112 protein-coding genes, 1 rRNA gene and 1 pseudogene (1 of these 114 running past the window's edge) are annotated in these 112,766 nt (G+C 70.1%); 49 read left to right on the top strand and 65 right to left on the bottom strand.

What is annotated here, in order from left to right; all coding sequences use genetic code 11:
- Together QRN49_RS13880 and QRN49_RS13875 are read left to right on the top strand one after the other, a co-directional pair.
- Positions 1-670 carry the 3' portion of an ABC transporter ATP-binding protein gene (locus tag QRN49_RS13880; RefSeq protein ID WP_027465984.1) on the top strand. 212 nt of this gene lie to the left of the window's left edge, so only the last 670 of its 882 coding nucleotides appear in the window; the start codon falls outside the window, past its left edge; its stop codon occupies positions 668-670.
- Positions 667-1,743 carry an ABC transporter permease gene (locus QRN49_RS13875; RefSeq protein ID WP_111024464.1) on the top strand — a complete coding sequence of 359 codons (1,077 nt, stop codon included), beginning with the start codon at positions 667-669 and terminating at the stop codon, positions 1,741-1,743. The genes QRN49_RS13880 and QRN49_RS13875 overlap by 4 nt, the downstream gene beginning before the upstream one ends.
- Positions 1,744-1,855: 112 nt before the next feature.
- Here QRN49_RS13875 and QRN49_RS13870 read toward each other — a convergent pair whose 3' ends face one another.
- Positions 1,856-2,359, bottom strand: coding sequence for a flavin reductase family protein (locus tag QRN49_RS13870; RefSeq protein ID WP_284756434.1), 504 nt, complete (start codon positions 2,357-2,359; stop codon positions 1,856-1,858).
- Positions 2,356-2,871 (bottom strand): NADPH-dependent FMN reductase, encoded by a 516-nt coding sequence (locus QRN49_RS13865; protein ID WP_284756433.1) that lies wholly within the window; start codon positions 2,869-2,871, stop codon positions 2,356-2,358. Before QRN49_RS13865 ends, QRN49_RS13870 begins: the two co-directional genes overlap by 4 nt.
- 638 nt (positions 2,872-3,509) lie before the next feature.
- On the opposite strand from QRN49_RS13865, the gene QRN49_RS13860 reads away from it, so the two are divergent.
- From QRN49_RS13860 to QRN49_RS13815, 10 genes are read left to right on the top strand one after another with little or no spacing between them, the layout of a single operon-like run.
- Entirely contained in the window at positions 3,510-4,691 is a 1,182-nt protein-coding gene (locus tag QRN49_RS13860) for a sugar ABC transporter substrate-binding protein (RefSeq protein ID WP_071405945.1), read from the top strand.
- Entirely contained in the window at positions 4,688-6,394 is a 1,707-nt protein-coding gene (locus tag QRN49_RS13855) for a sugar ABC transporter ATP-binding protein (protein WP_284756432.1), read from the top strand. The genes QRN49_RS13860 and QRN49_RS13855 overlap by 4 nt, the downstream gene beginning before the upstream one ends.
- Positions 6,394-7,431, top strand: coding sequence for an ABC transporter permease (locus QRN49_RS13850; RefSeq protein WP_284756431.1), 1,038 nt, complete (start codon positions 6,394-6,396; stop codon positions 7,429-7,431). The genes QRN49_RS13855 and QRN49_RS13850 overlap by 1 nt, the downstream gene beginning before the upstream one ends.
- A gap of 55 nt (positions 7,432-7,486) precedes the next feature.
- Positions 7,487-8,587 (top strand): pyrimidine utilization protein A, encoded by a 1,101-nt coding sequence (gene rutA, locus QRN49_RS13845; RefSeq protein WP_111030592.1) that lies wholly within the window; start codon positions 7,487-7,489, stop codon positions 8,585-8,587.
- On the top strand, positions 8,584-9,495 hold the full coding sequence (locus QRN49_RS13840) for a carbon-nitrogen hydrolase family protein (protein ID WP_111100389.1): 912 nt from the start codon (positions 8,584-8,586) through the stop codon (positions 9,493-9,495). The genes rutA and QRN49_RS13840 overlap by 4 nt, the downstream gene beginning before the upstream one ends.
- On the top strand, positions 9,492-11,135 hold the full coding sequence (locus QRN49_RS13835; protein WP_284756430.1) for an amidase: 1,644 nt from the start codon (positions 9,492-9,494) through the stop codon (positions 11,133-11,135). The genes QRN49_RS13840 and QRN49_RS13835 overlap by 4 nt, the downstream gene beginning before the upstream one ends.
- Before the next feature lie 43 nt (positions 11,136-11,178).
- Positions 11,179-12,636: an MFS transporter gene (locus QRN49_RS13830; protein ID WP_284756429.1), complete on the top strand. Its 1,458-nt coding sequence runs from the start codon at positions 11,179-11,181 to the stop codon at positions 12,634-12,636.
- Positions 12,637-12,682: 46 nt separating this feature from the next.
- Positions 12,683-13,306 (top strand): isochorismatase family protein, encoded by a 624-nt coding sequence (locus QRN49_RS13825; RefSeq protein WP_111032737.1) that lies wholly within the window; start codon positions 12,683-12,685, stop codon positions 13,304-13,306.
- A complete protein-coding gene (locus QRN49_RS13820) occupies positions 13,303-13,935 on the top strand; it encodes a TetR/AcrR family transcriptional regulator (protein WP_262133755.1) in 633 nt (210 codons plus the stop codon). The genes QRN49_RS13825 and QRN49_RS13820 overlap by 4 nt, the downstream gene beginning before the upstream one ends.
- Positions 13,932-14,750 (top strand): GntR family transcriptional regulator, encoded by an 819-nt coding sequence (locus QRN49_RS13815; protein WP_017886848.1) that lies wholly within the window; start codon positions 13,932-13,934, stop codon positions 14,748-14,750. Before QRN49_RS13820 ends, QRN49_RS13815 begins: the two co-directional genes overlap by 4 nt.
- A 17-nt stretch (positions 14,751-14,767) precedes the next feature.
- Here QRN49_RS13815 and QRN49_RS13810 read toward each other — a convergent pair whose 3' ends face one another.
- The 3 genes from QRN49_RS13810 to QRN49_RS13800 form a co-directional block, all read right to left on the bottom strand.
- Positions 14,768-14,998, bottom strand: coding sequence for a helix-turn-helix domain-containing protein (locus tag QRN49_RS13810; RefSeq protein ID WP_071245067.1), 231 nt, complete (start codon positions 14,996-14,998; stop codon positions 14,768-14,770).
- Positions 14,998-15,609: a hypothetical protein gene (locus QRN49_RS13805; protein ID WP_284756428.1), complete on the bottom strand. Its 612-nt coding sequence runs from the start codon at positions 15,607-15,609 to the stop codon at positions 14,998-15,000. Before QRN49_RS13805 ends, QRN49_RS13810 begins: the two co-directional genes overlap by 1 nt.
- Positions 15,610-15,686: 77 nt before the next feature.
- Positions 15,687-16,718: a YeiH family protein gene (locus QRN49_RS13800; RefSeq protein ID WP_163342821.1), complete on the bottom strand. Its 1,032-nt coding sequence runs from the start codon at positions 16,716-16,718 to the stop codon at positions 15,687-15,689.
- 57 nt (positions 16,719-16,775) lie between these two features.
- Between QRN49_RS13800 and QRN49_RS13795 the strand changes: the two genes are divergently transcribed.
- Both QRN49_RS13795 and QRN49_RS13790 read left to right on the top strand, forming a co-directional pair.
- Entirely contained in the window at positions 16,776-17,459 is a 684-nt protein-coding gene (locus tag QRN49_RS13795; protein WP_284756427.1) for a hypothetical protein, read from the top strand.
- A complete protein-coding gene (locus tag QRN49_RS13790) occupies positions 17,456-18,121 on the top strand; it encodes a hypothetical protein (RefSeq protein ID WP_284756426.1) in 666 nt (221 codons plus the stop codon). Before QRN49_RS13795 ends, QRN49_RS13790 begins: the two co-directional genes overlap by 4 nt.
- Here QRN49_RS13790 and QRN49_RS13785 read toward each other — a convergent pair.
- Positions 18,115-18,714 (bottom strand): LppP/LprE family lipoprotein, encoded by a 600-nt coding sequence (locus QRN49_RS13785; RefSeq protein ID WP_284756425.1) that lies wholly within the window; start codon positions 18,712-18,714, stop codon positions 18,115-18,117. The two genes, QRN49_RS13790 and QRN49_RS13785, sit on opposite strands and share 7 nt — an antisense overlap.
- A 142-nt stretch (positions 18,715-18,856) precedes the next feature.
- Between QRN49_RS13785 and QRN49_RS13780 the strand changes: the two genes are divergently transcribed.
- The 3 genes and pseudogenes from QRN49_RS13780 to QRN49_RS13770 all read left to right on the top strand — a co-directional run.
- Positions 18,857-19,687 carry an alpha/beta hydrolase gene (locus tag QRN49_RS13780; RefSeq protein WP_284756424.1) on the top strand — a complete coding sequence of 277 codons (831 nt, stop codon included), beginning with the start codon at positions 18,857-18,859 and terminating at the stop codon, positions 19,685-19,687.
- 146 nt (positions 19,688-19,833) lie between these two features.
- The gene (locus QRN49_RS13775; RefSeq protein ID WP_284756423.1) at positions 19,834-20,178 is read left to right on the top strand and encodes a hypothetical protein; all 345 of its coding nucleotides are present in this window, start codon (positions 19,834-19,836) and stop codon (positions 20,176-20,178) included.
- A gap of 65 nt (positions 20,179-20,243) precedes the next feature.
- A pseudogene (locus tag QRN49_RS13770) lies at positions 20,244-20,357 on the top strand (DivIVA domain-containing protein); the annotation flags it as partial.
- 99 nt (positions 20,358-20,456) lie between these two features.
- Here the strand turns inward: QRN49_RS13770 and QRN49_RS13765 are convergent.
- Together QRN49_RS13765 and QRN49_RS13760 are read right to left on the bottom strand one after the other, a co-directional pair.
- Positions 20,457-21,821 (bottom strand): MFS transporter, encoded by a 1,365-nt coding sequence (locus tag QRN49_RS13765; RefSeq protein WP_111032730.1) that lies wholly within the window; start codon positions 21,819-21,821, stop codon positions 20,457-20,459.
- A 247-nt stretch (positions 21,822-22,068) separates the two neighbouring features.
- A complete protein-coding gene (locus tag QRN49_RS13760; protein WP_259491478.1) occupies positions 22,069-22,239 on the bottom strand; it encodes a hypothetical protein in 171 nt (56 codons plus the stop codon).
- A 169-nt stretch (positions 22,240-22,408) separates the two neighbouring features.
- On the opposite strand from QRN49_RS13760, the gene QRN49_RS13755 reads away from it, so the two are divergent.
- The 4 genes from QRN49_RS13755 to QRN49_RS13740 all read left to right on the top strand — a co-directional run bounded on the left by QRN49_RS13755 (position 22,409) and on the right by QRN49_RS13740 (position 25,046).
- Complete coding sequence (locus QRN49_RS13755) at positions 22,409-23,170, top strand: LamB/YcsF family protein (RefSeq protein WP_284756422.1); 762 nt, start codon at positions 22,409-22,411, stop codon at positions 23,168-23,170.
- On the top strand, positions 23,167-23,799 hold the full coding sequence (locus tag QRN49_RS13750; RefSeq protein WP_284756421.1) for a 5-oxoprolinase subunit B family protein: 633 nt from the start codon (positions 23,167-23,169) through the stop codon (positions 23,797-23,799). Before QRN49_RS13755 ends, QRN49_RS13750 begins: the two co-directional genes overlap by 4 nt.
- Entirely contained in the window at positions 23,796-24,680 is an 885-nt protein-coding gene (locus tag QRN49_RS13745; RefSeq protein ID WP_284756420.1) for a 5-oxoprolinase subunit C family protein, read from the top strand. Before QRN49_RS13750 ends, QRN49_RS13745 begins: the two co-directional genes overlap by 4 nt.
- A gap of 63 nt (positions 24,681-24,743) precedes the next feature.
- The gene (locus QRN49_RS13740) at positions 24,744-25,046 is read left to right on the top strand and encodes a putative quinol monooxygenase (protein WP_111024724.1); all 303 of its coding nucleotides are present in this window, start codon (positions 24,744-24,746) and stop codon (positions 25,044-25,046) included.
- Between the two features lie 32 nt (positions 25,047-25,078).
- Here QRN49_RS13740 and QRN49_RS13735 read toward each other — a convergent pair whose 3' ends face one another.
- The 4 genes from QRN49_RS13735 to QRN49_RS13720 all read right to left on the bottom strand — a co-directional run bounded on the left by QRN49_RS13735 (position 25,079) and on the right by QRN49_RS13720 (position 28,158).
- Positions 25,079-25,261 carry a hypothetical protein gene (locus tag QRN49_RS13735; protein WP_027465973.1) on the bottom strand — a complete coding sequence of 61 codons (183 nt, stop codon included), beginning with the start codon at positions 25,259-25,261 and terminating at the stop codon, positions 25,079-25,081.
- Positions 25,262-25,323: 62 nt separating this feature from the next.
- A complete protein-coding gene (locus QRN49_RS13730; RefSeq protein WP_245165121.1) occupies positions 25,324-26,385 on the bottom strand; it encodes a DUF2891 family protein in 1,062 nt (353 codons plus the stop codon).
- Positions 26,372-27,454 carry a DUF979 domain-containing protein gene (locus QRN49_RS13725; protein WP_284756419.1) on the bottom strand — a complete coding sequence of 361 codons (1,083 nt, stop codon included), beginning with the start codon at positions 27,452-27,454 and terminating at the stop codon, positions 26,372-26,374. Before QRN49_RS13725 ends, QRN49_RS13730 begins: the two co-directional genes overlap by 14 nt.
- Positions 27,451-28,158, bottom strand: a complete 708-nt coding sequence (locus tag QRN49_RS13720) for a DUF969 domain-containing protein (protein ID WP_027465970.1) — start codon at positions 28,156-28,158, stop codon at positions 27,451-27,453. The genes QRN49_RS13725 and QRN49_RS13720 overlap by 4 nt, the downstream gene beginning before the upstream one ends.
- 97 nt (positions 28,159-28,255) lie before the next feature.
- Here QRN49_RS13720 and QRN49_RS13715 point away from each other — a divergent pair, with 97 nt between their 5' ends.
- A complete protein-coding gene (locus QRN49_RS13715) occupies positions 28,256-28,900 on the top strand; it encodes a GntR family transcriptional regulator (RefSeq protein ID WP_284756418.1) in 645 nt (214 codons plus the stop codon).
- A gap of 82 nt (positions 28,901-28,982) precedes the next feature.
- Here QRN49_RS13715 and QRN49_RS13710 read toward each other — a convergent pair whose 3' ends face one another.
- The 9 genes from QRN49_RS13710 to pstC all read right to left on the bottom strand — a co-directional run bounded on the left by QRN49_RS13710 (position 28,983) and on the right by pstC (position 41,109).
- Positions 28,983-29,561, bottom strand: a complete 579-nt coding sequence (locus tag QRN49_RS13710; RefSeq protein WP_284756417.1) for a TetR/AcrR family transcriptional regulator — start codon at positions 29,559-29,561, stop codon at positions 28,983-28,985.
- A gap of 55 nt (positions 29,562-29,616) precedes the next feature.
- Positions 29,617-30,156 (bottom strand): hypothetical protein, encoded by a 540-nt coding sequence (locus tag QRN49_RS13705; RefSeq protein ID WP_284756416.1) that lies wholly within the window; start codon positions 30,154-30,156, stop codon positions 29,617-29,619.
- Between the two features lie 110 nt (positions 30,157-30,266).
- On the bottom strand, positions 30,267-31,043 hold the full coding sequence (locus tag QRN49_RS13700; RefSeq protein WP_228513776.1) for a phosphate ABC transporter ATP-binding protein: 777 nt from the start codon (positions 31,041-31,043) through the stop codon (positions 30,267-30,269).
- A gap of 98 nt (positions 31,044-31,141) precedes the next feature.
- Positions 31,142-32,188, bottom strand: a complete 1,047-nt coding sequence (locus QRN49_RS13695; RefSeq protein WP_284756415.1) for a sortase — start codon at positions 32,186-32,188, stop codon at positions 31,142-31,144.
- A 109-nt stretch (positions 32,189-32,297) separates the two neighbouring features.
- Complete coding sequence (locus QRN49_RS13690) at positions 32,298-34,364, bottom strand: Ig-like domain repeat protein (RefSeq protein ID WP_284756414.1); 2,067 nt, start codon at positions 34,362-34,364, stop codon at positions 32,298-32,300.
- A gap of 64 nt (positions 34,365-34,428) precedes the next feature.
- A complete protein-coding gene (locus QRN49_RS13685) occupies positions 34,429-37,032 on the bottom strand; it encodes a hypothetical protein (RefSeq protein WP_284756413.1) in 2,604 nt (867 codons plus the stop codon).
- A complete protein-coding gene (gene pstS / locus QRN49_RS13680) occupies positions 37,029-38,762 on the bottom strand; it encodes a phosphate ABC transporter substrate-binding protein PstS (protein WP_284756412.1) in 1,734 nt (577 codons plus the stop codon). The genes QRN49_RS13685 and pstS overlap by 4 nt, the downstream gene beginning before the upstream one ends.
- Entirely contained in the window at positions 38,759-40,123 is a 1,365-nt protein-coding gene (pstA, locus tag QRN49_RS13675) for a phosphate ABC transporter permease PstA (RefSeq protein WP_284756411.1), read from the bottom strand. The genes pstS and pstA overlap by 4 nt, the downstream gene beginning before the upstream one ends.
- Positions 40,124-40,125: 2 nt before the next feature.
- Positions 40,126-41,109: a phosphate ABC transporter permease subunit PstC gene (gene pstC, locus QRN49_RS13670; protein ID WP_111039792.1), complete on the bottom strand. Its 984-nt coding sequence runs from the start codon at positions 41,107-41,109 to the stop codon at positions 40,126-40,128.
- A 975-nt stretch (positions 41,110-42,084) separates the two neighbouring features.
- On the opposite strand from pstC, the gene QRN49_RS13665 reads away from it, so the two are divergent.
- From QRN49_RS13665 to QRN49_RS13655, 3 genes are read left to right on the top strand one after another with little or no spacing between them, the layout of a single operon-like run.
- The gene (locus tag QRN49_RS13665; protein ID WP_284756410.1) at positions 42,085-43,551 is read left to right on the top strand and encodes a DUF6421 family protein; all 1,467 of its coding nucleotides are present in this window, start codon (positions 42,085-42,087) and stop codon (positions 43,549-43,551) included.
- Complete coding sequence (locus tag QRN49_RS13660) at positions 43,548-44,231, top strand: SDR family NAD(P)-dependent oxidoreductase (RefSeq protein ID WP_284756409.1); 684 nt, start codon at positions 43,548-43,550, stop codon at positions 44,229-44,231. The genes QRN49_RS13665 and QRN49_RS13660 overlap by 4 nt, the downstream gene beginning before the upstream one ends.
- A gap of 4 nt (positions 44,232-44,235) precedes the next feature.
- Positions 44,236-45,309 (top strand): threonine aldolase family protein, encoded by a 1,074-nt coding sequence (locus QRN49_RS13655; RefSeq protein WP_071245082.1) that lies wholly within the window; start codon positions 44,236-44,238, stop codon positions 45,307-45,309.
- A 64-nt stretch (positions 45,310-45,373) separates the two neighbouring features.
- On the opposite strand, the gene QRN49_RS13650 is transcribed toward QRN49_RS13655, so the two are convergent.
- Entirely contained in the window at positions 45,374-46,870 is a 1,497-nt protein-coding gene (locus QRN49_RS13650) for a CitMHS family transporter (RefSeq protein ID WP_284756408.1), read from the bottom strand.
- Positions 46,871-47,023: 153 nt separating this feature from the next.
- Between QRN49_RS13650 and QRN49_RS13645 the strand changes: the two genes are divergently transcribed.
- The 4 genes from QRN49_RS13645 (at position 47,024) to QRN49_RS13630 (ending at position 50,513) form a co-directional block, all read left to right on the top strand.
- Positions 47,024-48,745: a sensor histidine kinase gene (locus QRN49_RS13645; protein WP_284756407.1), complete on the top strand. Its 1,722-nt coding sequence runs from the start codon at positions 47,024-47,026 to the stop codon at positions 48,743-48,745.
- Positions 48,742-49,398, top strand: a complete 657-nt coding sequence (locus QRN49_RS13640; protein WP_284756406.1) for a response regulator — start codon at positions 48,742-48,744, stop codon at positions 49,396-49,398. Before QRN49_RS13645 ends, QRN49_RS13640 begins: the two co-directional genes overlap by 4 nt.
- A gap of 108 nt (positions 49,399-49,506) precedes the next feature.
- The gene (locus tag QRN49_RS13635; protein WP_110864167.1) at positions 49,507-49,821 is read left to right on the top strand and encodes an SdpI family protein; all 315 of its coding nucleotides are present in this window, start codon (positions 49,507-49,509) and stop codon (positions 49,819-49,821) included.
- A gap of 194 nt (positions 49,822-50,015) precedes the next feature.
- Positions 50,016-50,513: a hypothetical protein gene (locus QRN49_RS13630; RefSeq protein ID WP_284756405.1), complete on the top strand. Its 498-nt coding sequence runs from the start codon at positions 50,016-50,018 to the stop codon at positions 50,511-50,513.
- Between the two features lie 52 nt (positions 50,514-50,565).
- On the opposite strand, the gene QRN49_RS13625 is transcribed toward QRN49_RS13630, so the two are convergent.
- On the bottom strand, positions 50,566-51,789 hold the full coding sequence (locus tag QRN49_RS13625) for an endo-1,4-beta-xylanase (protein ID WP_284756404.1): 1,224 nt from the start codon (positions 51,787-51,789) through the stop codon (positions 50,566-50,568).
- Positions 51,790-52,246: 457 nt separating this feature from the next.
- On the opposite strand from QRN49_RS13625, the gene QRN49_RS13620 reads away from it, so the two are divergent.
- Positions 52,247-52,681, top strand: a complete 435-nt coding sequence (locus tag QRN49_RS13620) for a hypothetical protein (protein ID WP_284756403.1) — start codon at positions 52,247-52,249, stop codon at positions 52,679-52,681.
- Positions 52,682-52,944: 263 nt separating this feature from the next.
- Here QRN49_RS13620 and QRN49_RS13615 read toward each other — a convergent pair whose 3' ends face one another.
- The gene (locus tag QRN49_RS13615; RefSeq protein ID WP_209050911.1) at positions 52,945-53,394 is read right to left on the bottom strand and encodes a MarR family winged helix-turn-helix transcriptional regulator; all 450 of its coding nucleotides are present in this window, start codon (positions 53,392-53,394) and stop codon (positions 52,945-52,947) included.
- Between the two features lie 83 nt (positions 53,395-53,477).
- On the opposite strand from QRN49_RS13615, the gene QRN49_RS13610 reads away from it, so the two are divergent.
- Positions 53,478-54,221, top strand: a complete 744-nt coding sequence (locus QRN49_RS13610) for an SDR family oxidoreductase (protein ID WP_284756402.1) — start codon at positions 53,478-53,480, stop codon at positions 54,219-54,221.
- Positions 54,222-54,298: 77 nt separating this feature from the next.
- Here the strand turns inward: QRN49_RS13610 and QRN49_RS13605 are convergent, their stop codons facing one another.
- The 5 genes from QRN49_RS13605 to QRN49_RS13585 all read right to left on the bottom strand — a co-directional run bounded on the left by QRN49_RS13605 (position 54,299) and on the right by QRN49_RS13585 (position 60,871).
- The gene (locus QRN49_RS13605; protein WP_284756401.1) at positions 54,299-56,398 is read right to left on the bottom strand and encodes a beta-galactosidase; all 2,100 of its coding nucleotides are present in this window, start codon (positions 56,396-56,398) and stop codon (positions 54,299-54,301) included.
- Between the two features lie 50 nt (positions 56,399-56,448).
- Positions 56,449-57,357 (bottom strand): carbohydrate ABC transporter permease, encoded by a 909-nt coding sequence (locus QRN49_RS13600; protein WP_110864171.1) that lies wholly within the window; start codon positions 57,355-57,357, stop codon positions 56,449-56,451.
- A complete protein-coding gene (locus tag QRN49_RS13595; protein ID WP_284756400.1) occupies positions 57,354-58,313 on the bottom strand; it encodes a carbohydrate ABC transporter permease in 960 nt (319 codons plus the stop codon). Before QRN49_RS13595 ends, QRN49_RS13600 begins: the two co-directional genes overlap by 4 nt.
- An 11-nt stretch (positions 58,314-58,324) precedes the next feature.
- Positions 58,325-59,662: an ABC transporter substrate-binding protein gene (locus QRN49_RS13590; RefSeq protein ID WP_110892194.1), complete on the bottom strand. Its 1,338-nt coding sequence runs from the start codon at positions 59,660-59,662 to the stop codon at positions 58,325-58,327.
- A 147-nt stretch (positions 59,663-59,809) separates the two neighbouring features.
- Positions 59,810-60,871, bottom strand: coding sequence for a LacI family DNA-binding transcriptional regulator (locus tag QRN49_RS13585; protein WP_209131651.1), 1,062 nt, complete (start codon positions 60,869-60,871; stop codon positions 59,810-59,812).
- Positions 60,872-61,156: 285 nt separating this feature from the next.
- Between QRN49_RS13585 and QRN49_RS13580 the strand changes: the two genes are divergently transcribed.
- On the top strand, positions 61,157-61,681 hold the full coding sequence (locus QRN49_RS13580) for a hypothetical protein (RefSeq protein ID WP_284756399.1): 525 nt from the start codon (positions 61,157-61,159) through the stop codon (positions 61,679-61,681).
- A gap of 250 nt (positions 61,682-61,931) precedes the next feature.
- The gene (locus QRN49_RS13575; protein ID WP_284756398.1) at positions 61,932-63,251 is read left to right on the top strand and encodes a family 20 glycosylhydrolase; all 1,320 of its coding nucleotides are present in this window, start codon (positions 61,932-61,934) and stop codon (positions 63,249-63,251) included.
- A 55-nt stretch (positions 63,252-63,306) separates the two neighbouring features.
- On the opposite strand, the gene QRN49_RS13570 is transcribed toward QRN49_RS13575, so the two are convergent.
- Positions 63,307-64,248: a LysR family transcriptional regulator gene (locus QRN49_RS13570; RefSeq protein ID WP_017886883.1), complete on the bottom strand. Its 942-nt coding sequence runs from the start codon at positions 64,246-64,248 to the stop codon at positions 63,307-63,309.
- 119 nt (positions 64,249-64,367) lie between these two features.
- Here QRN49_RS13570 and QRN49_RS13565 point away from each other — a divergent pair, with 119 nt between their 5' ends.
- Together QRN49_RS13565 and QRN49_RS13560 are read left to right on the top strand one after the other, a co-directional pair.
- Entirely contained in the window at positions 64,368-65,324 is a 957-nt protein-coding gene (locus QRN49_RS13565) for a putative oxygenase MesX (protein ID WP_284756397.1), read from the top strand.
- 37 nt (positions 65,325-65,361) lie between these two features.
- The gene (locus QRN49_RS13560) at positions 65,362-66,411 is read left to right on the top strand and encodes a methionine synthase (RefSeq protein WP_284756396.1); all 1,050 of its coding nucleotides are present in this window, start codon (positions 65,362-65,364) and stop codon (positions 66,409-66,411) included.
- A gap of 139 nt (positions 66,412-66,550) precedes the next feature.
- On the opposite strand, the gene QRN49_RS13555 is transcribed toward QRN49_RS13560, so the two are convergent.
- The 3 genes from QRN49_RS13555 to QRN49_RS13550 all read right to left on the bottom strand — a co-directional run bounded on the left by QRN49_RS13555 (position 66,551) and on the right by QRN49_RS13550 (position 68,032).
- Positions 66,551-66,970 (bottom strand): DUF1648 domain-containing protein, encoded by a 420-nt coding sequence (locus QRN49_RS13555; RefSeq protein WP_259476939.1) that lies wholly within the window; start codon positions 66,968-66,970, stop codon positions 66,551-66,553.
- Between the two features lie 37 nt (positions 66,971-67,007).
- A complete protein-coding gene (locus tag QRN49_RS17955; protein WP_194624162.1) occupies positions 67,008-67,211 on the bottom strand; it encodes a PLD nuclease N-terminal domain-containing protein in 204 nt (67 codons plus the stop codon).
- Between the two features lie 71 nt (positions 67,212-67,282).
- Positions 67,283-68,032, bottom strand: a complete 750-nt coding sequence (locus QRN49_RS13550; RefSeq protein ID WP_284756395.1) for a hypothetical protein — start codon at positions 68,030-68,032, stop codon at positions 67,283-67,285.
- Between the two features lie 254 nt (positions 68,033-68,286).
- On the opposite strand from QRN49_RS13550, the gene QRN49_RS13545 reads away from it, so the two are divergent.
- The 3 genes from QRN49_RS13545 to QRN49_RS13535 all read left to right on the top strand — a co-directional run bounded on the left by QRN49_RS13545 (position 68,287) and on the right by QRN49_RS13535 (position 71,461).
- Positions 68,287-68,712: a hypothetical protein gene (locus QRN49_RS13545; RefSeq protein WP_284756394.1), complete on the top strand. Its 426-nt coding sequence runs from the start codon at positions 68,287-68,289 to the stop codon at positions 68,710-68,712.
- A 416-nt stretch (positions 68,713-69,128) separates the two neighbouring features.
- On the top strand, positions 69,129-70,364 hold the full coding sequence (locus QRN49_RS13540; protein ID WP_284756393.1) for an acyl-CoA dehydrogenase family protein: 1,236 nt from the start codon (positions 69,129-69,131) through the stop codon (positions 70,362-70,364).
- Between the two features lie 224 nt (positions 70,365-70,588).
- On the top strand, positions 70,589-71,461 hold the full coding sequence (locus QRN49_RS13535; protein ID WP_284756392.1) for a carboxypeptidase-like regulatory domain-containing protein: 873 nt from the start codon (positions 70,589-70,591) through the stop codon (positions 71,459-71,461).
- A 165-nt stretch (positions 71,462-71,626) separates the two neighbouring features.
- Here the strand turns inward: QRN49_RS13535 and QRN49_RS13530 are convergent, their stop codons facing one another.
- From QRN49_RS13530 to nrdH, 9 genes are all read right to left on the bottom strand, one after another.
- Complete coding sequence (locus QRN49_RS13530) at positions 71,627-72,088, bottom strand: hypothetical protein (protein ID WP_284756391.1); 462 nt, start codon at positions 72,086-72,088, stop codon at positions 71,627-71,629.
- 3 nt (positions 72,089-72,091) lie between these two features.
- Complete coding sequence (locus QRN49_RS17975; protein ID WP_502869002.1) at positions 72,092-72,631, bottom strand: hypothetical protein; 540 nt, start codon at positions 72,629-72,631, stop codon at positions 72,092-72,094.
- Positions 72,632-72,635: 4 nt separating this feature from the next.
- Positions 72,636-73,319: a hypothetical protein gene (locus QRN49_RS13520; RefSeq protein ID WP_284756390.1), complete on the bottom strand. Its 684-nt coding sequence runs from the start codon at positions 73,317-73,319 to the stop codon at positions 72,636-72,638.
- 9 nt (positions 73,320-73,328) lie between these two features.
- Positions 73,329-73,820, bottom strand: a complete 492-nt coding sequence (locus QRN49_RS13515) for a helix-turn-helix domain-containing protein (RefSeq protein WP_350309136.1) — start codon at positions 73,818-73,820, stop codon at positions 73,329-73,331.
- Positions 73,821-73,963: 143 nt separating this feature from the next.
- Positions 73,964-74,779 (bottom strand): TIGR04255 family protein, encoded by an 816-nt coding sequence (locus QRN49_RS13510; protein ID WP_284756388.1) that lies wholly within the window; start codon positions 74,777-74,779, stop codon positions 73,964-73,966.
- 224 nt (positions 74,780-75,003) lie between these two features.
- Positions 75,004-75,978 (bottom strand): class 1b ribonucleoside-diphosphate reductase subunit beta, encoded by a 975-nt coding sequence (gene nrdF / locus QRN49_RS13505; protein WP_017886894.1) that lies wholly within the window; start codon positions 75,976-75,978, stop codon positions 75,004-75,006.
- 90 nt (positions 75,979-76,068) lie between these two features.
- Positions 76,069-78,174 carry a class 1b ribonucleoside-diphosphate reductase subunit alpha gene (gene nrdE, locus QRN49_RS13500; RefSeq protein ID WP_110864196.1) on the bottom strand — a complete coding sequence of 702 codons (2,106 nt, stop codon included), beginning with the start codon at positions 78,172-78,174 and terminating at the stop codon, positions 76,069-76,071.
- Between the two features lie 17 nt (positions 78,175-78,191).
- Complete coding sequence (nrdI, locus tag QRN49_RS13495) at positions 78,192-78,608, bottom strand: class Ib ribonucleoside-diphosphate reductase assembly flavoprotein NrdI (protein WP_027465945.1); 417 nt, start codon at positions 78,606-78,608, stop codon at positions 78,192-78,194.
- Between the two features lie 111 nt (positions 78,609-78,719).
- On the bottom strand, positions 78,720-78,953 hold the full coding sequence (gene nrdH / locus QRN49_RS13490; protein WP_017886897.1) for a glutaredoxin-like protein NrdH: 234 nt from the start codon (positions 78,951-78,953) through the stop codon (positions 78,720-78,722).
- Between the two features lie 355 nt (positions 78,954-79,308).
- Here nrdH and QRN49_RS13485 point away from each other — a divergent pair, with 355 nt between their 5' ends.
- The 3 genes from QRN49_RS13485 (at position 79,309) to QRN49_RS13475 (ending at position 82,171) form a co-directional block, all read left to right on the top strand.
- Complete coding sequence (locus tag QRN49_RS13485) at positions 79,309-80,514, top strand: MFS transporter (RefSeq protein ID WP_111224260.1); 1,206 nt, start codon at positions 79,309-79,311, stop codon at positions 80,512-80,514.
- 210 nt (positions 80,515-80,724) lie between these two features.
- Positions 80,725-81,543 carry an aldo/keto reductase gene (locus tag QRN49_RS13480; RefSeq protein ID WP_284756387.1) on the top strand — a complete coding sequence of 273 codons (819 nt, stop codon included), beginning with the start codon at positions 80,725-80,727 and terminating at the stop codon, positions 81,541-81,543.
- Positions 81,544-81,739: 196 nt separating this feature from the next.
- A complete protein-coding gene (locus tag QRN49_RS13475) occupies positions 81,740-82,171 on the top strand; it encodes a hypothetical protein (protein ID WP_284756386.1) in 432 nt (143 codons plus the stop codon).
- Here the strand turns inward: QRN49_RS13475 and QRN49_RS13470 are convergent.
- Positions 82,168-82,506: a hypothetical protein gene (locus QRN49_RS13470; protein ID WP_071405879.1), complete on the bottom strand. Its 339-nt coding sequence runs from the start codon at positions 82,504-82,506 to the stop codon at positions 82,168-82,170. The two genes, QRN49_RS13475 and QRN49_RS13470, sit on opposite strands and share 4 nt — an antisense overlap.
- Before the next feature lie 117 nt (positions 82,507-82,623).
- Between QRN49_RS13470 and QRN49_RS13465 the strand changes: the two genes are divergently transcribed.
- Together QRN49_RS13465 and QRN49_RS13460 are read left to right on the top strand one after the other, a co-directional pair.
- Complete coding sequence (locus QRN49_RS13465) at positions 82,624-83,454, top strand: hypothetical protein (protein ID WP_284756385.1); 831 nt, start codon at positions 82,624-82,626, stop codon at positions 83,452-83,454.
- Between the two features lie 94 nt (positions 83,455-83,548).
- The gene (locus QRN49_RS13460) at positions 83,549-84,070 is read left to right on the top strand and encodes a ribonuclease H family protein (protein ID WP_027465941.1); all 522 of its coding nucleotides are present in this window, start codon (positions 83,549-83,551) and stop codon (positions 84,068-84,070) included.
- A gap of 237 nt (positions 84,071-84,307) precedes the next feature.
- Here QRN49_RS13460 and QRN49_RS13455 read toward each other — a convergent pair whose 3' ends face one another.
- Positions 84,308-84,559, bottom strand: a complete 252-nt coding sequence (locus tag QRN49_RS13455) for a DUF6458 family protein (protein WP_027465939.1) — start codon at positions 84,557-84,559, stop codon at positions 84,308-84,310.
- Between the two features lie 64 nt (positions 84,560-84,623).
- Positions 84,624-87,194, bottom strand: coding sequence for a DEAD/DEAH box helicase (locus tag QRN49_RS13450; protein WP_284756384.1), 2,571 nt, complete (start codon positions 87,192-87,194; stop codon positions 84,624-84,626).
- Positions 87,195-87,315: 121 nt separating this feature from the next.
- Here QRN49_RS13450 and QRN49_RS13445 point away from each other — a divergent pair, with 121 nt between their 5' ends.
- The gene (locus QRN49_RS13445; RefSeq protein ID WP_209081585.1) at positions 87,316-88,329 is read left to right on the top strand and encodes an LLM class flavin-dependent oxidoreductase; all 1,014 of its coding nucleotides are present in this window, start codon (positions 87,316-87,318) and stop codon (positions 88,327-88,329) included.
- A 467-nt stretch (positions 88,330-88,796) separates the two neighbouring features.
- On the opposite strand, the gene QRN49_RS13440 is transcribed toward QRN49_RS13445, so the two are convergent.
- On the bottom strand, positions 88,797-91,277 hold the full coding sequence (locus QRN49_RS13440; RefSeq protein ID WP_284756383.1) for a beta-glucosidase H: 2,481 nt from the start codon (positions 91,275-91,277) through the stop codon (positions 88,797-88,799).
- 176 nt (positions 91,278-91,453) lie between these two features.
- Here QRN49_RS13440 and QRN49_RS13435 point away from each other — a divergent pair, with 176 nt between their 5' ends.
- A complete protein-coding gene (locus QRN49_RS13435; RefSeq protein ID WP_284756382.1) occupies positions 91,454-92,044 on the top strand; it encodes a TetR/AcrR family transcriptional regulator in 591 nt (196 codons plus the stop codon).
- Positions 92,045-92,092: 48 nt separating this feature from the next.
- Here the strand turns inward: QRN49_RS13435 and QRN49_RS13430 are convergent, their stop codons facing one another.
- Positions 92,093-92,410, bottom strand: coding sequence for a hypothetical protein (locus QRN49_RS13430; protein WP_194654590.1), 318 nt, complete (start codon positions 92,408-92,410; stop codon positions 92,093-92,095).
- Between the two features lie 296 nt (positions 92,411-92,706).
- On the opposite strand from QRN49_RS13430, the gene QRN49_RS13425 reads away from it, so the two are divergent.
- Positions 92,707-93,570 (top strand): NAD-dependent epimerase/dehydratase family protein, encoded by an 864-nt coding sequence (locus QRN49_RS13425; protein ID WP_071245140.1) that lies wholly within the window; start codon positions 92,707-92,709, stop codon positions 93,568-93,570.
- A 3-nt stretch (positions 93,571-93,573) separates the two neighbouring features.
- Here the strand turns inward: QRN49_RS13425 and QRN49_RS13420 are convergent, their stop codons facing one another.
- Both QRN49_RS13420 and QRN49_RS13415 read right to left on the bottom strand, forming a co-directional pair.
- Positions 93,574-95,166 (bottom strand): DUF7059 domain-containing protein, encoded by a 1,593-nt coding sequence (locus QRN49_RS13420; RefSeq protein WP_284756381.1) that lies wholly within the window; start codon positions 95,164-95,166, stop codon positions 93,574-93,576.
- Positions 95,163-95,528, bottom strand: a complete 366-nt coding sequence (locus QRN49_RS13415; RefSeq protein ID WP_209081582.1) for an ArsR/SmtB family transcription factor — start codon at positions 95,526-95,528, stop codon at positions 95,163-95,165. The genes QRN49_RS13420 and QRN49_RS13415 overlap by 4 nt, the downstream gene beginning before the upstream one ends.
- Before the next feature lie 103 nt (positions 95,529-95,631).
- On the opposite strand from QRN49_RS13415, the gene QRN49_RS13410 reads away from it, so the two are divergent.
- Complete coding sequence (locus QRN49_RS13410; protein WP_111032691.1) at positions 95,632-96,885, top strand: MFS transporter; 1,254 nt, start codon at positions 95,632-95,634, stop codon at positions 96,883-96,885.
- A 150-nt stretch (positions 96,886-97,035) separates the two neighbouring features.
- Here the strand turns inward: QRN49_RS13410 and QRN49_RS13405 are convergent, their stop codons facing one another.
- The 3 genes from QRN49_RS13405 to QRN49_RS13395 all read right to left on the bottom strand — a co-directional run bounded on the left by QRN49_RS13405 (position 97,036) and on the right by QRN49_RS13395 (position 99,087).
- Positions 97,036-97,485 (bottom strand): TIGR02611 family protein, encoded by a 450-nt coding sequence (locus tag QRN49_RS13405; protein WP_111024885.1) that lies wholly within the window; start codon positions 97,483-97,485, stop codon positions 97,036-97,038.
- A 119-nt stretch (positions 97,486-97,604) separates the two neighbouring features.
- Positions 97,605-98,654 (bottom strand): hypothetical protein, encoded by a 1,050-nt coding sequence (locus QRN49_RS13400; protein WP_284756380.1) that lies wholly within the window; start codon positions 98,652-98,654, stop codon positions 97,605-97,607.
- Positions 98,655-98,754: 100 nt separating this feature from the next.
- Positions 98,755-99,087, bottom strand: a complete 333-nt coding sequence (locus tag QRN49_RS13395; RefSeq protein WP_284756379.1) for a TraR/DksA family transcriptional regulator — start codon at positions 99,085-99,087, stop codon at positions 98,755-98,757.
- A 50-nt stretch (positions 99,088-99,137) separates the two neighbouring features.
- Between QRN49_RS13395 and QRN49_RS13390 the strand changes: the two genes are divergently transcribed.
- Complete coding sequence (locus QRN49_RS13390; protein ID WP_282819865.1) at positions 99,138-100,175, top strand: LLM class flavin-dependent oxidoreductase; 1,038 nt, start codon at positions 99,138-99,140, stop codon at positions 100,173-100,175.
- Between the two features lie 45 nt (positions 100,176-100,220).
- Here the strand turns inward: QRN49_RS13390 and QRN49_RS13385 are convergent, their stop codons facing one another.
- On the bottom strand, positions 100,221-100,679 hold the full coding sequence (locus tag QRN49_RS13385) for an ASCH domain-containing protein (protein WP_284756378.1): 459 nt from the start codon (positions 100,677-100,679) through the stop codon (positions 100,221-100,223).
- A gap of 124 nt (positions 100,680-100,803) precedes the next feature.
- Between QRN49_RS13385 and QRN49_RS13380 the strand changes: the two genes are divergently transcribed.
- The gene (locus QRN49_RS13380; RefSeq protein WP_284756377.1) at positions 100,804-101,250 is read left to right on the top strand and encodes a DUF2510 domain-containing protein; all 447 of its coding nucleotides are present in this window, start codon (positions 100,804-100,806) and stop codon (positions 101,248-101,250) included.
- Positions 101,251-101,410: 160 nt separating this feature from the next.
- Here the strand turns inward: QRN49_RS13380 and QRN49_RS13375 are convergent, their stop codons facing one another.
- The 12 genes from QRN49_RS13375 to rrf form a co-directional block, all read right to left on the bottom strand.
- Positions 101,411-102,391, bottom strand: coding sequence for a site-specific tyrosine recombinase XerD (locus QRN49_RS13375; RefSeq protein ID WP_284756376.1), 981 nt, complete (start codon positions 102,389-102,391; stop codon positions 101,411-101,413).
- A 37-nt stretch (positions 102,392-102,428) separates the two neighbouring features.
- On the bottom strand, positions 102,429-103,028 hold the full coding sequence (locus tag QRN49_RS13370) for a DUF1349 domain-containing protein (RefSeq protein ID WP_284756375.1): 600 nt from the start codon (positions 103,026-103,028) through the stop codon (positions 102,429-102,431).
- The gene (locus QRN49_RS13365; protein WP_284756374.1) at positions 103,025-103,600 is read right to left on the bottom strand and encodes an NUDIX domain-containing protein; all 576 of its coding nucleotides are present in this window, start codon (positions 103,598-103,600) and stop codon (positions 103,025-103,027) included. The genes QRN49_RS13370 and QRN49_RS13365 overlap by 4 nt, the downstream gene beginning before the upstream one ends.
- Before the next feature lie 177 nt (positions 103,601-103,777).
- The gene (gene pyrG / locus QRN49_RS13360) at positions 103,778-105,493 is read right to left on the bottom strand and encodes a CTP synthase (protein ID WP_259476973.1); all 1,716 of its coding nucleotides are present in this window, start codon (positions 105,491-105,493) and stop codon (positions 103,778-103,780) included.
- A gap of 123 nt (positions 105,494-105,616) precedes the next feature.
- Complete coding sequence (recN, locus tag QRN49_RS13355; protein WP_284756373.1) at positions 105,617-107,311, bottom strand: DNA repair protein RecN; 1,695 nt, start codon at positions 107,309-107,311, stop codon at positions 105,617-105,619.
- Positions 107,308-108,231, bottom strand: coding sequence for an NAD kinase (locus QRN49_RS13350; RefSeq protein WP_071245131.1), 924 nt, complete (start codon positions 108,229-108,231; stop codon positions 107,308-107,310). The genes recN and QRN49_RS13350 overlap by 4 nt, the downstream gene beginning before the upstream one ends.
- Complete coding sequence (locus QRN49_RS13345; protein ID WP_284756372.1) at positions 108,228-109,061, bottom strand: TlyA family RNA methyltransferase; 834 nt, start codon at positions 109,059-109,061, stop codon at positions 108,228-108,230. The genes QRN49_RS13350 and QRN49_RS13345 overlap by 4 nt, the downstream gene beginning before the upstream one ends.
- Positions 109,054-109,221, bottom strand: a complete 168-nt coding sequence (locus tag QRN49_RS13340; protein ID WP_214529962.1) for a hypothetical protein — start codon at positions 109,219-109,221, stop codon at positions 109,054-109,056. The genes QRN49_RS13345 and QRN49_RS13340 overlap by 8 nt, the downstream gene beginning before the upstream one ends.
- Positions 109,222-109,231: 10 nt before the next feature.
- Positions 109,232-110,203, bottom strand: a complete 972-nt coding sequence (locus QRN49_RS13335; protein WP_284756371.1) for an HAD-IIA family hydrolase — start codon at positions 110,201-110,203, stop codon at positions 109,232-109,234.
- Between the two features lie 31 nt (positions 110,204-110,234).
- Positions 110,235-111,107, bottom strand: a complete 873-nt coding sequence (locus tag QRN49_RS13330) for a tetratricopeptide repeat protein (protein WP_284756370.1) — start codon at positions 111,105-111,107, stop codon at positions 110,235-110,237.
- Positions 111,098-112,441, bottom strand: coding sequence for a hypothetical protein (locus QRN49_RS13325; protein WP_284756369.1), 1,344 nt, complete (start codon positions 112,439-112,441; stop codon positions 111,098-111,100). Before QRN49_RS13325 ends, QRN49_RS13330 begins: the two co-directional genes overlap by 10 nt.
- A gap of 16 nt (positions 112,442-112,457) precedes the next feature.
- Positions 112,458-112,574 (bottom strand): 5S ribosomal RNA (rrf, locus tag QRN49_RS13320).
- Positions 112,575-112,766: the final 192 nt, after the last annotated feature.

Below are 112,766 nucleotides of genomic sequence, written 5' to 3'. Positions count from 1 at the left end.
CCGCTTCGGCTACATGCCCGAGGAACGCGGCCTGTACCCGAAGATGCCGGTGGCCGAGCAGATCACCTACCTGGCCCGGCTGCACGGGGTCGACAAGCGCGCGGCGACGACCCGCACCGGCGAGCTGCTCGAACGCCTCGAACTCACCGCACACGCCGGCGACCCCGTCGAGAAGCTCTCGCTCGGCAACCAGCAGCGCGTGCAGATCGCAGCGGCGCTGGCACACGACCCCGAGGTGCTCGTGCTCGACGAGCCGTTCTCGGGCCTCGACCCGATGGCCGTCGACACCGTGCTCGGTGTCCTGCGCGAGACCGCGGCCCGGGGCGTCCCGGTGCTGTTCTCGAGCCACCAGCTCGACGTGGTCGAGCGGCTGTGCGACGACGTCGTCGTCATCGCCGGTGGCACGATCCGCGCCGCCGGACCGCAGGAGGAACTCCGCAAGCAGGCCGGGCCGGCCGCGTGGGAGCTGCTGGTCGACGGGGACGTCGCCTGGCTCCGCGACGAGCCGGGTGTGGCCGTGCGGGAGTTCGACGGCGGGTACGCGGTCTTCGAGGCCGACGCCGCCACTGCCCAGCGCGTCCTGCAGCGTGCCGTGCAGCACGGCACCGTCGGGTCGTTCTCGCCGCGGGTGCCGCGGCTCAGCGAGGTCTTCCGGGAGGTCGTCCGATGAACAACTCCTTCGTGCAGGCCGTGCGGCTCGTCTCCGCACGTGAGATCCAGGCACGCATCCGCAGCAAGGCCTTCGTGGTCTCGGCGCTCATCCTGATCGGCATGGTCGTCGCGTCGATCGTCGTCGGCGGGATCGTGAGCAAGGCCACCGCCGACGACACCACCCCGGTCGCGGTCGTCGACGGCGTCTCGCTGCCGACCACGAGCGGGCTGGACGTCACGGAGTCGGCGTCGGTCGACGAGGCCGAACGGCTCGTGACGAAGGGCGACGTCGACGCGGCGATCGTGCCGTCGGACGACCCGCTCGGCTACAAGGTCGTCGGGCTCGACGAGGCACCGTCCGAGGTCGTCTCGGCGTTGAGCGTGACTCCGCGCATCGAGCTGCTCGACCCGGACGCGCTGCCGGGCGGCCTGGTCTACCTCATCGCCATCGCGTTCGGCGTCGTGTACTTCGCGTCGGCGGTGACGTTCGGCCAGTCGATCGCGCAGAGCGTCGTCGAGGAGAAGTCGACACGGGTGGTCGAGATCCTGATGTCCGCGATCCCGGCCAGGGCGCTGCTCGCCGGCAAGGTCCTCGGCAACAGCATCATGGCCTTCGCCCAGATCGTCGCGGTGGCCGTCGCCGCCATCGTCACGTTGGCGGTGACCGGCCAGGACAACATGTTCGCGATGCTCGGCCCGAGCATCCTGTGGTTCATCGGCTTCTTCGCGATCGGGTTCGTGCTCCTCGCGTCGCTGTTCGCCGCGGCGGCCGTGCTCGTCTCCCGTCAAGAGGACGTCGGCAGCGTCACCACGCCGGTGATGATGCTCGTGATGATCCCGTACTTCCTGATCATCGTCGCGTACGACAACCCGACGATCCTCGGCATCATGTCGTACGTGCCGTTCAGCGCCCCGATCGGCATGCCGATGCGGATCTTCCTGGGGACCGCCGAGTGGTGGGAGCCGATCCTGTCGCTCGTCATCGTCGCCGCTTCGGTGGTCGCGGTCGTGGTCATCGGTGCCCGCGTCTACGAGAACGCACTACTCCGCACCGGCAGTCGCGTGAAGCTGTCGGAGGCACTGCGCGGCTGACGCCGCCAGCCGGACGGGCCCAGCAGACCAGGCAGGCCCGGACTGGAGGCCCGACCCGCGTGAGCAGATCTGCTCACGCGGGGCGGGCCTCCAGTCCGTTGCCCGGCGCCGGTCAGGCGGTCAGGGTCGCGAAGGCGGACCGGTGCCAGACCAGCGGGTTGTGCGCGAAGTCGGACATGAGTCCGAGCACCCGGAGCACCACGATGTCGTGGTCGCCCGCCGGGTAGGTGTGCTCGACCGAGCACTCCAGCCAGATCGGGGCCCCCTGCAGGAACACCGCACCCGTCTCGGAGACCGTCGTGTCGACACCGACGAAGCGGATCGACTTGTCACGCGAGGCGAGCTGTCGGGTGACCTGCGCGTGCCCCTCGCCGAGGATCGAGACACCGATCGTGCCGGCGTCCCGCAGCACCGGCCACGTGGTCGACGTGTGCTGCACCGCGAACATCACGAGTGGCGGGTCCTGCGAGACGCCGACCGTGAACGAGGAGGCCACGAGCACGTTCGGTTCGCCGTCCACGACGGCGGAGAGCGCGGCGACGCCGCACGGGAACCCGGAGAACGCCTGCTTGAGCGCGGACAGGTCCGGGGCCTCGGTGGAGTAGGGGCTGATCATGACGCGGTTCCTTCCTGGTGGACGGCGGCCGCGCCGAGGACGACGTCCTGCCAGCGGGCGAGCCACACGTCGGTCGATGCGGGGTCCGAGTACTGCTTGTCGTTGAGGTACAGGGCGGGTGCGACGACGGTCGCGCCGAGTTCGACCAGCACCGGCTTGAGGAAGACCTCGGGGGCGAGGGCATGGGCCGGGCCGGCGCCGAGCATGAGCGGCACCGCGACGACGCCGGCGAGTCCGTCGCCGGTGCCGAACTGGTCGAGGAACAGCTTGAGCACGCCGGTGTACGTCGCCTTGAACGTCGGCGACGCGACGACGACGAGGTCCGAACCGGCGACGGTCCGGACGGCGTCCGACACGGCGGCGCCACCCCAGCCGAGCAGGCCGGCACCGAGGTCGATGACGTCGACGACGTGGTCGGGGGCGCGGCCGGTGAGCCGTTCGAGCACGACCGTCGCGGCGTCGAGCGTCCGTGAGGCCGGCTTGGGGTTGCCGGCGACGACGGTGGTGATCATCGGGGTGCTCCTGTCGGTGGGCGGGTGGTGGGTGCTTGGTGCAGTCCACCGCTCCTTCGTTTCGCCGCCGTGCCGCGTCGGTATCGGGTGGGTTACGCCAGCTGGCCCTGCCCCGTGGCACCCGAATGTCCCGGTCAGCGGGGCTGCGCGTCCGGGTCTCCCGGCCATTCCGCCAGGCACGGTCCTCGCTGACCGCACCGAATTGTGAGAGCGCCGTTTCCGGAAGTCGCCTCGGATGGGTCCGGCGTGTTTCGCCCCGCCGTCGCCGGCCCGTCACCGCTCGGATCCGCCCCTGCTCGCGGGTCGGTGGCGCAGTCGTCCACCCCGGATCGGCGGGGCGGACGCCCCTCGGCGTCGGGCGCCGCAGGTGGCCTAACACCAGCGAAACAAACGCCTAACAGGACCGTTACCGGGCGACCGCCTGCCGGTGCCCCGCGGCCGTTACATTCGCATCAGCCCCACTGCAGCGGCCGGCGTCACCGGCGATCCGCCGCCCCGCCGCCGCCCGGTCCGGCTCCCCGCACGTCCTGCCCCGCTCCGCGGGGCCTTCGTCGTACCCGCCGCAGCTCCCCCGTCCCCGCTCCGGCTCCCCGTCCCCGCACCTTCCCTGCTCCACCCGTCCAGGAGGTCCCCGACCGATGTCGTCCCCCGCACCGTCCCGAACGCGTCCGTCGCGTCCCGCGCTCCTCGCCGCCGCACTCGCCGGCGTGCTGTTGCTGTCCGCCTGCTCCGCCACCTCGACCGCGTCGACGAGCTCCGGTGACGACACCGCCGGTGTCGAGCACGCCACGAGCCAGATCAAGGCCGCCAGCGTCGACCCCGAGTTCACCTTCGAGGGCGCTCGCTTCGACATGTCGGGGATCGCCGGCAAGACGATCTTCAACATCCCGAACTCGTCCGCCGTCCCCTTCATCACCGCGGTCGACGAGGCCGGCGAGAAGGTCGCCGAGCAGTACGGCGCGAAGTGGATCGAGTACACGAACCAGGGCACTCCCACCGAGCACTCCGCCGGCATCGACCAGGCGATCAGCCGCGGAGCCGACATCATCGTGCTGGCGCAGGGCGTCAACGGCGAACTGATCGTCCCGGCACTGAAGCGTGCGAAGGCAGCGGGGATCCCCGTGCTGATCAGTCACACCTACCAGACCGGGCAGGCGCTGCCGGACCAGCTGCAGGACCTCGTCGCCGCGCAGGTGACCGCCCCGTTCCACGAAGCCGCCAAGCTCAACGCCGACTGGGCCATCAAGGAGACCAAGGGCCAGGGCGACGTCCTCATCATCACGTCGTCCGAGGTGCCGCCGTCCGACGGCATCGTCAAGGCGATGCAGGACGAGTTCGAGGCGCAGTGCGACGGCTGCAAGGTGAAGGTGACGAACGTCCCCGTCGCCGACTGGGCGACGAAGATCTCGTCGACCGTGCAGTCCGCCGTGCAGTCCGACCCGAACCTCGACTACGTCCTGCCGGTCTACGACTCGATGACGCTGTACGTCGAGGCCGGCGTGACCGCTGCCGGCAAGACCGGCCAGGTCTTCACCTCCTCGTACAACGGCACCCCCGCGGTGCTGAAGATCCTGCAGGAGGGCAGCGTCCTCACGATGGACATCGGCGAGAACATGGAGTGGCTCGCCTACGCGACGCTCGACCAGGCCGGCCGTGTCCTGACCGGCACGCCGATCATCGAGGACGGCGACGAGAAGACCCCGCTGAAGGTCTTCACGAAGGACAACGTCGACGAGACCGGCACGCCGCCGGCGCCGAGCAAGGGCTACGGCGACGCGTACAAGACCGGGTACGAAGCGATCTGGGGCGCGGCCGAGTGACCGCCACCCGGGAGGCACGGCTCGGCTCCGCATCGTCGGCTGCGGTCGTCGGGTCCGGTGCGGACACCGCGTCCGGTGCGGTCGTCGGGTCCGTCGCGGACACCGCGCCGGTCCTGCGGATCAGCGGGCTCACGAAGCGCTTCGGCGGGCTGACCGCGCTCGACGACGTCGACCTCGAGGTCCTGCCGGGCCAGGTGCACGCACTGCTCGGCGAGAACGGCTCCGGCAAGTCGACCCTCATCAAGATCCTGTCCGGCACGTACGCGCCGGAACCGGGCGCGACGATCGAGGTCCGAGGCGCCCGGCTGCCCCTGCCGTTGCCTCCCGGGTACTTCCGCCGCGTCGGGATCAGCTTCGTCCACCAGGACCTCGCACTCGTGCCGTCGCTCGGCGTGACCGAGAACCTGCGGCTCGCGACCGTGGTGGCCGGGCGCGGACCCTTCGTCCGCTGGGGCGCCGAGCACCGTGCCGCGGCCGAGCTGTTCGCGCGGTACGGGGTGGACATCGACCCACGAGCACGGATCGACGAACTCACCGACACCCAGAAGGCCCTCGTCGCGATCCTGCGGGCCGTCGCCGAGCTGGGCGACGACCGGGCGCTCATCGTGCTCGACGAGCCGACGGTCTTCCTGCCGAAGGAGGACGCCGACCTGCTGTTCCGCGTCGTGAAGGACCTCGTCGCGGACGGCCGCACCTCGGCACTGCTGGTGTCGCACGACATGTCCGAGGTCCTCCAGCACGCCGACCGGGTCACCGTCCTGCGGGCCGGCCGGGTCCAGGCGCACCGGGACACCGCCACGACGACGGCGGACGAGCTCGTCTCCCTCATCGTCGGACGCGGACTGGACGGTCCCGTTGCCAGGACTCCGCGCCCGGCGACCACCGGCGACGCCGTCGTGACGGTGCGGGACCTCCGGGTCGGTGTCGTCGACGGTCTGTCCTTCGACGTCGCGGACGGCGAGGTCGTCGGCATCACCGGGCTCGCCGGCTCCGGTGTCGAGGACGTGCTGCCCGGCCTGTACGGCGCACGGCCCGCGACCGGCTCGCTCGCCGTGCGGCACGACGGGGCGACGCCCGCGCCGGTCGACCTGGCACGGGTGACGCCCGGCTCCTCGATCGCCCGCGGCGTCGTGTACGTCCCCGCGGACCGCAAGCGCGAGGGCGGGGCGCTCACCCTGTCCGTCGAGCAGAACGTCACGCTCCCCGTCCTCGGGAAGCTCCGCGGGCTGCTCGGCCTGTCGCCCGCGCGGGAACGCGCCCACGTCGCGGGACTCGTCCGCGACTACGACGTCCGGCCCGCCGACCCGGCCGCCCTGTTCGGGACACTGTCCGGCGGCAACCAGCAGAAGGCCGTCCTGGCCAAGTGGATGCAGGACGACCCGAGGCTCGTGCTGCTGCAGGAACCGACCCAGGGCATCGACGTCGGGGCCCGCGCCGCGATCTTCTCGATGCTCCGCCGGAGTGCGGAGCAGGGCGTCACGATCGTCTGCGCCTCCACCGACTACGACCAGCTCGCGCAGGTGTGCGACCGCGTCGTCGTCCTCGCCCACGGCCGCGTGCACGACGTGCTGACCGACGACCGCATCGACCGCGACGTCATCGCGGCTGCCGTCGTGGCGAGCCTCGTCGACGACGACGCCCCGGCGTCCCCCGCCGTGCCCTCCTCCCCCGATGCCTCCTCCGCAGTCAAGGAGAACGCCTGATGTCCACCACCGCCGACCCCGTCCTCGAGACCTCGATCGTCCGTCCGACCCGTCCCCGCTTCTCGTGGGGGCACACCGAGCGGTACGCGCTGCTCGGCGCCTGGCTCGTCATCGTCATCGCGTTCAGCATCGCGCTGCCCGACACCTACCCGACCCTCGGCAACCTGCAGAACATCCTCGGGTCCCAGTCGGTGCTGCTCATCCTGGCGCTCGGGTTCCTGTTCCCGCTCACCGCGGGCGAGTTCGACCTCTCCGGTGCCTCGACGATGTCGCTCTCCGCCATGACCATCGCCGTGCTCAACGCGAAGATGGGCATCCCGCTCGTGCCCGCGATCGCCGCCGGCCTGGTCATCGGCGTCGTCGTGGGTCTGGTCAACGGCCTGCTCACCGTCGGGTTCCGCATCGACTCCTTCATCGTCACCCTCGGCACGTCGACGTTCATGATCGGGATCATCCAGTGGATGAGCGCGTCGTCGTCGGTGACGGGCATCGACCCGGCGCTCGTGCAGGCCACCGTCGGGTGGCGCGGCCTGGCCGGGCTGCCGCTCGCGTTCGTCTACGGCCTGATCGCCACCGTCGTCGTCCTGGTCGTCCTGAGCGCCACCCCGGTCGGCCGGCGGCTCCTGTTCGTCGGGACCGGCCGGACCGTCGCCGAACTCTCCGGGCTGAACGTGCGACGGCTGCGGGTCGGCGCGTTCGTCGGCGCCGGGCTCACCGCCGCGGTCGCCGGGGTCGTCTACGCCGGTACCCTCGGCGGCGCCGACCCGTCGAGCGGACAGTCGTTCCTGCTCCCCGCGTTCGCCGCCTGCTACCTCGGCGCGACCGCGATCGTCCCCGGCCGCTTCAACGCGATCGGCACCTTCATCGCCGTGTACTTCCTGTTCTCCGGAGTCGTCGGCCTGCAGATGCTCGGCGCCGACAACTTCGTGCAGCAGCTGTTCTACGGCGGCGCGCTCATCGTCGCCGTCGCCGTGTCGCAGACCATCCGGCGGCACTCCGTCGCGACCGCCGCCAAGGCCGCCGCGAAGCGTTCCTGACCCCGCTCCCCCGTTCGTCCCTCCCTCGACACCCACCACAGAAAGCGAGTCCCCCATGGACATCGGAGTCTTCATCCCGATCGGCAGCAACGGCTGGCTCATCTCCACCACCTCGCCCCAGTACAAGCCGTCGTTCGACCTGAACCTCGAGATCGTGCAGAAGGCCGAGTCGTACGGCTTCGACTTCGCCCTCTCGATGATCAAGCTGCGCGGCTTCGGCGGCCCGAGCGGCTTCTGGGACGAGAACCTCGAGTCCTTCACCCTGATGGCCGGTCTCGCTGCCCGCACCGAGCGGATCCGCCTGTTCGCGACGACCGCCGTCCTGACCATCCCACCGGCGATCGCGGCACGCATGGCGGCGACCGTCGACTCGATCTCGCACGGCCGCTTCGGGCTGAACCTGGTCGCCGGGTGGCAGAAGGCGGAGTACGACCAGATGGGCCTCTGGCCGGGCGACGAGGTGCACTTCAAGCGCCGCTACGCCTACCAGACCGAGTACATGCAGGTGATGAAGGAGCTGTGGGAGACCGGCCGGAGCGACTTCCACGGCGAGTACTTCCAGATGGACGACTGCCGGATGCTCCCGCGGCCGACGTCGCACATCCCGATCGTCTCGGCCGGCCAGTCGTCGCAGGGCATGGCGTTCGCCGCGGAGTACTCGGACTACAACTTCTCGATGGGCGTCGGCGTGAACACCCCGACCGCCTACGCCGAGCAGAACCAGGCGCTGCTCGAGGCCCGCGAGAAGACCGGCCGCGACGTCGGCTCCTACGTGCTCTTCATGGTCATCGCCGACGAGACCGACGAGGCCGCCCAGGCGAAGTGGGAGCGGTACAGCGACGGGGTCGACGTCGAGGCCATCGCCTGGATGACCGGCCAGGCGCTCACCGACGCCGAGGGCGAGGAGGGCAACACGGCCAAGCGGATCTCGCTGCCCGAGGGCGCCGTGAACATGAACATGGGCACGCTCGTCGGCTCCTACGAGCACGTCGCGGCGATGCTCGACGAGGCCGCGGCGGTCGAGGGCACGAAGGGCATCATGCTGGTGTTCGACGACTTCCTGCAGGGGATGGACGACTTCGGCACCCGCATCCAGCCGCTGATGCGCACCCGCGAGGGCGTGGCGTCGGCTGCTCCGAGCGCGGTCACCGCATGAGCGCCGCAGCGAGCCGTCCGGTCATCGAGGTCGCGGTCGTCCAGGCCGGCGAGGTCCCCGCCGACCACGACGTCGCCCTCGACGAGCTCATCGCCCTGTTCGAGGAAGCCGCCGTCGGCGCCGACCTCGTCGTCTTCCCCGAGCTCTGCACCACGCCCTACTTCTGCGGCGTGGTCAACGACAGCCGGAAGTCCTGGGCACAGCCCGTCCCCGGTCCGGCGACCGCCCGCTTCGCGAGTGCGGCGAAGCGTCTCGGCACCGCCGTCGCCTTCGGTCTCTACGAGGACGCGGGCGATGCGCAGTACAACAGCGCGGTGCTCATCGACGCCGACGGCACGCTCGTGCAGGGCACCGACGTGCACGGCGACCGTGTGGCGTCGTACCGCAAGACCTCGATCCCGACGAACGCGATCTCCGACGTCGACGAGAAGCACTACTTCGAAGCCGGTTCCGGACCGGTCGTGTTCGACGCCCTCGGCACCCGCTTCGGCATGCTCATCTGCTACGACCGGAGCTTCCCGGAGTACTGGCTCGCGTCACGGGCCGCTGGCGCCGAGGTGATGCTCGTGCTCGTGTCCTCGATGGGCTTCCGCGAGACCCTGTTCACCCAGGAACTGCAGGTCCGCGCGCTCGAGACCCAGACCTGGGTCCTCGCCCCGAACCGCGGCGGCGAAGAGACCGTCGACGGCAAGACCGTCAGCTACTTCGGTCGGTCCTCGGTCGTCTCACCACGGGGTGACCTGGTCGTCTCGGCTCCGGCCCACCAGGCGGGGCCGATCATCCGGGCCACCATCGACGTCGGCGAGGTCGCGGCAGCCCGCCGGGACTTCCCGCTCGGACGTGACCGGCAGCCCGGGGTGTTCCGGTACCTCGCCGACGCCCACGCAGCGGCGGCGGTCCCCGCGTGACGGACGTCGCCGCCCTGGTCCGCGGCACCATCGCACCGCAGCTCGACCGCGCGCTGGCCGCCAGCCGTGCGAACCCGTTGCCCGCCGCCCCGTCGGCGCTGCCCGCGGAACCGGCCCACAGCGCGCAGCTGTTCGGCCGGCTCCTCGACGCAGCGGTCGACGGAGCCCCGGCGCCGACCGCTGCCGGTCCGGACGACGACCTGGCGGCGTCCCGGGCAGCCGCCGACCCCGCCGCCGCCTCGGTCGTCGAACTCCTTGCCGCGTACCGGTCCGGCACCACGACCCCGTCCGAGGTCCTCGCCGCACTCGCCCCGCACTGGACGAGCGACGACGTCTGGTCCGACGCCGTCCTGCGCCTGGTGCACGGGGCCGAGGAAGCCGCCGCCGAGTCCACCCGCCGCTGGGCGGACGACGACGCCCGGCCGCTCGAGGGGATCCCGTTCGCCGTGAAGGACATCATCGACGTCGCGGGGACGATCGTCACGAGCGGCTCGCTCCAGACCGGTGACCGTGTGGCCCCGGCCGACGCCACCGTCGTGGCCCGGCTCCGCGCCGCCGGCGCGATCCCGGTGTTCACGGCGGCCACCACCGAGTTCGCCTGCGGCGGGCCGCACAACGCCCGGTACGGGGCCGTGCGGAACCCCTGGGACCCCGAGCGCTGGACCGGTGGCTCCTCGACCGGGTCGGGTTCGGCGCTCGCCGCCCGGATCGTCCCGCTCGCGCTCGGGTCGGACACCGGCGGGTCGATCCGCGTGCCGTCCGCCCTCTGCGGGACCACCGGGATCAAGCCGACCTACGGGCTCGTGCCGCGCACCGGGGTCGCGAGCCTGTCGTGGACCCTCGACCACGTCGGACCGATGGCACGCACCGCGGAGGACCTCGCGCTCGTCCTGCGGGTCATCGCCGGCTCCGACGGCCAGGACCCGACGACGTTCCCCACCGTCCCGCTCATCGAGGCCGCGCCGGAACGGGTCGAGGGGCTCCGGATCGGGGTCCCGCTCGGCTGGTTCACCGAACGCGTCGACCGTGCCGTGCTCGAGGCACACGCCGCAGCGGTCGAGCGGTTCCGCGAGCTCGGTGCGGCGCTCGTGCCGATCGAGTTCGACGACCTGGAGTCGATCGACTCGGAGTGCTGGACGGTGTTCTACGGTGAGCTCGCCGCGAACCAGGAGGCCAACGCCGGCACGGCCGACCTGTTCGACGCCGGGACCCGCGCCCGGTTCGACGTGTCGTTCCTGCCGACCGCTGCCGACTACCTCCGGGCACTCCGCCGTCGCCCGCTCGTGCAGGCCGCGATGGTGACCCGGATGGACGAGGCCGGCGTCGACGTGGTGCTCACCCCCGGGATCGGCGCCACCGCCCCGCGACTCGACGACCTGACGATGTCGGTCGACGGCGAGCGCTTCAACCTGCACGACGTGATCCCCCGGAACACCCGGCTGTTCGACTACGTCGGGTTCCCCGCGCTCATGATGCCGGCGGGCACCGCGCCGGACGGTCTGCCCGTCGGCGTGCAGCTCGTCGCGCGGCCGTGGGACGACCGCCTGGTGCTGTCCGCAGCGGCCGCCTTCCAGCGGATCACGACGCACCACCGCACGGTGCCGTCGTCGTCAGCCGTGCGAGGGCCGAGCGATCGGTAGCCGCACCGTCGACGACGGCGCCGCCCGGCGACGCGCCTGGCAGGTGCTCTGCGCGTCGAGCCTCAGCGTCGTCCTCGTCTTCATCTCCTCGAGCGCACTCCTCATCGCGCTCCCCGACGTCAGCCGCGACCTCGATGCCAGCGCCGTGCAGTCCAGCTGGGTGCTCCTCAGCTACATGCTCACCACGACCACCCTCATCCTGGTCTTCGGGCGCATCGCCGACCTGGTCGGTCGTCGCCGCCTCTACATCGCCGGGATCCTCGTCTTCCTGCTCGCCTCACTCGCGTGCGGATTCGCCCCGGACGCGGCGGTGCTGCTCGGCGCCCGACTCGTGCAGGGGGTGGGCGCGGCGGCGATCGTCACCAACACGACCGCGCTGCTCACCGACGTCTTCCCGGAGTCGATCCTGTCGCTCGGCCTCGGTCTGAACGCCACCGTCGCCGCGGTGGGGCAGGTCATCGGTCCGGTCGTGGGCGGGCTGGTCGCCGAGTCGTTCGGGTGGCGCTGGATCTTCCTCGCCGGCGTGCCGATCTCACTGGCCGGACTCATCTGGTCGCTCCGGCTGATCCCGCACAGCACGCGTCCCCGTTCCGGCGAGCGCCTCGACGTGCCCGGGTCGGTCCTGTCCGTCGCCGCCGTCGGACTGCTCGTCGGTGCGGTCTCGACCGGCGGCTCGGTCGGCTGGTCGGCCGTCCCCGTCGTCGCGATGACCGCCGGCGCGGTCGTGCTCGGCGGAGTGTTCGTGTGGACCCAACGCCGGGTCGCGCACCCCCTGGTCGACCCGGCGATCTTCCGCGACCGCACCACCATCACCCTGTTCTCCGCCGCCGGGCTGTGCGCCCTGTCCAGCTACGCACTGGTCCTGCTGGCTTCCCTGTCGTTCCAGGCGGTCGACGGCAAGGACGCCGTCGACGCCGCCCTCTGGGTGCTGCCCACGCCGATCGGCACGACGGTCGCGGCGGTGAGCGCCGGGTTCCTCGCCCGCCGGGTCGCCGCGCGGACGCTGTCGACCATCGGCATGCTCCTCATCGCGCTCGGCGCCGCGGTGCTCGCGGTGTCCCTCGCCGACGGCGACGCCTACGCCGTCACCGCCACCGGCCTCGGCGCCGTCGGGGTCGGCACCGGCGTGTTCATGACGCCGAGCACGTCGGCACTGATGACCCGCGTCCCGGAGCACCGCCGCGGCATCGCGAACGCGATCCGTTCGGCCCTGCAGAACGCCGGTTTCCTGTTCTCGACGGCGCTCGGCCTCGCGATCGCGACGGGCGGCCTGTCCGCGGCCCAGGCGGCTGCGGCCTACGACGGCAGCCTGCTCAGCCTGCCGTCCGGCGACGTCCAGGTGTTCGTCGACGGCGTCCGCGCCGCGGCGCTGACGTTCGCCGGCTGCGCGGCCCTGGGGGCGCTCATCGTCGCGTTCGGTCCGTTCGGGCCTCCCGACCGGGAGGCGCCACTCCGCCCCGACAGGTCGGGTCCCCTCCCCGAGCCGGGGGCGTCCACGTGACCGTCCCCACCCTGGCAACGACCACCCACGACGGAAGCAGGACGCCATGACCGACGACCACCAGGACTACGCGGCAGCCGGCTTCACCGGCACGCTCCGCCCAGGACGACGCGCTGCGCTCGTCGTGGTCGACCCGGTCCGCGCCTACGTCGACCCCGACTGCGGGCTCTACGCCGGCGTCGAGGAACCCGTCGAGCGGATGCGGGAGCTCACCACCGCTGCCCGCGCCGCCGGGGTGCACGTGGCGATCACGACGATGGCGCTCTCCGCCGACGGGTCCAACGCCGGCGTGTTCTTCCGCAAGGTGCCGGCACTCGCCGCGTACCTGCCCGGCGCGTCCACGGGAGCGTTCGTCGACGGGCTCGAACCCCTCGACGGCGACACCCTGGTGCCCAAGCAGTACCCGAGCGCGTTCTTCGGCACGTCGCTGGCCGCCGACCTCGTCGCCCGCGGCGTCGACACGCTCTTCATCGCGGGGCTGTCGACGAGCGGGTGCATCCGCGCGACGGCCACGGACGCCATGCAGCACGGGTTCGTCCCGATCGTCGTGCGCGAAGCCGTCGGCGACCGGCTGCCGAGCGTGCACGAAGCCAACCTGTTCGACATCGCCGCCAAGATCGGCGAGGTCTGGCCGATGGACCAGGTCCTCGAGCACTGGGACGCGGCATGAGCACCACGACGCGCATCGAGGCGCCGGTCCGGGGCCGGCCGCGGAGCGCTGCCGTCGGCGAGTCCGTGTACACCGCGTGCGTGGAGATCCTCGTCGAGGGCGACCCCCGCGCATTCACGATCCGGGCCGTGGCCGACGCGGCCGGCGTGGGTGCGGCGACGATCTACCGGCGGTGGTCGAGCAAGGAGGTCCTGCTCACCGAGACCGTGATCCGGCTGATGGAGGAGCACATCCCGACGGTGCAGGACGCCCCGATCGCCGAGGGCGTCCTGGGGCTCACCCGGGGATGGGTGCACGCCCTCGTCGCGACGCCGGTCGGTCGGGCGCTCCCGCTCATCGTGGAGACCGCGTCGCACGAGCCGCGGGTCGCCGAGGCCGTCGCCGAGTGGCACCTGGACCGGCGGCTGCGGGTGAACGCGATGCTGCAGCGGGCGATGGACGCGGGCGACCTGCGACCGGACGTCGACCTCGGCATCGCCGTGGACCTGCTCGGCGGGCCGACGTTCTACCGACGCGTGTTCGTCTCGCTCGACATCCAGGCGCCCGACTACCCGGTGCGGCTGGCCCGGGAGTTCCTGCGGTGGGCCGGTTGGACCGGCGACCTGTCGACGGTGGGGGTGACCTCGTGACCGGGACCGTGCCGGAGGGGTTCGCCCCGTCCGCTGCCTGGACCGACATGGGGGTCGGGACGACTCCGTCGGCACCGGGTCACTGGATCGGGTTCAACAGACGATCCGACGCGGCCCGCCAGGTGTCCGACCTGATCCGGGCCGACATCGTCGCGGGGCGGTTCACCGGGCCGCTGCCGTACGAGTGGGAGCTGCTCGACCTGTACGGCACGACGCGGAACGTCCTGCGGGCTGCCCTCGCGTTGCTCAAGGAACAGCGGCTGCTCACCCGTGCGCCGCGATCGGGCACGTTCGGTGTGCGGCCCGTCGCCTCGGTGAGCCTGGCACGCACGTCCGACGAGGTCACGATCTACGGCGAGACGGCCGGGGGCAGCGTGTTCGAGTCGCCCCGGCTCAGCATCGTGCACCTGTGCGTGCAGCAGGTGACCGCGCCGGAGACCGTCCGGCGCAACCTGGAGATGACCGGCAGCAGCGCGTTCTTCGTCGAGAGCCTCATCTCGTTCGACGGCGAACCGAGCCGGGTCCGGACGAGCTGGGTCCCGCACGAGCGGTTCCCCGACCTGGTCGCGGAACCGCTGACCGAGTACGTGCCGGATGTACTCGTCAGGAAGGCCGGCGCGAGGCCGGAGGCACGACGGTTGCTCCTGAGCACCGTGAACGCCGACCAGTGGACGGCCGACCTGCTCGACATCGATCCCGGCCAGGCGATCTTCCACATCGAACGGTTGATGTGCCTGGCCGATGGGACACCCGTCGAGTACGGGTTCTCGCGGTACCGCGGCGACCGGGCGGTGATCGACTCCCGGATCACGTGAGGCACGAGCGGTGATCGTCAGTCGGTGCGCACCGAGAAGACGTCGCCCGGCTGGCAGCCGAGCACCTCGCACAGTCGGGTGAGGGTGGAGAACCGGATCGCGCGGGCCCGGTTGTTCTTGAGCACCGAGAGGTTGACGACGGTCACTCCGACGCGGTCGGCGAGCTCGGTCAGGGTCATCCCGCGCTCGGCCAGCAGGTCGTCGAGGTGGCAGACGACCGCGTGGCCGTCCTCCTGTTCCGGGGGCATCAGACCAGCCCGGCCTGGTCCCGCACCATCCGCTGCGAGGCGGTGAGCGCGAACCGGAAGCAGACGACGACGAGCAGGCCGAGGTACACGGGCAGGAACTGGTGGTCCACCACGGGCGTGGGCAGGTACCCGTCCCATCCGAGCCCGGACACGACCCAGTTCCACCCCATCCGGCGGACGAACGACGGCAGGAACCCGGCGGCCAGCACCGCGCCGCCGAGCCAGTCGAGGATCCGGGTGGTCGAGCGGTCGAAGAGCCCGCCGCGTGAGATCTTCCAGGCCACCGCCGCGACCAGGGCGATGAGGGCGCTGACGAGCAGGGCCTCCAGGGCGTCGCCGACGCGGATGTACCCGATCGCACCACCCGGCACGTCGGCGATCGGTGCCCGGAGCACGAGCTGGTCGGACGTCACCGTCGCGCCACCCGGAGGCTGTGGGACGGCACTGGTCTCGCGGATCCGGATCGGCACCGCCACCGTGCCCGAGGTGATCGAGTGGACGAGCTGTTCGACGTACCGCCAGACGACGAACACGATGCCGATCGCACACGAGACGACGTAGGCCAGGTAGGAGTTCCGCCCGCGGGGCGGTTCGTAGACGGGCGTGGTCATGGCTGCTTCCCCTGTCGATCATCGATACCATCGAATTTCGATGCAACGATAAACGATAGGTCCGATGCGGGCAACCCCTACAGCAGACCGAAGGCCGCCTGCATGCCCAGGCTCGTCCCCGCCACCAGGACCCACAGCGCGATGCCGAGCAGCATCGGCCGGAACCCGGCTCGGCGGAGCGCGGCGAAGTCCGTCGAGCAGCCGATCGCGGCGAGCGCCACCGTGATGAGGAACGAGGCGGCGGTCGCGAACCCCGGCGCCACGGACGCAGGCAGGACCCCGACCGTCCGGAGCAGCACCACCACGAGGAACCCGATCAGGAACCACGGCACCAACCGGAACACACGGAACCCGCGACCCGGCCCAGAGGCGGGGGCGAGCTGCTCGCGGGAGGCGCGGCGGGCCTCCAGTCCGGCCAGCCCGATGACGATCGGGATGATCATCAGGGTGCGCACCAGCTTCACGACGACCGCGGTGTCGGTCGCCTGGCGGCCGTAGACGGTCGCCGTGGCGACGACGGACGACGTGTCGTTCACGGCGGTGCCCGCGAAGACGCCGAAGGCGTGCTGGCTGAGGCCCAGGGCGTGCCCGAGCAGCGGGAAGGCGAAGACGGCCGCGATGTTGCAGAGGAAGATCGTCGACATCGCGTAGGCCACGTCCGCACTGACCGCACCGATGACGGGTGTCACGGCGGCGATCGCCGAGGCGCCGCAGATGCCGGTCCCGACGCCGATCAGGGTGCGGAGTGCGCCCGAGACCCGGAGCAGCCGGCCGATCCCCCACGCGGCCACCAGGCAGACGACGAGCGTCGCGAGCATCACCGGCAGGGTCTCACCGCCGATGCGCAGGACCTCACCGATGGACAGCTGCGCGCCGAGCAGGACCACGGCGAACTGCAGGACCCGGCTGGACGAGAACTTCACGCCGGGAGCCAGCGCGGCGAGTGTGCCACCGGTGCGGCGCCGGACGAGCCACCCCACGACGGCACCGATCAGGACGGCGGGGACGGGGCCGCCGACGACCGGGACGACCCGGCCGACGAGGGTGGCGACGATGCCGATCGCCACGGCGAGGGCGACACCGGGTGCGGCGGCACGGACGGACTGCATGGGAACAGCATGTCGCGCCCGCGGACGATCCGTGGCCGTGACGGGCAGGATGGCAGGGTGGAGTACTCGGGGGAACGCTGGGTGCAGCGGCTGCGCGACGGGGAGATGCCGAAGCGGTGGCCGTTCTTGCTCGGCTTGGCGATCGTGACCGCGGCCGGTGGCACCGGGGTCGTGTTCTCGATCACGCACCTCGACGCCTTCCTGCACTCGGATGCACGCCGTCCGTTCGCCGTGCCGCTGTTCTCGGTGATCCTGCTCGTGCTCGGCCCCGTCGCAGCCGTCCTCTCGCGGACGCGCGGCCGGAGCGACCGACGGATCCTCGCGAGCATCCGTCGGCACGGTACGACGCCGCGCTTCCACCTGCCCGTCGTGCGGAGGGGCGAGTACACCCTCGACGACTTCCCCGAGCCGAGACCCGAGATGTGGACGGTCGATGCCGCTGGGCTGCACGCGTGGTCGCCGGAGCGGGAGACTCCGGTGTTCGACCTGGAGTGGAGTGCGGTCCACTCGCTCGAACTCGCTTCGGCAGAGGTCCGTGGGCAGCGGGTGGACACCGGCATCTGGATCATCACCGAGGACGTCGGGCGCTTCACCCTGCAGCCGCGGCCAGCGATCGGACGGCCCTTCGGTGCCAGCGCGACGAAGATCCACATCGTGATGCAGGTGCTCCGGTCGCTGCGCCGGGAACTCGGGTCCCAGCAGGACGCCGGGCGTCCTGGTCGGACACGGACCGAGCGATGACCCCGGCGGACGAGCCCTGGGTGCAACGGCTGCGCGACGGGGAGATGCCGAAGCGGGGGCCGGTGCTGCTCGCGGCGGTCGTCACCACGGCGGTGGGGCTCGCCGCGCTCGTCGCCGAGTTCGCGTTCCCGGGCTTCCTGCGCGGCATCGACAGCGCCCGGACACAGGGGTCGTTCGTGCTGTGGCCGATCGTGGTCGCGGGGTTCGGGGTGCTGCTGGCCGTGTCGACGCTGTCCGCCGGGCGAGGCGACCGCCGGACGCTCGCACGGATCGGAGCGGGCCGGGCACCTCGGTTCCACCTGCCCGTGCTGACGTCCGGCCTGCGCACCTCCGACGACTTCCCGAAGCCCCGCCCCGAGGTCTGGACCGTCGACGAGTTCGGCCTGCACGCGTGGGCACCGTCACGGGACGCGCCGGTGTTCGACCTGCCGTGGGCACGCATCCTGCGGTTCTCCGTCGCGACGAGGGAGTCCCGCGGCCAGCGAGCCGACTTCGGCGTCTGGATCAGCACGACCGACGGTGACGACGTGGTCGTGCAGCCACGGTCCGCCCTGGGACGTGGGTTCGAAGCCGGACCGGACAAGCTCGACACCCTCGTACGGGTCCTCCGCACGCTGCAGCGGGAGCTCGGCGTGGGTTCCGCGCCGGCCGACCGTCACTGAGCGGGCGGGGTGTCCCCCGTCATCTCGACGCGGCCGGTCTCGTCGTTCCAGGTGAAGGTGGCCGTGGTGCGGCCGGAGGGCGCTGCGTTCGGCTCGCCGGCCTTTGCGAACCGGTAGGTCACCGTGACGGCCGAGTCGCTCTGTCGTTCGACGGTCGGCTCGAAGGCATACTGCTGGGCAGTGGCCGTGCCGAGGTACCGGCCTTCGTGGAACAGCAGGATCGCGTACGGGGATCCTGCTGTTCCGAACTCGGGTGCGACCACGGACCAGGACAGTGGCGCGCAGGCGTCGTAGCCGGAGTAGTCGGCGTTCGCGGCGTCCCACTTCGCATCCTCGAGTCCGGCGGGCAGCGGCAGGGACGCGATGCCATCGGCCGCAGCCGCGGCACCGCTCGACGGCCCGCAGGTCGGGGTGGGGGTGGGCGTCGGCGTCGGGGGCGGCGTGCTCGCGGCGTCGGAGGGCGGGGCGGTGACGGTCTCGGTCACGGTCGGGGTCGCCGCACCGCCGTCCGCTCCGTCCGCGCCGGAACACCCCGTCAGCAGCGCGGCCAGGGTCGCAGTGGTCAGGAGCAGGGCGGCTCTCGTCAGGCGCATGCCTCCACGCTGCCTGCCCGGCCGAGCGGTCGCCCGCATCGTTACCGGGCCGTGTCCCTCCCGGCGCTCCGAAAGCACGCCGGTTCGAGCGCCGCGAGCCTGACTCCCGCCCGCGGCCTGCGACACTGCTCCCATGCGGGGGATGCACCAGGACACGATCGAGGTCGCGGACGACAGGATCGACGGACCGCACGGACCGGTCCCCGTCCGGCGGTACCGACCGCTGGACCGGAGCGCCGGCACGGGCGCCCCGACCCTGGTCGGGGTGCACGGCGGCGGGTTCTTCCGGGGCGACCTCGACCTGCCGGAGTCCGACGCCGTCGCACGGGCGCTCGCCGAGCGCGGGCTGCCGGTCGTGACCGTCGACTACCGCCTCGGACCGCTGCCCGGACTGCCCTGGCTCGGCCGGGGTGGACCACGTGGGCGTCGACGGGCGCCCCACGCGCGGGACGAGATCGTCGCCGTCCTCCACCACCTGCACGACGAGGCGCCGTCCGCCGGCCTGCTGCTCGGTGGGGCGAGCGCCGGTGCGTGCCTGGCGGCATCCACGGTCGCGACCGCCCCGCCGCTGGTCGGCCTCGTGCTGACCTACGGGTTCTTCCACGCCCGACTCCCGCGCGACCGGGCGCTGCAGCGACTCGTCCGAGGCCACCGGCGGCTCACGCACGCGCCGCTGCTGCTCGACCTGAGCAACCGGGCGTACGCGGGCGGCCGCCCCACTGCGGTCTACCCGGAGTCCGACGACCTCGGCGGGTTCCCCCGCACCCTGCTGATCGACGCCGAGCGGGACGTCATGCGCGCGTCGGGCGAACGATTCGCGGACGAGCTCGCGGCCGCGGACGTCGAGGTCGAGGTCGAACGACACGTCCTGCCGGACAGCCGTCACGCGTTCCTCAACCGACCCGGCACGCGGGACTTCGACGACACGATCGAACGCATCGTGGACTGGGTCGACCGGACCCCCATCCGCTGAACGCTCATCCATCTGCGAACGGCGGACATCCGGGGACGCCACGCCCGCGGCGGACGTACTCTGGAAACGGAAGCAACGGCGGTTCCGAATCCCCTTCGCCACGCTCCTTGCCGTGGCGTCTCACCACCGTGACGAAGAGTTCCATCGTGACCGAACACCTCATCGAGTACGTCGCCCGCGACCGCACGGGCATCACCGCCGTCGTGACACCGACCGGTGTCATCGACGTGGACACCGTGATCCAGCACATCCGCGCCGGCCACGCGGGGTACTACGTGGCTGCCGACTCGTGGAAGCGCACGCCGGTCCGGAGCATGTCCTTCATCGGCGGGACCTACCTGTTCGCGAACTGGGACGGGTCGAAGCGGAACATGCTGCACGACCTGGCCTTCCGCTCACCGACCCGTTCGATCGAGACGCCTCACCAGCCGGAGTCGCGGTTCTCGCGGTTCCTCGACGCGCTGTTCGGCAGGCGCTCACCGCAGCTCTGACCCCCGGCAACCCGCCCGTGACACCATGGCAGGGCCACGAGAGGCGCCAGCAGAAGGGGGAGGACATGCTCGCACGAGAGGTGGCGGACAAGCGGTTCCGGCCGACGAAGTTCCGCGAGGGGTACGACCAGGGGCAGGTCGACGGCTTCCTCGACGAGGTCGTCGTCGCACTGCGACAGCACGGCGCCCGCTGAAGCGGCCACGTGCGGTGCAGGTGACCACCTGGAGGCGCGGCGTGCGTCGCGGACGCGGGTCGCGCCTCCAGGCGGTCGCGTCGGTCAGCGGACCGACTTGATGGGCAGGATCACGAGGGCGCCGAGGATGACGGCGACGCCGGCACCCCAGAGCATGAGCGTGTAGTTCTGGCCGCCACCGATCCCGAGCAGGAACAGACCGACGGCGGGGGCGAGTGACTGCGGCAGGGCGTTCGCGATGTTGATGACACCGAGGTCCTTGCCGGGGCGCTCCGGGTCGGGCAGCACGTCGACGACCAGGGCGGTGTCGATGGCGGCGTAGATGCCGAAGGCGAAACCGAGGACGATCTCGGCGAAGTAGAACCCGCCGACGCTGTCGACGTGGGCCAGGATCACCAGGCCGACGGCGGTCATGGCCGTCGAACCCCAGACGAAGACCTTGCGACGCTGGATCCGGTCGGACACCCAGCCGGAGACGGCCGCACTGACGAGCAGGGCGATCGTGTACAGCAGCACGCCGAACGCGACGACCCCCACCGCTTCGCCCTGCGGGAGCCCGATGCGGTCCTGCATGTACAGCAGGCGGTACGTCGTGAACATGAACGTGCCGAAGGTGATGAGGAAACGGCCCCACCACGCGAGCCCGAAGTCGCGGTGCTTGATCGGGTTCGTCCAGAACGAGCTGATCAGGTTGATCCAGCTGAAGGGCTTGACCGGCGTCGTCGGCAGGTCGTCACGGGCGACGAACGAGTACACGAGGACCGCGACGATCGCCAGGACGCCCGGTGCGATGAACAGGACCGGCAGGTTGCCGACCAGGTACACGGCCAGGTAGAGCCCGGCCAGGATCGCGATGTTCTGCGCCAGGGCGATGACGCTCGAGGCCTTGCCGCGCTGGAACTCCGGCACGTTGTCGGCGAAGCTCGCCGTCAGCGTGGACAGGACGGCGTTGGCGGAGACCTGCGCCAGCACCCAGGCCAGGGTGAGCTGCAGCACGTCGGGCGAGAACGCGAGCCAGGCGAGGGAACCGACGAAGACGACGACACCGCCGACCATCCAGGGGCGGCGACGGCCCCACCGCGTGCGGGTGCGGTCGGAGAGCGCGCCGAACAGGGGGTTGGCGAACAGGGCGCCGAGCGCTCCGAACGGCAGGACCGAACCGACGACGGTCTCGGGGCTCGTCGGGTTCAACTCCGTCGCCTTGATCGACATGCTCACGAAGACCGGGGTGAGCAGGGCGACGAACAGGCCGAACTGGGCGAAGCTGAGGCCCCAGAGGTACCCCCGACCCACCCGGACGGTGCTGACGGACTGCGTGATGCCCTCGACCGAGAACGCTCGGGACGCCGCGGCGTCCGTGGCGGTGGCTCCGGCGGCTGCGGTGACCGCTGGGGACGCGGTCCCGGCGATGCCCCGCGTGGGTTCTTCCTTCGACGTCGGTGTCGACATGACTCCTCCTCGAGTCACAGGGGGCTTCGGTGCCCGCTGAATCCCTAGTGCTGCTAGGTGATCGGGACTGTAGCACCGGAAACCTCGTGTCGGAAGGTTTTGCGCTGTTTGTTTCGTCGGGTGCGGACGGATGCGTGAGGATGCGTGCGGACGCGTGCGGATGCGTGCCGACGCAGAACGACACCGCCGTTGTCGGAGGACAACGACGGTGTCGTTCTGCATCGACCCGCAGGCCGGAAAGGAGCCGCTAGTGCTCGCCGTCCTCTTCCGGGTTGAAGTGCGAGTCGTCGCCCGCGTGCCCCGCGGCCAGGCCGTCGGGGTTGTTCGGGATGGTGTTGTCGTCGCCGAGGCCGCCCGGCTTCTCGGTGCCCTCCGAGTCGTTCTTCGGGGCGTCGTGCGTGTTGTCACTGTCGGTCATGAGCTGCTCCAGTGCAGAGATCGATCCGGCAGCACTGCCGCCGGTGGTACTGAGTACTCGGACAGTACGTGGCGCACCTCGGAAACCGCCGTCCGACCGGGGGAAGCGGATGACAGGGACCGGGGTGATCGGTAGATTGTTCAACAACCCGCGACGACAGGGAGCACCCGTGACGACGATCGACCTGAACAGCGACCTGGGCGAGGGCTTCGGAGCCTGGGCCATGGGCGACGACGCCGCGATGCTCGACGTCGTCTCGAGCGCCAACGTCGCCTGCGGGTTCCACGCCGGCGACCCGACGATCATGCTCGCCACCGCCCGCGCCGCCGCCGAGCGTGGTGTGGCGATCGGCGCGCACGTGGCCTACCGCGACCTGATCGGCTTCGGCCGCCGGCCCGTGCACGTCACCCCCGACGAGCTGTACGCCGACGTCGTGCACCAGCTCGGCGCGATGGCCGCCACCGCGCACGTCGCGGGCACTGCCGTCACCTACGTCAAGCCGCACGGCGCTCTGTACAACACCGCCTGCGCCGACCCGGTGCAGGCCGAGGCCGTCGTCCGCGCCGTGACCGACGTCGACCCGTCCCTCGCCGTGCTGGCGTTGCCCGGTTCGGAGCTGCTGCTGGCGGCCGAACGACACGGGCTCCGCGCGGTGAGCGAGTCCTTCGCCGATCGCGCCTACGAACCCGACGGCTCGCTGGTGTCGCGGAAGCAGCCGGGGTCGGTGCTGCACGACCCGGACGAGGTCGCAGCCCGGGTGCTCCGCATGGTCACCGATGGTGTCGCGACCGCCGTCGACGGGTCCGAGATCGCCGTGCGTGCCGACTCGGTCTGCGTGCACGGCGACTCCCCCGACGCGGTGGCGATGGCTCGCGCCATCCGAGCGCTGTTGACCGAGCACGGCGTGACGATCGCGCCCTTCGCACCGTGACTGGCCCGGAGGTCCGCTCCGCTGGCGGCACCGCACTCCTCGCCACGTTCGGGTCGCTCGGCGACGTCGTCGCCTTCCGCGCCGGGCTCGCACAGGCCACTCTGCCGGGGCTGACCGAGGTCGTCTCCGGTGCCCGGACACTGCTGCTCCGGTTCGACCCGACGACGACGGACGCCGGGCGGCTCCGCTCCGAGCTCGCGCAGGTCAGCCCGGTCAGCGCAGCGCTCGAAGCGCACGACACTGAGCCGCTCGTCATCCCCGTCGCCTACGACGGCGAGGACCTCGACACCGTCACCGAACTGACCGGCATGCGGCGCGACGAGCTCGTGGCGTGGCACACCGGGCAGCTCTGGACGAGCGCGTTCTGCGGCTTCGCCCCCGGCTTCAGCTACCTCACCGGCAGCGATCGCCCGCTCGACCTGCCCCGCCGCAGCACCGCCCGCACGGCCGTCCCGAGCGGCGCCGTGGCGTTGGCCGGCGAGTTCAGCGCCGTCTACCCGCGGACATCGCCCGGCGGCTGGCAGCTCATCGGCCGCACCGAGGTGCCGATGTGGTCCCTCGAGCGCACGCCCCCGGCGCTCGCGCCCGCCGGCACGCTCGTCCGCTTCGTCGTGGCGGGTGCGGCATGACCGCGCTGACCGTCGTGCAGGTCGGCTACGGCGCAACCACGCAGGACCTCGGGCGCCCGGGCTTCAGCGACATGGGCCTCGGCGCGGCCGGAGCAGCCGATCGCGGCTCCGCGGCACTCGCCAACCGGCTGGTCGGCAACCGTCCCGACGCGGCCGTCCTGGAGGCCCTGCTCGGCTCCGTCACGCTCCGCGCCGACGCGTACGTGGTCGCGGCCACCACCGGCGCGGCCTGCCCCGTCGAGGTCGAGCGGGCGGACGGATCGGTCCGCGGTGCCGCCTCGCACGAGGTGCTGCTGCTGGCCCCGGGCGACACGCTCCGGGTCGGCACCGCGACCGTGGGCCTGCGCACCTACGTCGCGGTCCTCGGGGGCTTCGCGGTCGACCCGGTGCTCGGCAGCCGCTCGTGGGACTCCCTCGCGCGCCTCGGTCCGCCGCCGCTGTCGGCCGGTGACGTCCTGCTCGTCGGTGACGCCCGGGTGTCGTGGCCGATCGTCGACGCGGTGCCGCAGCCCGAGCCGCGGTGGCCCGACGAGCCGGTCGTGCTCGACGTGGTGCCCGGACCGCGCGACGACTGGTTCACCCCGGAGTGGCGCACGACCCTGACCGGCCAGGACTTCTCCGTCAGTGCGGACAGCGACCGCGTGGGGGTCCGCACCACGGCCGCGACGCCGCTCGCCCGCTCCGTGGCACGCGAGCTGCCGAGCGAGGGCGTCGAGACCGGGTCACTGCAGGTACCACCCGAGGGCTTCCCCGTGCTGTTCCTCGCCGACCACCCGGTGACCGGCGGTTACCCGGTCGTCGCGGTCCTGACACCGTCGGCGATCGACCTCGCTGCGCAGCTCCGTCCGGGCGATCCGCTCCGGTTCCGCATCCTCGGCTGACCGACCCGGAACAAGCGCAGGGGGTCAGGGGTTGGCTTGGACACCGCTGACGAAAGGTTCCCCATGTCGATGACCGTCCTGCTCGAGGTCCAGTTCCAGAGCGACGCCCCCGAAGACGCACTCCAGGGTGCGATCCGCGAGACGCTCGAACAGACCGCGTCGTTCCACGGCCTGGAGTCGCTCGAGGTCCTGGTCGACGACGAGGACCCGGCGCGCATGGTCGTCGTCGAGTCGTGGACGACCGCCGAGGACCACGACACCTACGTGGCCTGGCGTGCGACGCCGGAGGGCGCTCCGGCGATGGCACCGTTCCTCGCCGCGACTCCGGTCACCCGCACCTTCGCGCGGACTCTCCCGCTCGACTGAACGGACGCCGAAGCTGACAACGGCGCGATCGCTCAGATCGTGTCGTCGTCGGTGTCGAGCGGCACCGGTCGGTCGTCGTCGGGGAGCAGTTCGTCGTCCGCGTCGTCGACCACCGGCAGGTCGTCGGGGTCGAGCACGGTCGGCTCCGGTTCGTAGTCGGTCTCCTGCGCCTCGCGGAAGTCGTCGAGGGTCTCGTCGTCCTTCGGATCGCTCATGGCCCCGAAGGTACCTCCGGATCCTCGACGTGTCCGCAGACGATCAGCGCTCCCGACGACGGTCAGCGAGCGGCGTGCTCCCGGGCCTCCATCGCGTCCCAGGCGAAGCTCGCCAGCCAGTGGGTGGAGTAGTACTCCTCGCCCACGCTCGCCGCGAGACCCGAGACCAGCAGCCGGTCGGCCGCGTCGTCGAGCAGGTCGGCGATGCCGGTGCCGGAGTCGTCCGGGCCGCCGGCGCGGAGTGCGTCCGCGATGCGCCGGGCCGATCCCGCCCGCGACAGGTCGAGCCCGAACAGGTGCACCTGCTGCGGGTCGTTCTCGTCACGGACCACCGTCGATCGCAGGATCGCGTCACCGGGCTGCACCGCGGCGAAGAAGCCGCGCGCCCACGTGGCGAACTCCGGGGCGGGCAGCACCGCCCGCATCAGGTCGGCTTCGGCGAGGCCCGCGGACAGGAAGTCGTGCCCGCTCCGCTCCCAGGCGAACGGCCACCCGGCGTCCGCGCCGAACCAGTCCTTCGCAGCGCCCTCGACCGCTGCCGCCAGGGCCGGACGGTCGAGCGACCGGGCGGCCTCGAGCACGAGCAGCAGCCCGAACGCCGAGTTCGAGTGCACGCCGTGCCGGACGGGGTGCGCGGCGCCGTCGATCCACCGGACGACCAGGTCTTCGAGGACGTCGACGACGGGTGCGAACCCCGGTGCGAGTGCCCGGACGGCGGGCGCCTCGGACGCCGACACCTCGGCGGCGAGCCGGGCGAGCCAGGCCCAACCGTAGGGGCGCTCGTAGTGCGGCGTCTCGCGCAGGTAGGCCGCCTCGGTCGCGAGGTGATCCGTCGTGAGGTGCGCCTGCAGGATGGAGGTGAGCCGGGCCTCCAGGTCGGTGGGCAGGCCGTGCGCGACCAGGCGCGCCGCGAGCCAGTGCATGTGCACCGACGAGTGCCAGTCGTACGACGTGGCGAAGGCGGGGTGGAGCTCGACGGGCAGAGCCCGGTCGTCCGGTCCGGACGTCGCGTGGTGCGCGGCGTACGGGTACTCGCGGGTCGTGTTGTCCGCAGCGACGGCCGCGAAGCGGTCGGCCCAGGCAGCCCGGGTCAGGTCGATCGGGGCGGCATCAGAATGCGACAAGGTACATGACTCCCATGTTGACGACGAGCAGGATGGCGGCGGTGGGGATCTGCGCCTTGATCGGGCCGTACTTGTCCCGCATCTCGAGCAGGGCGGCCGGCACCAGGTTGAAGTTCGCGGCCATCGGGGTGACGAGCGTGCCGCAGAAGCCGGCGAGCATGCCGATCGCGAAGATCGCGGCGGGGTTGCCGTCGAAGCCCTGCACCAGGACGGGCCAGCCGATCGCGGCCGTCATGATCGGGAACGCGGCGAACGCGTTGCCCATGATGATCGTGAACAGGGCCATGCCGAGGCAGTAGACGACCACGGCGGCGAGCAGCGAGCCGTCGGGCAGGACCGACTTGATGATGGTGCCGACGGCGTCACCGACGCCCGCCTGGGTGAAGACGATGCCGAGCGTCGAGAGCATCTGCGGCAGCAGCGCCGCCCAGCCGATCGCCTGCAGCAGGCGACCGCCCTCACGGATCGGGGTGGCGATCTTCGGCGGGCGCAGGACGAACACAGCCACGACCACGGCGAGCACCGAACCGATGCCCAGGCCGGTCAGGGTCGCACTGCCCTCGGCGAGGAGCGGTTCGCCGCCGAACGAGACGAGCGGGCCGAGCGTCGCGACCAGCACGGCGACCACCGGCACCACGAGGGCCGGGATGAAGAGCCGGTTGCCGTACTTCGTCGCGAACGCGGCGCGCTCGTCCGGGCTGGTGGTGGCGAGCACACTCGTGCTGCCGCTGCCGGCGTCCGTGATCTCCTGCGTCACGCCGGTCGGTTCGGCGGGGCCGGTCTCGGCACCCGTGCCGGCGCCGGGGATGCTCGCGACCCGGGTGCGGCTCGTCGTCCCGGTGAAGCCGAGTCCGGCGAGCGCGACCATCACGAGGACGGCGATCCCGAGCGTCCAGGCCGGCACGGTGCCGGCGGCGACGAAGGTGCCGGTGAAGAACGACAGGCCGAGGATGCCCCAGAACGCCGCGTTGCCCAGGCGCTTCGCGTGCGCGGTGTCGGTGACGATCAGGACGGCGACGGCGATGAAGAACGCGCCGATGAGCCAGTAGAGCCATTCGCTGGTGATCACGCTGCTGCCCCCAGGGTCGGGGCGTCGGCACGGGCGTCCGCCGCCATCTTGTCGAGTCGGCGGTCGAACAGCAGCAGGCGTCCGCCGTGCACGATGAGTGCCGCGATGCCCGTCGGGATCGCCCACAGGGCCAGGTCGATCGGTTCGAGCGACAGCCCGTAGGTCGAGTCGACGAACGTCGTGATGAGCAGGATCGAGCCGACCGCGACGAAGACGTCCTCGCCGAAGAACACGCCGACGGTGTCCGATGACGCCGAGTAGCCCTTGATCTTCTCGCGCATGCGGTCGTCGATCCGCCCGTACTTCTTGGTCGCCGCACCCTCGGCCATCGGGTAGACCAGCGGGCGCACGGTCTGCGCCGGGCCACCGATGCTGGTCAGACCGACCGCAGCGGTGACCTGCCGGATCACCAGGTAGCCGGCGAGCAGACGACCCGTCGTCAGCTTGTCGAGCTTCGCGATCAGGCGCTTCGCCTGGTCCTGCAGGCCGTAGCGCTCGATCAGGCCGATGACGGGCAGGACGAGCGCGAAGGTCGTGACGGACCGGCTCGAGGCGAACCCGTTGCCGAACGCGTCGAGGATGCCGACGGGACCGATCCCGCCGATGGCCGCGGTCACGATGCCCGCGACCGTGACGACGAGTAGCGCGTTGATGCGCAATGCGAAGCCGACGATGACGACGGCGACGCCGATGAGGACGAACATGCGGGACAGTCTGGACCGCATTGTTCAACAATCGCAAGAGCCGGTTCTGGTCTGTAACACGCCCTTCACAAACGCCACCCGTGCCAGGATCGGTGCCATGACCCGAACCGTCGGCGGCGCTGACTCCACGGCCACGCGGTTGCGCACCATGATCGCGTCGGGTGGGTTCTCCCCCGGGGCGCAGCTGTCCGAGGAGCGGTTGAGCGACCAGCTCGGGGTCTCGCGGAACACCCTGCGCGAGGCCTTCCGGCTGCTCGCCCGCGACCGTCTCGTCGAGCACGTGTTCAACCGCGGGGTGTTCGTCCGCCGGCTCTCCGCCGCCGACGTCACCGATCTCTACTCGGCTCGGCGGGTGCTCGAAGAGGCAGCCGTCCGTGCCTGCACCCCCGACGCACCGGCACTCGCCGAGGCCGCCGCAGCGGTCGCCGACGCCCGGGCAGCCGCGTCCGCGGGCGACTGGGGCGCGGTCGGCACCGCTGACATCCGGTTCCACGCCGAGCTCGTGCGCGCGGTGCCGAGCGAGCGGATCCACGCCCTGATGGACGGCCTGCTCGCCGAGATGCGGCTCGCCTTCCTGACCACCGCGGACCCGGCCTCGTTCCACGCCGACTTCGTCGAACGCAACGAGGCGATCGTGTCCGCGTTGCGCGGTGGCGACCAGGACGCCGCCTCGGCGCTGCTCGCCGACTACCTCGACGACGCGGAGCGCACGCTGCGGGTCGCCGCCGGCGCAGCCGACTGAGGGACGACCAGGAGGCCCGGTGCGGCTCCGCCCCGCACGCGCGGTCCGAGCGCGCTCACGCTGGCGCCCGCGGATCGCTCGGTCAGGACTTCCCGCCGAGCAGGGCCGCGACCGCGTCGACCACGACCTGGCGACGCCGCGGCGGCGTCACGGCCTGCACCAGCGGCTCGTACTCCGGAGCGGTCGCACTCCAGAACGCCGCGGTGTGCAGGACGAGCCCGAGGAGCACCGCCGGACGGAACGCCCGCGGCAGGACCCCGGCGCGCTGGGCGTGCTCGACCTCGGCCACCGCGTCGGCGTAGCTCGCCGCGACGGACTCGAGCGGGACCTCGGCGCGCTCGAGTCGGTGCCAGGTCGCGAGCCGCTGGGCCCAGGGACGACGGACGTACGAGTCGTGCACCCGGCCGGCCCAGCCGGCGAGGTCGGCGGTGTCGAGTGGAGCCTCGGCGAAGGTCTCGGTCACGGTGTCGGCGACGAGGGCGTCGAACAGCCCCTCCTTGTTGCCGAAGTAGTGGAAGACCTGCGCCTTGTTGCTCGACGCCGCGGCACCGATCCGTTCGACCCTGCCGGCGGCCAGTCCGACCGCGGCGAACTCGTCCCGCGCGGCGAGCAGGAGCCGGGCGCGCATCGCGTCAGCGGCTGGGGGCGTGAATCGAGCCATGGCGACCACCGTACCGATCACGCAGCCCGCAGCGCTGGAGTGCACCGCAGCAGCTTCAGGCCCGCTGTCTCCGCACAGCACTCCAGAGGACCAGCGCAAGCGTCAACAGGACGCCGGCGACCACGGCCCCCTGGACGAGGTCCGCGAAGCCGCGCTGCAGATCGTCACCCGTGACGAGGATCGCGCCGACCAACGCCGCCGTCACCGCGAGCACGATCGACCGGGCTCGCAGGCTCCCGTCCGAGCGACTCACGGCGGCGTGGATCGCCACGAACGGGACCGGGAAGAGCGCGGCGAAGGCAGCCGAGCCGTCGAAGAAGAGGAGTCCGATGAGCAGCCCTGCCCCGAGACCGATCGACAGCACCACCCAGTCCGACGTGGAGATTTCGGCCCTTGAGGCGCCTCTGCGCCGACGCCGACCGGGCAAGAGCGGCAGGGCGCAGACGGCGCCACCGACGAGCAGGAACACCCCCGGATCCCACGACGCCTCGTTCGGAGCGCTCAGCATCGAGGCCCCGAGCGCCATGCTGGCGATCAGGATCGCCCGGACCCCACTCCGCCGCATCTGCTCGATCGCTCGGTTCTGATGTTTCACATCCCCGACCGTACTGCCCGGACAGGCGTGACGGGCGCGCGCAGGTGCGGTGGTCGCGACCACCGCCGGACAGGAGGCCCGGTGCGGGTCGGCACCGCGCCTCCCGTCCGTCACCCGAAGCGACCGTTGACGTAGTCGGCGGTGCGCGGATCCTGCGGTGTCTGGAACATCGCGTCGGTCGGGCCGTGCTCGACGATCGCACCGGGTGTCCCGGCCTCGGCCAGGAAGAACGCGCAGCGGTCGGAGACGCGCTGTGCCTGCTGCATGTTGTGCGTGACGATGACGATCGTCACGTCGGTGGCGAGCTCCGTGATCGTCTGCTCGATGCGCCGGGTCGACGTGGGGTCGAGGGCGGAGCACGGCTCGTCCATCAGGAGCACCCGCGGACGGACGGCGAGCGAACGGGCGATGCAGAGCCGCTGCTGCTGCCCTCCGGACAGACCGCCGCCGGGTTGCCGAAGGCGGTCCTTGACCTCGTTCCACAGGCCCGCCTTGGTCAGGGTCTCCTCGACGAGCGCGGCCTTCGCGGCCTTGTCGAGCCGCACGCCCGTCAGGGCGAGTCCTGCGAGCACGTTGTCCTGGATGCTCATCGCGGGGAACGGGTTCGGCTTCTGGAACACCATGCCGATCTGCCGCCGGGCCTCGGTGATGCGTCGGGACGCGTCGTAGATGTCGACGTCGTCGAGGAGCACCTCACCCGCGAGCGACGCCGTGGGGACGAGCTCGTGCATGCGGTTGAGCGTGCGGAGGAACGTGCTCTTGCCGCAGCCGGACGGTCCGATCAGGGCGGTGACCTGGCCGGCCGGCATGGTCAGCGAGACACGGTCGAGCACCTTGTGGTCGCCGAACCAGGCGGAGACGGATCGGGCGTCGAGCGTCGCGGGCAGGGTCGACGGATCCGGTGCCGGCGGCACGCGGTCGAACCAGCTGTCGAACTCGGCGAGGAGGGTTTCGGTTTCTGTTCCGGGCATCGTGGTCTCTTCGGTCACATCAGGTTGGGCAGGAGGACGGTGAGCTGGGACGCCGCGGAGAGCCCGACGGCGAGCACCACCGGGACGGCGACGACGAGTGTCTGCCGACGGCCCCAGAAGCGCATCCCGACCGCGAACAGCGCGACCATGCCGGCCAGGACGATCAGGCCGAGCACGAGGAACGGCCACACCGAGCCGTCACCGGCCATCGTCAGTTCGGCGGGGGCGAGTGCGGCGTAGCCGAACGACGGCGTCGGGGTGGGAGCGGCCTTCGAGACCAGTTCGGCGTCGACGCGGACGACGGAGTCGGGCAGGAACGGCAGCCCGGCGGCGGAGACCAGGGTGAGCCGACCGTCGCCGGCCTCGAGCGGCGCGGGGACGTGGTCGCCGGTGCGGCGGACGTCGACGACCCGGTACTTCGCGGTCCCCTGCCCCGTCGTCGCGGTGATGACGGCGCCCTTGTCGAGCTGGTCGATGCGGCCGAAGGGGCCGCCGTAGGCGGTCTGGCGCCCGTAGACGACGCTCGCGCCGACCTGACCGGGCAGCGGGGTGTCCCGACGGTGGCCGGGACCGGAGCGGGTGGTCTCCGACGTGGTGCCCTGCAGCACGACCGTGTCGAGGCCGAGTGCCGGCACCCGGACGATCGCGACGGGGGTGCCCTCGGGCACCAGGCGCCCGTCGGTGCCGGTCTGGCCGACGGGGGCGGTGGCGTTGGCGAGCTGGTAGCGGAACGCGTCACGGGCGAGCTGCTGGTCGCGCGAGTACGTGACCTGCGACACGGCGGTGAACTGCAGCGCGAAGCCGACGAGCAACAGCCCGACGACGACGATCGCCGACCCGCTGAACCGCCAGCGGTCGGGGGCGCCGAGGACCGGGATCGCCCGGGCGGCGGGGCCGGCGGACTCGTGGGACCAGCCACTGACCGGCCGGGTCGGACGCCGGGTGCGGGACGGACGGAGCGCCCGGATCGGCCGCCGCGTCCGGACGGCGCGACGGCGGCCGCTCGCGTCCGGTTCGCCGGTGGGTCGCCGGCCCGGCAACCAGGAGGTGAAGCTCGTCATCGATCCGTCCGTCGGGGTGTTCGGGGTGTGGTGTCTTCGGGGGTGGGGTCTTCGGGGTGGGGCACCCGGCCGGTCCTCGCGGACCGGCCGGGCTGGGGGGGGGGGGGGACTAGCGGGTGATCTTCACCGAGGACGAGGTCCGCGCGGTGTTCCAGAGGGAGTCGCCGCCGTAGACGACGGTCAGCTTGTGCGTGCCGGCCTTGAGACGCGGGAGCGAGACGGTGCCGCGCCCGGTCTTCGACAGCGACACCGAGGCGAGCGTCTTGCTGCCCTCCTTGACGGTGACCTTGCCGGTCGGGACCACGCCGGTGCCGCTCACCGCGACGGTGACCTTGGCGTGGGACTTGGCGGAGACCGACTTGACCTTGCCGGCCTTCACGGTCGGCGCACCCTTGGCAACCTTCACCGTCGAGACGGCACTCGTGGCGACCGTCCCGCCGGCCGTGGCCGGGGTGTAGGTGGCGACGAGACTGTACGAGGTGCGCTTCGGGACGAACGAGACCGAGGCGGTGGTGGCCCCGGCGGCGACCTTGGCGGTGCCGACGGTCTCCGTGCCGTTCCCGATCGTGACGGTGCCGCCCGTGGCGTTCCCGCCCGTGATCGTCGTGGTGACCTTGGCGGTCTTGCCGACCGTCAGACGCGGGACCGTCATCGTGACGCCGGTCGCGGCCGAGACGGTGACCGTGGACGCCGCCGAGGTGCTCGACGCGACGCCGGCGAGCGCCGGGATGAACAGCGCGTTGACCGAGGCCGTGCCGCTGGGCAGGGTCACCGGGGCGGTGACGCTCTTCGCGCCCTTGGCGATGGTGCCGGTCCCGACGACGGTGGAGCCGTTCAGGAACCGGACCGTGCCGCCGCCGGTGCCGAACGAGTCGACGGAGACGGTGGCGCTGACGGGCTTGCCCGCGACGGCCTTCGCGGGGATCGACAGGGCGGTGGTGCTCAGCGACGCGGGGAAGGCACGCAGCTGGGCGTAGCCGCAGGTGGTGGCGGCGTTGGTCGCCGGCTCCGGCAGGAACCCGTAGGCGGCGATGGTCGCGGTCTGCTTGCAGACGAGCGAGTCCTTGCCGACGAACGCCTTCGCGATCGCGCTGGACGGGTCGTCCGCCAGGCGCGACGGGACGATGTTGTAGACGTCACGGACGAAGCCGGCGTACGCCGGGTTCGTCGCGTAGGCCTTGCCGCTGCCGGTGGTCGCCGCGGTCTGGCTGCCGGCGGTCTTGCCGAGGTCGGCGAGCGTCACGCCGTGGCGACGGTCGGTGACCCCGCCGACGCCGTTGGCCTGCGCCACCCACTGGCTGACCGAGAACGGGGCGATCGCGAGCGTCGAGCCGGTGTCGGCCGCGACGACTGCGGTGCCGTCGTGCTCCTCGATCGGCTTGCCTGCCGAGGTGTCGGAGACGAAGGAGTTCGTGCTCGTGAAGCCCGAGGCGTCGGTCAGACCGAGCTGGCCGAGGAAGTAGCTGCGGGTGCCCGAACCGAACTTGGGCAGGAGCGGCTGGATCTTGGACGCCTTGGTGCCGTCCGGACCCGTCGCGCTGCCGCCCACAGAGTTGTAGGTGCCGTCCGCGTTGAAGTACGCGTAGGACACGTCACCGCGGTAGACGTTCCAGAGCGTCGGGGCCGTCTTGGCCTGCGTCCCGTCCCCGATGAAGAAGGGCACCTTCGCCAGCGGGCTGCCCGGCGCGTAGGCGACGTCGACCGCGTCGCGGGCGAACGGCACGTACGCCAGGACGCCGTCGGCCGACTGGTCCTTGGCGGCCGGGCCGCTCGACGAACGGGCGAAGTCGAGCTGGCCGACGACGGACTCGTCGATCGTCGTGCTCGTGCCGTCGGCCAGGGCGACGCCCGACTTGTTGGCGACCGCACCGACGGAGACGAGCAGCTCGTCACGGCCGGCACCGGAGCCGGAGACGCGCGGGATGGCCGCTCCGCCGGATCGCGTGACGACGGTGGGGCCGGCGTTCGTCGCGTCGTACGAGGCGATCTGGTTCCCCCCGACCGCTGCGGCGACGCCGTTCATGACGTCCTGGGTCGTGTCCGAGCCGAGGCCGACGAGCTTGCCGAACGCGTTCCCCGCGGGGTCGGCCTGGGCCGCCGGCACGGAGAGGGCACCGACGATCAGCGCGGCTGCACCGAACGTGACTGCCGACTTGCAGAAGGTGTTGACCTTCATGGCTGGTGTTTCCTTTCGTGGGTTCGACGCTGCCCAGGTGGCAGCGGTCGTGGGTGGAACTCGGTCACACGTGGGCGGCGGCCAGCATCGCCAGCCTCCGGCCACGGCGGATCAGGAACGGCCCCACGCCGAGCGCCGGCAGGCCGGCTCCGAGCGCCGCGGCGAGACCCAGGCGGGTCGCCGCGAGCGGCTGGTCGTGGGTGCGTTGGGTGGGTCCGGACGCCTCGTCGACGTCGTTGGTCGACACGGGAGGCGCGGCGTCGGCCACCGGGTCGACGGTCGCGTCCGGCAGGGTGTCGGTTGACGTCCCCGGGTCGGTGACGGGATCGGTGACGGTCTCCGTCGTGTCGGTGGGCGGTGGGACCGCCCCGTCGGTGCCGGACGCCGTCGGCTCGGTCGGCGCCGACGCCGCCGGCGGCTTCGGGCACGCCGCGGCGACCGTCCGGGCGTCGGTCAGCCCGGCGGCGACCTGCCCGGCCGCTGCCCGCATGCTGCTCGACAGCGGGACGTAGCCGGCGGGGAGCTCGCCCTGCTTCTCCCCCGGTACCTGACCGGCACCGCTCGCGTACCGGATGAAGGTGGCGTAGTCCGAACGCTCCGCCGGGCTCGAGGCGCAGACGTTCACGGCCGCGTAGCTGAGCATGGCCAGCGGGTAGGCCGCCGCGTCACGGTTCGCGGGGTCGGCCACGACGACGCCCGGCACGGTTGACGGCCGCATGGTCGCGATGCCCTTCGTGATCGCCTCGGTGGTCGGAGCGACGGCCTCGCCGGCGGCGTTCACGAGCTTCGCGGTGGGGAGCGCGTACCGAGCGGCCGAGGCCGTGTCGGTGATCGACAGCAGGAACCGGCTCCCCGGCACCTGGGCGCCGAGCGAGGTGTAGCCCTTCGGCTGCCCGAACGGGTTCCAGGAGTCCTTCTGGTTGGGGTCCGCCTTGAGCGTCCGGTAGGCGCCCTCGTGCATGTCGTTCATGTACGGGCGCATGTCCAGGGTGCCGTAGCCGGTCTCGTCCGGGTCGCCGCCCTTCGCGATGGTCAGGTCGGCCTTCGGGAAGCTGTCGATCGTCGTGTCGGTCGCCAGTGACAGCGGGCGGTAGGCGGGGTTGATCCGCATCCCCCACTCGTCCGGGCGCCCGTCGAGGAACGCCGCCGCGACGGGGTCCGCCCGCAGCCACGCCCAGACCCGGGCGTTCGCGTTCGTGTCCCCGAGCGCGACCATCAGTCCGGCCGGGGCGGTGTCGCTCTTCGAGCCGACGAAGGTCGGGTTGAGCGCGAGGAACTCCGGGTCCGTCACGATGCTCGAGGCGTTCGCCGCCACGGTGGGGTCGCCCTTGCCACGGCCGGGCACGTCCGCCTGGTACGACTGCGTGAGCAACTTCGCGACGAGCCGTGCGTCGAGCGTGAGCTCCTGCGCCTGCAGCCCGTTCCGCGCCTTGGCGGGGGCGTCCGGGTACAGCCGGTAGTCGATCGAGAAGCCGATCACGATCGCCGACTGCGCCACGGGGGCGTACCGGATGGTCGTGTCCGGGGCGGTCGCGGGGTCGAGCGGGGTGTTCACCAGGGCGAGGCGCGATGCCCCACCGGTCGTCGAGACGATCTGGTGCTGTGCCTCCTCGTCGCCGATCTGCGAGTAGCCGTAGGTGGTGCCGAGTCCGCACAGTGCGGGCTGCCAGGCGGTGACCGCCTCGGTGGCAGGCTCCGAGCCGACCAGGCGCTGCTCCGCGTTGCCGATCGGGCAGGCCTGGGCCACTGACTGGAACCCGAGGGGGAACACGACACGGTTGCGCCAGGCCGATGCCGACAGGGGCGAGCCGGTGACACGACCGGCGGCGGTCGACCCCGCGGTGCCGCCGTCGAGGTTGTGGCTGCCGCGCGGCACGATCACGAGCCAGCAGTCCCGCGGCGTCGTCCTTCCGGCAGCCACCCGGTCCTGCCCGCAGCCGAGCTGCGGCGCCTCGAGCCCCGACTGGGTCTCGAAGGTGACCTGGCCGGTGCCGTCGCTCGCGGTGCGCGCGGCCGTGACCTCGTTCGTCGTCGTCGCGTCGAACTGCTTCGACAGCTCCGTCGTGCTCTTCGACAGGGTCCCGTCGACCGATCGGAAGGGCACGCGGTAGGCGCGGAGGAACGGGTTCTCGACGGGCGGATCGAGCAGCAGGTCTGGGTTCGCGTCCGGTCCGGTCAGGGTCGGGTCCTGCAGCGGGTCGTCCCCGTTCACCAGGTCGCGCTTGGCGGCACCGACGCCGGTCAGGGCCGCGATTGTCGACGACGGAGCGCCCCACTGGCACTGTTCGGGGGACGGTCCGGCCGCCTCGTCGCCCCAGCACTGCATGACCTGGACGTAGTCGGTGGCGTACTCACTCGGCGAGGTCGGCTTCGCACCGGTCCAGCTCACCGTGACGCCCTGGTCGGTGAGTTCGCGGGTCTGGCTGACCGTGAACGACATCTTCGAGAAGTCGGCCGCGTCGGGGTCGGGCGTGGTGGTCGATCCCCCCGGACCGAGGGCGGCCTGCGCGTCGACCCACGACTTCGTCACCGCGGACGAGGGCGTGGCCAACGGCGCGGTGGCCGACGCCGGGATCGTGGCGACGAGCAACGACCCGGCGATGGTCGAGGTGACGGCACCGAAGACGAGGGCCGCGGAACCGAGTCGGACGAGGTGCTGGTTCTTCACTTCTGGGTCCTCCGTCGGGACACGAGCACGCCGATCAGCGGGGGCAGCAGGACCACGCCCAGCAGTGCGGCCACGGCGCAGAGCATCAGGGTGCGGGTCGGCGTCCAACCGTCGGCCGCGTCGACCTCGACCGGCAGGGCGGCCACGTTCTGGCACACACCGCTGTCGGCGTCGCACTGCACGGGCGAGCCGTTGTTCAGTGCGGGCACCGCGCCGGTGCCACCGCTGCCGGTGCTGCCGCCGGAGAGCTCCGTCGACCCGCTCCCGGATCCCGAACCGGAGCCGCCCGAGCCGCCGGAACCGGAACCCCCGGACCCACCGCCCTTCGCACCGGTCCCCGAACCGCCCGAGCCCGAGCCCCCGGCCGCCCCGGTACCGCCACCGGAACCGCCCGCGCCACCACTGGACGCGCCACCGCTCTGGGTCGGGGTCGTGGTGCCCTTCGCCCCGCCGGTGCCCGTGTTGCACTGGGTCGCGCCGAGCTTGTCGCACGCGGGCGGCTGCGGCGCCTTGACGGCGAGGGTGTTCTTGCCGTCGGCGGAGAACGTCGGGTTGTTGCACTTCCGGATGTCGATCTTCTTCGCCTCGACACCGGGGATGCGTCGCACCTGGTCGAGTCCGGCCTGCACCAGGTTGATCGGCAGTGGCGAGTAGCCGAGCACCTCGGCCTGCTGCTGCCCCTCGCACAGGAAGTAGTAGTCGAACGCCCCGAGGGTCTTGCCCTTCGCCGGGGTCAGGCTCGCGTCGGTGGTCGTCGGCACCACCATGTAGGAGTACGACGACAGCGGGTAGGTGCGGGCGTCGGGGTTGTCGTAGACGCCGTCGAGGATCTGCGTCAGGTACGACGACGACCGCTTGTCCTGGTTGATCTTCGCGCCGAGCAGGCCCACCGCGACGTTCGAGGCGGTCGGTTCGACGTAGTAGCCTGCCTTGTTCAGCACCTTCGCCACCGGGTAGCCGGTCTTCAACGCGTAGGAGTACTCGACGTACGTGATCGTGCCGACGTTGGCCTTCTGGGCGACGTAGCCGGACACGCCCTGCGAGTTCGGCTGGGCGATGAACCCCTTGCCGGCGACCGTCGGGTAGTTCGACGTGATGCCGCACGGTAGCGGCCGGCCCGCCTGCTTGCAGTACGCGTTCCACTCGGACGGGTACTTCTTGCTCATCCAGGTGGTGAACTGCGCGGTCGACCCGGACCCGTCGGACCGGACGACCGGCACGACGCGGCGCTTCGGCAGGTCGAGCCCGGGGTTGTCGGCCTTGACCTTCGGGTCGTCCCAGCTCGTGATCTTGCCGGTGAAGATGCCCGCGAGCACCGGGCCGGACAGCCGCAGGTTGGTGATCTGCTTGCCACCGGCGCTGAGGTTGTACATGAACGACGTGCCACCGGCGACGATCGGCATGTACGCGTAGCCGACCGTCGGCGGGACGTCGGTGACCCCACCGTCCTTGATGCCGTACGGGATCTCGGAGACGGCGAAGTCGACCGTGCCCGCCTTGAACTGGTTGCGGCCGTCGGAGGACCCGGTGCTGGCGTACCGGACCTTCATCCCGTACTGCTGCACGTTCACGGCCCACTGCTGGATCGCGACGGAGCTCCACGACGAGCCGGCGCCCGAGATGGGCACGTAGGACTCGCCCGCGTCGGCCGCGGTGGCGGGGAGGATCGACAGGGCCAGTGCGGCGGCGGCCAGGACCGCGCCCATCAGGCGTGTTCTGCGGGGTCTCACGAGGGGTCCTTCTGGGAGGCGTCGGCGGGGAACGGGTGGACGTAGCGGCGGGCGTGCCGGCGGACGAATCGGCCGACGGGGCGCCAGACCGGTCCGGCGGCGGTGACACCGCGCAGGACCAGGCGCCCGAGCGCCCGGAAGCGGTCGTTGCGGCGCTCGCGGGTGGCGACGGTCTGCGACCCGATCACCCGGGCGATCACGAAGAGCACCAGCACGAGGAACATCAGGACCGCGGCCGCGCCGAAGCCTCGGGCGATCATGTTCGGTTCGGGCGACTTGACGAACTCGAAGATCGCCAGGGGCAGCGAGATCATCGGACCGCTCGTCGGGTCGAGGTTCAGGTCGGGCGCGAAGCCGGCGGTCAGCAGCACCGGGCTCGTCTCGCCGATGCCGCGCGCGGTGGCGAGGATGATCGCGGTCACCAGGCCGGAGCGGGACGTCGGCAGCACGACCCGCCACACCGTCTGCCATTGACCGGCACCGAGCCCGATCGACGCCTCCTTCAGCGTCGACGGCACCAGGCGGAGCACGACGTCGGCGGACCGGATCATGATCGGCAGCATCATCACGCTGATCGCCAGGGACGCCGCGAACCCGGACTTGTCGAAGCCGAGCCCGACGATGACGCTCGCGTAGATGAAGAGCCCCGCGACGATCGAGGGGAGCGCGGTCATCGCCTCGACGATGGTGCGGACGAACCGGGCGAAGGGTCCGGGCACCTCGGTCAGGAACAGCGCCGTGGTCACGCCGAGCGGCACCGTGATCACGAGCGCGATCGAGATCTGGATGAGCGACCCCGCGATGGCGTGCAGCACCCCGCCGGAGGTCATCGGGTCGAGCGGCCCGGTGAGCGCCATGTCCTGCGTGTAGAAGTTCCAGTGCGGCAGCGCCTTCGTGGCCCGGATCACGCTGAACGAGACGACGAACACCAGCGTGGCCACCACGACGAACGCCAGCGAGTGCACCGCGGCGGAGACGACCCGGTCACGGACCACGGCCGCGCTCTCGTTGGTGGCGACGAGGAGCGCGTAGAACACCAGGAACATCACGTAGGCGACGGCCGCGAAGGCGATCGGACCGGAGACCGGGGCGAGTTCGGTGAACACGATCGACGTGACCGAGACCGAGGCGACCGCGGCACCGACGACGCAGAGCACGTCGCTGATCCGGGTGCCGCTGAACCGGCGCTCCTCGGGCCCACGGGCCGGCTCGGACTCCCGCTCGAGCCGCGGCAGGACCGTGCCGGAGCCGGATCCCGAGGGCGTCGACACCGTCACCGGGCTGGCCGGGACGGGCGTCGACAGGGGGACGGTGGGCAGGGGTGACGTGACGCCCGACGGCGCCTGGGTGGTGTCGGTCATGGCTAGCTGCTCGCTCCCGAACGCGATCGGGCGACCACGGCGGACGCGGCGAAGTTGATGCACAGCGTCATCAGGAACAGCGTCAGACCCGCTGCCATGAGCGCCGACATGCCGAAGGGTGTCGCGTCGCCGTACCGCAGGGCGATCAGCGAGGAGACCGAGCTCGCCCCGGCCTGCAGGATGTGCGGCTGGATGACGAACACCGGCGAGATGATCATGTAGACGGCGATGGTCTCGCCCAGCGCCCGGCCCAGACCGAGCATCGTCCCGCCGATGATGCCGCCCCGGCCGAACGGCAGCACGACCGAGCGGATCATCCCCCACCGCGTCGACCCGAGCGCGAGCGCCCCCTCACGCTCACCGAGCGGGGCCTGCGAGAACACCTCGCGCATGATCGAGGTGACGATCGGCGTGATCATCAGCCCGACGACGATGCCCGCGATGAACGTCGAGGCCGTGTACGCGGTCGGCGACGCGAGCGGGTCGTCGAGGTCGACGCCCGACACCGAGAAGAGCGGGATCCAGCCGAACCACTGCGAGATCCACCGCGACACCGGCGTGATCTGCGACTGCAGGAAGAAGAAGCCCCAGAGCCCGTACACGACGCTCGGGATCGCGGCCATCAGGTCGACGAGCCCGATGAACGCCTTGCGGATCCGCAGGGGTGCGTACTCGGTGATGTACAGCGCGGTGCCGAGCGAGAGCGGCAGGGCGAACGCGATCGCGACGGCAGCGATCAGGACCGTGCCGACCAGCACGGCGGCGATGCCGAACCGGTGCGCGTCGGGGTCCCAGGCCTGCGTGGTGAGGAACCCGAACCCGGCGACGCGCAGGGCCTCGGCGGCCCGGACGGCCAGGAACAGCCCGACGAGCAACATGATCGCGAGGACGGTGACACCGCCGGCACGGGCGATGTTCCGGAACCTGACGTCCGATGGGTCCCGCACGACCGTGAGCAGGCGGGGCGAATCTGTGGACAACGGCATCCTTCGGAATCCGGGGCAGCAGGTCGGGTGCGCCGGGGGATGCTGCGCTCCCGTTCCGGCGGGCATCACATTGGCAGTCGCTCGACCAACGAAGGCCCCTCAGCCGGCGTCCAGGAAACGGCTCAGAAGTGAACAGACGGGTTTCCTGAGCGGATCGCAAGCTTCGTGTGGTCGCCACACCCTCCGTTCGGGGGCGGACGGAGCAGTCCGGGGTACAGCGATCGGGGCACAAGCCCGATGCGCCACAGAACCCCAGATCGGAAGGTGGTTCGTTCCCGGAACGAATATTTCCTCACACTCACGCGCTCCCCTCCCGGCACTGGGTGAACACCCAGGGGAACGATGCTCGAGCTTCCCCAGCCCCACGTATCAAATTTGTGGTTGTACATTTCAACGGAAACCGGCAGATTGTTGCCCGATCGGCGAGGAACGCCGACCAGGAGGGAAACCCAATGCGCCGGGCGCCGGCCTGCATCGTCCTCCTCGGGATCGTGTCGACAGCTGGCGCCTGGCTCTCGCTCGATCTGCTCTACGCGTGTTTGGCCGCGCTCGCGACGATCACGTACGCCGCCTTCGCTCCGAGCATCGTCGGGAGTACGCCGATCCACCCGGGGTCAGCACCAGACCCGGCACAGGTGCGAAGCTGGCGTGAGACCCATCCGGACTCGACGGTGAGCGAAGCGATCGATGCCGTCACCAAGCGTGAGCGCATCGACTCGGAGGCCCGTGGAGACAACAGCTCAGGGCGACCCGCCCGGCGCCGCTGACTCCGACCACGCTGACCGCCCACGCAGGACCGGCGACGGTTCCGTGCGCACAGCAGTCGGATCCCCGCGCGAGCACCACGACGACGCAGGATTCCACCACAGATGGGCAACTTTGCGTCCCCCGAACTTCCCTAGGCTCGAGACGATCCGGTAACGCGCACCACTCGTCCGCAGATCCGCGGCCGACCCCGATGACGGGAGGTTCGACATGTCCCAGTTCGCCCAGAAGATCTCGCAGGACGCCATCGTCGGAGAGCCCGAGGTCGTCGAGGACCACCTGTCCGTGCGTGAAGTCGCCGCCCACCCCGCCTGGCTCCGGCTCAAGCGTGCAGTCGTCGCCCTGCAGGCCCTGCAGACGCGGGACGGCTCCGTCCCCGAACCGTCCGACTACGCTGCTGCCGCCGGTCACGTCGCGGTGATCGTGCCGGCCGTCGCCGAGCTGGCGCCGCACTTCCCGCACGACGCCGCGTTCCTGCAGGTGCTGCAGCTCGACTTCGTACGCTGGCAGGAGCAGGGCTTCGGGGTCCCCGACTTCCTCGATTCCCTGACCGCGTTCCAGCCGCAGCAGCACCGCGTCGACGGACTCGGCCACCTGGTCGTGTTCCCGATGGTCACCCAGAACGGCAGCACCTCGCGGTTCGTCGAGGCGGTCCTGGTCGAGGTCATCTGGCCGGAGTTCATCGCCGAGCTCGAGGCCGGCGACCACGGCAACGCGTTGTTCGTCGCGCTGCGCTTCGTCGACTTCACCCCGGGCTACGACACGAACTCGGCGGTGCTGTTCCCCGAGACCGTATCGATGCGCTCGATCCCCGCCTTCACGTGGGGCGCGATCTTCCAGGACCGCGAGGCCGCCCGCTACCGCCGGGTCGTCCGTGCCGCCGCCGACGTCACCAAGCTCGAGCTGCCGGCCGAGGCCGCTGCGATGCTCGACGACCAGCAGTTGACCGAGCGGGTCTTCGTGATGTGGGACATCATCCACGACCGCTCGCACATGCGCGGGGACCTGCCCTTCGACCCGTTCATGATCAAGCAGCGGATGCCGTTCTTCCTCTACTCGCTCGAGGAGCTCCGCTGCGACCTGACCGCGTTCCGCGAGTCCGTGCGTCTGGAACGCGAGCTCTCCGCCGGACCCGACACGGGCCTCCAGGACGCGCAGCGCGCCATCCGCGACCACGCGCGCCTGGTGCAGTACGCGGTCGTCTTCGACCGCATCTTCCGCTTCGCGATCACCGGCAGTCGCGTCCGCAACTACGACGGACTCGGCGGCCAGCTGCTGTTCGCCTGGATGCACCAGCACGGCGTCCTGCACTGGACGGACACGCAGCTGACGATCGACTGGCCCGAGGTGCCGGACGTGATCATCGCCCTGAGCGACGATATCAACGAGCTCTACCGGCGCTCGATCGACCGGCCGAAGTCGGCGCACTGGCTCGCCGCGTACGAGATGCTGACCCGCACGCTCACGCCGCACCCGGCGTCGAAGTGGGCGCGTGGCCTGCCCGACGAGACGCTCGCCGGACCGCCGCGCGGCTACACCGACGCCGTGCTCGACGACGAGTTCCCGCTGTCGATGTTCTACGAGGCCCTCGACAAGAAGATGGCGACCGTCATCGCGTCCACGGCCGGCATCACCGGCACCACGGACGCCGAGCTCGTCGGCGAGGCCGCCGCGTGACCGACGGCTCGGTGGCCGGTCGCCTGGTGCTGATCGCCGGTGCGACCAGTGCCAGCGGCGCAGCCGTCGCGCGCGCACTCACCGCCGCCGGTGCGGCCGTCGTCGCGGTCGGCACCAGACCCGACGCCCTGGAGGCCCTGCGCGCGTCCGTCCCGGGCGTCACGACGCGCACGTGCGACCTGTCGGACCTCGGTGCGGTCACCGCGTTGGCCGACGACGTCCACGCGGGCGCCGGCCGCGTCGACGGGCTGGTCCACCTGGTCGGCGGGTGGCGCGGCGGCGGCAGCATCGTCGGCCAGTCCGACGCGGACTGGGACTTCTTCGACCGAGCCTTCCGGACCCTGCGGAACACGACCCGGGTCTTCCACGACGACCTGGTGGCGTCCTCGGCCGGACGGCTCGCGTTCGTGTCGTCCACCGCGGTCGACTCCCCCACCGCCGGCGCCGCGAACTACGCGGCGGCGAAGGCCGCGTCCGACGCCTGGGTCCGGGCCGTCGCGCAGGGGTTCCGGAAGGAGGCACCGGAGACCGCCGCGGCCGCCGTGTTCGTCGTCGGTGCACTGTCCGGCCTCGAGGAACGGCTCGGCGCCGAGGTCGTCCGGCTCTGGGACACCCCACCGGCCGACCTCAACGGTGCCCGCATCCCGCTCACGGCGCCTGATCCCTCGAACCTAGGATGAAGGCGTGACCCTCCGACTGCACGACCTGGACCTGCGGGGCTTCGCCTCGGACAACTACGCCGGCGTCCACCCCGAGATCCTCGCCGCCATCGCCGCGGCCAACGACGGCCACCAGATCGCCTACGGCGAGGACGTCTACACGGCACGTCTCAACGAGGTGATCCGCGAGCACTTCGGGTCGCAGGCCGAGGCGTTCCCGGTGTTCAACGGCACCGGCGCGAACGTCGTCGGGCTGCAGTCGATGCTGCCGAGGTGGGGAGCGGTCGTGTGCACCGCGACCGCGCACATCCACACCGACGAAGCCGGTGCGCCCGAGCGCGTCGCCGGCATCAAGCTCCTGCCGGTCGAGGCACCCGACGGCAAGCTGACGCCCGAGCTCATCGACCGCGAGGCCTGGGGCTGGGGCGACGAGCACCGCGCCCAGCCGCTCGTCGTGTCGATCACGCAGACCACCGAGCTCGGCACCGCCTACACGGTGGACGAGGTCCGGACGATCGCCGACCACGTCCACTCCCTCGGCATGAAGCTGCACATGGACGGCGCCCGCATCTCCAACGCCGCGGCGTCCCTCGGGGTGCCCCTGCGCGACTTCACCACCGACGCCGGTGTCGACGTACTGAGCTTCGGCGGGACGAAGAACGGCATGCTCTACGGCGAGGCGATCGTCGTGCTGAACCCCTCGGCGTCCGAGGGGTTGCACTACCTGCGCAAGATGAACATGCAGCTCTCGTCGAAGATGCGGTTCGTCTCCGCGCAGCTCATCGCCCTGCTCAGCGACGACCTGTACCTGCGCTCCGCCGGGCACGCCAACGCCATGGCCGCCCGACTGCGCGGTGCACTGGAGGCCGGTATCGCCGACGGCAGCATCCGGGGCGTCGGCTTCAGCCAGCAGACCCAGGCGAACGGCGTGTTCGCGACCCTGCCAGCCGGTGTGGCCGACCGGCTGCGGAAGCACTTCCGGTTCTACGACTGGGACGCCAGCCGCAACGAGGTGCGGTGGATGTGCGCGTACGACACCTCGGAGCAGGACATCGACGACTTCGTCGCGGCCCTGACGCGGGAGCTCGACGCCGCCTGAGCCGGCACCGTCCGGTCAGGCGCGCACCGGTCCGGCGCGCGCCGGGCCGGTACCGGCGGTCGGTTCACCCGAACGGGATGACCCGCACCACGATCGCCACCACGAGCATCGCCATCGCGACCACGGCGGCCCGCCACAGCACCTTCCGGTGGTGGTCGCCGAGGTTCACGTTGGCCAGCGACACCAGCAGCAGGATCGCGGGGACGAGCGGGCTCTGCATGTGCACCGGCTGCCCGACGACCGAGGCCCGCGCCATCTCGGCCGGCGTGATCCCGTACGCCGCGGCGCTCTCGGACAGCACCGGCAGGATCCCGAAGTAGAACGCGTCGTTGCTCATGAAGAACGTCAGCGGCATGCTCAGCACACCGGTGATGCCCGCCAGGTACGGGCCCATCGAGTCCGGGATCACCGCGACGAGCCAGTCGGCCATCGCCGCGACCATCCCGGTGCCGTCGAGCACCCCGATCAGCACCCCGGCGGCGAACACCATCGACACGACACCGACGATGCTCGGGGCGTGCGCCACGATCTGCGCGGTCTGCTGCTTGAGCTGCGGGAAGTTCACGAGCAGGGCGATCGCCGTGCCGATCATGAACACGAAGTGCAGCGGCAGCAGGCCCAGCACGAGCGCCACCATCACGGCGACGGTCAGCGCCAGGTTGAACCAGATCCGCTTCGGCCGCAGGGTCGGACGGTTCGGGTCGAGCATCGTCTCGGCCATGGTGCCGGTCCCCGTGCCGCCCTCGTCCCCCGAAGCCGCGCCGTCCACGCCCTCGCCGTCCGCACGTCGACCGTCGGCCTTCCCGCCGCGCAGTCCGAGCGCGACCGTGGGGCTCGTGAACATCCCGCCGCCGGTCCCACCGACCGCCGCGAGCACCCGTGAGCCGGCCCGAGCGTTCGCCCGTTCGGGCACCCGTGCGCCCCGCGAGGCCTCGGTGAACTCGATCAGCCCGAGGCGCTTCCGCTCCCGCAGGCCCATCGTCCACGCGAACGTGAAGCACAGCAGCAGCCCGACCACGAGCGACGGCACGAGGGGCACGAAGATGTCCGTCGGGTCGATCTTCAGCGCGGCGGCGGCACGGGCGGTGGGACCGCCCCACGGCACGATGTTGAGCGTGCCGTTCGTCAGACCCGCCACGCACGTCATCACGACCGGGCTCATGCCGAGCTTCAGGTAGATCGGCAGCATCGCCGCCGTGACCACGATGAACGTCGTCGAGCCGTCCCCGTCGAGCGACACCGCACCGGCCAGCAGAGCCGTCCCGAGCACGATCTTCGCCGGGTCGTTGCCGGTCACCCGCAGGATGAACCGGACGAGCGGGTCGAACAGGCCGACGTCGATCATCAGCCCGAAGTACATGATCGCGAACATCAGGAGCGCGGCCGTCGGTGCCAGCGTGCCGATCGCCTCGGTCACCATGTCGCCGAGTCCCAGACCCGCCCCCGCGAACAGTCCGAACACGGTCGGCACGATGATCAGCGCGAGCATGGGTGACATGCGCTTGGTCATGATCAGGACCATGAAGGTCAGGACCATCGCGTACCCGAGGATGACGAGCATCAGGACTCCTTCGTCCGTGTCTGGCAGTCCGGGCACGCTACGACCCGGCCTGGAGGCGCGGCGCGCTTCTGCACATTGGCGCACCATCGCGCGTTGACCGCTTTCTGCGCATTGTGCGCAGGCAGGTCGGCTCGCCCTCCGTACGCTGGGGTCGTGACCGACGACCGTTCACGGCGCCCCAGGCTCCGCTTCGCCACCGAGGTGCTCGTGCTGCAGCTCGCCGTGGTGGTCGCCGTCGTCGCCCTGACCAGTGCCGTGTTCGTCCGGATCGAGGTCACCCGGCTCGAGCGTGCTGCCGAGGGGACCGCACTCGCGATCGCACAGAGCGTCGCCGCGCAGTCCGACGTCCGGGCCGCGGTCACCCGGTTGAGCGTCGACGGCACCCACCTCGACCCCGCGGTCCTCGCCGACGGGCCCGTCCAACGGGCGGCACTCGCAGCCCAGCGCCGGACCGGGGCACTCTTCGTCGTGGTCACCGACGACCGGGGCATCCGGCTGGCCCACCCCGACACCGACCGGATCGGCGAGATGGTGAGCACCTCCCCCGACGCCGCACTCGCGGGCCGCGAGACCGTGTCCTGGGCGCGCGGCACGCTCGGTGAGTCGGCGCGGGCGAAGGTGCCCGTCTCCGCGCCCGTAGCCGGCGGGGCGGAGACGAGCCGGGCCTCCCGGCAGTCCGCCGTCGTCGGCGAGGTGAGCGTCGGGTTCAACCGGGCACGCGTCTACGACACCCTGGTCGAGGACAGCATGCCGGTGATCGGTGCCGGACTGGCGGCGGTCCTGCTCGCGGTGATCGCCTCGGTGCTGATCCGGCGGCGACTGGTGCGGCTGACGCTCGGGCTGCAGCCGGAGGAGCTCGTGACGCTCGTGCAGAACCAGCAGGCCGTGCTGGGCGGTGTCGGTGAAGGCGTCATCGCGATCGGGCCGTCGGGGGTCGTCACCGTCTGCAACCCCGAAGCCGTGCGACTGCTCGGGCTGGTGGACGCGGTCGGCCGTCCGGTGGCATCGCTCGACCTGCCCGCGCCGCTCGGGTCGATGCTCGGCACTTCGTCGTCGACTGCTGCTCACACCCCGGCGAGCGCCACGATCGTCGCCGGGCACCGGGTGCTGCTCGTCGACGTCCGCACGGTGTTCCGCGACGGACGCGACCTGGGCCGGGTCGCCGTCCTGCGCGACCGCACCGACGTCGAGGCCCTGACCCGACGGCTCGACGCCGTCGGCGCGATGAGCACGGCGCTCCGCGCGCAGCGCCACGAGTTCGCGAACCGGCTGCACGCGATCTCGGGGCTGCTCGACATCGGCGAGACCGCCCGAGCGCGCGCGTACCTGGCGGACGTGCAGGAGCGGGGGCCGCTGCGCTACCCGGTGCAGCATGCCGACCGGCTGACCGAGCCGTACCTGCAGGCGTTCCTCGGAGCGAAGGGCGTCGAAGCCGCCGAGCGGGGCGTGCTGCTGCGGATCGGGGCGGAGACGCTCGTGCAGGGGACGATCACCGAGCCGGGCGACGTGACGACCGTGCTCGGCAACCTGGTCGACAACGCGGTGTCGGCGGCCCTCATCGGGGACGAGCAGTCGAGGGACGGCGGATCCCCGTGGGTGGAGGTCGAGGTGCTCGACGACGGCACGACGCTGCACCTGTCGGTGATGGACTCCGGGCCGGGGGTGCCGGCCGATGCCGCGGACTCGCTGTTCGTGCGCGGGCCGGCGGCTGCTCCTGCGTCGGAGGACGTCTCGCAGGTGCACGGGCTCGGGATCGGGCTGCCGTTGTCGCGGGAGATCGCCCGGCGGCACGGCGGTGACGTGTGGCTCGCCTCCCCCGGCGGTGCCGACCACGGCGCGGTCTTCTGCGCCCGACTGGAAGGAGTGGTGTCGTGAGTTCCGTCTTCGCCGTGCTGGTGGTCGACGACGACTTCCACGTCGCCGACCTGCACCGGCGGCAGGTCGACGAGGTACCGGGGTTCCGGGCGCTCGAGCCCGTCGGGACCCTCGCGGCCGCCCGCTCCGCGCTGTCGAGCGGCACCGTGGACCTGGTGCTCGTCGACGTGTACCTGCCCGACGGCAGCGGGCTCGACCTGCTGCGGTCGATCGACACCGATGCCTTCGTGCTGAGCGCCGCCTCGGACTCCGGCACCGTGCGGCGGGCGATGCGGAGCGGGGCACTCGCCTACCTGATCAAGCCGTTCACGGCCGGGGTGCTGGCCGAGCGGCTGCAGGCGTACGCGCGGTCGCGGAACGTGCTCGACGAGCGGTCGACCCTCGACCAAGAGGCCGTCGAGCGTGCGTTCCGGATCCTGCACGCCGGCGACAGCGGTGGGGCGTCGCCGTCCCGGGCGGCCACCGCGGCGCTGGTGCTCGAGCAGCTCGTCACCGGTGAGGAACGTTCCGCCGCCGAGGTGGCTGCGGCGATCGGGGTGTCGCGGGCGACGGCGCAGCGGTACCTGGCGCAGCTGACGGCGGACGGGACCGTGGCGATGCAGTTGCGGTACGGGGCTGCGGGGCGGCCGGAGCACCGGTACGTGCGGCGGTGACGGGCACTGCTGCCCCTTGCGTATTTCACCGGATACCGGCAGGTTGGTCTGACGCGCTCCGATTCAGCCACACACGCGAGCGCGGTGACCGATCCAGAAGGAGATCACGTGATCGCGATCGAGATGGCAGCCGCCGTCCTGACCATCGTCTTCGTCGTCCTGCCGGCACGCGGCACCATCGGCCGGAACGGGCTCGTGGGCATCCGTACCCGGGCGACCATGCGCAGCGACGAGAGCTGGATCATCGGCCACCGAGCAGCGATCGTCCCGACGAGCATCGCTGGCGGCGCGACCGTGGCAGTGAGCCTGGTCTACATCGCACTCGGACGCGCCGACGACATCCCCGCGTTCGTCGCGTGCGCCGCGATCCTCGTCGGCGGAGCCTTCTGGGGCGTGGTGGCCGCAGGACGCGCGACCAGGTGACGGCGAACGCGGGGGCCCGGGCGTGGTTCAGCGCTGACGCCTTCGAGCTGCTCGAGACGGTCGGCCCGTACCTCCAGGTCGTGGCGGTGCCGCACACCCACGCTGAAGATTGGCCCTTCCGGCCGCCTCAGGAGGGGCGCGCGCCGCCCTAGCCCTGTCCCTGGTCCGTGAGGCGCCATCCGGACGCCGTCTTCGTGAAGCAGAAACTCCACGTGCGCGTCCCGTTCATCGACTCCGATTCCTCCGACGCTCGACTCGTCACCGTCGTGTCCACGCAGGACTCCGTCCTGTGGCCAGGGTTGAACGGCACCGATTCCGCCTTGTCCGCGACGGTGTACTTCCGCAGCGTCGGGTTCCGGCACCACGCCCACGTGCTGTCGAGCGTCAACGCCTTCGTCACGTCACACCGCTGCGCCTTCGCCGCAGCCAGGTACACCTTCGTCACCTCGACAGAGGTTGCGGACGACGGCGGCAGGCGGGGCGAACTGCACCCGGTCACCAGTGCGAGCCCCGACGCCAGCACGGCGGTCGCGAGGAGCGAGCGCTGCACGAGCAGGAGCCGTCCGTGCGGTCTGCTCAAGCGCACCAAGTCCACCCCTCACGGTGCCGCGGACGGTCCGCTGGTCTCGCCCAGCAAAGCGCACCACCGCGATCAGAGCCATGAGCACCCCCACAGCCAGGTCCGCCGCTGACGGACTGGAGGCGCGGGGCGGGGCCGCACCGGGCCTCCAGTCCGTCAGGTGGTCACGCGACGATCTGCACCTGCGTGGGCACGTCGGTGACGGTGAACGGGGCGGACGTGCCACGCACGTCGATGCGGTAGTCGCCACGGAAACCGCGGACCTGCACCCGACCGCGGTCGTCGGTGCGCAGCACCGTCGGGCCGAGCCACCACTCCTCCTTGACCAGGCGGCGGAGCGCGTCGTAGGACGGCTTCGGGCTGCCGTCGGCGCGGACGAGTCCGATCGGGGCGCCGAGCCAGGCGCCGGCGTCGGTGATGCCCCAGTAGGTGATCGCCTCGACGGAAGGGTGGCCGACCAGGCTCCGGTAGTGCCGTTCGAGGTCGTCGGCCTGGCGCGCCTCGCCCTCGGGCGTCGACGGCCACGAAGCGACCTGGTGGTCGTTGAGGTCGACGATGTGCGCGGGCATGAGGTCACCGGAGACGAGCGAGGTCTCGGTCAGGTGCAGCGGCAGGCCGTAGCGGGCGAACCGGTCGACCATCGCGAGCATCGTGTCCTCGCCCCAGTAGCCCTGGTGCATGTGGGTCTGCAGTCCGATGGCGTCGATCTGCACGCCGGCTTCGAGCACGCCCTCGATCAGGCACTCGTACGCACTCGACAGGTCGAAGTCGTTGAGCAGCAGGGTGGCGTGCGGATTGGCGGCGCGGGCCTCCTCGAAGGCCATCCGGATCATCGGGATGCGGCCCTTGGCCCGGGCGAGCGGGGTGATCGCGTTGTCGCCGTTGTCGAACACCGGCATGATGACGACCTCGTTGATGGCGTCCCAGGTGTCGATCGTGCCGGCGAAGGCGGAGACCTCGCGGCGGATGCGCTCGCGCTGGAGCCGCTCGACCTCGTCCAGCGGGAGCCCCAGCAGCCAATGGGGCTGCACGGTGTGCCAGACCAGCGGGTGCCCCTTGAGGGCGATGCCGCGGTCGCGGAACCACTGCGCCGTCGTCAGGAGCCTGACGGTGTCCGGGGCTCCGCGCTCGGGCTCGAAGCGGCCCCAGTAGAACGGGAGCGTCGCGGTGTTGAAGACGTCGGTGTAGAGGTCGGCGAGGTGCTCGGTGCCTGCTTCGTCCTGCGCTTCGGCGTTGGCCAGTTCGATGAAGTCGAAGCCGATGTTGCCGAAGGCGAAGGCATGGCGGGTCTGCTCGACGGTGATGTCGGCATCGGGGATGGGTGCGCCGGTGGCATCGACGACCGTCAGGGTCGCCTCGCCGAAGCGGTGCTCTGGTGCGTGCGTCATCGCGCGTCCTCCGACGTCGTCGTCCGGGATTTGTTGTGCGCGCAAACATAGCAGCGGAGGGGGTGGGCGTCACGCCGTAGATTGATGGGGTGAACTCGCAGAAGCACTGCGCTCGACGCACCTCACGGTGGACGCCGGTGCTCGTCTGCGTGTTCGGGGCCACGCTTGCGCGGGTCGCTGGCCAGATGCTCCTTGGCCAAGGATCAGACTTACCAGAGCCCGGACTTCTGATGCTGACCACAGGGGCGATGAGCAGGACTGACGGAATCCCGTGATCGATCCGGAGCGTGCAGACTCACCCTTCTTCCGGGCCCCCGACGGCCGCGTGTACGTCGACCGTGACGGCCCCGCCGCCGACACCGCGTCTCGGTGGCGCCGACTCCACGATCCCGCTGGCGTGCGCAGTCAGCACCGGCTCGCAACAGCGTCCGCCTTGGCGGTCTTCGCGATTGGGTACATGGCAGGCGGCGCGTTCGGCTTCGTGGTCGCGCCGCCGCTGCTGCCCGGAGACGAGCCAGTCGTTGCCCGACTCATCGGCGTGGTCCTCGGCGGAGGCGTCGTCGCCGTCCCCGCGATGCTCTTCGCCTTCTTCCGCAGCGCCACCCCCGACCGTCGAGTGATCCCGGTACCAGACGAGGTGCTGCAGCATGCGCCGCCGGCTGCGTCGAGTTCCGACATCTGGCGGTGGTCCGTAGCGGTCGCTGACGAGGCCGCGGAGCGCCGGACGATCGGGTACGAGACGAACGTCGAGCGCCCGACGGACGTCGCTCGTGCGGATCGCGCGACCGCTCGGTACGGCGAGGTGTACCGCGCGTACCTCACGGCTGCTGCCGAGCTCGGGTTGCGGCCGAGGGAGCCTGCCATCGACATACCGCCCACTTCTTCCGACTGACCACCCGGATAGCGTGACCCTCGCGCAGGACACGGTCACCTCGAAAATGCAGCCAGCCGGAGGATTGCGCACGAGCTGCGGTCGAGCGGAGATCCGTTGACGAGCCCCTTATCAGCTGGTCGAGCCGCTCCCGGTCATCTCTCCGTAATCGCCGTCGGCACATTGCGACTCAGCGTCGATGCTGTAGCCACCCACTGTGGAAGCGAGGAAAGCGCGGACCACCGCCGTCACCTCCGGGTCGGCCCTGCGGCGTCGCCTGTGGGTCAGGCGGACTGACCACCGTGACCGGAGAGAGCCCGGTCGAGCAGGTGGATGAGATCCTTCCGCTCCTTCGTGGACAACGCGGCGAGCAGTTCGTCCTGCACGGCATCCGCGAGCACCTGGATCTCGGCGAGCCTGACCCGACCAGCGGCCGTGATCGTGACGACGTTCCGCCGGCGGTCTGTCGGGTCGGGCTCCCGAGTCACGGCTTCGTCTCCTTCGAGCCGGACGACGATGCCGTTGACGTTGTTGCGGTCCAGGCCCAGCGCCCGACCGATCTCAGCCTGACTCAGCGCGCCGTTCTCGTCGAGCGCTGCCAGCACCGCGAAGTCGGACCGCGCTTCGAGGGGCATCCGGGCGCTGGTCAGGCGCGCACCGATCGTGGCGAGTCGCCCGGCCTGCCAGCTCACGAGCGTCCGGAGCGCCTGAGGTGGAGTGGGGTCGTCGGACATGCCCGAAGACTATCAGTTGGTGTAACCAACCAGTTGGGCTTATCGTTGGTCAAACCAACATTGGTCTCACCAAGGAGTCGAACATGTCCACAGATCCCGTCAACCCTGACCTCTCAGGTCGTCGCGTCCTCGTGCCGGGCGGCACGGGCGGTGTCGGGGAGGGCATCGTCCGCGCCTACCTCGACGCTGGTGCCGACGTCGTCGTCCCCACCCGTTCCGATGCGCGCGGCACAGAACTCCGCGCCGCGCTCGGCGCGATCGGCACCTCCCAGCTGCTGCACCTGCCGACGCACGACTACACGTCCTTCGCCGGGGCGGAAGCACTCGGTGCCGAGATGACCGAACGGCTCGGAGGCATCGACGACGTGGTCGTCCCCGTTGGCGGATGGTGGCAGGGCGGGCCCCTGACCACCATCGACGAGGACGACTGGGCGGGAGCGTTCACCGGGCTCGCAACGGCGCACATGGCACTGGCGCGGGCGATCGTCCCGCGGCTCAGTGGCGTCGGCGCGTACACGGTGGTCGTCGGGCAGTCCGCGGAGTTCCCGGTTCCGGGCAGCGGCCTGGTGAGCATGGAGCAGGCCGCGGTGCTCATGATGCAGCGGGTCCTCGCGGCGGAGTCGCCGGACGAGCGTGTCCACGCGCTCGTGCTCGGGCCGGTGCGGACCCGGTTCGTCGACGGCGAGCCGGAGTGGGTCCCGGCGTCCGAGGTCGGTGCCGCCGCCGTCGCATTGTCCCTGGCGACGGGCATCGGCAGCCGCTCCGTCTCACTCGCGTCGTCGACGGAAGCCCGAACGGCGACGGAGGCGTTCCGGGCCGCGGCCTGACCACTGTCCGAGTGCCGCTGTTGCACAGAAGGAGCAGGCGGACCGTCCGACCCGACGGCCCGCCTGCTCCGGTCTCGCTAGGCGACGACGACCACCCGGACGTCCCACGGCCCGAGCTCGAGCACGGCATCCGCGTCGAGTGCCGTGCCCTCGAACAGGTCCTCCACGGCGACCGGCACCGCGTACGTGCTCGGTCCCCACGACCAGTTGTGGATGACGTGCACCGTCTCGCCACGACCGTTGACCGAGCTCGCGACCGACTGCGTGTCGGCCTGCGGCTGCCAGCTCGGCGACCCGCTGCCCTGCGCGACCGCCCACTCCGTGATCGCCGCGGCGAGCGCCGGATCCGGGACGGTCCCGACGTAGGTGACCCGACCGGCTCCGTGCGACCGGGTGGTCACCGCCGCGAACCGACCGTGGTGCGGGTGGTCGTACCCGACGAGCACGTCGGCGTCGTCGACGAGCAGGCCGTCCGCCCACCGGGTGGCCGTCGCCCCGGCCGGCACGGTGAACCCGTGCTCAGCGGCAGCGGCTCCGGCGGACACCGGGATGCGTCGGCCGAGGTTGCTGAACTCGTCGTAGTGCACGCCCGCGGGCACGTCGAGGAACGCGGGCTTCCGTTCGAGCCGCGCACGGGCTTCTTCGTCCTCGTACCCGGTGCGGATGCCGACGACCAGGTGGCCACCTGCCTCGGCGTAGGCGGCGAGCCACTGCAGCTGGGCGTCGGTCGCGATGGTGAACGCGGCAGCGACGAGCACCGGACGCTCCGCGGCGACGGACGCCGGCTCACGGTCGAAGACCTGCGACGGGTGCACGGTGTTCGCCTGCAGACCCGCATCGAAGACGCCTCGGGCGTAGGCGTCGTAGATCGTCTGCCACGAACGCCGGTCGGGCTCCATGCCGTCGCCGAGCGCCGGGTGCTCGTTCAGCGCCCACTTCGACTCGTTCGAGAACAGCAGGGCGACGTCGGCGTGCGGGCGGAGGCCGGCGACCCGGTCCCCGGCGTGCGCGAACTCCGCTCCGATCCGGGCGATCTCCTCGTAGGTGCGACCGGGCTGCTGCGAGTGCGGCAGGACGCCACCCCAGTACGTCTCGACGCCGTAGTGCAGCGTGTGCCAGTGCCAGTACTCGATCATCGACGCGCCTCGGGACACGAGCGCCCAGGCGGCCTGGCGCCACTGCCCTTCGTAGGCCGGTTCGTTCATCCACGAGAACCCGATGGCCTGCGCGTTGGTCTCGGTGACCAGGAACGGTGCCTGCTTCGACCCGTACATGCGGTCGCCTGAGGCGAAGATCGACCAGGCACCGGACGAGGTCCAGAACTGTGCGGGTTCCTCGGCACTCGGCAGCTCGAGGGCGTCCTGCATCCGGTAGTACGGGTTGCCGGCGGTGACGTCGAGCGTCCGGGTGAGCACCTCGTCCTCGACGGTCGGCCGCTCGTAGGCGATGCACGTGGTCACGAACTGGTCCGGACGCGAGTACTCCCGCACGACCGATGCCTGCCAGGCGATGAAGTCCGTCGTGATCGAGGCCTGGAACCGGCGCCAGGCAAGGTCGTACTGCGGCTGCGCGTTGCCGTCCGGCGTCCACAGGTCCGCCCAGGTGGACAGCCGGTGGGACCAGTAGGTCAGGCCCCACTCCTCGTTCAGCCGCTCGACGCTGCCGTAGGTGTGGCGCAGGTGGTCGACGAAGCGTTGGAACACCTCGGGGTTCGCGATGAGCTCGTTGCCCGGTTCGTTGTCGACCTGGTAGCCGATCACGGCGGGGTGCTCGGCGTAGCGGGCGACGATCTTCCGGATGACCCGCTCGGCGTGGAACAGGAACGCCGGGTGGGCGTAGTCGATCTCCTGCCGGGCACCCCAGCCCATCGCCTCGCCGTCGGTGCGGCGGCGGACGTTGATCTCCGGCACGATGCGGGCGAGCCACATCGGCACGGCGTACGTGGGTGTGCCGAGGATCACCCGGATTCCGTGTTCGTGGGCGGCGTCGAGCACCGGTGCGAGCCACTCCAGGTCGAAGCGGCCGTTCTCCGGCTCCCAGGTGCTCCAGACGGACTCACCGACGCGGATGACCGAGAAGCCGGCCTCCTGCATCAGGCGCATGTCCTCGTCGAGCCGAGGGGTCGGCTGGTACTCGTGGTAGTAGGCGGCGCCGAAGAGGACGCGGTCGTGCTGCATGGTGCTGGGTGCTCCGTTCGAGAAGGATCGGTGGTGGGTGCGGGTGTCGGTCATCCCTTGACCGCCCCCGCGGTCAGCCCGTCGAGCAGCTGCTTGCGGAGGAGCAGGAACACGAGGATCGTCGGCACGCTCGCCAGCACGGCCCCGGCGAGCACCAGGTCGTACGACCGGTTCTCCGACGCGAAGATCGCGTTGAGGCCGAGGGGCAACGTGTACTGGCTCGAGTCGGACAGCAGGACCAACGGCCACTGGAACGAGTTGTAGCTCTGCAGGAAGCTCCACACCGCCAGGGCGCCGAGCGACGGTCGGAGCAGCGGGAGCACGACCCGGCGGAACGTGCCGAACTCGGAGTTGCCGTCGATGCGGGCCGCCTCGATGAGTTCGTCGGGGATCGCCTGCACGATGAACTGCTGCATCATGAAGATGCCGAACGCCGGCGCCACCCACGGCACGACGAGCGAGAACCAGGGGTTCGTCAGCCCGGACTTCACCACCAGGATGAAGAGCGGCACGAGGATCACCGCGAACGGCACCGAGAGCGACGAGAACATCACGGCGAACAGGATCCGCTTCCCCCGGAACCGGAACTTCGCGAAGCCGTACCCGGCCATCGCGCAGACGAACACGGACACGACGGTCGCGATCAGGGCGGTGCCCACACTGATGCCGAACCAGGCCCAGAACGGCTGGGTGGCGAGCAGGTTCGTGTAGTTCTCCCCCGTCGCCGGGCTCGGGATGAGCGTGGGCGGTGTCGCGAAGATGTCGCCACGCTGCTTGAACGAGCCGGACAGCGCCCAGAGCAGCGGGAAGACGAAGACCAGCAGCAGTGCCACGAGTGTGGCGTAGAGCAGGCCGCGGCGAGCGATCCAGCCCCTGGTGCGGGGCGGGCCGGACCGGGGCGCCCGGCTTCCGGCGGTCGTGACGGCCCGGGTGTCCGGGCGGTCGGTGGTGGCGGTCATGCGTCCCTCCCGATGGCGAGTGCGCGGTTGAGGATCTGGCTGACGCCGAACACGACGACGAACAGCACGACACCGGCGGCTGCCGCGTACCCGAACTGCTGCCGTTCGAAGGCGGCGCGGTAGATGAACATGGCGACGGAGAGCGTGGCTTCGCCCGGACCGCCCTTGGTGAGCAGGTAGGGCTCGTCGAACAGCTGCGCGGCACTGATGAAGCTCGTCACCACGACGAACGCCGTGACCGGTCGGATCGCCGGGAGCGTCACGTTGGTGAACTTCCGGAAGGTTCCTGCCCCGTCGAGCGACGCGGCCTCGTACTGCTCGGGCGACACGTTCTGCAGTGCTGCCAGGAAGAAGATCGTCAGGTACCCGACCGTGCGCCACAGGAGCACGAAGCCGATGGCGACCTTCGCGAGGGTCGGGTCGCCGAGCCAGTCGGTGTTCGGCAGTCCGAACAGCGCCTTGAGCGTGGCGTTGAGCAGTCCGTAGTTCGTGTCGAACACCAGGCTGTAGATGAGCGCGATGACGATCGGCGACAGCACCATCGGGATGAAGAACGTCACCCGGAACAGGTCTCGGGCGCGGAGTCCCTTGGCGTTGAGCGCCTGCGCGACCAAGAGCGAGCACGGCCCGATGACGAACACGGCGATGAGTGTGTAGATCAGCGAGTTGACCAGGGCGGTGCCGAAGCTGGTGTCCCGGAACAGGTTCGCGTAGTTGGACAGGCCGATCCAGTTCGGCGTGCCGAGGCCGACCCACTCGGTGAGTGACAGGTACACGGCGGCGAGCACCGGCACGATCATGAACAGGCCGTACAGCACGTAGAACGGCGCGATGAAGAGGTACGGCGCGCTGCCACCGTTCGTGTTCAGGCGGCGGCGACGGCGACGGCGATCGGGTGGATCGGTGGTGGTCGTGGTGGCGGACACCGGGATGCCGGTGGCGGTTGATGTGGACAACGTCGTCCTCCTCAGGCGCGGGTCTGGCCGCGGAAGTCGGCCGCAGCGGCGTCGAGCGCCTGCTTCGGGGAGATCTGGCCCTTGTAGGCCTTGATGAGGTAACCGCTCAGGACGGTCTGCAGGATCGAGGCATCGGCGCTCTGGTGCTGCGAGGGCACGTCGTCGACGACCGACTTGTAGACGCCGAACAGCTGCTGCCCGCCGAAGTACGGGTCGCTCAGCGCCGCGAGCCGCGGGTCGTCGTAGACCGAGCGGAGCGTCGGCAGGTAACCGAGGTCCTGATAGCGCTTCACTTGCTGGTCCGGGTCGAGGTACGCGGCGAGCACCAGGTCGATCCCGGCCTTCGTGAGCGGCTTGTCGCGGAGCACCGAGAACCCGGTACCGCCGCCGACGCTCGTCGTGCTGCCACCACCCGCGAACCGGGGCAGGTTCCGCACCTTCCACTTGCCCTTCTGCTCGGGCACGTTCGGCTTGATGCCGTAGCTGGCGTACCAGGAGGGCATGTCGACGGCCAGGATCGTGCCCCCCTTCAGCCCGGACTGCAGGCTCGGTCCGTACATGTCGGCGACCGTCGCGATGGCACCGGACTGCACACCGTCGACCAGGAACTGCAGGGTGCGTTCGGCCTCCGGCGTCTGGATGTCGATGCCGCCGTCCTCGTCGTACAGGTCGCCGCCCCGCTGGAGCAGCAGGATCTGGTAGCTCTGCAGCGTGCCGCCCGGATCGGTGACCGCCACGGCGTGCAGCGAGACACCCTTGCTCTTGTTGAGCTTCGCGCCGACGTCCATGTACTCCTCCCACGTCGTCAGGTCGTCGGGGATGCCGAGGGCCTCGAACTGGTCGGCTCGGTGGTAGTAGACGCACAACGGGGTGTCCGAATCGAGCGCATAGAGGTGCCCGTCCTTCGAGAACGGCGTGAGTCGTGCAGCGATCAGGTCGTCCTTGCGCGACGCCACCGACGGCGAGAGGTCGCTCAGCAGTTCGGCAGCGATGTCCCCGCGGAGCATCCGGCAGAACGCCCCGATCTCGAGCCCGGCGACGTCCGGCGTCCCCGTGCCGGCGACGGCCTGCGCGATGAGCTTGGTCGGGATGTCCGCCGCCGCGATCGTGGTGATGTCGAGCGCGAAGTCGAAGTCCGACTTCCGGTCGGCGACCGGCAACGCCTCGGTGAAGAACTTCTCGTAGCCGGGGTCGTGGGTCCAGAAGGACAGGTCGGCGCGTCCGGAACGGACGGCGGCCGTCGACTGCGGGGAGCAGCCGGCGAGCAGCGCGCCGAGGGCGATGCTGCCGCCAGCGGCGGCGCCCCACCGGAGCAGGTCGCGTCGGCTCGGCCCACGGCCTGGAGGCACGGGTGGCGCAGGTGGGGAAAGTCGCCTGGGTACTGGGGTCACGGAGGTCTCCTGACGTCGTCGTCGAGGTGCGTGCGGAAGTGGCAGTGAGCGCGCGTGAGCGCTCACTCACGGGACGGACGCGGGCCGCGCCTCCCGTCCGGGGGTTCAGTCGGCGGGGCGGAGGTGACGCCGCTCAGCGGACGGCGGCGCGCTGGTGGCGCGCGTGATCAGCTGGCCGGGCAGCATCCGGTGGCGCTCGGCGGGCGGGTGGCCGTCGAGGGTGCGGAAGAGGCGGTGCATCGCGAGGCGGGTGGCCTCGTCGAAGTCCTGACGGATGGTCGTGAGCGGCGTCGGCAGGTACGCCGAGATCGGCATGTCGTCGAAGCCGACGACGCTGACGTCACCCGGCACGGACAACCCGTGCTGCTGGATGGCGGACATCGCGCCGATCGCCATCTGGTCGTTCGCGACGAAGACCGCCGTCAGGTCCGGACGGCCGAGCAACGAGCGCATGGCCTCGTAGCCGCTCTGCGGCGACCAGTCCCCCTCGACCGGCGCGTGCTCGGCGACGCCGGCGTCCTGCAGCGCCGCCCGCCACCCCGCCAGCCGGCGCGAACTCGAGGTCCAGTCCGCCGGACCCGCGATGTGCCACACGGTCTCGTGCCCGAGGGCCAGCAGGTGATCGGTGGCCGCGAACGCAGCGCCGCTCTCGTCCAGACCGACCGCCAGGGTGTTCTCTCGGTCGGCGACGTCCGGCGGCCCGAGCGTCAGCACCGTCACGCCCTGGGGCAGGCGGAGCTGGTCCATCTGGTTCTCAACCGGCTCGGAGAAGACGATCGCCTCGACGTCCTGGCCGACGAGCGAGTCGACCGCCGGCTGGAGCTCGGATGCGGTCGCGGCGACGGTCCGGACGATGGCCAGGCTGTACCCGTTCGTGCGGCACGCCTGCTCGACGCCGGTGAGCATGGCGGTCGGGCCGTACAGGTTCGTGCCGATGGTGATGAGACCGATCCGGCGGGAGCGCTGCGACTTGAGGGAGCGGGCGGCTGCGTTCGGGCGGAAGCCCAGTTCGTCGATCGCCTTGAGGACCCGGGCGCGGACCGCCTCGGTGACGTGCGGTTCGTCGTTCACCACGCGGGAGACGGTCTTCTGGGAGACGCCGGCCAGGGTCGCGACGTCGGTCATGGAGGCCGGACGGAGGCGATGAACCGATGCGTTGCCGCTCATCGTCAGCTCCTTCGCTGCTCCGTGGGACCGGCCAAGACCGGATGTGGGAGCAAGACAACCACGGGATTGTCTACGTAGTCAAGAGCGATTCCGCGGTGGTCATCGCAGCTGCAAGGTTGTGGTTCGTATTGATGTGCAGCATTCTGGATCGGTCGGCCGTGCCGAGGCGCGAACCGAGAGGAAGAACATGAAGAAGATCCGGGTCGCATGCCACGCGGGCGGAGACAGGCGGTGAGGGCGTCAGGCACCCGACCCTCCGCTCGCAGAGCTGCCACCGCCGCCTTGATGGTCACCACCACCGGCGCCTCGCTGCTGGCGGTCGACAACCTGCTCGGCTTCATCGGAACGCATCTGATCGCAGCAGGGCCAGTGTTGATGGTCGCTGCGATCTCGGTGTCAGCAGGAGTCGTCGCCGCTGCCGGTGCTGCGCTCGCTCACGAAGCCGCGCACCTCGTCTTCGCGGCCGCCACTGTCGTCTTCGTGGGCGCTCTGTCGCCGGCGACCAGCAGCCAGCTGTGGCTCCCCATCGCGGTCATCCTGCAGGCGCTCGTCCCGTTGGCCTTCGCAGCCGCCGGGCTGCTGGCCCTTCGCGGTTCGCGGAACTCCACCGCGGTGCGGGTCCTCGCGGTGATGCTCGTGGGGTTCGCCGCCGCTTGGATCGTCACCGCGTTCATCCCGGTGGCGCTCGTGGCATTCCTCCTCGCACAGGCCGGCACGCTGGTCGTCGGGGCTGTCCTCAGCCTGCAGCCGATTCTTCGCCGAGGTCGGAGTCTTGCGCGTGCGCTGTGGTCGAGCGCGGAGGTCCGCTGAGGAGTCCCGCTGCACGCCGCTGGGCGGTGTGCGTTCGACGCAGGGCGGATACGATCGTGCGCGCATCCTGATCCAGCGAGGGCAACGGGTGTTCGAGGGGGAGGACATCGTGGTGCGTCAGCAGGGGCACGTGGGTCCCGGATCGTCTGCCAGACGCACGCTCGCGGTGGGTCTGGCGATCGCCGTGTCGGCGGCAGCTCTGGTCGGCATCCGTGCAACGGCAGGATCAGCGGACACCGCAGCCTCGACGGTGACGGTCACGAAGGTCACCGCGTCCACCACCGGCACCGCCGTGCGCACCACCCTGAAGGTCAAGAACACCGCCTCGGTGCGGAAGCCGGCTTCCTCCGCGTGGCTGTACCTGTCCGCCGGCACGAAGAAGTACACGCTCGGCCGGGTCGCGGTGAAGGCACTCGCCGCTGGTTCGAGCACCTCGGTCACCGCAGTCCGCGGGACGCCCTCCCGTGCCACGGCCGGCAAGTACTCGGTCCTCGCCTGCGCCGGTGCGTACTCGGCGAAGCAGTGCCGCACGTCGACCGCGACCGTCACCACCAAGCCGACGAAGCGCGCGCGTCCGGAGACTGGCGTGATGCTCGACGTCGCTCGCGCCTACTACCCCGTGGCGTTGCTCAAGCGGTACATCGACCTCCTCGCCGACGACGGCGGCCGCTTCCTGCACCTGCACCTCACCGATGACCAGAACGTCGGGATCGAGAGCACGGTGCTCGGCCAGACCCTCGCCAACGCTGATCTCGACCACGGCGTGTACACGAGCCGCGTGACCCATCGCCCGTTCCTGAGCGCCGCGCAGGCACGCTCGATCGCCGCCTACGGGGCGAAGCGAGGCGTCGCGATCGTGCCGGAGATCGACACCCCCGGACACATGGCCGCCGCCTTCGCCCTGCTCGAGGCGGAACACGGCACGAAGTGGGTCGACCGCATCCGTTCGGGCGAGAACGAACTCGACACGTCGGCGCCCGAGAGTCTCGCGTTGGCGAAGAAGCTGTACGCAGAGGTGCAGCGGACCTTCCCCTCCAGCCGAACCGTGCACATCGGCGGCGACGAATGGGGCGACGACGTCACCGCCGCTCAACGCGTCGCCTGGATGAACGCGATGGCGGCCACGGTCGGCAACCGCGAGGTCTGGGCCTGGAACGACGGGATCGATCGAGTCGCGGTCGGGCGACTGGACCCGCGCATCCACGTCACGTACTGGAGCTTCGACGGCGACACCGAGGACGCAGCCGAGCGGCGCGAACGCCGAGCGCGGCGGGCGAGTGCGGTCGACCTGCAGAAGGCCGGCATCGACCTGCTCAACTACAACTCGTACTACCTCTACGAGGTGCCGACGGACCTCGACCCGGCCGACAGCGAGTACACGGTCGCCGACCTCCGCGAGAACTGGTCACTCCGGGCGTGGGACGGCGACTCCGGGTCGCTGCTCGCGGCTCCGATGTCGGGCGCCGCCGTCGCGATCTGGGGTGAAGACCTCGAGGACCCGCCATCTGACGCGCTCCTGCGGTGGAGCGCGCCGCACGTGACGGCGATGATCGAGACCGCAGCCTCCTGACGGACGCGTGTCGTGCCTCCAGGCCGATCGCCGGAGCCGCGGACCCGCCGCCTGCCTACCCGAGCGGCTCGACGCCGTAGCTGGTGACCACCGCACGCAACTCGTCCAGGTACGCCTGCGCCTGCACGGTGAGGGGAACCGACGCGTGCGCGATCCAGCCGATCTCGATGCGCTCGTCGACGTCGAGGGGGATGGCGACGATCTCGGGATCGAGGTCGTCGCTGATGAGCCCGGTCGAGATCGTGTACCCGCCGAGGCCGATCATGAGGTTGAAGATCGTCGCCCGGTCCGAGACACGGATCTCCCGCTTGCTCGACATCGTCGACAGGATCTCCTCGGCCAGGTAGAAGGAGTTGTTCGCACCCTGGTCGAACGTGAGCCGCGGCAGGTCCGCGAGGTCCTCGAGGGTCGCACGCTCCCGCGACGCGAGCGGGTTCCGCTTGGCCACGAAGATGTGGGGCTGTGCGACGAACAGCGGTGTGAACACGACGCCGGCGTCCCGCAGCAGCTTGCCGAGCACCTGCTTGTTGAAGTCGTTGCGGTAGAGGATGCCCACCTCGCTGCGCAGCGTGCGGACGTCTTCGATGATGTCCCAGGTGCGCGTCTCGCGCAGCGAGAACTCGTACTCGTCCGCAGCTGCTGCTTCGACCATCCGGACGAAGGCCTCCACCGCGAACGAGTAGTGCTGGGCTGACACCCCGAGCAGCCGACGCGACCGCTGGCCGCCGACGTAGCGCTGCTCGAGCAGGGAGACCTGCTCGACGACCTGCCGGGCGTACCCGAGGAACTCGACGCCGTCGACGGTGAGGACGACCCCTCGGGCCGATCGGGTGAACAGCGGGCGCCCGATCCGCGTCTCCAGGTCCTTCATCGCCGCGGACATCGTCGGCTGCGACACGTAGAGCAGGTCGGCCGCTGCGCTGATCGAGCCCTCTGTCGCGACCTCGATGAAGTACCGGAGCTGTTGCAGGGTGATGTCGTTCGAGACACGTGCCATAGGCCGAGGCTATACCGGTGCATAGCGTCTCGGTATTACCTGATGGCCTGGGAATCCCGCCATGATCGAGGCACCCCTTCCCCAGCGCCCGCGGGCGCTCGACGAACAGATTGCCGACCATGGCGAACGACCTCACCTTCCGCATCACCCGGACCCGGTTCGACGAGGACTACTCCCCCGCCGACAGCTCCCGGCTGACCACGAACTTCGCCAACCTGGCGCGCGGCGAGCACCGTCAGCAGAACCTCCGCGCTGCGCTGGCGATGATCGACGGGCGAGCGAACGAGCTGGCCGCGGCGCACGACCGCTACCGTCTGCAGCTCGACATCGTCTCGGTGGCGCTGGAGTTCTCCGACGGCGGTTCCGACGCGGAGTTCCCGTTGCTCGAGATGCTCGACGTCACGATCGTCGACGAGCACAACGGCGAGCGCCACCGCGGGATCCTCGGCAACAACTTCTCGTCGTACCTGCGCGACTACGACTTCTCGGTGCTGCTGCCGTCGTCGCCGTCGCTGCCGTCCGACTTCGGCCAACTGCACGGGGCGCTCTTCCAGCGCTTCCTGGAGTCCTCCGCGTTCCACTCGAACTTCAGTGCCGAGCCCGTCGTGTGCATCAGTGTCTCGACGAGCCAGACCTACCGCCGCTCCGGGTACGTCCACCCGGTCCTGGGCGCCGAGTACGAGCACGAGCACTCCTCGCTCACCGACGACTACTTCGGCCGGATGGGCATGCGGGTCCGGTACTTCCAGCCCGCCGGGGCGGCTGCCCCGCTCGCGTTCTACACGCGCGGCGACCTGACCGGCGACTACACGGACCTCCAGCTCATCGGCACGATCGCCACCATGGAGACGTTCCAGAAGATCTACCGCCCGGAGGTCTACGCCGCGAACACCCCGTCCGGCAGCACCTACCGCCCCACCCTCGACCACACCGACTTCACGCCCACCCCGGTGACGTACGACCGCGAGGAGCGCAGCCGCCTCGGGATCACGCAGGGCCGGTGGACCGAGGAGCACCTGGTGCGGCCGCACCACGCACTCCTCGCCCGGTGGGCTGACCCCGCCCTCGCGCGCTGACCCCCTCTGCCCTTCGACTGACTGGACCGTCACACCCATGCGTTCTCTCCTCCCCACCTCGATCGTCGGCAGCCTGCCGAAACCGTCCTGGCTCGCCGAGCCCGAACGGCTCTGGTCCCCCTGGGAGCTGCAGGGAGCAGCACTGACCGAGGGCAAGCAGGACGCCCTCCGATCCGCCGTGCACGAGCAGGAGCGCCGCGGCATCGACATCGTCAGCGACGGCGAGCAGACCCGCCAGCACTTCGTCACGACGTTCATCGAACACCTGGACGGCGTCGACCTGGAGCGCAAGGAGACCGTCCGCATCCGCGACCGCTACGACGCAGCCGTCCCGACTGTCGTCGGCGCCGTCAGCCGCCGGGCGCCCGTGTTCGTGGACGACGCCCGCTTCCTGCGCGCGCAGACGGACCGGCCGATCAAGTGGGCGCTCCCCGGCCCGATGACGATGATCGACACCCTCTCCGACCAGCACTACAAGAGCCGCGAGAAGCTGGCGTGGGAGTTTGCCACGATCCTCAACCAAGAGGCACGCGAACTGCAGGACGCCGGCGTCGACATCATCCAGTTCGACGAGCCCGCCTTCACCGTCTTCCACGACGAGGTGCAGGACTGGGGCGTGGCCGCGCTCGAGCGTGCAGCCGAGGGCCTGCGCGCCGAGACCGCCGTGCACATCTGTTACGGCTACGGCATCGAAGCGAACAACAAGTGGAAGGAGACGCTCGGGGCGGAGTGGCGGCAGTACGAGCAGTCCTTCCCGCTCCTGCAGCAGTCGTCGATCGACATCGTGTCGCTCGAGTGCATCCACTCGCACGTTCCCCTCGAGCTCGTCGAGCTGATCCGCGGCAAGAAGGTCATGCTCGGAGCGATCGACGTCGCGACCGAGACCGTGGAGACCCCGGAAGAGGTCGCGGAGGTCCTGCGTCGGGCGCTCGAGTTCGTCGATGCCGACAAGCTCATCCCGAGTTCCAACTGCGGGATGGCGCCCCTGGCGCGTGGTGCCGCGCTGGACAAGCTCGGCGCGCTGTCCGCTGGTGCGGACATCGTGCGGGCTGAGCTCGTCGGCACGGCGGTCCCGTCGGCGCGCTGACCGCTGCGAGACACCACGGCGGCTCTCTTCCGGAAGGAGGAGAGCCGCCGTTCGTGTTGCGTCCGCTGCGTGCGCGGGCTTTCGGTCCGGCCTGGAGGCGCGGCTGCGCTCCGACTGGCAGGTCACGCCGGCAGTGGCGTCACCTTCCACCGCCCCTCGCGGGGGAAAGCAACCAGTACGGGACAAACGCCCACACGGGCGCCGCCGCGAGAAGCCACCAAGCCGTCGGACTCAACGTCGAAGACGCCAATCCCACGATGATCAGCCAGCTCATCGCGAGAGCCGCAACGAACCCTGCGGTGACCGCACACGAGATGCGACCTCTGCGCCGGTCTCGAGCAAAAGCGGAGCCGACCGCCCCCACGAGGAACAGCGACTGTACCGCCGCGAGCAGGATCGCGGTTCCCAACGGAGTTCCGTACCCGCTCGGGCTGCCATCCGGGCCGAACGTCGTCGCGATCCGGTCGGGCAACCGATCCCACCAGACGCTGGTGACCGCGACCTCGACGACGACCGGGAACGCAGCAGCGACGGCTGCGAACACGGCACGCGGATTCATGCTGCGCACAGGGTGCTGATCCGACCGAAAGTTCCCCTCACCGCTGGCCAACGTCGTCACTTCTGGGCTCGATCGACCGTTCGCGGTGCCGAGCTACGAACCACGTTGCCGGCCCGATGATCGGAGCGAACAGGACGACGAGAGTCCATCCAAGCAAACGACGGCCAGAGGTCGACCGAGCTCGGATCAGCGAGATGAACGCTGCGAGTGCGAGGAACAGCGCGAGGAGGGATACGGCCATCAGCACACCGTCGAGCACTGTTGGAACAAGTGGATTCATCATCTGCCCCGCCGCCCAAGACGCCATTCCGCTCACTCCCAGCGGTTGTAGGTGATCGCGCCGTTGCCCTTGGCGCTGAGGCGCTGGATCGAGGAGTAGGTGCTCCACGCAACCGTGCCCCATGGAGTCGGCACACCACGCTTCACGACGACCTTGCACTTCGCAGTGGCCTGTCCGCCGCTGATGTAACCGCTGCTCTTGGAGGTCCTCACTTCAGTGAACGGCTGGACGTTCCTGACGACGGTGCACGAGTACCCGAGCATCTTCCTCGCTGTAGTACCGCTGTACTGGTACGACATCGACACCTTCGTCTCGGTGAGCCGGATTCCGGCGAAGGCGAACCACTGCTTCCCCCACGACGACCGGGATGCGGCCCTGGTCCCCACCCCGACGCCGTTTCCTGCCTGTCCAGCGCCCGACGGTTCCGTTTCTCCCCATTCAAAGTTCCCGTTCGTCCGAACAGTCTCCGGCCCGAGCACCCTCTCATCGGCGGCTGCGGTGGCCGCGGACGCAATGCTCGGATCCAAGAAGTACGAAGCGAGCTCATGGCGCTGATCAGCGCTGAGGCGGTCGAAGGCCGTGATGTCGGACGGGGTTCCGGAAGCGACGAGGTCAGCGCGGACAGCAGACAACACCTCGGACGGCGTTCGCGGTTCAACAGCGTTGCTGTCGGCGGGCGGCGTGACCGTGGCGTTTGCCGGAACGGCGACGATGACGGAACCAGCGACGACGGCGCACGCTGCGCCGATCGAGACGACACGTCCGTAGGTTGACTGCTTCATGAAAATTCCCCTCGCTCTCCGGCCTCAACGCCGGCTTTCGCGTCGGCGGCGTTGCCGACAACGAGCAGTCAACTCAGTGATACATCAGATCTGCAACTTCAGAGATGTTCCGGGCGTGTCGTTGACGCGCGGAGGGCGATCGGCCGATCGAGTGGCACGGCAACGCGGCCCCAGACTCCGAGGATCGGGTCCACAGCGCCAGCCTGCAGGACGGCGTCTGCGAAGCGTCAGACTCGAGGGCGTTGACTACGTTCATGATCACCAAGGGCGTCATCCACCAGGTCGAGAGTGCGACTGTCCGGGATCGCAACGGCGCATCAGTCGGCAAGGTCGTGCAGGTGTTCCCCTCCGACGAGGACGGCAGCGCGGCCTACGTCTGTGTCGCAACCGGACTGCTCGGGCGTCACCAGGCGCTCGTCCCCGCCGACGACGCCACGTTCGACGGCACGGACGTGCACGTCGGGTACACGAAGGACGCGATCAAGGGCGCGCCGTCCCTCGGAGCCGGACGCACCTTGTCCCCCGCCGAGGCGAACGCCGTCCGCGGACACTTCGGGCTGTCCCGCACCGGCGCTGCGACCGGCGACATGGGCGACCCACACGAGAACCTCGATCAGGCTGGGACAGGTCTTGCGGGTGCCGACGACACCGAGGGCGCAGGGACGACACCGCCGGCCTGAACGCCACTTGGGTGAACGGCGCCGAGACCACGGCTATCGCCCACACCAAGCAAGGCAGCGGCCAGTCCTCTGGCGAGCGCGTGTTCCCTCGATGATGCGCGCTCCTCTGAGCGTGGCCGACGCGGGTTTCTCGGAGGAGCGTGCCCGTCTTCGTCCGACGGCCTCCGCGGCCATCGCACACGCGCAGGACCGCGAAGGCGCTGCTGCGAACCCACACCTCGTCGCTGCGCGGTCACGTGTCATGGGAAGTCACCCTCCGACACACATCGACACAACCCTTCTCGCGGGCGTTCGGCGATGCCACAGTCTCGCGATGGCGCACATCTGGTCGGGCTGTCCGCCCACACCGGACGAATCGACACCACATGACGCCACACAACGCGACAGGTAGCAGCCCAGAGCACGAAGGAGTCCTCGTGACCATCAGCAACCAGACCGCCGACAGCACGATCGACGAGGGCGCCGACGACGAACTCCTCGCCCGTTTCCGTCCGATCTTCGACCGCATCGCTGCCGGCGCGTCCGAGCGCGAACGTGACCACCGCCTCCCGTTCGAGGAGATCCGCGAACTCGCCGCCGCAGGATTCGGCGCCGTCCGCGTCCCCGTCGCCCACGGCGGAGCCGGGGCGACCCTGCCCCAGCTGTTCCGCCTGCTGACCGAACTCGCCGCCGCTGACAGCAACATCCCCCAGGCGCTCCGCGGCCACTTCGCACTGGTGGAGGACCGGCTGGTCGCACGGACCGGGGAACGCGAGGCGTGGCTGGACCGCTTCGGCCGCGGTGAGATCGCCGGCAACTCGTGGACCGAGGTCGGGTCGGTGCAGGTCGGCGACGTGATCACGAAGGTGACCCCGCAGCCGGACGGGACGTTCCGGATCACCGGGCAGAAGTACTACTCGACCGGCAGCATCTTCGCCGACTGGATCGACACCTACGCCGAGCGCACGGACACCGGCGAGCGGGTCATCGCGATCGTCGACGCGCACCAGCCCGGGGTCACGCACACCGACGACTGGGACGGGTTCGGGCAGCGCACCACCGGCTCCGGTACCAGCACCTTCGACGACGCCGTCGTGCAGGCCGATGCGGTGATCCCCTTCGACGAGCGGTTCAAGTACCAGACGGCGTTCTACCAGGGCGTGCTGTTGAGCGTCCTCGCCGGGTCCGTCCTCGCAGCCGAGCGGGAGATCGCGCGCGAGGTCCGCAACCGCACCCGCGTCTTCTCAAACGGCAACGCCGACACGTTCGCGGCAGACCCGCAGATCCTCCAGGTCGTCGGCGAGGTGTCGGCGGCCGGGTTCGCCGCCACCGCCATCGTCGACCGCGCCGCCGCAGCCCTGCAGGGTGCGTACGAGGGAGCCGGGCTCGACACAGCCGAGGACGAGCGCCGCAACGACCGCGCCGAACTCGCGACCGCGCAGGCGCAGGTGGCGCTGACCACGCTGGCGACGACGGCGACCTCGCACCTGTTCGACGCGCTCGCGGCGTCGGGGGTGAGCACGACGAAGAACCTCGACCGGCACTGGCGGAACGCTCGCACCGCCGGCAGCCACAACCCGTGGGTGTTCAAGGCGCGGATCATCGGTGATCACGCGGTGAACGGTGCCGAACCGCCCCGCGTCTGGGCGATCGGTGCGACCCGGACCTCGTGACGCCTGTCGTAGCCGGGACGGCTTCCGCGTGACCGCTGCTGCGATGTGCCTGCCCCACCGCCCGCCCGCCGTGCGCGTACAGTCCCTGGCAACGCACGGCTGGCCGACGATCGGGGAACACGATGCGACTGACCACGGCGACGACGCTGGTCGTTGCGCTGGCAACAGGTGCGCTGATCGGCCTCGCACCACCAGCGACTGCGGCCGGATCCGGAACGATCACCGTGCAGCTCACAACGCCCGACGGCACCGCGATCCGGGTGGCGGACGTCGAACTCGCAGCGATCGGCACCGATGTCGTCGTCGGGAACGCCACCACCGACGATGACGGCACCGCGACGTTCACCGGCATCCCCGCACCGGACACCGTCACGGTGACGACGCGGCAGCTCCCACCGCACGGAACGGAGACCTACGCCCCCGGACTCCGCTCGGGCATCGCCGTCCGCGGCGGCTCGACAGTCGCGGTCACCGTGCCGCTCGTGATCGGCGCCACCGTGCAGGGCGGTGTGGTCAGCCCCACTGGACCCGCCGCCGGTCGCCTGATGTACGCCTGGAACGAGGACACCTCGCAGGTGTTCCGGACGACCTCGGACAGCGCGGGCCAGTACCGGTTCGTCGGGTTGAGCACGGGGAAGTACCGCATCGAGGCCTACGCCAGCGGAACGGCGTCGCCCGCCGTCTGGAAGACCCGGGTGTACCAGCAGCGAGGAACGCTCCCGGCTTCGCGAGTGACATTGTCACGGCACTACGCACACAGCGACTACGACCTGGTCGTCTACGCAGCCTCGGCGTCCCGCAGCCCGTCGGCGCAACTGAGCGGTGCGACCGTCACGGTGACGAACGCGACGACCGGAGCATCGTTCTCAACCCGGTTCTCGACGCTGCTCGACAGCGAGCAGACGGCGCAGTTCCAGATCCCCTCCGGGCAGTACGTGGTGGAGCTCCGGACCGTGGCGACGACCGCAACGACCACGCAGGTGCTGTGGCTCGGACGTCCGGGCGGCGTGTACCGGTACGTGGCCGACCGGGCCCAGGCCGTCCCGGTGACGGTCGTGTTCGGCGGCCACGACTTCTGGGGCGGCGCCCTCGGGTGATCCGGCCCCAGCACCATCCCCAGCACATGGCTGGCCGAACGCGGTTGGCTGCGTGACTACACGCGGTCGCGTGAGCAGCAACGGACAGGAGGCGCGGTGCCAGCTGGCACCGCGCCTCCTGTCCGGCACACGGTCGCGGACACGCGACGGTGGCGTCGCCATCTTCTACATGTCGGCGATGAGACGGAGTGTGTAGCCGTCGGGCACCGTCTGGTGTTCGACGTAGTGCATGAACACCGGCGCAGCCTGGTCAGCCGTGAACAGCTCGGCAGGATGCCGGGGCTCGTGCGCCGCCTGCACGTCGATGGTCTCCGTGAGCGGTTCGGTGAGATCGTGGTCACGGCCGACGATGTAGAAGCGGTACTCCCCGTCGTCCTCGCGGCGGCGCAGCTCGACGCTTATCTTCTCGGCGGTGCCACCGGCCTGCAGGTAGGAACCCCCGTACTGCTCCTCAGTCTTGTTGGGGTTGAACATCCAGTCGGCGTCGTCGGGACACCACCAGATCCTCCACGCGAAGTGCTCGTCGTTGTCGAGCAACCCGAGCATGCGCCGTACCTGGTCGGACATCGGCCGAAAGGTCGCATCGAGGATGCTGCTGATGTGGCTGTTCGATTCTTCGATGATCATGTGTCACTTCACTCGTTGGTAGTTGACCGAGGTGATCTCGATGCTTTCCCCGTTCAGTTTGGCGTACGCGGGATGGTCATACGACACTGCCTGGTCGAACGCTTTCTGAGCTTTGTCCGCTGACGTACCGCTCTTGACTTCGATGCCCTCCCACGTCCCGTCGGGCTTCGTCACCAAGCCGTCGTAGATCCGCTCCTTCGTAGCGCCTTCCATGCTCGCTCGCACCTCAAGTGGAAGGAGACGCTCGGAGCGGAGTGGCAGCAGTACGAGCAGTCCTCCCCGCTCCTGCAGCAGTCGTCGATCGACATCGTCTCGCTCGAGCGCATCCACTCCCACGTTCCGCTTGAACTCGTCGAGCTGATCCGCGGGAAGAAGGACATGCTCGGGGCGATCGACGTCGCGACCGAGACCGTGTTGCGTCCGCCGCGTGCGCAACGTTCGATCCGGCCTGGAGGCACGGTTGCGGTCCAGCCGGCAGGGCGCATTGGCAGCGACGCCAACTTTCACCGCGCCGCAGAGTCCGGCCACGGAGCGAGCGAACATGCTTCTAATCAGACGCTTGCAAGACCGCGGAGCGCTTCCGTGCCGCTTCCCTAGCTTCCCGCCGCACGTCGACGTGCTCGTAGTCCCGCGCCAGCCTGTCTTGCGGGCTTGGACTACCAGCTCGCATCCACTCGTCGAATTGACGAATCTCCGCTTCAATAGCCGCGAGATCACCTTGATCCGAATCGGCCAAAACGGATTCGAGCCAGTCCTGCTGTAACTCTGCCTCAACCAGGGTGTGAGCGGACTGTTGATGCAAGGTCCCCAGGTCAACCTCAAGTCGGGTGTAATGCTTAATCAAACGCTGCTGAAGCACGTAAATACCTCGGCCACTGAGGCTAGCGATGCGCTTGTCGACCGTTAGAGCGCCGGCAGACACCGACGTTACATCCACGAATTCAGTCGCGTAATTCTTACTGTCGCGCAGTTCCGGCAGCGGCATCACCCGTAGGTGCCCCTCCCAGTTAGTGATTGACACGCCAGGACGGACCGGAGCGACAGTAATGCGCGGCAGAAGGTTCGGCCCCTTGCGCATAGCACACGGGTGATTGATCACCTGAATCATCATCGGGCCTTCAGGAAAACCCGGCAGTTCGACTTCCGTAAAGATGTCCCCCTGCAAGAGTGGGCGACACCAGGACACAGTACCCACTTCATCATAGAGCCGTTCCGGCTCAATACTGTCCATCGGTAGCCGTCAATTCGCCCGCAACCGCAGGGCGCGATCGCCATCTCCATCAGTGAAAACCTCAAACGCACTGCGCTGATCACGCCAGCCGGGTCGTACGTCATCCAATATATGCTCCATAGTCCTTCGCTGCTCGGCAAGATCTATCAACTCGTCGCGGAACCCGTCGGCATACAGATCGAGCGGTCGAATAATGTAGCCAGCATCAAGCGGCAATGGCATCTCCATCCATTGAGCAGGCTCGGACACGATACCCTTGTCCTCTAAAACATCGAGAAAAGCAGCCAGCTCTGCAAGACGCGCGCGGCGGTCACCGTTAGCGTCGCCCCCTTGTCGCCACTTACGCACAGCAGAGACGCTCACTCCGGTCATTTCGGCGATATCCGTCCAACTCATGCCCCGCTCTAGAGATAGTTCCTCCAGAAGCTCAGCGACCGACTTACGGCTCTTCGCAAGGGACCGCTGGCGCAAGTCGATGCTACGAGCCTCACCGTGGAGCACATGAACTTCGCCTGCTTGGATGTCTATCCGACTACGAAGGTAATCCACCTTCAAGGAAAGAGCCCGAGTCGGACTACCCACTGACCCGGCGACAATATCAGCTGCCCCAGAAAGGACCCCGGCCGTCCCTTGATTCACGATTGTCACAGAAGCCCCCCGCGGAATAGATTTCGAGCCTGATCAGTGATCGACTCTTGGAAAGTCGCGCCAGCTGGGCTGTGTACGGCCGACAGACTCGATTCGACTGTTTGCAAATTGAGAAGCACTCCCCCTCCGGATACAAAGGTTTCGAAGGCATCAAAATCCAAGACAAAGAACGGACCGACTTCCGGCTGAACTCGAAGTAGATTCTCCGAGCCAACAACGGATGGACCATTTAGTGCCGCGTATTGGAAATTCAGCTGCCGCCCGGCGCCAAGGTCATAGGAAGCGTGTCCTTGCATACTCGACGCCGTGGCTCCGTGCGGAGCAAAGCCCACCACACTGAGTAGCCGGGAATCAATCCATTCGGACCAGTCACCCACTTCTGAAACTTCTCCGGGTACGCGAATCTCATCGATATACCGCAACCCGATCCGCTCAAGCGCCGGAGCCGCGCCCGCCTCCAGAAGAGCAGTACTTGCAGCAGAGAGAGCAGACAGTAGAATGTCAAAATCTTCGTAGTTCGTCGTTTCATATGCAATGAAGGTCGACGCGATACTCAAGCTCTCGGTGCGTGCCAGATTTTTGAGCATAATGCCGGTCACCGGCTCCACTGGCTGAGGTCCGTTTGGGCCAACCGTGAATTGATGGCGCTCGAATCGCTCGGCTATAGGAAATCTCGCTTCGAGCGCAATTTGAATGCGATCGCGGGTCTCCTGCTGTCGAAGTCGCGCGGCATCTGAGAAGCGCACCTCCGCGGCGACCAACGCCAGGGGAGAGTGCGAGAAGACCTCACGTTTTGGATACATGCTGACCATCCACGTCCGAAGACTACAACCGAAACCTGTACCTGAACAGACACCGATCCGGGTTCGACGTAGCTTGTTCTCGCTTCCGGCCGAGCACTACTCTGTTGGCCGGCGATGAGTCGGGGTGATGCTCTCCGCTGGGACCACCCGAAGGCACAGGAGTGCGGGACCCAGCACAGCAGAACGCCCCGCCGGCCGAAGCCAGCGGGGCGTCCCCACGAGTCAGACCAGGATCAGAAGTCCCAGTCCTCGTCCTCGGTGTTCACGGCCTTGCCGATGACGTACGACGAGCCGGACCCCGAGAAGAAGTCGTGGTTCTCGTCCGCGTTCGGCGACAGGGCGGAGAGGATGGCCGGGTTCACGTCCGTGATGTTCTTCGGGAACATCGGCTCGTAGCCCAGGTTCATCAGCGCCTTGTTGGCGTTGTAGTGCAGGAACTTCTTGACGTCCTCGGTCAGACCGACCTCGTCGTAGAGGTCCTGCGTGTACTGCACCTCGTTCTCGTACATCTCGAACAGCAGCGAGAACGTGTAGTCCTTGAGCTCGTCGCGCTCGGCCTGCGTGAGGGTCTCGAGGCCCTTCTGGTACTTGTACCCGATGTAGTACCCGTGGACGGCTTCGTCACGGATGATCAGGCGGATCAGGTCGGCAGTGTTCGTGAGCTTGGCGCGCGACGACCAGTGCATCGGCAGGTAGAAGCCCGAGTAGAACAGGAACGACTCGAGCAGCGTCGAGGCGACCTTGCGCTTCAGCGGGTTGTCGCCCTGGTAGTAGTCCATCACGATGGACGCCTTCTTCTGCAGGTTCGGGTTCTCCTCGGACCAGCGGAAGGCCTCGTCGATCTCACGCGTCGACGCGAGGGTCGAGAAGATCGACGAGTAGGACTTGGCGTGCACCGACTCCATGAACGCGATGTTCGTGTAGACGGCTTCCTCGTGCGGGGTGATCGCGTCGGGGATGAGCGACACGGCGCCGACGGTGCCCTGGATGGTGTCGAGCAGCGTCAGACCGGTGAACACACGCATGGTCAGGGTCTGCTCGGCCGGCGTCAGCGTGTTCCACGACTGCACGTCGTTCGACAGCGGCACCTTCTCGGGCAGCCAGAAGTTGTTGACGAGACGGTTCCAGACCTCGACGTCCTTGTCGTCCTGGATGCGGTTCCAGTTGATGGCCTGGACCCGATCAATGAGCTTCAGCTTCTCGACCAACGTGTGTTCCTTACAGAGATGGTGACTAAGTGACGGACTGGAGGCGCGGTGCGGGTTGGCACCGCGCCTCCAGGGAGCAGAGCGACAGCTCTACAGCATGCAGCTGACGCAGCCCTCGACCTCCGTGCCCTCCAGCGCGAGCTGGCGGAGACGGATGTAGTAGATCGTCTTGATGCCCTTGCGCCATGCGTAGATCTGCGCCTTGTTGATGTCACGCGTGGTGGCGGTGTCCTTGAAGAACAGCGTCAGGGACAGGCCCTGGTCCACGTGCTGCGTCGCCGCTGCGTACGTGTCGATGATCTTCTCGGCACCGATCTCGTACGCGTCCTGGTAGTAGTCCAGGTTGTCGTTCGTCATGAACGGCGCCGGGTAGTAGACGCGGCCGAGCTTGCCTTCCTTGCGGATCTCGATCTTCGACGCGATCGGGTGGATCGACGACGTCGAGTGGTTGATGTACGAGATCGAACCGGTCGGCGGGACGGCCTGCAGGTTCTGGTTGTAGATGCCGTGCTCCTGGACCGACGCCTTCAGCGCCTTCCAGTCGTCCTGCGTCGGGATCGTGATGTTCGCGTTGTCGAACAGCGAAGCAACACGAGCGGTCGCCGGCGTCCACGTCTGGTCGGTGTACTTGTCGAAGAACTCACCCGACGCGTACTTCGAGTCGCGGAAGCCGTCGAAGGTCTCGCCGGTCTCGATCGCGATCTTGTTCGACGCACGAAGGGCGTGGAACAGCACCGTGTAGAAGTAGATGTTCGTGAAGTCGATGCCCTCTTCGGAGCCGTAGTAGACGCGCTCACGAGCGAGGTAGCCGTGCAGGTTCATCTGGCCGAGGCCGATGGCGTGCGACTTGTCGTTGCCGTCCTCGACGGAACGCACCGAGGTGATGTGCGACATCTGCGAGACCGAGGTCAGGCCGCGGATGGCGGTCTCGATGGTCTTGCCGAAGTCGGGCGAGTCCATCGTCAGCGCGATGTTCAGGGAGCCGAGGTTGCAGGAGATGTCCTTGCCGATCTCCTTGTAGGACAGGTCCTCGTTGAAGGTCGTCGGGGTGTTGACCTGCAGGATCTCCGAGCACAGGTTGGACATGTTGATCCGACCCTTGATCGGGTTGGCCTTGTTCACCGTGTCCTCGAACACGATGTACGGGTAGCCCGACTCGAACTGGATCTCGGCGATGGTCGTGAAGAAGTCACGCGCCTTGATCTTCGTCTTCTTGATGCGCGAGTCGTCGACCATCGCGCGGTAGTTCTCGGAGATCGGGACGTCGCCGAAGGGGACGCCGTAGACCTTCTCGACGTCGTACGGCGAGAACAGGTACATGTCCTCGTTGTTCTTCGCGAGCTCGAACGTGATGTCCGGCACGACGACGCCGAGGGACAGCGTCTTGATGCGGATCTTCTCGTCGGCGTTCTCGCGCTTGGTGTCGAGGAACTTCATGATGTCCGGGTGGTGGGCGCTGAGGTAGACCGCGCCGGCACCCTGACGCGCACCGAGCTGGTTCGCGTAGGAGAAGGAGTCTTCCAGCAGCTTCATCACGGGGATGATGCCCGAGGACTGGTTCTCGATCTGCTTGATCGGGGCGCCGGCCTCGCGGATGTTGGAGAGGAGCAGGGCCACGCCGCCGCCGCGCTTCGAGAGCTGCAGCGACGAGTTGATGCCGCGCGAGATCGACTCCATGTTGTCCTCGATGCGGAGCAGGAAGCAGGAGACGAGCTCGCCGCGCTGTGCCTTCGCCGTGTTGAGGAACGTGGGGGTCGCGGGCTGGAAGCGGCCGGCGACGATCTCTTCGACCAGGTCGATGGCGAGCTGCTCGTTGCCCTGGGCCAGGCCGAGGGCGGTCATGACGACGCGGTCCTCGAAGCGCTCCAGGTACCGCTTGCCGTCGAACGTCTTGAGCGTGTAGCTCGTGTAGTACTTGAACGCGCCGAGGAACGTCTGGAACCGGAACTTCTTCGAGTACGCCAGGTCGTTGAGTCGCTGGATGAAGTCCAGCGAGTACATGTCGATCGTGGCTTTTTCGTAGTACTCGTTCTCGACCAGGTAGTCGAGCCGCTCCTTCAGGTTGTGGAAGAAGACGGTGTTCTGGTTGACGTGCTGCAGGAAGAACTGCTTGGCGGCCTCACGATCCTTGTCGAACTGGATGTTCCCGTCCGCGTCGTAGAGGTTGAGCATCGCGTTGAGGGAGTGGTAGTCCATCCCCGTCTGCGGCGACGTCAGATCGACGTCTGCAACTGCTGCGTCCAAAATGCATCCAATCCTGAGTTGACCGCCGACACGTCGTCAGGGGTCCCGAAGAGTTCAAACCTGTACAGAAGGGGGACGTTGCACTTCTGCGCGATGACGTCCCCTGCGAGGCCGTACGCCTCGCCGAAGTTCGTGTTGCCACCCACCACCACGCCGCGGATGAGCGAGCGGTTGTGGGCGTCGTTGAGGAACTTGATGACCTGCTTGGGGACTGCACCCTCGCCGTTGCCGCCACCGTAGGTGGGCAGGACCAGGACGTAGGGCTCGTCGACGTGCAGGAACGGTTCGCTCGGGTAGAGCGGGATCCGGTCCGCGTCGCGGCCGAGCTTCTCGACGAAGCGCGCGGTGTACCCGGACACGCTCGAGAAGTAGACCAATCGGCTCATGGTGCGCTCCTCTGGAGAAGGTGCGGAACAGGCGGACCGGGGGGTGTCCTGCGGGCGATCGCCGGGCCTCCTGAACGGGACCGGGGTGACCGTCCGCAGGACGGGAGACGACTACGCCAGTTCGGCGCTGAGGGTCGCGATCTTGTCGGGGCGGAAGCCCGACCAGTGGTCGTCGTCCGTGACGACGACGGGGGCCTGCATGTAGCCCAGGCTCTTGACGTGCTCAAGCGCTGCTTCGTCCGTGGAGACGTCGTGCACTTCGTACTCGATGCCCTTGTTGTCGAGGGCCCGGTACGTCGCGGTGCACTGGACGCAGGACGGCTTGGTGTAGACGGTGACGGCCATGTTCTCCCCTGGTTCCTACTGGTTTCTGCTGTGCTGTGGAGGTGGTGCTGATGTCTGTCCGCAGTCGTGTCCGGGAGGGGCCGCTGCGATGCCTCCACACTACATCTAGTGGCTAGCCGCAGCACCGACCACAAGAGGAAGTGTTACAGCCATGTAGTTCTCCACAACGTCCTCCACAGTCTGTGGATTCCCGGGAGGCCCGAGTTTCCGCCAGTCTGCGGCCGACCACCGACACTTCCCCACACCGGTGGACAGTCCCGATCCACAGATGTGGAATCAACGCATCGGCGTGTCGCGAACCGCCCCTCCCCAGGACGGGGGACACCCCCGTCCGGCCGGTCCGTACACTCGTCTCGTGAGTACGTACGGGCCCCTCCTGAAGACCCCTGGCGTGGGTCGTGTCATCGCCGCACAGCTCACCGCACGGTTCCCGTTCGGCATGCTGTCGCTGGCCTACTTGCTGCACGTCGAGCACGTGTTCGACTCCTACGGCGCGGCCGGGCTGGTGCTCGCGACGACGAGCATCGGGCAGGCACTGGCCGGCCCCCTGACGAGCCGGTGGATGGGCAGCTGGGGCATGCGCCCCGTCCTCATCCTGACGAGCATCGTCGCGCTGATCAGCATGGTGGTCATCGCGTTCGTGGTCATGCCGCTCTGGGGCTACGTGGTGGTCGGGTTCCTCGGCGGCCTGGCGGTCCCGCCCGTGCAGCCGGCAGTGCGCACCATCTACCCGAAGATGGTGACCTCGGCGCAGCTCACACCCCTCTTCTCCCTCGACGCCAGCGCGCAGGAGCTCATCTGGGTCGCCGGCCCGGTCATCACCACCTTCGTCGCCACCCAGGTCGGCACGGTCGAGGCGATCGTCGTCGCGATGGTCTTCCTGGTCGTCGGCGGCGCGTGGTTCATCGCCTCCCCCGAGCTCGGCCGCGTCCGCATCCCCCGTTCCAAGCGCGCCTTCGGTGTCGTGCTGAAGCGCCCCGCCGTCGTCGTCGCCACCCTGACCGGTCTGCTGCTCATCGGAGCGTGCGCCGCGGTCGAGGCGAGCGTCACCAGCGTCTTCGGCGAGGGCAGCCCGAACGCCGGCATCGTCCTCGCGGTGTTCGCGGTCGGCTCGCTCGTCGGCGGCCTGGCGTTCGGCCACCGCCCCATCTCCCGCAACACCCTGTGGACGCGCATGGCCGTCGTCTTCGTCGGCCTCACCCTGGCCCTCGGCGGCACGGGGTTCTGGTGGCTCTGCCTGGCCCTGGTCATCGCGGGTGTGGGCATCGCGCCGGCCCTCGCGGTGATGTTCGGTTCGGTCTCCGCCACCGTCAAGTTCTCCGACACCGCCGAGGCCTACGGCTGGATGGGCACCGGCCAGCTGATCGGTGCCGCCGGCGGTTCGGCGATCGCCGGCTTCCTGATCGACGGCAGCGGCCCCGTCGGCGGCTTCACCGTCGGCGCCGTGATGGCCGGCCTGGGCGTGCTGCTCCCCCTGGCGATGCGCAGCTGGCTGCCCGACCTGCGCGGCCGTGACGCCAGCCCCCTCCCCGACACCGAGCCGGTGCACCTGCCGACGTGAGCGGGCGCGGCGTCGGGCGGCGGCGGGCGGTTTCGGGCGTACCTGGTCGAATCGGGCGTACCTGGTCGGAAGTTCTGACCAGGTACGCCCGTTTCCACTCGCCATCGCGGCCGGTATGGGAAGGAACGTGCGCCCGGCATACGGGTCGCGTTCTCCACAGATGGCCTGGAGGCCCGGCGCGCGCCCGCCAGGCACCGCCAGGATGGGTGCATGGTCACCTCAGTTCCCCTGCGCGACGGCGGCTCGATCCCCGCGATCGGCTTCGGCGTCTACAAGGTCGACGATGCTGAAGCGGAGACGGCGGTCGGCCTCGCGCTGGACGCCGGCTACCGGCACGTCGACACCGCCGAGATGTACGGCAACGAGACCGGCGTCGGCAAGGCGATCCGGGCCTCCGGGCTGGACCGTGACGACGTCTTCGTGACGACCAAGGTGTGGAACGACCACCAGGGGCGCGACGCGACCCTGCGGGCATTCGACGGCAGCCTCGAGCGGCTGGGGCTCGACGCCGTCGACCTCTACCTGATCCACTGGCCCGCCGCCGCGAACGACCGCTACGTCGAGACCTGGCGCGCTCTGGTGGAACTGCGTGAATCAGGGCGGGCACGGAGCATCGGTGTCTCGAACTTCCAGGTGCCGCACCTGCAGCGGCTCATCGACGAGACCGGCGAGGTACCGGCGCTGAACCAGGTCGAACGGCACCCGTGGCTGCCGCAGCGCGAACTCATCGCGTTCCACGAGCAGCACGACATCGCGACCGGGGCGTGGTCGCCGCTCGGTCGTGGGCGCCTGATCGACGAGCCGGTACTGACCGACATCGCGGACGCGCACGGCGTGAGCGTGGCGCAGGTGCTCGTGCGGTGGAACGTGCAGCAGGGCGTGGTGGTGCTGCCGAAGTCGGTCACGCCGTCCCGGATCCGCTCGAACCTCGACGTCGACGGCTTCGTACTGACCGACGACGAGCTCGCGGCGATCGCGACGCTCGAGTCCGGGCAGCGGACGGGCTCCCACCCGGACTCGGTGTCGTAGCCGGGCGGGGTACGCACTCTTCAGCCACAGCGAGTGACGGGCCGTACTGTCGAGGGGTGATCGATCCTCAACAGACCGCCCGTGAACACCTGCGCCCCGATGAGCACCTGTACTGGGCCGGCACGAGCGATCCGGCCAGGCTCCTCTCGGGCCGCGACGGATTCCTCATCCGTTCTCGCTGTTCTGGTGCGGATTCGTGGCGTTCTGGACCGTCTCGGCCGTGACGAGCGGAGCGCCGCCCTTCTTCTTGGTCGTCGGGTCGCTGTTGACGTTGATGGGCCTGCACCTGCTCGTCGGACGGTTCCTCGTGAAGCGGTACCGCAAGCGGACGACCGCCTACGCCGTGACCGATCGCCGGGCCCTCGTGATCACCCCTCGCGGCACGCGGGAGGTCTCGATCGGCCGCACCGACCGCACCGTGAGCTGGACCGGCGACCGACGGCACTGCAACGTCGAGTGGGACGCGACGGGAGGCGGACCGGGATCGATGCTCTTCGGTTGGGGGACGAACGCGAAGGTCTACGCGAACACCGGTCTCAACGGCTTCTTCGGGCCACAGCCGATGGCGTTCTGGGACGTCACCGATGGCGAGGCTCTCGTGCGCGAACTCGACCGGGCGTCGGGCTAGCCCCGGCGGTCCTCCTCGGACTGCCACGGCAGGTGCAGGTCACCCGGTTCGGGCTCGACATCGCCGGCGTCGTCCGCGCCGCCCGTCCCGGGGGCCGCGATGACCTTGGACGGGTCGATGCCGTCCGCACGCAGGTCGGCATCGTCGCGTTGCTTCGTCTGGGACGCGTCCATCTCGCGCTCGCTCGACGGGCTGTACGACGTGTCCGCTGCTCGCTGCTCGCGTCCGCTGACCCCGTCGACGTCGTCGCTGTGCGCGGCGTCGCGGAGCGCGTCGTTGCGTGCGCGGTCGTCGGACGGTTCGGGGCCGGGGGCGTTCGGGATGCTGTCGCTCATGGGGTTTCCTCCTGCAGCGGACGGTAGTCCTCGGCCCCGTGTAACGAGTCTGGCTCGGTCCGATCCCCGCACTCGATGACGTCCCTGGCCCCGCTACGCTGCCGACGAGGGGGAACGATGGGACGAACACGGACCGCGACGACCGCGGTGATCGGCTCGGCACTGGTGGGGCTGCTGCTCGCCGGGTGCACGGCGTTCGGCGGCGACGACGCGATCCCGACGCCGACGCGTCAGGCATCACTCGACGGGACGAGCCGGAGCCCGGGAGCCGACCCGACCTCCGCCGCACAGCAGGTCAGCACACCGCAGGTCTTGGCGGCCGGCACGGTCGCCGCCGAGACCGATGTCGTCTCGGCGAGCGGTGACACCCGGATCCACGTGCGGGTCGTCGCGAACGAGAGCGGCACCTTCGACGCCGAGTTGTCCGGCTACCGCACGACGAACCCGCAGTGGATGAGCTTGGAGTTCCGCGGAGGTGACGCCGACGGTGCCGGCGACGCCAGCGGGTACCGTGCCGGAGTCGTCATCTGGGACCCGGAGACCGGCGCTCCGGACTCGGTCGGGCTGTCAGACGCCGGCCCCACTCCGGACTTTCTGCACAGCGTCGCGCTCGTGCCGGCGCCGTCTGATGACGGGGACGATTCCGGACGCACCGGCATCGGCTCCGTGCTCGCAATCGCTCCGTTGCACTGGACGATCCCCGACCCGTACCCGGACCTGCAGGTCGACGTGGGCGCATCGCGGCCCGGGGCGAACGGTTGGGTGCACGAACGTGACGGCGTGCCGGTGTCGTACCAGGTGTCGAGCGACGACGCGCAGGTGACGGTCGCTGAGCGCTTGGGCATCACCGTCGCGCAACTCCGCTGGCTGAACCCGTCGCTGCAGACGGGAGCGGACGACCAACTCATCACGGACACCGATCTCAACCTGGATCCCGCAGCGCGCTGATCCGGTCGCCGCCCCGCCGGACGGAGCCCGTCCGTACGGTCGGTTACGGTTGACCAGCACTCGCGAGCACTCGGCACCACCAGGAGGTCCCATCGTGACGATCGTCGCCGCCGCAGACGGCTCAGCCCTCGGCAACCCCGGCCCTGCCGGATGGGCCTGGTACGTCGACGACGACCGGTGGGCGGCCGGAGGCTGGCCCCGCGCGACGAACAACATCGGCGAGCTCACCGCCGTGCTGCAGCTGCTCCGTGCCACGAAGGACACCGGCGAGCCGCTGCACATCCTGTGCGACAGCCAGTACGCCATCAAGGCCTGCACCGAGTGGCTCGCCGGCTGGAAGCGCAAGGGCTGGCGGAAGGCCGACGGCAAGCCGGTCCTCAACGTCGAGATCATCAAGGAACTCGACGCGGAACTGCAGGGTCGCAAGGTCACGTTCGAGTGGGTCCGCGGCCACGTCGGTCACGAGATGAACGAAGCTGCCGACGTCCGTGCCCGCGGTGCTGCCACCGCGTTCCAGAACGGCACCGACGTGCCGCATGGTCCCGGCTGGCCCGGCGCCGAGGTGCCCGAGCCGTCCGCGCTGCCCGACGCGACCCCGCCCGCGACCCTCTTCTGACGGCGGAGCGGCAAGCAGCGACTTCGGCGGAATCGAAACCGCCAGACGAACCTCCACTCGAACCGGAAGCAGATCTGATGCTCGACAGCACCGCCCCCTTCGACGGAGAGGTGGAACGGGCTCAGTCGCATGCCGTCGAGCGGATCATCGCTCGCGCATCGGCTCTAGGGGCAGACGAATTCCACCCGGCTGACGGGAAGACCGAGCTGGGCGGTCAGTAAGTCCTGTCCCCGCGGGTCAGTAGGTCCCGTCGCGCCGATCCTGGCGGGTGATCTGCTCCCCCGACGCCGGGTCGACGCCCGAGCGCGTGGTGGTCGTGGTGCGGCGACCGCCGAAGGCCACGGCGAGGCTGATGATGAGCAGCACGACACCGGCTGCCATCAGGATGTAGCCGATCAGGCGGAGGTCGATACCGGCGAGCTGGATGTTCAGCGCGAAGGCGACGATCGCGCCGATGACGATCAGGGCGATGCTGGATCCGATGCGCATGACGCAGTCCTCTCGGGTGGGGGTGGTGCCGGAGACGGTACACGTCCGACAACCCCAGCGCCGATCAGTCGACGTCCACCTCGGCCCACCCGTCGAACCGCCCGATCTCGGTGACCCGCACGACTGCCTCGCCGACATCGTCCGAGGCGTCCAGGTCGATCGTCGCTGAGAACCCGAAGTCCTTGTCGCCCTCGGGGTCGGCGAAGATCTGCCGCGCCTTCCAGACCCGGGGTGATGCGGTGGCGCCGCTCTCGTCGAGCACCAGGTACTGCATCGAGCGCGCGTCGGCATCGGTGCCGATGGTGTCGTGCTCCTCGTAGTACTCCTCGAGCACGTTGTCCCACGCGGCTCGGTCGAAGCCCGCGGTCGCGTCGAGTTCCCCGAGCCCGTCGATGTCATCGGCCGCGGCGAGCAGCACCCGCTGGAACAGGGCGTTGCGCACGAGCACCCGGAACGCCCGCGGGTTGCCGGTGAGCCGTGCGGGCTGCGGCGGCGCGATCTCCTCGTGCTCCTCGGACGCCAGCAGGACGTCACCGTTGAGCAGCGCCTCCCACTCGTCGACGAGCGAGGAGTCGGTCTGCCGCACGACCTCGCCCAACCACTCGATCAGGTCGTCGAGCTCCTGGGTCCGCTGTTCCTCGGCGATGGTCTGTCGCATGGTCCGGTACGCGTCGGACAGGTAGCGGAGCACGAGCCCCTCGGAGCGGGTGAGCTGGTAGAAGCGCACGAAGTCGCCGAAGGTCATCGCGCGTTCGTACATGTCGCGGACGACGGCCTTCGGGGACAGCTGGAAGTCGAGCACCCAGGGCTGTTCGGCCGCGTAGGCCTCGTACGCCGCCTCCAACAGCTCGGACAGCGGGCGAGGCCAGGTGACCTCCTCGAGCAGCTCCATCCGCTCCTCGTACTCGATCCCCTCCTGCTTCATGCGGGCGACGGCCTCGCCGCGCTCCTTGAACTGCTGCTGCGACAGGATCGCCCGCGGGTCGTCGAGCGTGGCCTCGACGACCGACACCATGTCCAGCGCGTACGTGGGAGAAGCAGGGTCGAGCAACTCGAACGCGGCGAGCGCGAACGGTGACAGCGGCTGGTTGAGCGCGAAGTTCGGCGCGATGTCGACGGTCAGACGGTAGGCGCCGTCGACCTTCTCGATCACCCGCGCGTTGATGAGGGTCCGGGCGATGACGAGCGCCCGCCGGGCCATCGCGAGCTGCCGCGAGCGCGGTTCGTGGTTGTCGTAGACCAGCGACCGGACCTCCACGAAGGCATCGCCACCACGGGCGACGACGGACAGCACCATCGCGTGCGTGATCCGCATGCGCGAGACCATCGGCTCCGGCTCGGCCGCGATCAGCCGCTCGAACGACGCCTGCCCCCAGGACACGAAGCCCTCGGGCGCCTTCTTCCGCTTGATCTTGTTCTTCTTCTTCGGGTCGTCACCGGCCTTGGCGACGGCGCGGGCGTTCTCGATGTCGTGCTCGGGTGCCTCGGCGACGACGTCGCCCTCGGTGTCGTACCCGGCACGTCCTGCACGACCGGCGATCTGGTGGAACTCCCGCGCGGACAGCTGGCGCATCTTCGTGCCGTCGAACTTCGTCAGCCCGGTGAACAGCACGGACCGGATCGGCACGTTGATCCCGACACCCAGGGTGTCGGTGCCGCAGATGACGGGCAGCAGGCCGCGCTGGGCGAGCTGCTCGACGAGTCGTCGGTACTTCGGGAGCATGCCGGCGTGGTGCACGCCGATGCCCGCCCGGATCAGGCGCGACAGGGTCTGTCCGAATCCGGCGCTGAAGCGGAAGCCGGCGATGGCGTCCGCGATCTGGTCACGGCGTTCGCGCGAGGCGACCTTCGCGGACATCAGCGACTGCGCCCGTTCGAGTGCGGCGGCCTGGGCGAAGTGCACGATGTAGATCGGCGCCTTGCCCTCCTCGAGGAGCCGCTCCACCGTCTCCTGCACGGGCGTCATCACGTACTGGTACTCGAGCGGCACGGGTCGCGAGACACCCGTCACCCGGGCGGTGGGCCGGCCGGTCCGGCGGGACAGGTCGTCGGCGATGGTGGTGACGTCGCCGAGGGTCGCCGACATGAGCAGGAACTGCGCCCGCTCGAGCACGAGCAGCGGCACCTGCCACGCCCAGCCGCGGTCGGGGTCGCCGTAGAAGTGGAACTCGTCCATCACGACGACGTCCACGTCAGCGTCCGGCCCCTGTCGCAGCGCCAGGTTCGCCAAGATCTCGGCGGTGCAGCAGACGATCGGGGCGTCCGCGTTGACGCTCGAGTCGCCGGTGACCATACCGACGTTCTGTGCGCCGAACAGCTCGACGAGCTGGAAGAACTTCTCGGACACCAGCGCCTTGATCGGTGCCGTGTAGTAGCTCCGCTTGCCCTCGGCGAGCGCGGCGAAGTGCGCGCCGGCCGCGACGAGCGACTTCCCGGTGCCGGTCGGCGTGCTCAGCACGACGTTCGCGCCGGAGACGAGCTCGATGACGGCTTCGTCCTGCGCCGGGTACAGCGGTCGGCCGCCCTCCGCGGCCCAGGCCGCGAAGGCCTCGTAGACCTCGTCGGGGTCGACGACGCCGTCCACCGCCGCCGGGATCGCGGCGACGAGCGGGGGCACGGTGGTGACGTCGGTCATGCGCCCATCCTCCCAGGTGCGGCCATGACGGACTGGAGGCGCGGTGCCAGCCCGCCACGGGCCTCCCGTCCGCCCCGCGCCGACTCAGGCGCATTTCGATACGTGCGCATAGACTCGCGCCATGCGCGAACTCGGCTTCCTCTCCTTCGTCCCGAACCACGGCGGCACCGACGGCGCCGCCGGCGCCCTGGAGGACGGCCTGCGCCTGTTCGAGACCGCCGAGTCGCTCGGCTACGGCACGGGCTGGGTGCGCGGACGGCACTTCGAGCCGTACCTGACGAGCCCGATGACCTTCTTCGCGGCCGCCGCCCAACGCACGAGCACCATCGCGTTCGGCACCGCCGTGCTCGGCATGCGCTACGAGGACCCGGTGCGCCTGGCTGAGGACGCGAGCACGGTCGACCTGCTCAGCGGTGGCCGGGTGCAGCTCGGCATCAGCACGGGCATCGCCGGGTACGGCCCGATCCTCGACCCGGTGTTCGGCACGGTCGACCGAAGCTTCCGCGACGAGGCCGAGGCCCGCGCCGCACGGCTGCTCGAGGTCCTCCAGGGCGAGCCCCTCGGCAGCGCCGGCAAGGGCTACGAGAGCATCCCCGCCGGGGCCGACCTGACCCTGCAGCCGCTCAGCCCGGGCCTGCGCGACCGCGTGTGGTGGGGCGGCGGCAGCATGGGCACGGCGGTCCGCACGGCCGAGAAGGGCCTCCTGCTGCACTGCTCGACCCTGAACACCGAGGACACCGGCGCCCCGTTCGCCCAGGCGCAGGCTGACCAGATCGCCGCCTACCGCGAGCGGTTCGCCGAGCTGCACCCGCAGCGCGAGTCCAAGGTCGCCGTGGGCCGGATCGTGGTGCCGCTCCTCGACGACCACGACCGCGAGGTGCACGAGGAGTTCCTGACCGGGTACGCCTCCGGGATGGACGACGAGGGTCGACCGCTCTCGGGCACCCCGCCGTTCCGGTTCAGCAAGGTCGTGTCCGGCGAACCGGCGGCCATCGTCGACGCCCTGCTCGCCGACCCGGCGGTCGCCGCCACCGACGAACTGGTCATCACCCTGCCGGCGAACGGCGACCGTGCCGCGCACGAGCGGATCCTGCGCATCGTGGCCGAGGAGATCGCCCCGGCGCTGCGGGCCTGATCGCTGCGGTCCCGCCCCGCACCACCACCGAGAGTCAAGGGCATCCGGCAGGGCTCTGATCGAGTTGGTGAGGCCCGAGAGTCCTGCCGGATGACCATCTCGTCCCTGATCCGCACGAGATGGTGCACCCATCGTTCCACCTACCGAGCGGTTTGTCACACCGTTCCGCGCACCTGGGACGTATGAAGTTGACCAAGTGTCACTCGTTTTTCCGAACCGGGACGAAGTGCGGCAACCGGTTCACCGGTGCGCATCGGGGCCGGAACGACGAATGCGTCCCCGCGCGGACGCGGGGACGCATTCTGGGACGCACCGGGGAGGCCAGGGCAACAACGGCCGGATCAGGAGACCGAGTCGCTCACCCAGCGACCCCGTAGTCGGTGCGTGCGCGGACGGTAACCAGCCGACTCGCGCACATAGATGTTACTGAATGGAGTTGCGAGCTGCGCGGAAACCGGACGACTTCGTCACTCCAGTTCGAGGGACGTGGTTCCGGCGTCGTCGACGACCGAGGCGCCGACGTGCAGCGTGAAGGTCCCTGACTCGTACTGCCACGAGCCGTCCCAGTGGGCGAAGGCTCGCGCCGGGACCTCGATCGAGACCTCCGTCGAGGCGCCTGCCGCGAGCCGGACCGGGGCGAACCCGACCAGCCAGCGCACCGGACGGTCGACCGCCGACTCCGCACGGGACGCGTAGACCTGCACGACGTGCTTGCCGGCCCGGTCACCCGTGTTCGCGACGGTCGCCGTGACGATGACGGCGTCGCCCTCGCGCACGGTCGGGGTCGCGGAGACGCCCTCGATCGACCACGTGGTGTAGCCCAGGCCGTGCCCGAACGGGTACGCCGGCTCGGTGCCGGCGCGGAGCCAGGCCCGGTAACCGACGTGGACACCCTCGTCGTAGGCGACCTTCCCGTCCACCGGGGTGACGTCGAGCACCGGGACGTCGGCCATCGCGATCGGCCACGTGGTGGGCAGGCGGCCGCCGGGCTCCTGCGCCCCGGTCAGTACATCGGCCAGAGCGTTGCCGTACTCCTGCCCGCCGAACCAGGTCAGCAGCACCGCGGCGACGTCGTTCCGCCACGGCATCTCGACCGGCGACCCGGCGTTCACGACGACGACCGTGTTCGGGTTCGCCGCGGCGACCGCGCGCACCAGGTCGTCCTGGTGACCGGGGAGTGCCAGCGAGGATCGGTCGTAGCCCTCGGACTCGACCTTGGAGTTCGTCCCGACCACGACGACGGCGACGTCCGCACCACGGGCGGCGTCCACCGCGGCCTCGATCAGCACGGCGGGGTCGTCGTCCGACGGCTCGGTGCCGAACTGGTACGCCAGCACCCCGCCGAGCGTCTCGTCCTGCACGATGTCGTACTCGATGCGGATCGCGACCTGCTGTCCCGCTGTCACCTCGACCGGCACCGACCGCGCCGGCGGGTTGAGGAACGCGGCACCGAGCTGGTCGCCCTCGAACGGCACGTCCTCGTCGAGCAGCAGCTCGCCGTCGATCCACATGCGTGACCGTCCGGCCGCGCCGATGCCGAACCGCACGGTCCCGGTCGACTCGGCCGTGTACGTGGTGGTGATGTCGAGCCGGTCGGCCTCACGGGTCGGGGCGTCGCCGCCGAACCAGAACAGTGCCGTCGCGCGGCGGTCCTCGACGAACAGCTCCTCGCCGTCCTTGACGAAGGCGACCCGGGCGCCGGGCTCCCCGGTGCCGGGGTTCGTGATGGTGGACAGCGGGAACTCCGCGATGCCCTCCTGCACGACGGCGCCGATCGCGTAGTCCACGCTCGCGCCGGGGAACGCCGAACGGATGCCGTCCAGCGGTGACACGACCTGCGACGGCACGACCGTGGCCGAGCCACCGCCCTGCGTGCGGGCCTGGTCAGCGTTGTGCCCGATCACCGCGATGCGCGACACGGCGGGGGCGTCGAGCGGCAGGACACCGGTGTTGCGGACCAGGACCGTGCCCTCGGCCTCGGCCTCGCGCACGAACGCGATGCCGTCCTCGACGTGCACGGGCGACGCGGCGACGGGCTCGAAGCCCTCGAGCGCGCCGACGCGTGCGGCCAGGGTCAGGATCCGGCGGACCTTGCGTTCGATCGCCGCCATCGGCACCTCGCCGGACTGCACGGCGGCGAGCAGCGGGCCCTCACTCCACCACGGGTTCGGCCCGGGCATCGCGACGTCCTGCGACGCCTTCGCCGAGTCCACCGAACGCACCCCGGTCCAGTCGGACACGACGATGCCGTCGAAGCCCCACTCCGAGTTGAGCGGGGTCTCGAGCAGGTCGTTCTCCGACGCCGTCACGCCGTTGATCGCGTTGTACGACGACATGATCGCCCAGGCGTGCGCCTCGGTCACGGCCTTCTCGAACGCCAGCAGGTACAGCTCACGCAGCGCGCGGTCCGACACCTCGGTCGACGCGGTGAAGCGGTCGGTCTCGTAGTCGTTCGCGATGTAGTGCTTCGGGGTGGCGGCGACACCGTTCTCCTGCACGCCGTCGACGTACGACGCGGCCAGATCGCCGGTGAGCACCGGGTCCTCGCTGAACGCCTCGAAGTGCCGGCCGCCGAGCGGGGACCGGTGCAGGTTGATGGTCGGGCCGAGCACGACGTCGACGCCCTTGCGGCGGGCCTCCACCGCGGCGGCGGCGCCGTAGCGCTTCGCGATCGCGCGGTCCCACGACGCACTCAGCGCGGTCGCCGACGGCAGGTTCAGGGACGGGTCACGCTCGTCCCACACCTCGCCGCGCACGCCCGACGGTCCGTCCGACATCAGGATCCGGCGCAGCCCGATCTTCTCGATGGGCCAGGTGGTCCAGAAGTCACGTCCGGTGAGCAGCTGCACCTTCTCGTCGGTGGTCAGCTGGCCGAGGAGCGCATCGATGCGCTCGGTCAGCGGCGTCGACGGACTGGAGGCGGTGCTCGCGTCGTTCACGGTGGTCACGGTGGTCGGTCCTCTCGTTCAGGGCCGCGGGGCGCCGCCTGGACGGCCGGGGCCTCGTCGCCCACACCCACCATCCACCGGGTTCGCCGCCCGCGCTGGCAGCTCCTGCACCGTACCACCCAAAACCAACCGTTGCTTGGTTTTCTGGGGTCTCCTGTGGGCGGTACAGTCTGGCCATGGCACGACGGGGTTCGTACGCAAAGGGCATCGCGAAGCGCGAGGAGATCCTCACGGTCGCGCTGGACCTCGTGGCGTCGCAGGGCTTCCGGCGGACGAGCATCAAGGACATCGCCGACGCCGTGGAGCTGACCCAGGCCGGCCTGCTGCACTACTTCGACTCGAAGGACCAGCTCTGGGTCGAGATCCTCCGCCGCCGCGACGAGCTCGACCTCGCGCACGACTGGCAGGCCGCGGACCCGGCGGCCCTGCTCGCGGCGATCGTGCGGCACAACGCCGAGGTCCCGGGCCTGGTGCAGATGTTCGTCAACCTGTCCGCCGCAGCCGCCACCGACGCCGAGCACCCGGCGCACGAGTACTTCCGCGAGCGCTACGAACGCAGCCGTCGCGTGCTGTCCGCCGACTTCCGCACCATGCAGCAGGACGGCCGCTTGCGCACCGACATCGACCCCGACGAACTGACCAGCGTGCTGCTCGCGGTGTCCGACGGCATGCAGATCCAGTGGCTCTTCGACCCCACCCGCGACATGGCCGAGCACGTCGAGCTCGTCGCCCGCCTCGCGATCGCCCAGGTCGCCCCCACCGCCTGACGGGAGGCGCACCGCACATCCGCACCGAGCCTCCCGCCGGCGAAGTGGTCAGGGCAAGCGCACGGCAGCGAGTTCGTCCGCCGCGGTGCTCCACGCGCGGACCTGCGTCTTCGAGAGGGGTTCCTCCGGAGACTTCGACCAATCTGAGATGTTCCGGCCCCGCATCTCCCGCGCGAGGTGGTCACGCACCGCTCGCTTCGAATCCGTCGACAAGGCCGCTCCGTAGTCCTCCGCACCAGGGACGTCGGCCAGTTCGGTCAGGTACGCCTGGCAGAACCAATCCGCTGCTTCGGCCCGCAGGTACGGGCTCTCGAGCGTGGCGCACCAGCGGCGGAAGAACTCGTCGTACGGGCCAGAGTCCTGCATGAACCCACCAGAAGCAAAGAGGAGTTCACGGACCCGCTGAGGGGTGAGCCCGTGGGCGGCTCGGACGGCATCACCGATCCTTCCCCCGTCGACGAGGCTCGCTATCTCGCTCATTTCATTGCTCATGAGGTCTGCGATCGTTCCATGGTCGAACACTGGCGTATGGGTGTCGATATGTAAAACGGGACCAGCCGCCAGCTCCGGGGTACGGACAGGGCCTGGTCGCGTCAGCTGCGGCGGGGCAGGATGGTCGATGCCCGCCAGGGTGTGTTCCGACGACGATGTGGAGTGACGCGATGACGCGTGTAGTGGTGACCGGTGGCAGCGGCAAGCTCGGACGAGCGGTGGTGCGTGACCTCGATGCGCACGGGTACGACGTGGTGCTGCTCGACCGTGTCCCCTCCCCCGACAAGCCCGAGCGAGTCCCGTTCGTGCGGATCGACCTGACCGACCACGGCCAGGTCCTGAACGCCCTGCTCGGCATCGACGACCGGTACGACCACGTGGACGCCGTCGTGCACCTCGCCGCGGTGCCGGCCCCGGGGCAGGTGCCCGATGTGGCCCTCATCACGAACAACGTGACCTCGTCGATCAACGTCTTCCACGCCGCACGTGCCGCGAAGATCAAGAACGTCGTGTGGGCGTCGAGCGAGACCCTGCTCGGCATCCCGATGGGCGAGCACCACCCGCCCTACCTGCCGGTCGACGAGGAGTTCGCCGTCCGGCCGCAGTCGTCGTACTCGCTCGGCAAGGCGGTGGAAGAGGAGATGGCCCGCCACTTCACGCGCTGGGACCCGGAGCTGAAGATGATCGGTCTGCGCTTCTCGAACGTGATGGACGAGACCGACTACCCGGCGTTCCCGTGGGACGCCACCCCCGAGGCGAAGACGTTCAACCTCTGGTCGTACATCGACTCCCGCGACGGCGCCCAGGCCGTCCGCCGGGCGCTCGAGGCCGACCTCACCGGGTTCGAGGCGTTCGTCATCGCGAGCCCCGACACGGTGATGGACACCCCGACGATCGAACTCGTCGAGCGCTTCGTGCCGGACATCGAGCGCCGTGCGGACATCGACGGTGTCAGCTCGCTGCTGTCGTCGGAGAAGGCCCGCGAACTCCTCGGCTACACGCCCGAGCACAGCTGGCGCGACCACCGCGCCTGATCGTCAGGCAGCGGGGACGAGCAGCCCGTCGAGCACCAGGTCGCGCGCCGCCGGCAGCAGGTCGGCGGCGAGCGCCTGCTCGTCCACGCCGGTGATCTGCGCGAGCGCTCCGATGATCGCGGCGACGGACAGGTCACCGTCGCACGCGCCCACGAACGCCGCGAGTGCGGTGTCCGCGTCGACCCGACGCCCGAGCCCGCCGCCCTGCACCAAGGTCATCACGGTGGGATCGTCGTTGCCCGGCCAGTAGTACCGTTCCTCGGTGACGTCACCGGCCACCGACAGGTGGGCGGCGGCGAGCGCAGCATCGTCGTGCTCGGCGAGCCAGGCGGCCGCGTCGAGGACGCGGGCGACCGTCGCGCCGAGGCCCGCGGGGTTGGAGCCGAGCGTCTCGGGGACCCGCTCGAACCGGCGGAGGCCGGACGTGCCTCCAGGCAGGGGTCGACGCACCACGACGTAGCCGAAGCCGACGCCGGTGACGCGACGGTCCGCGAAGTCGTCGAGCCAGGCGCCCATCAGCGTGTCGAACTCGGCCGTGCCGGGCTTCGTCCCGCCGTCGCGGATCCAGGTCTCCGCGTAGGACGTCGGGTCCTGCCGCTCGCGCTCGATCACCCAGACGTCGTGGGCGGTGTCGGCGAACCAGGCGCGCACGCGGTCCAGGCCGTCGATGCCCCAGTGGTACTCCCAGTTGCCGAGGAGCTGGGCGGTCCCGCCGGGCTCCAGGTGGGCCTCGAGGCCGCGGAGCACCGTCTCGACCAGGGCGTCGCCGACCATGCCACCGTCGCGGTACTCGTAGGACGGGACACCCTCGCGACGGGGCGTGATGACGAACGGCGGGTTCGAGACGATCCGGTCGAAGCGCTCCCCCGCGACCGGCTCGAACAGTGAGCCGAACCGGAAGTCGATGCCGTCGATACCGTTCAGCTGGGCGTTGAACCGGGCGATGTCGAGGGCACGGCGCGAGATGTCGGTGGCGACCACGTGGTCGGCGAAGCGCCGCGCGTGCATGGCCTGGATGCCACACCCGGTGCCGAGGTCGAGCACCCGCTCGACCGGCACGGGCACCTGCAGGCCGCTCAGCGTCGTGGTGGCGCCGCCGATGCCGAGCACGTGTTCCTCGCTGATGGCGTGCCCGAGGGCGAGCTCGCCGAGGTCGGAGACGATCCACCAGCTGCCGGCGCCGAGGTCGTCGACGAAGGCGTAGGGGCGCAGGTCGACGGTGGGGTGCACGAGCGCGTCGGCGCTGTCGCCTTCGCCTTCGCTGCGCAGCAGGCCCGCGGCGATGACGGCGTCGAGCCCGGCGGTCGTGAACGCCACACCGGCCTCGGCCCGCGCCACCGGCAGGCCGAGCACGAACAGCGTCGCCAGGGTGCCGAGCGGCGTGGTCTCGCGGGCGGCGAGCGCACGGAGCGCGGCGACCCGCGAACCGCGGTGCAGCGATGCGGCGGCCTCGGCGCCCCACAGGGAGTCGAGCCGGTCGACGGTGAAGCCGGCCGCTGTCAGGTCCGCGGCGAGCGCCGTGGTGACGGCGGGGTCCGCGACGATCGACGGAAGCGTGTGCACAGCGTCCACGCCGGTGCCCGCGCCGGCGCTCACGAGGCGATCCCCTCGCGCAGCAGCGCAGCTGGGACCTGCCAGTCGAGCACCAGGTCGAGGAGCCCGGGGAACCGCTGCTGCACGTCCTCGACGCGGACGCGGCTGACGCGGGTCAGGCCCTCGAGGTGCTGCTCGAGCAGACCGGCCTCGCGCAGGACCCGGAAGTGGTGGGTCAGCGTGGACTTCGGCCGGTCGATGCCGACCCAGCCGCAGCTGCGCTCACCCCCGGCCGCGTCGACCAGGTAGCGGTGCAGGATCGCGAGCCGGATCGGATCGCTCAGGGCGTCCATCACGTCCGGGAGGTCCATCTCGGCCACGGACGGCTGCGGCAGCCGTTCAGGAGCATCGACGTGCGCGGGCATGGACGGGACGCTACCACCGTTCGGCTTGCTGTACGACTTGCGTCGTACTGTTCGAGTGCGGTACGAATGCAGTCGTACTGCACGGAGATGGAAAGGGGTGCGCATGCACCAGTCAGCTCGTTCGGTCGCCGGGTTCTGGATCCTGGCGGCGATGCTCCTGGTCTCGGTCGCGTCGTCGGCCGTGCCGTCGCCGATCTACCCCGTCTACGCAGCCGAGTGGCACCTCACCCCGCTCATGCTCACCGGGGTCTTCGCCATCTACGTCGCCGGCCTGCTCGCGAGCCTGCTCGTGGCCGGTCGCCTGTCCGACCACGTCGGCCGGAAGCCCGTGCTGGTCGTCGGCGGCCTGGGCGTCGCACTGTCGCTCGGCCTGTTCGCCATGGCGGACGGGGTCGTCGCGCTCATCGTCGACCGGATCGTGCAGGGTGTCTCGGTCGGGCTGCTCATCGGGGCCCTCGGCGCGGCCCTCATCGACAACTCCCTCGAACGCCACCCCACCATGGCGGGCGTGCTGAACGGCGTCATCCCGCCGATCGCCCTGGCCACCGGCGCGATGTCGAGCGGCGCGCTCGTGCAGTGGGGTCCGGCGCCGGAGCAGCTCGTCTACCTGCTGTTCGGCGCACTCCTCGTGCTCCTCGTGCTCGCACTGTTCGTCGTCCCCGAGCAGGTGCAGCGTCGTCCCGGCGCACTCCGCTCCCTGCGTCCGACGATCAGCGTGCCGCGGTCCTCACGCCGGCTGTTCCGCGGCGTCGCCGGGTCGCTCGTCGCCAGCTGGGCCCTCGGCGGTATGTTCCTGTCGCTCGTGCCCTCGGCGCTCGGCACGGTGTTCGGCATCACGAACCACTTCGCCGCCGGTGCACTCATCGCCGTGGTCACCGGCGTCGGCGCCCTGACCGGCCTGGCCATCCAGCGGATGGACACCCGTCGCGCGGTCCTGCTCGGGCTCGTCGCGCTCGTGCTCGGCCCGATCGTCACCGTGTCGTTCGTGTTCGCGCACTCCCTGCCGGGCATGGTCGTCGGCAGTGCGATCGCCGGTGTCGGCTTCGGCGCCGGGTTCCAGGCGCCGCTCCGGATGCTGCTCGCCACCGCTGCCCCGACCCACCGCGCCGGGCTGCTCTCCACGATCTACGTCGTCAGCTACCTGGCGTTCGGGGTGCCCTCGGTCATCGGCGGGCTGCTCGAGCCCTCGGTCGGCCTCGTCCCGGTCATCGCCGGGTACGGCGGCTTCATCGTGCTCGCCGCGGTCGTCGCCCTCGTGCTGCAGCTGTCGTCGAAGGACGCCGCCGAGGTCGAGGAGCGCGCGGCCGAGGTCATCGAGCGCACCGCCACCGGCTCGATCCGGGTCGCGGCCGAGTAGCGACCCGTCCGCCTGGCGCGACGCGCTCGCACGGTGCGGCGATGCCCATTCGGTGCGAGGTTGATCGCTCGGTGCGGGCCTGTAGCGCCACACGGAGCCATCAACCGCGCACGCGGTGAACAGCACCGCACAGTGCCGACCGCCGCGGCGCTAGTGGCCCGGTCGCGCCGAGTTCGTGCCGCGAGCGCGCGCACGCACGCCGACGGTCCGCGCCGCACCGGTGTGCGCAGCGTCGACGTCGGCCTTGCCCCGGTCCGCAGCGTCGCGCAGACGCTTCGGCCCGTGCCGCTTGGCCCAGTCCCAGAAGCGGTGCAGCTGCGCCTTGAGCCACGTGATGATCTTGTGGAAGAAGTGGAACTCGCTCGCCAGCACCGTGAGGCCGATGAACACCACGAGCCACCCCGGCCCCGGCAGCGGCACCAGGATCAGCCCGATGATGACGACCAGCCCGCCCACCAGACCGACCAACACCTTGTAAAGCAGGTGCACGTGCGGCCGCGCGTGGATCCAGGTGCGCAGGCGGTGGAACCACTGGAAGCGCTGGCGCGGCGCGCCATCGGCCCGGACTTCGCCGGGTCGGTCGTTCGGGTCGCCGTCCATGCCGAAAACGTAGGGCGCGCGGCTGGGAATCAGCGGCGCACGGGGTGGACGCGGGGTGCGCATGCCGGGAGGCGCGTGGCGGGGACAGCCCGCGCCTCCAGGCCGTCAGCTGGTCGCCGCTACTGCGCCGCTCGCGCGACCGAGGTCCCTTGCAGGGCGTCGTACCAGCCGTTGCTCCAGATGAGCATCGTCTCGACCAGCGCGTCGAGGTCGTCGATGGCGGTGAGCTCGGTCTTCGGGCCGATTGACCAGTCGGTGTAGCCCCTCGCCAGGTGGGTGCGCCCCGAGAGGTGGCGTTTCGCGAGCGGCAGCTTGTGCTTGCCGAGACCCTTCCGACCGTTGCCCGCCGACCCCCGGCTCACCGCGATCCGTCCCGAGTTCTTGGACAGGACCTGGTCATCCAGGACCTCAAGCGCCCGGACCCACGCCGGCGCCTGCTCAGGGCCTTTCGGATCGGGGAAGTCAGCCTCGTCGAGGTGGTTCACCGAGATCCCGACAAACCCCTCGAACTGCGTGTCCTCCAGGTACGGCGGCATCCCGCGCCCCGGTACCTGGATCTGCCCGCGAATCCACTTTGCATCCTTGCCGTCGTGCAGCGGCCGCTCGAAGACGATCGACGGCATGCCGCCGTCCCCGCGCTGCACCCGCACCTTCCAGCCAGGCATCCGCGCGTCGAGCTCAAGGCCGTGCAGCCGGGCCTCGACCGTCGTCTTCAGCAGGCGCCCCTCCCCCTCGATGTCGTCCTTCACCAGCCGAGGGGCGTCGAAGCACGCGAGGACCTCGTCCCAATCGATCACGCTGACGCGCTCGTGCTCGGTGACCGAGCGAGCGAGCGACTCCTTGCGCGGCACCAGCACGAACAGCACGCCGGTGTCGCCGAGTGCTTCGAGCTGGGCGTCCACCTGCCGCTCGGTCAGCTCGTGGTCGAGCTTTGCCTCGATGCCGACCAAGCCACTGTCGAAGGTCAGTTGCACGTCGAGACGCACGGTCCCCCACTCGGTCTCAACGTCCTTGTGCGGCACCTCGCACTCGACTTTCTCGAACGAACCGAGCTGCTTGCCGCTCACGCGCTCGAGGAGCTGGACGAAGCGCTCGTGATCGTGTCGGATCTCGGCGCCGAGGGCACGGGTCGCCATCGGCTCCGTGCGGTAGATGGTGGTCTGCGTCATGGCGTCATGATCGCGGGACGCGAGCCGCTCGGTAGGGCGCGACGCGCGGTCGGCTGCAAATTAATAAAGAAATCTCACCTCCCGGTGGAATCGTCGCGTGTCACGCGTGAGCGACGCACGTCGCCGCCCAAGGGACGGCGGCCAGCCGGGCCTCCGGGATCGGCTCGCCGCCGACCGCGCAGCGCCCGTAGGTGCCGTCGTCGAGTCGTGCGAGCGCTGCGTCCACCTGACGGACCCGCAGCTGCGCGCCGTCGCGGACCGCACCGAGCGAGCCGCGTTCCCAGGCCAGGGTCGCGCCCTCCGGATCGTGCTCGTCGTCGGAGTTGGCGTCCTGCCGGGCGTCGCTGACGTCACGCATGCTCCGCTCGACCTCGAGCAGCAGCCGTTCGTTGCGGGCGCGTTCGGCGTCGAGTGCGGGGCGGGGGTCCTCCATCCGGGCCACGGTAGTCGCGGCGGAATGGCCCCGCCTCCGGATGCGTTCGCATGGACATGACGAAGATCGGGTTCCTGTCGTTCGGACACTGGCGTGACGTGCCGGGGTCGAAGGTGCGCAGCGGGCGGGAGGCCCTGGTGCAGGCGATCGACCTCGCGGTCGCAGCCGAGGAAGCCGGCGTCGACGGCGCCTACTTCCGCGTCCACCACTTCGCGCCGCAGCAGGCCGCACCGTTCCCGCTGCTCTCCGCCATCGCCGCGAGGACCAGCCGGATCGAGATCGGGACCGGCGTCATCGACATGCGCTACGAGAACCCGCTCTACATGGCGGAAGAGGCTGCCGCCACCGACCTGATCTCCGGCGGGCGACTGCAACTCGGCGTCTCGCGGGGATCACCCGAGACCGCGCTGGCCGGCTACCAGCAGTTCGGCTACGTGCCCGACGCTGCTGACGAGAACGGCGGCGACATGGCCCGTGCGCACACGAACGTGTTCCGCCGTGCGATCGCCGGCGAGCCGATGGCCAACGCCAACCCGCAGATGACCGGTTCGGTCGGGTCCCTGCCGATCTCCCCGCTGGCCGACTCGCTCGGCGACCGGATCTGGTGGGGCGCCGGCACACGTGCCACGGCCGAGTGGACCGCCGAGCAGGGCATGAACCTGATGTCCTCGACCCTGCTGACCGAGGACACCGGCGTGCCCTTCGACCAGCTGCAGGCCGAGCAGATCGAGCGCTTCCGCCGGGTGTGGTCCGAGTCGGGCTGGGACCGCGAACCGCGCGTCTCGGTCTCGCGGAGCATCATCCCGATCATCGACGACGAGTCGCGCCACTACTTCGGCGTCCGCGCGCAGGTCGAGGGGCAGGACCAGGTCGGGCACCTCGACGGCGGGCTGGCCCGGTTCGGCCGGTCCTACATCGGTGAGCCCGAGCAGCTCGTCGCGGAGCTCGCGGCCGACCAGGCCGTCCGTGCTGCCGACACCGTGCTCGTCACCGTGCCGAACCAGCTCGGCGTGGACTTCAACGCCCGGCTGCTCGCCGCCGTGAAGGACGTGTTCACCGAGGTCGACGCGGAGCCGGTCCCCGCCTGACCACGGCTCGGTCTCGGTCTCGGGCGCAGCCGCTCGGGCTCGAGCTCAGCCCTCCGGCCAGAGCAGCCGGAACCGCTCGCACACGACCGGCATGTCCGGCGCGAACCCCCGCGGGTTCTCCGAGTGTGCGCGCCAGAACGCCTCGTGCACGGTCCGCCAGTGTTCGAGCGTCCGGTCGCCTTCCCCCTCGGCCCAGGCGTGGTCGGCGTCGACCTGGTCGAACGGCACCACCCGGACCGCCGTCGTCTCGATGACGGCACGGGGCGCACCCGAGCCGTCGGTCACGATGCTCACCTCGTCGGCCGCGGGCAGTGGATCGCCGGTCGCCTCGTAGTCCCAGAGCGACGACGCCGTGCCGACCTTGACACCGTCGAGCACGAGCTGCAGGAGCGCGTCCGCCTGTTCCGGGGTCGCGCCGAAGGACCACGCCTCCGGCACCGCCGCCGGAAGGCTCGGACGCTCGCTGCGTCGCGCGGTCCAGAAGTCGTCGAGCGTCGAGGGCACGCCCCGACCGTAGTGCACCGGTCCGGTCCCCCGTTGTGCTGACACCCGGCTGGGGACTGGGGCGAGGCCGACCGCGCTCCTAGGCTCGGGAACGTCGATCGACCCCGCACCTCGAGGAGCAACCGTGACGCTGCCGGCCGCAGGCTGGTTCCCGGACCCGCAGGACGCCCGTCGTCTGCGCTGGTGGGACGGTCGCACCTGGGGTGCAGCCACACGGGCCCCCGCGGCCGCTGCAGAACCGGTCACGCCGATCGTCGTCGCTCCGGCGGGGCCGTCGTTCTCGGTGCAGACCGCCGCGATCCGGACGGACGCGTGGGCATCGGGCACCACCGGCGACCGTCGGCTCTGCGTGTTCACGGTGCTCGCGGTGCTGCTCGCCGTGGTCTCGGTCGTCGCGAACCCCTGGGGCGTGGCGGGACTGCTCGCCGTGGCGTGCGGCGTCATCGGCATCGTCCGTCCCGGAGCCGTCGGTGCCTGGGCAGTCCTGGCGCGGAGCGCTTCGGCGAGCGCCCTCGTCGTCGCGGTGACGACGAGCGTCATCGCCGCGTCGGCCCAGTTCCACCTGTTCTGAGCGCGTAGGGACCGCCTACCGTCGCGATCCACGGCGCTTCGTGAGCAGAAATGGTCGGGTGCGACGGCGCGACCCGACCATTTCTGCTCACGAAACGTGCCCGTCGCGCACCCGCACGGCCCCACGCACCCGCATGGCCAGCACGGCCCGCGCAGACCGCCTACCGCCGCGCCCGCGGGTGCGCCGTCTGGTACACGTCACGCAGCATGTCCGCCGTGACCATCGTGTAGATCTGCGTCGTGGCGACACTCGCGTGCCCGAGCAACTCCTGCACCACGCGCACATCAGCACCGCCCTCGAGCAGGTGCGTCGCGAACGAGTGCCGGAACGTGTGCGGTGACACGTGCGCCTCCAGGTCGGCGGCAGCAGCGGCAGCCTGGATCACGAGCCAGGCACTCTGCCGCGACAATCGCGATCCACGGGCCCCGAGGAACAGCGCCGGCGTCGATGGCCCTCGTGCCGCGAACACCGGCCGTGCCCGCACCAGGTACGCGTCGATCGCTGCCCGGGCGAAGCTGCCGAGCGGCACGATCCGCTGCTTGTTGCCCTTGCCCGTGACCTTCACGACCGAGAGCTCGCCGTCGGCGTCCGACAGCGTCGTCACGTCGTCGACCGACAGCCCCACCGCCTCGGAGATCCGCGCGCCGGTGGCGTAGAGCAGCTCGAGCAGGGCCTTGTCCCGCAGCTGGACGGGGTCGTCGGCGTCGACGGACACCGCCCCGAGCAGCCGTTCCATGTCCTCGACGGGGATCGCCTTCGGTAGCCGCATCGGAGCCTTCGGCGGCCGGACGGCGGTGCCGGGGTTGAGCGGCAACCAGCCCTCTCCCGCGGCGAAGGCGGTGAACGAACGGACCGAACTGAGCATCCGCGCGATCGACCGTGGCGCCAACGGTCCCGATGGTCGCGTGGCGAGGTGCTCGACAAACCCCGAGACGTCCGCCCGTGCCAACCGTGCCACGTCCTGCAGCACCGAGGAGCCCCCGGACCGGTCCGCTCCGTCAGACTCGACCACCGGTGCGGCCTCGAGCCACTCCGCGAACGCGGCGAGGTCCCGCCGGTACGCCGACAACGTGTGCTGCGAGAGCCCCCGCTCGATCGCGACGTGCCGCAGGTACGTCTCCGCGGCACGGTCGAGGGGCATCACCTCAGCAGGCTAACCGGCGCGGGGCCACCCGCCGTCAGTGCAACGCCTCGTCCGGCGTGCCCACGCGGAACCCGGTGAACGTCACGGTCAGGCCAGCCCGCGTCGGCCCGGCGCACAGCAGCCCCGCGGACACGACGGCGTCCGGGTCCAGGTACGCGACCCGGACGAGCCGGGGCTCCTCACCCTCGACCCACGCCCGGATCGTCACGGCGTCACCATCGCGGCTCGCGCGGACGGTCACCACGCGGCCCACCCACCCCGGCACGGGCGACACCGACCAGTCCGAGAACCCATGCGTCACCACGGCGCCGAGCTGCGGCGCTCCGTCCGAGAACTCCACGCCGGCCTTGATCCAGGTCTGTTCGTCGACGCGCAGGAACACCCCGGCCTGGTCGAACTGCTCGGTGTAGTCGAGCACGAACGACGCCTCGACCGACAACGGCCCGTCCGTCGGCTGCAGCAGCGCGTGCTCGGAGTCGTGCACGAACCCGTACGAGGTGGTCCGCCAGGCGTCACTGCCCTCGACCGCGGTGACGCGGAACACGTCGCCGTCGAACTCGGCGGCCTCCGGCTCGTGCGTCCAGGTGCCGGCGGCGACCAGGTCGCGCAGGCCGTCGCCCGCGGACCCGCTCACTTGCGGCGCTGTTCGATGGCCTCGACGGCGAGCGTCGCGACGACGAGGGCCGAGTTGTTGAGCCGACCGCCCAGGATCCCCTCGAGCAGCTCTGTCCGGGGGACCCAACGGGTCACGATGTCGGCCTCTTCGGCCTCGCGCTCGAACGCGGACTCGGTCGACCGGACACCGCGCGCCCGGTAGATCTGGATGAACTCGTCGCTGCCACCCGACGAGGTGTTGTACCGGACCAGGGGCTCCCACGTGTCGGCCTCGAGGTCGGCCTCCTCGCCCAGCTCGCGCTTCGCAGCCGTCAGGTGGTCCTCGCCCTCCATGTCGAGCAGACCGGCGGGCAGCTCCCAGTCGCGCAGCCGCACCGGGTGCCGGTACTGCTGGATGACCAGGACGCGGCCCTCGTCGTCCTCGGCGTACACGGCGACGGCGCCCGTGTGGTCGATGTACTCGCGGACCATCGAGTCGCCGTTGTACGCGACGGTGTCGCGGCGCACGTCCCAGACGGCGCCCTCGTACACGACGGTGGATTCGGTGACCTCGAAGGAGGCGGACTCGTCAGCGATCGGTGCGTCTGTCACGTCCCCATCCAAGCACGCGTGCGACGGACGCCCCCGTCGGAACCAGGTTCCGGACACAGCACCGCGTCGTTCCGTGGTTCCGTGTCCGGAACCAGGTGCCGTGGACGCGACCCGGACGGACGGGAGGCGCGGTGCCAGCTGGCACCGCGCCTCCCGTCCGATCGTGGAGACCGGCGCTTACGCGACCTGCTCCTCGGTCTGCGGGTCGAACAGGCTGGACGCCTCGTGGCGCTCGATCGCGGCCGCGACGAGCCCCGCGAACAGCGGGTGCGCATCGGTCGGACGCGAGCGGAGCTCCGGGTGCGCCTGGGTGGCGATGTAGAACGGGTGCACGTCGCGCGGGAGCTCGACGTACTCCACCAGCGTGCCGTCGGGCGACGTGCCCGAGAAGACGAGGCCGGCGTCCGCGATCTGCTCGCGGTACTTGTTGTTCACCTCGTAGCGGTGACGGTGGCGCTCGGAGGCCTCGGGCGCTCCGTACAGCTCCGCCGCCAGCGAGCCTTGCGTGAACGACGCCGGGTACAGGCCCAGGCGCATCGTGCCGCCCAGGTCGCCACCGGCGATGATGTCGACCTGCTCCGCCATCGTCGCGATGACCGGGGTGGAGGTCTCCGGGTCGAACTCGGTGCTCGACGCGTCGGTCAGACCGACCTCGTGGCGGGCGTACTCGATGACCATGCACTGCAGGCCGAGGCACAGGCCGAGCGTCGGGATGCCCTGCTCACGCGCGAACTTCAACGCGCCGAGCTTGCCCTCGATGCCGCGCACGCCGAACCCACCGGGGATGCAGATGCCGTCGACGTCGCCGAGATGCTTCGCCGCACCCTCGGGCGTGGTGCAGTCGTCGGACACGACCCACTTCAGCGTCACCTTGGCGTCGTGCGCGAAGCCGCCGGCACGGAGCGCCTCGGTGACGGACAGGTAGGCGTCCGGCAGGTCGATGTACTTGCCGACCAGGGCGATCGTGACGTCCTTCTTCGGCTCGTGCACGGCCTTCAGCACCGGGGTCCACGCGGTCCAGTCGACCGGACCGGCGTCGAGCTTGAGCGCCTCGACGATGACCTGGTCGAGGCCCTGGTTGTTCAGCAGCGTCGGCAGGTCGTAGATCGAGGGGACGTCCACGGCGTTCACCACGGCGTCCTCGTCGACGTCGCACATCAGCGCGATCTTGCGCTTGTTCGACTCCGACACCGGACGGTCCGACCGCAGCACGAGCGCGTCGGGCTGGATACCGATCGAGCGGAGCGCGGCGACGGAGTGCTGCGTCGGCTTGGTCTTCTGCTCACCCGAGGCGTTCATGAACGGCACCAGCGAGACGTGCACGAAGAACACGTTGTTGCGGCCGAGCTCGTGCCGCACCTGACGGGCGGACTCGATGAACGGCTGCGACTCGATGTCGCCGACGGTCCCACCGACCTCGGTGATGATGACGTCGGGCTGCGGGTCGTTCTGCGCCTGCTCGCGCATCCGGCGCTTGATCTCGTCGGTGATGTGCGGGATGACCTGCACCGTGTCGCCGAGGTACTCGCCGCGACGCTCCTTGGCGATCACCGTCGAGTACACCTGACCGGTCGTGACGTTCGCGGCCTGCGACAGGTTGATGTCGAGGAAGCGCTCGTAGTGCCCGATGTCGAGGTCCGTCTCCGCACCGTCGTCGGTCACGAAGACCTCGCCGTGCTGGAACGGGTTCATGGTGCCCGGGTCCACGTTGAGGTACGGGTCGAGCTTCTGCATGACGACCTTGAGGCCGCGAGCCGTGAGCAGGTTGCCGAGGCTGGCCGCCGTCAGGCCCTTGCCGAGAGACGAGACGACCCCGCCGGTCACGAAGATCTGCTTCGTCACCTTCGGGGTCGAGTTCGAAGAATTGGTACCGCCGCTGAGAGTGTCCGCCACGGGATTCCATCGTACGTCAGAACTGCCGGGAGGCGCGACCTCGGTTCGCCGTGGGCGTTGCGCGGGTGGGTGGCCGGGTCCTCGGGCCGTGGCCAGGTCACCGGGACGAGGCCGGCCTGGTCGTCAGGCCCGCTGGCCGGCCACGTCGAGCAGCTCGCGGGCGTGCTCGATGCCGCTGGCGCTGTCGCCGAGTCCGGAGAGCAACCGTGCCATCTCCTGCAGACGGTCCTCACCCTCGAGCCGGCGCACGCTCGACGAGGTCACGGCACCGCTGGCGTCCTTCACGACGTTGAGGTGGTTGTTCGCGAAGGCCGCGACCTGGGCCAGGTGCGTGACGACGATGACCTGCGTGCGCTCGGCGAGCTTCGCCAGCCGTCGGCCGATCTCGATCGCCGCCGCCCCACCGACACCGGCGTCGACCTCGTCGAAGACGAACGTCGGCACCGTGGTGCTGCCGGCCATGACGACCTCGATCGCGAGCATCACGCGCGACAGCTCACCGCCGGACGCCCCCTTGCCGATCGGCCGGGGATCGGTGCCGGAGTGCGGCTGGAGCAGGATCGTGACCTGGTCACGGCCGTGGCGGCGGTACTCGCCGGCGTCGGTGACCTCGACCACCAGGGTCGCGCCACCCATCGCGAGGGTCTTCAGCTCAGCGGTCACGCGCTTCGCCAGGTCGGTCGCCGCCTTGGTGCGCGCCGTCGTGAGCGCGCCGGCGGCGGACTCGAGCGCCTGCTCGTCCTGCTCGACCGACTGCTGCAACGCCGCGATCCGGTCGTCGTCGCCGTCGAGCTCGAGCAGCCGGTCGCTCGCGCGCTGTCCGTAGGCGATGACGTCGTCCACCGTCTCGCCGTACTTGCGGGTGAGGCCGGCCAGCAGGGCTCGGCGTTCGTTGATGAGTTCGAGGTCGTGCCCGGCCTCGGGTTCCAGGGAACCGAGGTAGCTCGAGATGCTCGCCGACGCCTCGGCCGCCTGGATCCCGAGCTCCGTGAGCTGCTCGAGCACCGGCTGCAGGGCACTGTCCGACGACGCGACGCGCTCCACGGCACGGCGTGCGGACTCGACCAGACCGACGACGTCCGAGACGCCGTCGAGGGACTCGCTGGACAACGCCTCGTGCGCCAGGGCCGCGGACAACCGGAGCTCCTCGAGGTTGCCCAACCGTTCGGCGCGTTCGGCCAGCTCGACGTCCTCGCCGGGCTGCGGGTCGGCGGCCTCGATCTCGTCGGAGGCCGCGCGGATCCGCTCGGCCTCGGCCACCCGGTCGTCCCGGTCGCGGACCAGGACCTCGAGTTCACCGGCGTGCTGCTGCCAGGCGTCGTACGCGGCGACGTACCGGGCGAGGGCCTTCTCGAGCGAGGCTCCCCCGAACCCGTCGAGGGCAGCTCGCTGCGCCGTTGCCGAGGTGAGGCGGATCTGGTCCGACTGCCCGTGCACGGTGACGAGCTGGTCGGCGAGCTCGCCGAGCACCGCCACGGGCGCGCTCCGACCGCCCACCGTGGCACGGCTGCGCCCCTCGGCGGAGACCGTGCGGGTGAGGATGAGCTCGCCGTCCTCGACGGTGCCGCCGGCGTCCTCGACACGTTCGGCGACGGCGTCCTGCTCGGGGACGTGCCAGCGGCCTTCGACGACGGCGCTCGACGCACCGCGGCGCACCGAACCGGCATCGGCCCGCGCACCGAGCAGCAGCCCGAGCGCGGTGACGATCATCGTCTTGCCTGCACCGGTCTCCCCGGTGACGACGGTGAAGCCCGGCCCGAGTTCGAGCGTGGTCTCACCGATGACACCGAGGTCGCGGATCGCGATCTCCTCGATCATCGGTCATCCTCGTCGCTCTGGGGGCCGCGCCACCCGGCGACGGGCAGCTGGAACTTCGCGACCAGGCGGTCGGTGAACGGAGCGTCCTTGAGTCGGGCGACCCGCACCGGATCGGGCGAACGCCGGACCTCGACTCGGGCGCCCGGCGGCAGGTCGTGGGTCCGTCGGCCGTCGCACCACAGGACACCGACGCCGCTCGTGCGCCGCAGGACCTCGATCGCGAGCGTGCAGTCCGGCCCGACGACGATCGGACGGGCGAACAGGGCGTGGGCGCTCAGCGGCACCATGAGCAGCGCGTCGACGTCCGGCCACACGATGGGGCCACCGCCGGAGAACGAGTACGCCGTGGAGCCGGTCGGGGTCGACACGACCACGCCGTCGCAGCCGAAGGACGACAGCGGGCGGCCGTCGACCTCGGTCACGACCTCGAGCATCCGCTCCCGCGAGGCCTTCTCGATCGTGGCCTCGTTCAGCGCCCAGCTCGAGTAGACGATCTGGTTGCCCACGACGACGTCGACCTGCAGGGTGACGCGTTCCTCGACGTTGTACTCGCCGGACAGCGCGCGCTCGACCGTCTCGGACAGACCGTCGCGCTCGCTCTCGGCCAGGAACCCGACGTGCCCGAGGTTCACCCCGATCAGTGGAGCGCCGGTGTTCCGGACGAGTTCCGCCGCGCGGAGGATCGTGCCGTCGCCGCCGAGCACGATGACGATCTCGAGCTGGTTCGGCTGGACGTCGACGCCGAGGATGTCGACCTTGCCGACCGACGCCTCGGCACGACGGATGTCGGCGTACTCGTCGAAGGGCATGACGGGCGTGAGACCGGCCGCGTGCAGGAGGTCGCAGACCTCGACCGCAGCGTCGATCGAGTCACGGCGACCCGTGTGGGACACGAGCAGGATGTGCCGTTCGTCACTCATGAAGACCCTTCCGTGAGTTCGGTCGCCCGGACTCTCCATTCTGTCGGATTGCCCCCGACACCGCGCTGGAAGCGGGCCAGGTACTCGTGGTTGCCGTGTGTCCCGACGATCGGGGACGCGGCGAGCCCACTGGTGCCGAGGCCCAGGTCCCACGCCGCCCACAGCACGTTCATGAGCGCGTCGTTCCGGAGCCCGGCGTCGTGCACGATGCCCTCGCGGACACCGCCACGACCCACTTCGAACTGGGGCTTCACCAGGAGCACGAACTCGTCCGCGGGGACGGCTTCGGCCAGCGCCGGCAGCACCAGTCGGAGCGAGATGAAGGACAGGTCGCCCACCACCAGGCTCGTCTCGGCGGCGGTGCCGTCGAGCGCCAGGTAGTCGGCGCGCGTGAGGTTTCGCGCGTTCGTCCCCTCGACCACGGCGACGCGTTCGTCGAGCGCGATGGTGGGGTGCAGCTGTCCGTGCCCCACGTCGAGCGCGATGACACGGCGCGCACCGCGTGCGAGCAGCACCTGGGTGAAACCACCGGTGCTCGCACCCACGTCGAGCACGACCCGACCGGAAGGTTCGACGCCGAACGCGTCGAGTGCACCGACGAGCTTCCGGGCCGCCCGCGAGACCCACTCGTCCGCGGCGTCGACCTCGATGTCCGCGTCGGACGCGATCGGCGTCGACGGCTTCAGGACGGCACGGCCGCCCACGAGCACCCGGCCGTCCTGGATCAGCTTGCTGGCGACGGTGCGCGACCGTGCGAGCCCGCGTGCAGCGAGGAGGGCGTCGAGGCGGACCGGGGTCGCGTCGTGCACGGCTCCGTCCGGCTCAGGCACTCGCGGAGCCGCCGCTCTCGAGCCGCGTCCGCAGCTCGTCGTGCAGGGCGGAGAAGGCGTCGGCACGGTCGGCGAGCGGCAGGGCCTCGGCCTCGGCGGTGCGCGCGGCGAAGGCGTCCTGCTGCTCGGGTTCGGCGGACGACTGCTCGGGGTTCGGCACGTCCGACACGCTACTCGCCGCCGTACAGCTGCGGGTCCACGTCGAGGCCGTAGATGGCCAGCCCGGACTCCCAGATGAGCGTCGAGCCGGCACGGAGCCGATCGATGTCCGTCCCGGCGTCGAGCACCCGGACGACGTGCCCGCGCATCGCCACCGTCGAGGTACCGACGGTCACGTACCGGGTGCCGTCCTCATCCTCGCGCCGCGCTGTCTCCGGGTAGGGCTGGGACAGTCCCCGGAGGTCTTCGAGCACGTAGGTGGGACGCGAGCGCTGGTCGGCCGCGAGCACCTGCTTCGCCTTGTCGATGCCGGTGAGCACGAGCACGCTCGGGATCCCGACGTCGTTCGCACCCTTGATGTCGGTGTCCAACCGGTCACCGATGAACAGGGTCCGACCGCCGCCGAAGCGCTCGACCGCCGTGTCGAAGATCGGCCGCTCGGGCTTGCCGGCGACGACGGGCATCCGGCCGACCGCCTGGTGCACGGCGGACACGAGCGTGCCGTTGCCGGGCGCGATGCCTCGCTCTACCGGGATCGACCAGTCCATGTTCGTGGCCACCCACGGCACGTCCGGGTCGGCCAGGGCGAAGGAGGCCTCGGCCAGTTCCTTCCAACCGAGGTCCGGTGAGAATCCCTGGATGACCGCTGCCGGGGAGTCCTCGGCACTCGAGGTGACCGTGAACCCGGCTTCCTCGACGATGCTGGTCAGGCCGAGCCCGCCGGTGACCAGGACGGTGGCACCGGCCGGTACCAGGGTCGCGAGCAGCTGGACGCCAGCCTGCGACGAGGTGACGACATCCCCCTCGGACACCTCGAGCCCGTAGCGCTCGAGGTGCTCAGCGACGTCGATCGGCCGGCGCGATGCGTTGTTCGTGATGTAGCCGACCCGCGCCGTGAGCGATGCCCGGGTCAGGGCTTCGACCGCGTGCGGGATGGCGTTGCGGCCCCGGTAGACGACGCCGTCGAGGTCGGTGAGGACCACGTCGACGCCGTCGGTCAGCGCCGCCGGGTGCTCAGCCGGCTGCGGAGCCGTCGACGTCGCGGGGGTTGTCGTCGTCGATCTCGCCGGGCTCGTCGGCTGCGGAGGTGTCGTCGTCGAGGTCGTCGAGGACGGGTTCGTCGTCGTCGAGGTCGTCGAGGACGGGTTCGTCGTCGTCGAGGTCGTCGGCGGTGTCGTCGTCGCCGTCGAGTTCGTCGGTCGCGACGTCGTCGGCTCCGAGGTCCTCGGCGTCGTCGTCCCCGGCGTCTCCGTGTTCTTCGACTTCGAGCGTTTCCTCGACCACATCAACTGTCTCCCAAGCGTTGTCGTCCGCGATTTCGGCGAGGGCCGCTGCCGCGCGGTCCACACGGGCCCACCACTCGTCGGCCTCGTCCTGTCGACCGAGCTCCTCGAGCGTGGCCGCGTAAGCACTGTAGAGCGCCGGGGACCACGTGTAGGCGGTGGACGGGTCGAGCTGTGGAATCTCCAGCTCACCGAGGGCGGCTGTGGGATTCCCGAGGTCGAGACGAGCGCCGGACATGGCGATCGCGAGCTCGACCTGCACCGGGGTGTCGAGGGCTGAGCGCTCGACCGAACGACCGAGCTCGAGTGCCCGCTCCGGACGGCCCAGGCCACGCTCGCAGTCCACCATCATCGGGAGCTGGTCGTTGCGACCGGAGATCCGACGGTAGGTGCGGAGCTCCCGGAGCGCGGTGGCGAAGTCGCCGAGGCGGTAGGCCGTGATCGCGGCCGTCTCGCGGACGACACCGACACGACCGGCACGACGAGCAGCGCTCAGGGCGTGCTGGTTGGCCGTCTCGGGGTCGTCGTCGACGAAGAGTGCGGCGGCCACGAGGTGACGGGCAACCCAGTCGGCGTTGTCCTTGCTGAGGGTCTTCAACTCCATCCGGGCGGCGGGGTCGAGGTCGCGCGCCTGGATCTCCTCGGGGATCTCCGGGTCGTCGTGGCGCGGACGGATCGACTTGGTGCCGTAGGGGTCGCGGTCCTCCCAGTCGTCGCGCGCGGCCTCACCAAACCGGGCGCCGGCGTGACGGCTGCCGTCACCGAAACGACGACGGTCCTCACCGCCGTCGCGAGCCGGGCGGTCCGATGAACCCCCGCGGAACGGACGGTCGGACGAACCACCACGGGCCGGACGGTCGGACGAACCACCACGGTACGGGCGGTCGCCGTCTCGAGCGGGACGGTCCGAGGATCCGCCGCGGTACGGGCGATCCCCGTCGCGAGCAGGGCGGTCGGAGCCCCCGCGGTACGGGCGGTCCCCATCACGACGCGGACGGTCAGAGCCGCCCTGGAAGGGTCGGTCCCCGTCACGGCGCGGCCGGTCCGACGACCCGCCACGGTACGGACGATCGCCATCACGAGCGGGACGGTCGGACCATCCACCGCGGTACGGGCGATCACCATCACGCGCCGGGCGGGCGGACGATCCACCGCGGTAGGGGCGGTCGCCGTCACGAGCGGGACGGTCCGACGAACCACCTCGATACGGGCGATCGCCATCACGACGCGGACGACCTGAACCACCCTGGAACAGACGGTCACCGTCACGACGCGGACGGTCCGAGCTCCCACCACGGAACGGACGATCACCGTCACGAGCCGGGCGGTCCGAGCCACCACGGAACGGACGATCTCCATCGCGTCGCGGACGATCGGCACCGCGCGGACCATCGCCACGCGGTGGCCGGCCGGAGTCACCACGGTCGCCCTGCCACGAAGGACGGTCGTTCCGGTCGCCGGAACGGAACGGACGGTCGCCGTCGCGACGCGGAGCGCTGTCCCGTCGAGGTGCGCCGTCACGGAACGGGCGGTCTCCACCCTGCGGACGATCACGACGGTCGCCTTCGCGCCGCTCGAACTCACGAGGACCGGACGACCAACGACCATCGCTCTGGCCGTCCCGACGCGGAGCGCCGTCGCGACGCGGGAACCGGTCGCCGTCCCGTCGGGGTCGATCTCCGCGGTCCCCGTCGTTCCGCCGCTGATCGTCGTCGTTCGCCACCGTTGCTCCTCATCGCGTGCCCGGTGCAGTGCCTCGGGCGTTCGTCCGCTGTGTCGTTGTGTTGGGTGCCGCGTCGGTCGCCCGACGTCGGCCTCCAGTCCATCACGAACCAGAGCCGGCGTCGAGCGAACGGCGGCGAAAACAGAAATGGCCACCGGCCCCGACCGAGAACGAGGGTTTCCCCTGCGAATTCTCGATGGAGGGCCGATGGCCACATCTTTCATACGTTAAGTCCGGCGGCGTCCTACTCTCCCACAAGGTCCCCCTTGCAGTACCATCGGCGCTGAGAGGCTTAGCTTCCGGGTTCGGAATGTGACCGGGCGTTTCCCTCTCGCTATGACCACCGGAACACCTTCGACCATGATCTGGTCTCAAAGCTGTTCCAGCTGCTGCCCTCCGTGAAGAGAGCAGAGCGGTGTATTCAGTTTCGATTCCCGATCGTCTGTCGGGAACCACAAAGTGGACGCGAGCCCGTGCAACAAGTACACGGAAATCAGTGTGTTATCAAGTCTTCGGCTTATTAGTACCGGTCAGCTCCAC

The sequence above is a fragment of the Curtobacterium sp. ME-Dv--P-122a genome (assembly GCF_030209645.1).
Classification (GTDB): Bacteria; Actinomycetota; Actinomycetes; order Actinomycetales; family Microbacteriaceae; genus Curtobacterium; species Curtobacterium flaccumfaciens.
The sequence above is the reverse complement of the archived record's forward strand: the minus strand, read 5'-3'. Positions and strand labels throughout refer to the sequence as shown.

Coding starts and splice junctions, on each gene's coding strand:
- QRN49_RS13875 (WP_111024464.1), top strand. CDS start 667: ATGAACAACTCCTTCGTGCAGGCCGTGCGGCTCGTCTCCGCACGTGAG.
- QRN49_RS13870 (WP_284756434.1), bottom strand. CDS start 2,359: ATGATCAGCCCCTACTCCACCGAGGCCCCGGACCTGTCCGCGCTCAAG.
- QRN49_RS13865 (WP_284756433.1), bottom strand. CDS start 2,871: ATGATCACCACCGTCGTCGCCGGCAACCCCAAGCCGGCCTCACGGACG.
- QRN49_RS13860 (WP_071405945.1), top strand. CDS start 3,510: ATGTCGTCCCCCGCACCGTCCCGAACGCGTCCGTCGCGTCCCGCGCTC.
- QRN49_RS13850 (WP_284756431.1), top strand. CDS start 6,394: ATGTCCACCACCGCCGACCCCGTCCTCGAGACCTCGATCGTCCGTCCG.
- rutA (WP_111030592.1), top strand. CDS start 7,487: ATGGACATCGGAGTCTTCATCCCGATCGGCAGCAACGGCTGGCTCATC.
- QRN49_RS13840 (WP_111100389.1), top strand. CDS start 8,584: ATGAGCGCCGCAGCGAGCCGTCCGGTCATCGAGGTCGCGGTCGTCCAG.
- QRN49_RS13825 (WP_111032737.1), top strand. CDS start 12,683: ATGACCGACGACCACCAGGACTACGCGGCAGCCGGCTTCACCGGCACG.
- QRN49_RS13820 (WP_262133755.1), top strand. CDS start 13,303: ATGAGCACCACGACGCGCATCGAGGCGCCGGTCCGGGGCCGGCCGCGG.
- QRN49_RS13810 (WP_071245067.1), bottom strand. CDS start 14,998: ATGCCCCCGGAACAGGAGGACGGCCACGCGGTCGTCTGCCACCTCGAC.
- QRN49_RS13805 (WP_284756428.1), bottom strand. CDS start 15,609: ATGACCACGCCCGTCTACGAACCGCCCCGCGGGCGGAACTCCTACCTG.
- QRN49_RS13800 (WP_163342821.1), bottom strand. CDS start 16,718: ATGCAGTCCGTCCGTGCCGCCGCACCCGGTGTCGCCCTCGCCGTGGCG.
- QRN49_RS13790 (WP_284756426.1), top strand. CDS start 17,456: ATGACCCCGGCGGACGAGCCCTGGGTGCAACGGCTGCGCGACGGGGAG.
- QRN49_RS13785 (WP_284756425.1), bottom strand. CDS start 18,714: ATGCGCCTGACGAGAGCCGCCCTGCTCCTGACCACTGCGACCCTGGCC.
- QRN49_RS13780 (WP_284756424.1), top strand. CDS start 18,857: ATGCACCAGGACACGATCGAGGTCGCGGACGACAGGATCGACGGACCG.
- QRN49_RS13765 (WP_111032730.1), bottom strand. CDS start 21,821: ATGTCGACACCGACGTCGAAGGAAGAACCCACGCGGGGCATCGCCGGG.
- QRN49_RS13760 (WP_259491478.1), bottom strand. CDS start 22,239: ATGACCGACAGTGACAACACGCACGACGCCCCGAAGAACGACTCGGAG.
- QRN49_RS13745 (WP_284756420.1), top strand. CDS start 23,796: ATGACCGCGCTGACCGTCGTGCAGGTCGGCTACGGCGCAACCACGCAG.
- QRN49_RS13740 (WP_111024724.1), top strand. CDS start 24,744: ATGTCGATGACCGTCCTGCTCGAGGTCCAGTTCCAGAGCGACGCCCCC.
- QRN49_RS13735 (WP_027465973.1), bottom strand. CDS start 25,261: ATGAGCGATCCGAAGGACGACGAGACCCTCGACGACTTCCGCGAGGCG.
- QRN49_RS13720 (WP_027465970.1), bottom strand. CDS start 28,158: ATGTTCGTCCTCATCGGCGTCGCCGTCGTCATCGTCGGCTTCGCATTG.
- QRN49_RS13715 (WP_284756418.1), top strand. CDS start 28,256: ATGACCCGAACCGTCGGCGGCGCTGACTCCACGGCCACGCGGTTGCGC.
- QRN49_RS13710 (WP_284756417.1), bottom strand. CDS start 29,561: ATGGCTCGATTCACGCCCCCAGCCGCTGACGCGATGCGCGCCCGGCTC.
- QRN49_RS13695 (WP_284756415.1), bottom strand. CDS start 32,188: ATGACGAGCTTCACCTCCTGGTTGCCGGGCCGGCGACCCACCGGCGAA.
- QRN49_RS13690 (WP_284756414.1), bottom strand. CDS start 34,364: ATGAAGGTCAACACCTTCTGCAAGTCGGCAGTCACGTTCGGTGCAGCC.
- pstA (WP_284756411.1), bottom strand. CDS start 40,123: ATGACCGACACCACCCAGGCGCCGTCGGGCGTCACGTCACCCCTGCCC.
- pstC (WP_111039792.1), bottom strand. CDS start 41,109: ATGCCGTTGTCCACAGATTCGCCCCGCCTGCTCACGGTCGTGCGGGAC.
- QRN49_RS13665 (WP_284756410.1), top strand. CDS start 42,085: ATGTCCCAGTTCGCCCAGAAGATCTCGCAGGACGCCATCGTCGGAGAG.
- QRN49_RS13650 (WP_284756408.1), bottom strand. CDS start 46,870: ATGCTCGTCATCCTCGGGTACGCGATGGTCCTGACCTTCATGGTCCTG.
- QRN49_RS13625 (WP_284756404.1), bottom strand. CDS start 51,789: ATGACGCACGCACCAGAGCACCGCTTCGGCGAGGCGACCCTGACGGTC.
- QRN49_RS13620 (WP_284756403.1), top strand. CDS start 52,247: ATGGCAGGCGGCGCGTTCGGCTTCGTGGTCGCGCCGCCGCTGCTGCCC.
- QRN49_RS13615 (WP_209050911.1), bottom strand. CDS start 53,394: ATGTCCGACGACCCCACTCCACCTCAGGCGCTCCGGACGCTCGTGAGC.
- QRN49_RS13610 (WP_284756402.1), top strand. CDS start 53,478: ATGTCCACAGATCCCGTCAACCCTGACCTCTCAGGTCGTCGCGTCCTC.
- QRN49_RS13605 (WP_284756401.1), bottom strand. CDS start 56,398: ATGCAGCACGACCGCGTCCTCTTCGGCGCCGCCTACTACCACGAGTAC.
- QRN49_RS13600 (WP_110864171.1), bottom strand. CDS start 57,357: ATGACCGCCACCACCGACCGCCCGGACACCCGGGCCGTCACGACCGCC.
- QRN49_RS13585 (WP_209131651.1), bottom strand. CDS start 60,871: ATGAGCGGCAACGCATCGGTTCATCGCCTCCGTCCGGCCTCCATGACC.
- QRN49_RS13580 (WP_284756399.1), top strand. CDS start 61,157: ATGGTCACCACCACCGGCGCCTCGCTGCTGGCGGTCGACAACCTGCTC.
- QRN49_RS13570 (WP_017886883.1), bottom strand. CDS start 64,248: ATGGCACGTGTCTCGAACGACATCACCCTGCAACAGCTCCGGTACTTC.
- QRN49_RS13565 (WP_284756397.1), top strand. CDS start 64,368: ATGGCGAACGACCTCACCTTCCGCATCACCCGGACCCGGTTCGACGAG.
- QRN49_RS13560 (WP_284756396.1), top strand. CDS start 65,362: ATGCGTTCTCTCCTCCCCACCTCGATCGTCGGCAGCCTGCCGAAACCG.
- QRN49_RS13555 (WP_259476939.1), bottom strand. CDS start 66,970: ATGAATCCGCGTGCCGTGTTCGCAGCCGTCGCTGCTGCGTTCCCGGTC.
- QRN49_RS17955 (WP_194624162.1), bottom strand. CDS start 67,211: ATGGCCGTATCCCTCCTCGCGCTGTTCCTCGCACTCGCAGCGTTCATC.
- QRN49_RS13550 (WP_284756395.1), bottom strand. CDS start 68,032: ATGAAGCAGTCAACCTACGGACGTGTCGTCTCGATCGGCGCAGCGTGC.
- QRN49_RS13545 (WP_284756394.1), top strand. CDS start 68,287: ATGATCACCAAGGGCGTCATCCACCAGGTCGAGAGTGCGACTGTCCGG.
- QRN49_RS13530 (WP_284756391.1), bottom strand. CDS start 72,088: ATGATCATCGAAGAATCGAACAGCCACATCAGCAGCATCCTCGATGCG.
- QRN49_RS17975 (WP_502869002.1), bottom strand. CDS start 72,631: ATGTTCGCTCGCTCCGTGGCCGGACTCTGCGGCGCGGTGAAAGTTGGC.
- QRN49_RS13520 (WP_284756390.1), bottom strand. CDS start 73,319: ATGGACAGTATTGAGCCGGAACGGCTCTATGATGAAGTGGGTACTGTG.
- QRN49_RS13510 (WP_284756388.1), bottom strand. CDS start 74,779: ATGGTCAGCATGTATCCAAAACGTGAGGTCTTCTCGCACTCTCCCCTG.
- nrdE (WP_110864196.1), bottom strand. CDS start 78,174: ATGGACTACCACTCCCTCAACGCGATGCTCAACCTCTACGACGCGGAC.
- nrdI (WP_027465945.1), bottom strand. CDS start 78,608: ATGAGCCGATTGGTCTACTTCTCGAGCGTGTCCGGGTACACCGCGCGC.
- nrdH (WP_017886897.1), bottom strand. CDS start 78,953: ATGGCCGTCACCGTCTACACCAAGCCGTCCTGCGTCCAGTGCACCGCG.
- QRN49_RS13480 (WP_284756387.1), top strand. CDS start 80,725: ATGGTCACCTCAGTTCCCCTGCGCGACGGCGGCTCGATCCCCGCGATC.
- QRN49_RS13470 (WP_071405879.1), bottom strand. CDS start 82,506: ATGAGCGACAGCATCCCGAACGCCCCCGGCCCCGAACCGTCCGACGAC.
- QRN49_RS13465 (WP_284756385.1), top strand. CDS start 82,624: ATGGGACGAACACGGACCGCGACGACCGCGGTGATCGGCTCGGCACTG.
- QRN49_RS13455 (WP_027465939.1), bottom strand. CDS start 84,559: ATGCGCATCGGATCCAGCATCGCCCTGATCGTCATCGGCGCGATCGTC.
- QRN49_RS13450 (WP_284756384.1), bottom strand. CDS start 87,194: ATGACCGACGTCACCACCGTGCCCCCGCTCGTCGCCGCGATCCCGGCG.
- QRN49_RS13445 (WP_209081585.1), top strand. CDS start 87,316: ATGCGCGAACTCGGCTTCCTCTCCTTCGTCCCGAACCACGGCGGCACC.
- QRN49_RS13435 (WP_284756382.1), top strand. CDS start 91,454: ATGGCACGACGGGGTTCGTACGCAAAGGGCATCGCGAAGCGCGAGGAG.
- QRN49_RS13430 (WP_194654590.1), bottom strand. CDS start 92,410: ATGCAGGACTCTGGCCCGTACGACGAGTTCTTCCGCCGCTGGTGCGCC.
- QRN49_RS13425 (WP_071245140.1), top strand. CDS start 92,707: ATGACGCGTGTAGTGGTGACCGGTGGCAGCGGCAAGCTCGGACGAGCG.
- QRN49_RS13415 (WP_209081582.1), bottom strand. CDS start 95,528: ATGCCCGCGCACGTCGATGCTCCTGAACGGCTGCCGCAGCCGTCCGTG.
- QRN49_RS13410 (WP_111032691.1), top strand. CDS start 95,632: ATGCACCAGTCAGCTCGTTCGGTCGCCGGGTTCTGGATCCTGGCGGCG.
- QRN49_RS13405 (WP_111024885.1), bottom strand. CDS start 97,485: ATGGACGGCGACCCGAACGACCGACCCGGCGAAGTCCGGGCCGATGGC.
- QRN49_RS13400 (WP_284756380.1), bottom strand. CDS start 98,654: ATGACGCAGACCACCATCTACCGCACGGAGCCGATGGCGACCCGTGCC.
- QRN49_RS13395 (WP_284756379.1), bottom strand. CDS start 99,087: ATGGAGGACCCCCGCCCCGCACTCGACGCCGAACGCGCCCGCAACGAA.
- QRN49_RS13390 (WP_282819865.1), top strand. CDS start 99,138: ATGGACATGACGAAGATCGGGTTCCTGTCGTTCGGACACTGGCGTGAC.
- QRN49_RS13375 (WP_284756376.1), bottom strand. CDS start 102,391: ATGCCCCTCGACCGTGCCGCGGAGACGTACCTGCGGCACGTCGCGATC.
- recN (WP_284756373.1), bottom strand. CDS start 107,311: ATGATCGAGGAGATCGCGATCCGCGACCTCGGTGTCATCGGTGAGACC.
- QRN49_RS13350 (WP_071245131.1), bottom strand. CDS start 108,231: ATGAGTGACGAACGGCACATCCTGCTCGTGTCCCACACGGGTCGCCGT.
- QRN49_RS13330 (WP_284756370.1), bottom strand. CDS start 111,107: ATGGAGTTGAAGACCCTCAGCAAGGACAACGCCGACTGGGTTGCCCGT.